We start from the raw sequence: 90,431 nt of genomic DNA on the forward strand, positions 1-90,431 counted from the left end.
AACAATGTTTCGGGATACCCCGACGAGTTGTTTTCTTGGAAAATGAGCCGTCGGGGAGTCCCGAAGCTCAAGAAATCTGAAAAACAGGCTTTCGGGGAGTCTCGAAACATATTTATCACTTATTAAATTACAGACTTATGAAAATCAGAACCATCCAAAAAGACAGGAGGGTGCGCCAAAGTTTTACTTTCTGACATACACCTGGACTTTTATACGCGGAAAAAGATTTACCGGACAGCAATAAAATTTAATAGAAATCGCTTCTTGAGACCACGAGCTAAAACGTCTTTTCCATGCTGCATATCCTTTCTATCTAATCCTGCTCTTAATATATAGCTTCTACTTTTTCAAATAATCGTTTTATCACTGCTTGCGGTGATAACCATTCTTCATAATAGGCTCGAGCTCCCTGTTCTAATTTCCTTCGATATACATCGTCAGAATTTATTTTCACTACAGCATCATATATCTCATCTATTGAAGCAACAAAGTGTATATTCTTACCATGTACCAACTCCTCTGGCATCTCACGTTTCAGAGGAGTTGAGATGATAGCCTTTCCCATACAAAGATATTCTGCAAGTTTCCATCCATGACACTCGCAAACAGAGGGAGTATTAAAAACAAAAGCACTCTCTTTCGTCTTTTTAATATAATCATCTATAGAAAGACGACTTTCATAAATAAAATCTTTATATTTCTCCTTGTATTTAGGGTAGTCAGGCATTTCCTCTAAGACGGCAGTGCCATTCACATAAAACAAACCTCCTTCTATCTCGACACCAGCCCTTTTACAAGCTTTCAAGAATTCTCCACGATACATATTTGTATCTGTTGCTGCAAACTTATTATACCACAATGTAGATGCATGAAAGATATAATTATTTCTTACCAAAGAAGGAGTTTCATAAAACAAAAGTTTACGCCGCCTAACATTCGTATATAAGTAATCCCGAAGGAATATTCGCAAAGGAATCTGCATAAACCGAAATCCTTTATAAAAATGCCATAACCCTTTTATGAATAAAGAAGACATAGTATAGAGGGATATACCAAATCCAGGACCGATTGCCAACAACTTTGCACAAGATTTTACCTGATCTGTCGTTGGGTTAACTTTAGCATATATATCACACCATTCATATCTAACCTTATCAATATGGGCAATATCCCCAAAGTCTATAATAATCTTATACTGATTATCGAGTAAGAAGGCCATCCCACAATTATACTCATACAGATCCTTGTATGATAACTCTATAAAAGGTCTTATATCATATTTAATTCTAACATTCCCCTCCAGCTGCAGTATACCATACAAGTAATAAGAAGAATAATTGAATTTTATTCTCGGATCAATTGTAATAATCATATTTTTATGAAGTTTTGCTTAAAACGGATATAATTCAAAAGAGCTTTCAATCTATACTTAATTGGAATATTCAACTGCATCATTTCTTTATAACACAAACAAGTGGCCTTGGGGCTATTGCGTCGTATTTCCGTTATTCGTGATGTCAATCCATCATCAAGATAGTCACGATAATAAATTATCTGTTCAAATACCTTTAATTTATATTTACATGCTATTCTATTCCAAACTAAGGCCTCGGGGACAAATCGTTCATCTTCATATTCTGGAAACGGATATTCGCGTAAGATCTCTGTTCTATAAACCTCACACATATCTCCTTTCACACCATATTTATATCGTAAATCTATTGTTGAACTAATAGTATTGAGACGTGGAGTTCCTATTACTTCTCCATTTCGATGAGCCATGTAACCACAAAGACCACCCAATGCCTCTTTACACTTAACATGATTCCACTGCAAAGCTACGGTATTCAAAGAATTATCGGGTAATTCATCATCCGAATCGAGTATCATAGTCAACTCTCCTCTTGCCAGCCTCACTCCCATATTTATTGCAGTATGTTTTCCTCCATTCACTTTTCTGTAATAACGAATAGGAAATCCTCCTACATTTTGGCTTCTTTGATATATTGACAAAAGTTTTATAGTGTCATCTGTTGACCCATCATCAATTATTAACCATTCAAAATCGTGATAGTGCTGTCTGCAAAGACTTTGATATATACAAGGCAAAAGTGACGCCCTATTAAATGTAGGAGTTAATACAGTTATCAACATGTTAAGAAAGTACTACTTTTTAATGGACAGCTATCGAATAGTTAAGGATCTACTACTCAAATAGATTATAAAACTTATCTCTATCATACAGCGTATCATATTCATATTGTTCATATACAGGGTCATTAGCTCTGTGCCCATTAGAAAAGAATGATTTATAAGGATATAATAGAATACCCCAAATAATAAGAATTCTAAAATAGAGGAAAATAGAAACCAATAAAGACAACGATGCAACGTCTTTAGTCCGTTTCTTCTGAGACATGTTGGAAAGTAATGCTATTACGCCGATAATCGAATACCATGCGATACGTCCACCATCCGTAGAGCGACAAAACAGCAGGAGAATGACACAAAACATGATATAGATATTCTGCAACAATAGACTACGCTTATCATTTTCAATAGCACTATAGTTTTTCAACAACACATAAAGGAACAAGACTGCTTCAGCAATATATTCAAATCTAATCTTCCCTGTAGCCGAATCTGCATACATAAGCGCCTTTGACGACGCAGTCTCTACCACATCTCCATAAAAAAGAAATAATCTTGAAGGCAATCCTGTTATCCCTATGAGAAATACTATTATCATAAAGTTTCTAACTTGCAGAGGACTGTATTTACGCAAAGGTAAAAACCATAAGATAGCAAAATAAATGGCAGAATTATGAATTAAGGCCGCAACAATAACCAAGATGAAGAATGGAAACCTCTTTCGCTGTATAGCATAGGGAAGAGACAACCAGCATACACTTGCAGCAAGTGCTTGTCGCATATAAGCAAACGTAAAGAAAAAGAGCAGTGCCTCGAACAGCATTAATCCAAAGAATGGATTTTTCACATTCTTATAAATAGAAAATGCAAACAGTGTATACATCAGCATCGTTGTAATGAAGATGAAGATATATCTATTTATTGTAAATCTTCCAATAGCAGCCATAACAAAGCTAAAAACTGGTTCATGATTGAAATGTAATTGAAAAGAATCATTAAAAATGCCCTCTCCTGCTTGTATTCTCTCTGCATAAGCTGTAAAAGCATCTGAATAGATATAACGGTCATAACCACCTAACATATCAGAGCAAGCAACAAATAGAGCCAACAATATAGCCACAGAGAAGAAAAAAAATGGAGAAACACGTTTGCCCTCTCTATTATAAGAAAAAGCCAGAACTGCGGTTATCAAGAAGATCAGTATATATATATACATATTTTAATTTTTAAATTATCTAAAGGAGGTCTTTATTAAATTCTGCTTTATCAACCTCTTAAAAACAAACAGGCCTTCTATCAGAATATTACATACATCATCCAAATCAACATAATTCCACTAACCGTATCAACGCCCACCAACCGTTCTTTCATCTCTAATACTGATTACCAAATAGGAAAAAGTTTATAATTTTACCGCGCTTCAACACTTGTATGAGAAAAACACATATAAGTACTGAAAACAAACCGATACATGGCACTATAACGAAATCTAACTGCATATCGGATACCAAAGTTTTATTTACATGGATATAATTTGCAAATATCCTTTGAAGAACTATAGACTGCAATCCATAAATTCCCAAGGTATATGTACCTATTTCAGCTAAGTTATTGATAAGCCAAGTCTGTTCTTTCAACCACTTACACACATAATAAGTACAACCAATCAGCGACAAAGAACCGGACAAGCCCGTAATATATTGCCGTGGAAGCTGCAAAGGATGATGAAAGAGCACTTCATAAGTAAGCACTTGTGGAACTATATGATCGCATAATAAAACAAATATAAGCAAAGAACTTATTGTCACTATCAAGCGATATCTTTCATAGGCTTTGGAATATGACCTGAGGAAAAATCCTGTCCAAAAGAATATCAACATCCAGTTAAACTGCAGGAAATATCCATGAGGAAACAATAATGCAAAAACTATTGAACCGATTGCGGTTACCAAATCATTCTTTCCTATACGCTTTGCAATATAAGTAAAGACAAAACAGCAAAACAATGTTTTCAGAAACCACATTCCACCGATTAATTCCAACTTTACTATTATCGAAAGATTAGGAACCTTCATAATATAACAGACAAATATAGTCAATAAAGTGATAGAAGCGGCAGGAACTAATAGTTGAATGGTCTTTTGTTTCAGGAAGACCAAGAATGTTTTCTGAAACGAATTCAAAGAGAAATACCCACACAGCAACATAAACAACGGCATGTGGAAAGAATATATCCAACGATTTAGAATTGAGGGAGAATCCATAGTTGCCAATCTATAAGAATGCCCGATGCATACCATCCAAATAGCAAGAAACTTAACCGTATCGAGATAAACAACTCGTTTGAATTTTCCTTTAACCATTCTTAAAGCTTTATTTCCTCGTAAGGAGCATTGTTCAACATGGCAGCCCGACGTGGGAAACCACTTCTGAACAACCGTTTATCTGTCATTTGATACACCTTCTTCGCATAACTCAACATAAAATAGTCTATAAAAGATTTCATATAAGCATCTTGACTCGCGTCAAAGGTGAAGCCCATGTGGACAACCATACCGGGAATAACATAGACATAATCAAGCACAGAAAGTCGGTCTAAGAACGTCTTACTGTCACTGGTCACCAAGACATGCTCATCAGGATATTTCGAATGCAGCTCCTTAACGCCTTTTATACATTTAAGAATATAAGCCTCTCTCTCCCGCTCCGGCAAGATTTCTCCGCCTTCCTTAAAATCTCCCAACAACTGTCTGAACCGAAAAGTCAATGAGATATATTGCTTTTTCCCTCCCAACTGGCCAAGATGATAATCAATATGCCTTTGCAGTTGTTCAGAAGGTTGAAAGAGTTCATTGAATAAAACACTGAATTTCTTATCCGCAATTGCCATATTTGAGTAGATATGGATTTGCTGATAAGGTTTTCTCAAATAGCAACGAAGAATTGTTCTTTGTGCAAATAGTTGCAAACAGTTACGAAGATTATGATGATAAGTCAGAAGCGTGCAAGGATAAACCTCCTCCGTATTCCAACAGATATCTTTCTCATCAATCTGCCAATCATACAGATTAGGCACTAAATAATCCTGCAAATGCAAAGGTTCAAAGACTATCTTAAAAGGCAGATTCCGGCGTTTACATTCTGCATAAACAGAGGTTATACCTCTGAGACGATCAGACAATCCACCCGAGAATGTCGTCTCCGGCTGCACCATGTAAATGATAGTTTTTCTGTCTTTGGCTCTACTTTTTCCCGTTTTCTTACGATGATACAAAGGCAGAAGCAATTGACGCCTGCACATATAATTATGACGTAATATTGGGGTAAAATATAAAAGAGGCAGAAAAAAATTGAATATCTTCTCTAACATCAATCTTACTGTTTAACAAAATCTATCAAATCCATCCATATAATTACATATAGTAAATTATATATGATAAGTTCTTAAAAATATTTACAATCTCTTTCACAAAACTCGCACATTTCAAATAAGACGCTACCTCGCCCTAAATAAGTGCTATTTTCCACGAGTTCGCAACTCATTGATTATTAAAACATTAGAAAAATTCACATGAAAACATGGCATAAAATCACATGAAAAAGCACTACAATCTGCATTGAGTTACGAGGCAATCTCTATGATTTTATCACACATTCTGACTCAATTGCCCCTGTCATCTGCATCAAGTTACGGCGTATAATGCCCCAAAATCTGCAGATGTCACAGTCAAACTGTAAAATCATTCCCCTTTTTTCATCTTTTATATTCTATAAGGCAGCAATCTGAAATGTTAAAATTCGGATAATAATACTTACAAAACCGACACGTTAAAGCAATCTTAAAAGTCATTTTGTATCTTGAAAATGAAGCTGTTCTATAGTTTAGATGCAACTTACAATCATCTGTAAACCTCAGAGAGACAGACCTAAGTCTCTACTTAAATATCCGAAATAGCTTGACCAACAGAAGATAAATCTTCTCATGATTGGCAAATATCAAGAACAAATCAGCTTTCCTACGCCCTGTTTTCCCAACCGGATAAACCCCTTTCTCCCTGAATATCTTGATGTCGTTATTTATCTCCTCCATGGTATAATCAATCGGGAAGAGACTGTAGAGATAGCCGGCTGCAGAGAAATTCATCCATTGTTCATAGGCGCAGCTATAGGATTGGTCACGATGACTATCTATAAACCTCTTGAAATTACAAATAGTCTCCCGGGAGTCGGCCACATTCCTTCTTGTATGTTCTGCATGCGCTTCTCGCATCACGGAATTTTCATTGTCATCGCAATAGACATATGCCTGCAGCGTAATCTGCTTGATATTTCCCAATAATGGATAGACCTGCATCAGGAAAAACCAGTCTTCTTGAGAATATCTTTGAGGGTCAAAACGGATATGAGCGTCTTCAATGACACTCCGTCTTATTATCTTCGTCCAAAGATAACCATTGATATATCCTTTTTGTATATATTCGGTGGCACTCCCTTCAAAAGGCGTAAACACACCGCCATTATATGAAACGCTCAACAAATCTATCGTGCTGTTCAGCTCCGAAAGAATGTGCCGAAGAGCGCCTTCGGCAATATAATCATCCGAATCGACAAACCAGATGAACTCTCCGCAAGCCTTATCTAAAAGATAATTCCGGGCTGCCCCCACACCTTCGTTATGCTTAGAAAACACCCTGATGTCATTCCACTTCTCAGCAAATTCATTGGCACATTGCAATGTAGTGTCTGTGGAACCATCATCTACAATGACGATTTCAATATCATCCTCTACTTGACTTAATATTGAATTCAGACATCGGGGAAGCCAACGTTCTACGTTGTAAGCAGGGATTAATATCGAAAGTTTTTTCATGCAACTACAGACTTTATTACGCTTATCATCAATAAAGATTTTAATTCTTCCTTGAATTCCTTACGAACTTACCAATTGATTATAAAGTTCAATCCACTCGGCAGCAATATTTTCAAGTTTAAACCTTTGGGATAACTCTAATGAACATCGTCCCATTTTCTGCCGTAAAGACTTATCAGCCATTAACTGCATGACACGATTAGCCATGGCATCAATATTACCAACTGGGCTGACTAAAAATCCATTTCCTCCATGCTCAACAATCTCACTCGGTCCACTGGGACAATCAAATGAAACGATTGGCAAGCCACATGCGCTTGCTTCTATGAGAACCAAGGGGAAGCCCTCTGCTCGTGATGACGAAACAATAAAAGAATGGTTCTGATATTCTTTAACAATATTAGAAGAAACTCCTTGTAAATGTAAAACATGAGATAACCCATTATCTTTAATTTGTACTTCTAACTCTTTTCGTAAAGGGCCATCTCCATATATATCTAATTTCCAATCAGGATACTCTTTATAAATTTGTTTCCATGCCTTTATTAAATAGTCAAAGCCTTTCTGGTAATCTAACCGTCCAACAGCTATAACACGCTTGCTTTTGCATTCAGATGAACCATCAACAAATATTGTCACTGGATTATAAATAGTGACAACCTTGTTAGTATATCGGAGCCATCTACGTAGATCCGTTTTAGATAACACTACGATTTTATCATATTTCCTTGCATAATATATCCTTCTCAGAGTTATAAGGTTAGCAATAAATCTAGATTTTATGTCTTTGCCTTTAATCCATGTGGTTTTAGCAATATCTATAGCAAAATGAAACCAAACAATCTTTTTACTTCCATCATGAATTTTAGGTAGGAAATCTAAATCTAATCCTCCTAATGATGTTACAACATCAAAATGTTCCGAAAACAAAAACTCCTTTAGACGCATCCAATATGCCTTTTTCACAGGAGCATAAAAAGTAAAACCACTAACATTAGGTACTACAACACCTAAATCAAAAGAATGCACTTTATTGTCTAACCGATAAAAGTAAGGTCTATCCTTTTGAAAAGCTGTAATAATGTACACCGTATAATTTTGAGATAAATGATTAGCAATGGTGGTGAGTATCCTCTCCATACCACCTGAATTATACATGGAATCTATGGTAAATGCTATTTTCACAATCTATTACGGAATTTAATGAGAAAATCAAACCATCGATAAGAAAATAACAATTTAGCCACCTTGTCCATTTTTCTTGATCTTGTTCTTCCATGTATTGGGATTAAGCCTAATTCTTTTGTCTTTTGTGAAATCTGTATTATAGAAGAAAAAGCAATATGATTTCTCAACTTCATCAACTGTAGAAACACAGAAACTACCAATGAATTTGATAATTGACAAAAATATTCTGCCAAAGCTGGAGACAAAGTATACTTATTTTCCAAATGTTTATAGCTATGTGCTATAACCAAATCTGAAAGGATTGATTTACACTTCTTATCATCATCCATCAGTCTATCTGTAGATATAGGATTCCAATAATACATATAGGTAACTATGTTAGTAAATTCTATTTCTGTAGCTACAGCAAAGCATCTTAAATTCATTTCAATATCTTCATGAATTATATTTGGTAAAAAGCTGATAGAATTCTTCTTTAAGAATTTTGCTAAATAAAATTTAGACCATACAGCTGCCGGAAGATAGTTATCTAATAGTAATTTTTCTCCTATATATTTTTCTCCTATAGCATATTTATATTTTGGTTGACATATACATTCTCCATTACAGTTCATAGCAGTATTACGACTTACCAAGATCTCTGGAGAATGGCCCATAAGAATATTACAAATATCTTTCAAAACTTTGGGATGAAAATAATCATCTATATCTACAAAGGTTATATACTTCCCTTTTGCTATACTCATTCCAAAGTTTCGTGCAGTACCTTGTCCACTATTAGGTTGATCTAATACAATAATATGACTATACTCCAGAGAGAGAGCATTACAAATATCTAATGATTTATCTTGTGATCCATCATTTATCAATATAATTTCATATAGTTCTTTACTTAATTCCTGTGATAGAATGGACTTAATACATCTCAAAATATATTTCTCTCCATTAAAAACAGGAATAATAATAGAGAGGAATAGGGATTCTACTTTTATTAAGCTTTCCATGAATAACCTCTCTTTATTATTTTAGCAGGTACACCTCCTATAAGACAATGTTCCTCACTAAATTTACCTGTAACTAAAGTTCCTTGAGCAACAACACACTCAGAAGCCACTTCTGTGTTCTTTGCAACAATAATATTTGATGTTAGCCACACATGCTTCCCTATCACAATAGTTCCTTCCAGAGGGCGCTCCGCTCCACTGTCAAAAGTATAATGTCCATCTGAAGTGTTTAACATGATGTTCCATCCCCACATATTATTATCTCCAACCTTAATCGAAGAAGTACACCTAATGAAACAATCCCCATTGCAAAAGAAATTACATCCTAACTCAACATTACCATTATCAATGATTAAACGGCTTCCTTTTGCCAAGGTTGTCAACCCTGAAATAATCAATTTTCCAGTTTCTGATATACTTAAAATCGATTGACAATTAGACTGCCCTATTGTACCATTAAATCCTATGATGAGACGTGCAGTATCATTCTTCAAGACTATTCCGCCTCTATGTATCTTTTTTACTCTTACACAAGGATGTATCAAGACGGGTCTCCTTACAGCTACCAGAAAGGGGAAAATCCGAAAACAAAATATTAAAGAGTATATATTATAGAATACTAACTGAAAGAGATTCATAGAAAAGAAAAAAGCTATTCATAACTCCGAGGTATCAATATTTTTCTTGCTTATCAAAACTTCACACTTAGATATTAGACAAGATAACATGCTACCATTAATGTAAACTAATAATCTTTTATATTCAGTGTTGGAAGTCTCTACATATGCAGTTTTATTTCTGCATATGTAACTTTTCCAAAATGTAATTTTTACAAACAGTCTTTGTGGTAATATCCAAAATGTACTTATAAGAGACTAAGCACGTATAAATAGTACAAACAAACAGAGTAATAAATAATTTTACCCAAGCATTAACAGGACACAATGCTATTCCCCATGCTACGATCCCTGTAGATAAGCATAAAGCCATTATTGGCAGTATTGAAGAAAAAACAAACTTATAAACTTCAAATTCTTCCAAATTCTTCTTCAAAACAAAAAGATAAACTATTGTTGAGATTGGCGATAATAAAAGATTTATAGCATAGGTAAGAATATAGGAATCCGTAAATCTCAGAACCAAATAGAAAATCCCAATAAAAGCAATATACATAATTCCTAAGATAATATTAAGTTTCTTAATATGTCCTGTTGCTGAAATTCCAAAACTAAGGAAAGGATTGAACCCATTAAAAATATTGGTTAGTAGCAGGACTTGACATATTTCAACTGCTCCCTTAGGAACATTATCCAGCCACAGATTCATCAATAAATCAAGGTTAAAATAGACAGGAACAATACTTAACAGGGACACAATGACCATAAATTTAGTTCCTACCTGTATTAAATAATTAAAACGGGAATAATTCCCCACCGCATACTCTTTTATAATTTGAGGACGAAAAGCTATTGTTATATTTCCTGTAAAAGCAGATAGAATTCCTTGAACCTGACCAGCTATTCCCGCAGCTGCATTCAATAATGTTCCAAAAAAACGATTTAAAAGCACATTCAGACCTTGTTGCATAAAAGTATTAGTAACACTACCAAACATACTCCAGAAAGAAAAGGCCATCATCTGCTTGAACAACTTCTTCTTAAAAGTTAGAAGAAGAGTGCACTCTTCAAAATTTTTCTTACAGTAATACCGATAATAAAGCAAAAATGCAATAGATAATACAACATAGAGTACACTATATAAAATTAAATGATCAATAATAGTAGTTATAAGAACGACAAAGGCAATTCCTAATTTTAGGATAGCATTGAGAATTTGCAAATAGGCAAAAGTTCCCATCTTCTCATGAGAATTTATGGAAGCATCATAAGGAACCTGCGTTATACTTAATGCCGTACTTACAACCGCAGACTGAAAGACCCAATTAGCAGCCACCATTCGGTCTAAAGGAATAACAAGCTGTGTATTAACAAACCACAACCCCAATGTTTCCGCTATCAGTAGAAAAACTATAGCCAGAATAAGATGGATATAATAAGCTGTGGAGAATGCTGTCTGAAGGACAATAGGGGTATCTTTTCCTAAAGAATATGTCAAAAAACGAGAGGTTGCATTTCCTAATGACCCAGTCAGAACATTAATCATTACAATTACACCGCCAACGACGTTATAAATGCCATAATCAGATACACCTAATGCCTTTAATACTATTCGGGAACTATAAAAGCTAATTGCTAATGTAAAAAACATGCGAACATATAACATAGTCGCATTCTTAGCAATCAATTTGTTACCTGACATTTCTTGTGACATTCTTATATGCCTTATTTACTGCAAGTGAAGATACCCTTAAAAGTGTCCATACACGTATTTCCTTATAAGATTACTTTGCTTTAATAGCTTCCCTGAATATATGCATAAGAGAGAGATACCAGAGGCAAATACAACCAACATAATACTTTCGATCAATATATTTCCTGTACTCTTAAACCACAAAGCAAGTCCACGAAGGTTGATGATAAGGAAGAAGAAATAGTGCAGAACATAAACATCCAAAGAATTTTCCCTATAAATGCCAAAACTTTCTCCATATAAGAATCATCATTTTCTCTCTTTTTGAACACATATAAAATAACAATAAGAATAAGTATTATCAGTATCTGAATGAAATGATTGAATACACCTTCATGAAACATAACATATACCGGGATAAATGATAATAAAGCAATCGTAAATAACCAATTGTTATTCACCAACCATTCCATCCAATTATATTTCCTGACAAAATACCCGAGTATGAAAAAAGGATAATTTGCCCGACACAATCCCAAACTTAATAAATCCACAGAATTTGAAGGCAGATGTTTAACTGCTATAGATAAAATAAAGTAGACTACAAATGGAATAATAAATTCAATCCATTTATTCTTGGCTGATTTCTGCAAAGTAAGCAAACAATAGAACATTGCAAGCACCATCAAATACCAATAACCATTCTTAAACTCATTAATAAGAGCACTTTCTATTGTCCCGTTGCTCACATAGGTATATATCCCACCAAAGAATACGAAAGGAAGTAAGAAACGATAACACTTCTTAGCTAATTTCTTACAATTTGGGGGAGTTTGGATTACAAAACCTGATAAGAACATGAACAAAGGCATGTGAAACGTACTCACAAAAGCCAAATTGATATCCTGTACAGCAATATCCCAAGTGTCATACATCGTGAAACATACGATATGTCCCAATACGACACATAGCATTGCAAAGCCTTTTAATCGGTCAATATACTCGAAATGTAATGTCATACTTCAATTATATGAATCTAAAAGAAAAATTATGTGTCTCTCTATGTTCTACATCAGGAACAGTTTTCCAGTCACCATACATGGTTTTCAAAAATTCATCTACATTATTAGGTACCAGAAAGAATTTTAGCTCAGTTTAATTCTTCCATGACAAGTTAGCCTCCTACACCAACCAAAGATAGTACAAACGAGCTGCTGAGAAAAAGGAATATCAGGAACTCCAAGCAGCTATACTCTGAATTATTTTAGCTTTGAGCATAATAATAATTTTGCCGTACATACAGACCTCTATCCAAAAAGTAATTTTAAATGGTTCTTTTCCGTTAAATTATTCATATGTTTCGAAGCCCTTTACAACAGAGATAACTTGATTATAAATAACAGTTTCATAACCTATCTATTGAATCTAAGAGTATCATAATTAAGATCACCATTAATTTTCCTAATTTTGGCTTTATACTTATCACTAAGAATACAACGATCCTCTATATAATATTTGCTACTGACAAAGCCCAACTTAAACAGTACTTGACATATATTATCTGAACAAAGAGGTTTATTAGTACAACTTGGTATATTACACAACAAATCTACATTCTTACGTTTAAATCTGTCAGAACACCATATAATCATTGGAATATCATATTGATATTTTACAAAGTCCGAACACATTCGTCCTCCAACTCTGCCTTGTGAATCCCTATAATCATAAACTTCTTCACCATGATCTGACAGATATACCAAAACCGTGTTAGTATTATTAAAATAATCAAATAGGTCTTTTAATATAAAATCATTGTAACGAGTTGCATTATCATAATTGGCAATAGATTGTTTTTTCTCATCGTTTATGTATTTCTGTATTGCTTTTATATCCGAAATCTTAAAATAATTCCATTTCCGATTATTAGGGAATCTTTCTTTAGCATTTATATGTTGTCCCATTAGGTGGAAAATAAATAAATTGTGCTTATTCAGTTTTTGCTTCACAATGTTTTTCTTAAAATCTTCAATAAGTTCAGCATCATAAAGAAAACTCTTTTTGTTTGTTTTCGTATAAGCAAGTTTTTGTATAACCGGCTGGTAAAGAAGGGTATTAAGTGCAAAGGAAGCACCCGTCCCATCATAAACATTCTTTTGGTTGTCCCAAAAGAAGACCTTATATCCTGCATTTTTAAATATTGCAGGGAAATAAGGGAAATCATACCATTTTTCCCCATCAGAGAGACTATTAGTACTCATCATGTTTCTTATTGCAGCACTCGTATAATTATAAGGTGACATCACATTATTGAATACAAACAAATTCCCCCTATCCCGCTCTTTTTGCATATTAGGAGTAGTTTGTAAGTAATAACCATACACACTCGAATGATATTTTATAAACGACTCTCCTATTACGAACACAACATTTAAACTATCATCCGATACAATCTTTCCTCCCGCATTTTCTGTTGCAATAACTTCTCGCTCCATCTCGTTAGAAGAGACACTAACAGATCTACAGGCAGCCAACAAATTTGTAAAAGGATCATTAGGGTTACAGAACTTATTGCCACTCCATATACAGACCTCATCGGTTGTATGCATATTAAGCAAATCCACATACGTTCTTCCATAAAAGACCGAAGTTAAAAGCAACAAGAAAACACAACCGCCAATATATACACATAACCTCTCCGTAAAAAACTTATTTTTATATCTTTTATAGAGTTTCTCTAAAAAGATAATAGCACAGACCAATAAAACAGCAATGGATACAAAAAGAGAGAAATCCCAACTGAATAAAAATGTTTTAATAAATTCACTGCTTTCATTGGGTGTAGTTTCATATAGAAGTGTAAGCAACTTAGCAGATATATGAAAACCAAAAAAGACAAGAAGAAACGTCTCTAAGAAGAAGAACAACAAAAAGAAACCATAAATAAAAGGTTTGGTCCATCTCCTAAAAACAATTATACAGCTAAGAATGTATGCCATAGAAAAATAGATAGCATACCTTCCAAACAAATTGCCATAACCTACTTGGGGATCAAAAGTTAACAGTCTCCCATGAAGATTACGCAAGGTATCCGAACCCATTAATAATATGTATATAACGATAAATGGAAATTCCTCAATAATAGGGAATCCTAAGTATTTTAATATCTTCTTCAAATCAATAACATTGGCTAAGTGTACAAAAATGCATACAACTTCACCTCCCCACCGACAAGTCATCAGGGGGGGAATGATATCATGCAGTTATCCGCATCTGACTGATAATTTAATACCAAAAGTCCGCAGTAGCTACTATAGTGAATACAAACACCATAAGCATGAATCGTAAGTTGACAGATTATGCGTAATTTAGTCTACAAAGATAAACTTTTATTATGAATACGACAAATTTATCCATAAGAAAACGAAATATTGACGAAAACAGACAATACAAACAAAGTTTAACAAGCTATTAAAAAAGCAAACGCACACAATACAGTTTCATTCTCAAACGACCTCATACACCAAAGACACAAGCTTCTGAAAGCTCCAACTGTCGTTTTATAAAGCAGCACCCATATTCTCAACGAAATCTCAAATCAAGTGGGAAATATTTGTATATGTCAGGAAAAAATGCGAATATTGCAACTGAAAACGGACAACGGACACTCGTCCGCTCTCCAACAGCATTATCAACAGAAAGAAATATCTTTGGGAAATGGAACAGACAGAATTTCATCATAAACTGCAAATTCAATTGAGATTTACCGATGCCGATCAGTTCGGACACATCAACAACACGGCCTATTTCCAATATTATGACACAGCAAAGATTGACTATGTGCGCAAAGTGTGCAACATTCCCAAAGGCAATCATGCCATTTTTGCAGTTCATGTAGAAGCCGACTTCCTCGCCCAGGTGCACAGTACCGACCGAGTTGAGGTGCAAACTGCCATTACCGAGATTGGAACAAAGAGTTTCACGCTTATCCAACGCCTTGTAGATATTGACACACAAGAAGTGAAATGCATCGGTCGCACTGTCATGGTAGCCTTTGATCTTGAACGGAACGAGTCTATTCCCATGCTGCCCGAATGGATTGATGCCATTTGCAAGTTCGAGGGGCGCGATGTAAGGAGAAAGCCTTGAATGGGCAAGCTATCCGGCAATTAATCTATTTTACAGATTTTCCACGCATCATTTGTGAGAGCCGCAAATAATGATTAACTTTGCGAAATCATTCATTATCTGAATGAATATGCCGGAGGCAAAGACTTATACAAGGTATGACCGTCGGGCAAGAAAACAGAATACAAATGCTCTGTAAACGAACAAAAAAGCAGCATGGGCAGATAGTGGAGACATGCACATGCTTGTATAACAACAGTCTCCAACAACATTAAACACATGGACAACGAACAACTCAACGAGCAAAATTTCACACCTCAACAGGAAGCTCAAATCGAAAATGAAGTAAAAGCCGCATGCCAGGAAACCACACCTCCTATGCCTAAACCCAACAACAACCTTGCACTTGCCATCTTCACAACCGTGTGTTGCTGCCTTCCTTTTGGCATTGTTGCCATTATCAAGGCCAGCAAAGTCGACAGCCTCTATGCAACAGGACATTATCAGGAAGCAATCGCTGAAGCTGAAACTGCCAAGAAATACAGCACTTACGGCATTGTCTTTGGCTTTATTATTGGGGCCATTTATACTATTCTGCAATTCTTCTTGGCCTACTCTAAAATGCACTGATTGTGAGTAAGATAAAAATTGGGGCAGTCATCTCTGCGGTGGCTGTCGCAATCTTGGCTCTATACATCGCCAATCCTTCATCTTATCAGCTTTGGCCCAAATGCCCTTTCAAACTTCTTACCGGGCTTGATTGCCCTTCATGTGGCATACAACGCTTTTTCCATGCCTTTCTGCATGGAGACTTTTTGCATGCTATCGCCTACAATTATTATCTGATTTACGCCCTGCCCTATGCACTTTCGTTCCTCGTAGCGATGGCCCTACCGCAAGGAAAATATAAAAACAGTCTGAAAAAAATCATTGAAAGCAAACCTGCCGTATGGCTTTATGTCATTACATTCTTTGCATGGCTGATTGTCAGAAACCTCTATCACATTTGAAACATGGAACAAAATCAAGTAGAACAACTCATTTGCATCTACGCCAGTCGCCTGCCCCTGATGTCACTCGATAGCATCAAAAACCAACTGACACAAATGGACTACAGCCATGCCAGCTTGTTTATGTCACAGTTGAAAGACCCAACCATCAGTATCATTCTTTCAATTCTCACAGGCCATTTAGGTATCGACCGCCTCTACGTCGGTGATATTGGCTTGGGCATTCTGAAGCTATTCACCTGCGGAGGATTGGGCGTTTGGTGGCTGATTGACATTTTCATCATCATGGACAGAACTAAAGCGGTCAATCTCCAAACCTTTTTAAACCACAAATAAAAGGGCTGAAAAGCTCCTGTCGCTCCTAAAAGAGAAAGAAAAGGCAAACCGCTTTATCGAGATTTCTCTGCCTTTTCTTTTCTGAAGCGGGGCTTACAAGCCACATGCTTAAAGCCCACCGACAACGAAATATCCTTTTATCATTTTTCTGTTACAGGATAGCTCTCTATTCCACCTTTTAGATTAACCACCTTAAATCCCATTCCCACAAGAATATTTGCCGCCGTCATACTGCGTCTTCCAGAACGACAATAAACATATGCTGGCTTTGAATTATCCAGCATTTTCCCTGCTTTTTCCTTGAAATCGGGTTGCAGGACATCGATATTCACCGCATAAAGAATATGCCGGGTGGCATATTCGCCGGCCGTACGTACATCAACAAGTTGCACACTGTCTTTCGTAATTGCCGATTGAAAGGTCTTTGCGTCCACACTTGTGATATTCTCATTCTGGGCACATGCAGTCAATGCCGAACCCAACAAAGCACCTAAAAACATCTTGATCTTATTCATTTCTATATTCAATTATTCATAAATTAATCCCTTTACTCTACCGCCAGCCCCTCAAGTTTCAATGCCATTGGAAACACAACTTCGTTTTCAAGTGCAACATGTTCGTCAAGTCCTTGGCGAAACTGCTTCAGAAGTTGCATCGCTTCAACGTAATCTTCATCTGCACCTTCGGGAGCTTTATAATTATCGGTCAATTCAGCGATACGATTATGCCGGTCGAGTTCATCACTGTGATCAGCCATCATCACGCCTATAGGCCCTTGAATTGTGCCGCAATGGAATGGTGTAACCGTTTGTCCGATACTGTGTGCACTGAACATTTCAAGGATATAAGGATAGAGCACACGCTCTTCTTTCGTGCAATGTGTATCCAAATCGTAAAGCGAATTGCGAAAATGATCCGTCACTTTCAACAGATTTGGATTGTCTTCCCGGTGTGCCTCAGCCACTTCTATCAGCTTGTTGAGGATAACAGGCCCTTGTTCGCGCGTCCCCCGATGATGCACTTTCAACACATAGTCAACCAGTAAATCAAGTGGCCACTGCTCAAATGGATAAATAGAATTCATTGTTTTATACCTTTATTTATTATAGGTGCAAAGGTAAATAAATCCCCAACAAAATGAAGTAACAATTGTGTCCGAAAACCGGTTAATAATGGTTAAGGTATGTTTTATAACATATATATGTCACATTTCAAAGTAATTCATTCTTTCATCAAATTAAAAATCGTTACCTTTGGCAAAAACAATGGAGGACACTAATATGAAAAAGATAACCGCAGAGAATTTTGATGAGCTTTATGTCGACAAGATTGAGTTGGCAGAAATCGACAAATTTGTATGCAACGAGATGAGCCGACAGATTCATCGCTATATTAAAGGCATGTCAGGTTCAAAGACTATCATGCTTAAATTCGAGGAATCACTGTCTAAATTAAGTATTCCGGAGAAAGAAAAAGCTATTGCCCGCTATATCGATTTGAACCGAAAAGCCATCAGCGGACTTGATTGGAAGATGGTCATCACGCGTGCAGCTGCCAACTATTGCGACACCTACAGTTACTGGCATCGAATGATTAACAATCCCCGAAAGATTGTAGCTTACCTGCAACGCATCAAGAAGAAATACATCAAATTCCACGAAGTGTTTGAGGAAAACGGGAAGTTTGGCATCAAAGACCATGAAGGAAACATCCTCGTTCACCCGCTTTACGATTTTCTCCGCACGCCCTACGTCTATGTCGATGACCTCTGCATGATGCCTGTCATCGCAGAGAAGAATGGGAAAATGGGACTTATTCTGCCCGATGGAAAAGACACCATAATTGCCGAATTCATTTATGATGACATGCAATTGCGCAGTGAACCGCCTTACTTCGAAGCCATTCAAGGGAAAAAACATACACTGATTGACAGATATGGAAAGAAAAGATAAAAGCCAACAAGCCTTCTGCGCCCTCTCCATTTGGAGCGGGCGCAATTGTTTTTCCCTACTTCATATGTCATAAAAAGCCTTTGCCTGCTCCTTATATTTTGTAAGAATAAACTACAAATAAAACGGTACTGATTTTCGGAGCAAATAGAAATGAGAAATAAAAATATAAGACATTTCTCTATCATTTCATGCACATAAAATCACCATATCCCTCACTTGAAGTTGCAACATGAGTCATTTCAGACTGCCAAATGATGCATTTCACAGCCCAAAACAATACAGATTACGAGGTAATCTCACGTTATTTTGCAGCATTTCTCCATATCAAATGATGGCAACACTCGCCAAAGAATACATAATAACATGATTGTCAATGCTTTGATTAAACCACTCAAAAATCGCGTATTTGAAGCCAGAGAGGTTTTTATTCAGAATGAAGGCACTCCTGAAAGGCCTTTTGTCAAATAAAGCGTCTGAATTTCATCACAGTTCAAGAAGCCTTAAACAACATTCATGCAAGCCTTTTTCTAACTCTTCTTGTCCTGCCTTTCGTGCATTCTGAACTTTGAAATTTCCATGCCATTGATACCAATATGGCAAATCATAAAACAACAGACCATGGAGATTTCACCGCATAAACCGAAAACAGACCTTGCGAATATCTCTGCGATATGCACAAGGTCTGTTTCTGTTTCATTTCTCTTAGTCTCATAAGAAAAATCGAAAGATGAGACATTCTCTTTGTCTTCATCCTTGAGCCTCTTGTCGGATTCGAACCAACGACCCCGAGATTACAAATCACGTGCTCTGGCCAACTGAGCTAAAGAGGCGGGGTGGGCAAGCTATCCTTATCGCGTCGCTACAACCAAGTACCCTTGCTACGTTCCCATCCTGGGGGATTCCGAGGGAGCTGACCGTAAGGGACTTGCCCATGTTTGCCTTTGAAAGCGGGTGCAAAAATAGTTATTTAATTTGTAAAAGCAAAAAGAAAGATTGGTTATCTCCATTCTTTTAACGTCTGTTTACAAATCAACCACCGTTATTCCGGCACCTCCAAACTGCACATGTTCATCTGCATAATGCTCTACATTGGGCACAGTGGCAAGATATTGCCGAATGAGATTGCGCAGAATTCCATTGCCTTTTCCATGCAGAATGCGCACACGACTCATGCCAACCAGAATGGCATCATCAATGAAATACTGCACTGCATTCAAGGCTTCATCGCCTCTCATGCCACGAACATCAAGATCTTGATGGAAATTCTTCTTATGGTCATCAATCGTATCGCGTGTTGCACGACTTACTTGATAGGCAGTTTCGTTGCTCCGTGAAGGTTCTTCGTTGCTTGATGTCACCGATTCCAAACGATGAAGCCGCATCTTCGAACGCATATCTCCAAAGACAACCGTACACATCTGGCCATCAATCGACTCAATGACACCCGTGGACTTCAATCCCCTGATGCGCACAGTATCACCCACAGCCAAGGTCTTTTCAGCCTTATCGACAGAGAGTTCTGCTGTAAACTCCGTCTGCTTTTGAGGCTGCAAGGCCTTTTCAGCCTTCTCCTGTTTGCGCTTTTCCCTGCGCTCCTTGCGTTGACGAAGCTGCTCAACTTTCTTTTCAAAGTCATCATCCGACAGCAATCCATGGGCTTTCTTGCCCCCGGACGGCTGCTCATCTTTTACTGCCTGTTCAAATTGATGAAGCTCTTCACGTATCTTCTTCGTAGCTTCTTTTTCGGCTTGGCGCTCACGAATTTCACGAATGGCATTCTCTATGCGACGGTTACTCTCACGAAGCAGCTCCGAAGCATCGGCTTTTGCTTTCGCAACTATTTCGCGACGCTGTTGTTGAAGTTCCTTGATTTCCTGCTCATAGCGGGCAATCGTCTTCTCCATATCCTTTTCACGCTGATGAATAGTCTGGCGTTTTCCCTCCCAATACCGTTTATCACGCACAATGTCCTGAAGATACTTGTCACTCTGAATGTAGTCACTGCCCACGATCTCCGAAGCTTCAGCAATGACGTCTTCGGGCAATCCTATTTTCCTCGCAATCTCAATGGCAAACGAACTTCCCGGTCTTCCGATGGCCAATTGAAAGAGGGCACGCATCTCATGGCGGTCGTAGAGCATGGCACCATTGGCTACTCCAGGATGCGTATCGGCGAAATGCTTCAGGTTTTGATAGTGGGTCGTGATGACTCCCCACGCACCTTTACTGCAGAATTTATCCAAGACACTCTCTGCAATGGCACCTCCAATCTGGGGTTCCGTACCTGTTCCAAACTCATCTATCAGTATTAAAGTGCGGTCATTAGCCTGCTTCATCATGTTTTTCATGTTGAGCAGATGCGAAGAATAAGTTGAGAGGTCGTTCTCCAAGCTTTGTTCGTCGCCGATATCAATCATCACATCGTCGAATATTCCACAGGTGGAACGCTCACTGACAGGCACAGGGACACCGCATTGCAACATATATTGCAACAGTCCGACTGTCTTCAGACACACTGATTTACCTCCTGCATTAGGGCCGGAAATCATCAGGATATGCTTCTCTGGCGTCAATGTGATACCTAAAGGAACAATCTTTCCACCACGAGAAGCCAATTGTTTTTCAAGCAAAGGGTGGCGAGCTTCTATCCAATCTATGTGGGGAGTGGCTTTCAGCTGAGGAGATATAGCACGTAAGTTTTTACCCAACTGCACCTTAGCCTGCAGGAAATCCATGACACCTAAGAAGTGGAAAGAGTCGAGAATCTCACGGACATTCGGACGAACATGCTGTGTAAGCGCCGTTAAAATGCGGATTATCTCCTGCCGTTCCTCGCTTTCAAGCTCACGGATATGATTGTTGGCCTCTACAACTTCTGTCGGTTCGACAAACACAGTGCGCCCCGTTGCACTCTCATCATGCACAATTCCATTGATACGACGCTTCAATCCTGGTGCTACAGGGATAACCAAACGACCATCACGCACGGCAGGCGTGACATCTTTATCAACAATTCCTTCAGCCTGGGCAGCCCGAAGAATGCCATGGAGTGTACGTGAAACCGAGCCCTCGGCACGCACTAATTCGCGCCGAATGCGTTGTAACTCCGGCGAAGCAGTATCACGCATATGCCCAAACTTATCAATTACCTGGTCAATACGCTGCACAAGATGGGGGAAAGTGGCTATACCATCAGCCAAAAGAAAGAGTGCCTGCCCTACTCTTTGCTCCGGATTGTCGGGATGAAGTATCTGTACAATCCGATGAATTGTGTCAAGAGAGCGACGAAGATCAAAGAACTCATCCTCCTCCAAATGTGTATTGGCTATGCGTGCACGGCTGACACTCTCGCGCACATCATAAATGTTACTCAATGGAAAATCTGGATTTGCTTCAAGAAGCAGACGCAGTTCGTCGGTCTGTGCATGCCACTCGTTCACGGTCTCTGCATCAGATGAAAAGGTCATCTCATCAACCTGGCTCTTTCCCAAGGACGAAAGGCAACGTTCACGTAACATGGAACGGACTTCTGTAAATCCAATCTTCAGCTCAAAATCTTCAGGATATATCATAACGCTTTTTATCAGTTGCAAAGGTAATAAAAAACTAAAAATAAGACAAAAAGTAAAGATGATATGTATATATATGGTAGAAAAACCTTATCTTTGCATTGTTTATAAACGTAATTTCAGTTGATGATTGATTTTAATGCCATTACTCAGACAAAGGCATTTGCTCGACAGGACGGCGTGTTCTTGAGTATGTTATGGATTGTAACCTTTGCATTGGTGATTTATGCGCCTCAGACAGACCTCGGCGGATTGCTTGTTTTCTCCACCCCTCTCTTTGTAGTGTGGCGAATGATTAAGTTCCGCAACTATGCGCTTGACGGCGTTATGAGTTATCGTAAGGCCCTTGTCTACTGCATTTACACATTCTTTTACGCCTCTCTCCTATTTGGAGCAGCTATCTTTATCTATTTCAGGTTCTTCGATAACGGCCGCTTCCTTGGTGTAATGAATACTGCCGTGCTTCAGATGATGCCTCTTTACAAAGAGAATGGTATCAGTACACAAGGGCTGACCGATGGCTTGACGCTTCTTGAAGCCCTTACTCCCATGGAGCTATCATTTCTGATTATCGTCTATGGAACACTGATAGGTTGGTTCAGTTCTATCTTTATTGCGTTCTTTGCCAAACTCAAACGTTGAATTATTTATTTAGAACAAATGGATATAACAGTTGTTATCCCTCTCTATAATGAGGAAGAATCGTTGCCCGAACTCCATGCGTGGATTAAGCGTGTGATGGAAAGTAATCAGTTCAGTTACGAGATTATTTTCATCAATGATGGCAGTACAGACCATTCATGGAACGTAATTGAGGACTTAGCCGGCAAAAATCCGAATGTAAAAGGCATCAAGTTCCGTCGCAACTACGGTAAGAGTCCGGCCCTTTATTGTGGATTTGCTGAAGCAGAAGGTGACGTTGTCATCACAATGGATGCTGATCTTCAAGACTCACCGGATGAAATTCCAGAACTTTATCGCATGATCATGGAAGAAGACTACGATCTTGTTTCGGGCTATAAGCAGAAACGATACGACCCATTATCAAAGACATTGCCCACTAAACTCTTCAATGCTACGGCACGAAAGATCAGTGGTATTCATAATCTTCACGACTTTAATTGCGGACTGAAAGCCTATAAAAAGGCCGTCGTAAAGAACATTGAAGTCTATGGAGAGATGCATCGTTACATTCCATACCTTGCAAAAAATGCTGGCTTCGACCGTATCACAGAGAAAGTAGTGCAACATCAAGCACGCAAATACGGTAAGAGTAAGTTTGGTTTGAACCGCTTCTTCAACGGCTATTTGGATTTGATTACACTGTGGTTTTTGAGTAACTTCGGCAAGAAACCGATGCATGTATTCGGCTTCTTAGGCAGTGTGATGTTCTTTATTGGTTTCATTGCGATTATCTGCATCGGTGCAGATAAGGCTTATGCGTTGTTCTATCACATTCCACAGCGGCTCATCACCGACTCTCCTTATTTCTTTATTGCGCTGACAATGATGCTTTTAGGCAGTCAGTTTTTCTTAGCCGGCTTCATCGGAGACCTTATCAGCCGACAGAGTCCGAGCAGAAATGACTACCAGATTGAAAAGAAAATCTAACATAACAACTTTGAAGTAATGGAAAAGAACAAATATAGCCAAAAGAAAAGTCTCATGCTCTTAGTGGTCGGAGCACTTCTTATTGCCGGTTGTTCTACGATAGACTGTCCGCTCAACAATCGCGTATACAGTAAATATAAGTTGGCCGGTGATGTGAAAACGCTTAATAGTAAGATGACAATCACGGCCAACCTACACAATGGGAACGACTCCGTCATTATCAACCAAGCAGAGAAAACCGATAGTTTTGAACTGCCCATGAGCTACAGTATGCCCATAGATACTTTCTATCTTGATATTAAAGGGAGTGCACAAAGCTACAGAGATACGATTGCTGTAACGAAGACCGACATGCCACATTTCGAGTCTGTAGACTGTAGTCCGGCTATATTCCACAAAGTAACGGCAATCAATTACACACAACATACTATCGACTCGATTGTCATTAACCAACCAAACGTAACCAACAATGTTACAAAGAGCACTTTCCTTATCTATTTCAAGAGCGCTGATTTTTAGTCTGTTGCTCGTGCTCCCAGTATCCGTTGGTGCACAGCAGAAAAAGAAAATCATTGCGGTTGAACAAGACACAATAGCCTTATTCCGTGGCATTGCGGTGTCTACTGACTTGGTTGGCCCCGCGCAATTGGCTTTTGGCAGTTACGGACAGTATCAGGCCGCGGTACGACTGAACTTGAAAGATAAGTGGTTTCCTATTTTTGAATTCGGTTATGGCAAGGCCGATGCCAAAGATATCACGACGAAGTTGGCTTTCAAAACGAATGCGCCATATGGCCGTATCGGTATGGATTGGAACTTAAATAAGAATAAGCACGACATCTATCGCATTTATGGCGGACTGCGATACGCCTATACTTCATTCAAATATGATGTAGACGGTCGTGGTATTACTGACCCCGTTTGGCGCAATCAGATTGACATTAACGCGCATAATCAGCAAGCAAGCTACCATTGGTTAGAGTTCGCATTCTCCATTGACGCAAAAATATGGGGACCATTGCGAATGGGTTGGAGCGTACGCTACAAGCGAAGACTCTATCATACCCATGCAGATATAGGCGAACCATGGTATGTTCCCGGATTTGGTCGCAGTGGAAACAGTCGCTTAGGCGGTGAGTTCAACATCATTATGGAATTATGAGAAAGGGAAAGAAAATATATATTCAAGCAGCATTCCTGTTATTTTTGGTCGTTGGTACAATCCTAATTATCCGCCAACAGCAGGATATGCCTTACCAACACAATGAAGGCTTTATCTTCGGTACGGTGTATCACGCTACTTACCAGTATGACAAAGATCTCAACAAAGAGATTGTTACCGAGCTAAATAAGGTAGACGAAGAGTTCTCCATGTTCAACAAGCGGTCTATGGTGACTGCTTTCAATCAAGGTCGACAGATAGAAGCCAGCAAGATGTTCATGGAAGTATTGACTCTTTCACAAGCAATCAATAAAGAGACTGACGGTGCTTTTGATATCACTGTAGCTCCTTTGGTGAATGCCTGGGGCTTTGGCTTCAAACATCAGCAGCTTCCCAATCGGCAACAAGTTGATAGTTTGCGTGCTTTAATGGGCATGCAATATATTAAGGTGGAGCATACAGGGGAAAAGAATATCGTTAAAACCGATCACAGAGGCTTGATGCTCGACTTCAGTGCCATTGCAAAAGGCTATGGAAGTGATGCGGTTGCTGCCGTGATGAGACGTCATGACATCAAGAACTACATGATAGAAATTGGTGGAGAAATTGTAACCAGTGGTATAAGTGAGAAGCGCTTGCCATGGAAAATAGGCGTTACCAAACCAAGCGATGACAGTCTTAACACCAATCAAAACCTACAAACGGTACTGAATGTTACCGACAGAGCAATGGCTACAAGTGGGAATTACCGAAATTTCTATTATAAGAATGGCAAGAAACTTGCCCACACCATTGATCCACGTACAGGCTATCCCGTACAGCACAGCCTGTTATCAGCAACCGTTCTTGCCCACAGTTGCGCCGAAGCCGATGGCTATGCCACTGCTTTCATGGTACTTGGCATAGAGAAATCCAAGGCTGTTTTGGATAAACATCCCGAGCTGATGGCCTACTTTATCTATGCTGATAAAGACGGGAAAACAAAAGTTTGGTATTCGCCTTCTTTGGAGAAAACGCTTGTAAAATAACAAACAATGGAGAACGACCTGCAATTATACAGTCAATTATTAAGTCTGCCACTGTTCCAAGGACTTGGCAAAGCAGACTTAGAAGAGGTCGTGACCCACACAAAATTAGGCTTTCACAAATTTGAAACCGGCCAGATTATAGTCTGTGAGAATGACATCTGCAACCAGCTTCATTTTCTTTTGAACGGTCAAATAGAAGTAACAACAGTGTCTGCCGGGCACAGTTATCAGATTACAGAGTCCATTATGGCTCCTGAACTATTACAACCCGAGCGTCTGTTTGGTCTGACACAACATTTTTCCAAGACGTTTAAAGCTTTGTCTACCTGCAACATTCTGACCGTTGAGAAAGATGAAGTCATACGATTAAGTGACAAGTTTCTGATTTTCAGGATAAATCTTCTGAACATCCTTTCCACCTATGCTCAAAAGAATGAACGTATGTTGCTTCGACAACATTCCAACTCTCTTGAAAGTCGCATTATCCGCTTTTTTGCCGACCGTTGTTTACGGCCTGCAGGACGAAAGACCATAAAAATAAAGATGACACAGTTGGCATTAGAACTTAATGACAGCCGACGTGATGTATCGAAAGCATTGAATCATCTGAAACAAAAAGGCATTTTAACACTCAGACGCAATTTTATTGTCATTGAAAAAATTGAAGATGCCTTACAACAAACCCGATTATAAAACAAAAGTTAGTATGAATGAAATAAAAGAGCAAGAAAGAAAGAATCCATTCTTTATAGATTATGGTACGCCACACTACACCGTACCTTTCGATAAAATACAGACTTCTGACTATGAAGAAGCTTTCATGGAAGGCATACGTCGCGACGATGAAGAAATTGACAAGATTGTCAACGACCCAGAAGAGCCGACGTTTGAGAACACAATAGCCCGTGTTGATTTAGAAAACGGCGAGCATTATTATGACCTACTCGACCGCGTTTCAAACGTATTCTCGTGCATGCTGAGTGCCGAAACCAATGATGCACTTGACGCTTTGGCCCAGAAAATGAGTCCTATTCTCACTAAACACGCCAATGATGTCAGCCTCAACAAGAAACTTTTTGAACGCATCAAACATGTATATGACCATCCCAATCGTGAGTTAACCCCCGAAGAGCAGATGTTGCTCAACAAGAGTTACGATGGCTTTGTCAGGAGTGGAGCACTTTTGGACGAAGCCGGTAAGGAGCAACTCCGCAAGATTACCGAGGAAACAAGCATATTGGCATTGCAGTTCTCACAAAACTTACTGAAGGAAACCAAGGCCTATGAACTGCATATTACCGATGAGAAGCTACTTAAAGGACTTCCCGATACAGCCAAGGAAGCAGCCGCACAGACTGCAAAAGAGAAAGAAAAAGAGGGTTGGATATTCACTCTTGACTTCCCAAGCTATACTCCTTTCATGACATACGCTACGCAACGCGAGCTGCGCAAGCAGATGTACATGGCTAAAAACACAGAATGTACACACGACAACAACGAGAATAACCTCGAAATATGCAAGCGACTGATTAATCTCCGCCGTGAGATGGCACAGCTGTTAGGCTTCGAAAACTATGCCGACTACGTTTTGAAACATCGCATGGCAAGCGATACAGCCCACGTGTATCAGCTGCTTAACGACCTCATTGATGCCTATAAACCGACGGCTCTCAATGAAGTGAAAGACATTGAGAACTTGGCTCACAAGTTAGAAGGCGATGATTTTGAAGTAATGCCATGGGACTTCGGTTACTATTCGCATAAACTCCAAATGGAGAAATATAATCTTGATGCCGAAATGCTACGTCCCTACTTTGAGCTTTCAAATGTAATCAAAGGTGTTTTTGGCCTTGCCACCCGTCTCTATGGCATCACATTCAAACCCAACGACAATATTCCTGTCTATCACCCTGACGTAAAAGCGTATGAGGTTTTCGACAAAGACGGCAGTTTTCTTGCTGTTCTCTATGCTGATTTCCACCCTCGCAAAGGTAAGCAAGGCGGTGCGTGGATGACTGAATTCAAAGGGCAATGGATTGATCATAAAGGCAACAACAGTCGTCCTCATGTCAGTTTGGTGATGAATTTCACTAAACCTACAGCCGAAAAGCCTGCACTTTTAACTCTCGGGGAGGTTGAAACATTCCTCCATGAGTTTGGTCATTCCCTCCATGGAATGTTTGCCAACACCCGTTTCGAAAGTCTCAGCGGTACCAATGTATGGTGGGATTTCGTAGAACTTCCGTCACAATTCATGGAAAACTATTCGGTAGAAAAGGACTTCCTCCGCACCTTTGCTTTCCATTATCAAACGGGAGAACCTATCCCCGACGACCTCATCGAGCGCATAATCAAAAGCCGTAACTTCATGACCGCTTATGCCTGCTTACGCCAAGTGAGTTTCGGACTCCTCGATATGGCCTACTATACCCAAAAGAAACCCTTCAACGAAGACATTATTTCCTTTGAAAAGAAGGCATGGGAAAAGGCTATGCTCAACAAGCAATTACCTGATACATGCATGACCGTACAATTCAGTCATATCATGGCAGGAGGCTACGCTGCCGGTTATTACAGCTATAAATGGGCTGAAGTACTTGATGCTGATGCATTCAGTGTATTCAAGAAAAATGGCATTTTCGACCGAAAGACAGCCCAAAGTTTCAGGGATAACATCCTCTCAAAAGGCGGCACAGAACATCCTATGACACTCTATAAACGCTTTCGCGGGCAGGAACCGACAATTAAAGCCCTGTTAGAAAGAAATGGAATTAAATAAAACACATCACAATATGACCGCTGAAGAAAAACAGCAACAATTAGACAACCGCTATCTTCGTATGGCACGGATCTGGGCAGAGAACTCTTATTGCCTGCGTCGGCAGGTGGGAGCCCTGGTCGTTAAAGACAAAATGATTATCAGCGACGGCTACAATGGAACCCCGAGTGGCTTTGACAATGTCTGCGAGGATGCCAACCAAGCAACTTTTCCCTATGTTCTGCACGCCGAAGCCAATGCAATCACCAAATTGGCTCGCAGCAGTAACAACAGTGACGGCAGTACGCTTTACGTGACAGCTTCACCCTGTATCGAATGTGCAAAGCTCATCATACAGGCTGGTATCAGGCGTGTTGTCTATGCAGAGAAATACCGTTTGGAGGATGGTATTCATCTTTTACGCAAAGCAGGAATAGAAGTGATTTACATGGAACAAAAGAATAACTATGGAACAGAAGAAAAATAATCGGTGGATGCCACTCATTATGGCCCTCTGTGTCATTGTGGGTATCTTCATTGGAACCTTTTATGCCAACCATTTCTCGGGCAACCGACTCAACATTATCAATTCTGGCAGCAACCGACTCAATAATCTCTTGCACATCATTGATGATCAGTATGTCGACAAAGTGAATATTGATTCGCTCGTAGACAATGCCATTCCGCAGATACTAAGCGAGCTTGACCCTCACTCTGTCTATATCAATGCCAAGGATGTACAGGCAGCCAACGACGACTTGAAAGGCTCTTTCTCGGGTGTGGGCATTGAATTTACCATCCGACAAGACACCATCCACGTGCAGAATGTCATCAAGAATGGGCCTGCCGACCGTGCCGGCATCTTGGCTGGTGACAAGATTGTGAGTGTTGACGGCAAACCGTTCGTGGGCAAAACCGTTACCAATGAAGAGGCCATGCGCCGCTTGAAAGGGCCTAAAGACACGAAAGTGAAGATCGGAGTAAAGCGTTATGGGCAGAAAGCCATTAAATATTTCACGGTAACACGTGGTGAAATACCGACGAAGAGTATTTCTGCAACCTATATGCTTGACGATAAAACAGGCTATATCCGCATCAAGAACTTCGGCGAAACAACCTATCCCGAACTACTTATTGCATTGGCCAAACTCTCTCAAGAGCGTTTCAGCAACTTAGTCATAGACCTTCGCGACAACACAGGTGGCTACTTGAACAGTGCCGTGCAGATAGCCAATGAGTTCCTTTCGAAGCATAAACTCATCGTCTACACCCAAGGGAGAAAGAGTCCCCGACAGGATTATTTATCAGACGGACGCGGCAGTTATCAGAACATTCCACTCGTTGTGCTCATCAATGAGGGTTCTGCTTCGGCGGCAGAGATATTTGCCGGTGCCATGCAGGACAACGACCGAGCCACGATCATCGGTCGACGTTCGTTTGGAAAAGGCTTGGTACAGCAGCAGATTGGTTTCCCCGACGGCAGTATGATCCGTCTGACGGTAGCCCGATACTACACTCCTTCCGGGCGTTGTATACAGAAACCATACACTAAGGGAGAGGATCCTCAGTATCAACAAGACCTCATGTCACGCTATCAGCACGGTGAGTTCTTCTCGTCAGACAGTATCAAACACACCGGCCCTGCATATCATACGGGTATCGGACGCGTCGTCTATGGCGGTGGCGGTATCACCCCCGACATCTTCGTTCCAGAAGACACTTTGAACATCACCTCTTATTATAAGCAGGCTGCCATGAGCGGACTGATACTCCAGTTTGCCTACACCTATACCGATGACAACCGCATCAAGCTCAACAACTTCAAGGAAATGATGCAGCTTAGTGACTATCTTGCCAAACAGAACATGGTAGATAAGTTTGCCACCTATGCCGACCGTCATGGTCTGAAGCGTCGCAATCTGATGTTACAAAAGAGTCATAAACTCCTCAACCGCTACATCAACAGCCGTATTATCTACAACATGCTTGACGAAGAGGCCTGGAATGAATACATCAACCAAGACGACCCTGTCATCTCAACAGCGCTACGCGTGTTCAGAAACAATGCGGCTTTTCCTAAAAAACCAGAGAAAAAAAGCGCCAAAGGAAAGGTTGCCATAGTGCAAGGCTACAATCATTTCAGCCTGCAACGCCATTTCATCGCCCATGCTTAAAAGCGAACTGCGACAGCAAATGAAAGTCCTCAAGCGACAGTTCACCAGTAACCAACTGCGTGAACAGTCGCTTGTACTCGTCAACAAAGTGCTCCGCCATCCTCGTGTCAACGCTGCAAAGACCATTCTTCTTTACTATTCAATGGCCGACGAGGTTGATACACACAACTTGGTTGACCTGCTTCGCGAGCAAGGAAAAACGGTTTTGCTGCCCGTAACATTAGCGTACGAACTTGAAATCCGACGCTATGAAGGGCCAAAGAGTCTGCAAGAAGGCAGGGCTTTCCATATCATGGAACCCACAGGAGCTGTTTTCACACAACTTCACACCATTGACCTCGTGATTGTTCCCGGTATGGGTTTCGACCCACAAGGCAACCGATTGGGGCGTGGGAAAGGCTATTATGATCGTTTTCTGAGGCTCGTTCCCCAGGCTTATAAGCTCGGTCTGTGTTTCGATTTCCAAAAAGTAGCGTCTGTTCCAACCGAAGATACAGACGTAAGAATGGACGAAATCATTTGAAATCTTACTTCTTAAGATAGCATTAATATAAAGAAAGTATGACAAAATATACATTCCCGGCGGTGGAATGTCTGACAAACATGGCCTGCGCAACTTATACATTGGTATCATGGCAGGCTATAAATTCAAGCTCTGAAGCAAACAGAAAAGTCTGAATATCGGCTGATATAGGGTATCAACTGCGACATATAGGGATTGTTCGCCAAGCATTTAGGGATTTCCCCTCGCCCTTAAAGCCTAACAATTCCTATTTTTGTAGAAAATATAACTGCACTCGACAAATTATGAATTCATTCACTTTGCACTCGTTTGCAATATCTTTGTAAAACATAAAATCATTAGACTATGAAACGAAAACTACAGATTTTAGCATTGATGCTCACACTCTTACTGACGGCTTTCAGCATGGAGGCTACGGCAAAAGACAAGCGAACCGTTGAACGAGGAATGACAAAACAGGAAGTGATGAGCATTCTCGGCACCCCGAAAGCCTCAAGTTTTGACCAAACAGGAACACGTTGGGAATACATCAAAAGCAAGTTGTTGGATCCCTACGATGTATATGTGCGTATCGAATTCGACAACCGCGACCGCGTTGTCAACTATCAGGAGACCATTATCCCAAGGCAGACGGGCAATCAAAACAACACGATCATCGGCAACCCTACTGATGAATTCCGCCGTCCCTACCCCGGTTTCTACGATGATTGTCTAAGTGAAAACGAGTTTACTATACTCTACGACCGAATGAACAAAGCAAACTTCGACGACAACAGAATGGCACTCCTTGAAGTGGCCTGCCTGAGAAGTCTTTTCACTTGCCGTCAAAGTGCGCAATTATTGAAGTTGTTTTCATTCAGCGATGGCAAGTTGAAAGCTCTCCGTTTCATGGCCCGACAGATTGTAGATCCACAGAATGCCTACGTCATCTATCAGAGTTTCACTTTCGACAGCGATAAAGATAAGGCGGCAAGAATTATGCATGAGATGCAGATGCGATAAAGAATGATGCATGATGAAAGCCTGATGATTTTTCAAGTCCCCAGAAACGATTTCAAAACTCAAAATCAACTGGCAATCAACTACTTACAAATAGCATTCTGATTTGCGTCAAGTTAGCGTGTAATCTGCATCAAATCATCATGCCATCTGCGTCAAGTTACGCGCTGACTTGACGCAAATCAGAAACTAAAGTAATGCACATTGAAAAACGATATCATTCACACTGCTTTTTCATCTCAAAAACACAGCCTTGCTTTTCCCAACAAAACGCAAATGAAAACCATATGAAATGTCTGACAGAAACGTAGGGAAAGAAAGGCGAGACACAAGCTCATCGCCTGTTGGTCAATAGAACTTGATGTCGCTGATGATGAAGCTTCCCACCTGACTGTTGAGCCGTTGCACCAACTTTTGACGCATCATGCTGAGATCCTGGCGTAAAGCGGGATTGAGAATCTTTACAAACAGCGTCTGATTCTTAATGAACTTATCACCTGTATAACGGGCTACCGTGGGACCAACCACCGCATCCCATGACGCAATCAACCGCTTCTGCAGGAGCGGAGTCTCAAATCCTTCCTTGCGAAGTACGGTCTGAAGGATATCAGCCAATGATTTTACGTCGCGCTTGAACATCAGTCTTTCAATTCAATTTCACCCTTGTTAACCGAGAAAAGCCTGTAATCGAAGTCGCCATTAGCAAGAATTCGGTCAAGATGATCACGGTTGGTGTCGGTAATAAAGATTTGCCCGAAACCCTCTCCCCCCACAAGTTGCACAATCTGTTCAACGCGGTCGGCATCAAGTTTGTCGAAGATATCGTCGAGAAGCAGCAGCGGAGTGCTGTTCGAAGTATGGCGAAGGAAATCGAATTGTGCCAGTTTCAAGGCCAAAGCATAAGTCTTGTGCTGCCCCTGACTGCCCTCTCTCTTCATCTGATAACCATCAAGAAGCATCTCAAGATCATCACGATGCACGCCATGAAGTGAGTAGCCCACTGCCCTGTCTTTATAGCGGTCGCGCTGTATGGTATCGAGCAGAGAGCCGCGCTGTCCATGCGAAATATAATTCAAGGAAACCGTTTCATGCCCACCGGAAATATGACCGTAGATGTTCTGAAACACCGGAACAAGTCGCTTAACGAAAGCATCACGCTTCTGATAGATAACTTCTCCGTTCATCGCCATTTGCTCTTCCCATATCTCAAGCAGTGCTTTGTCGGGCTCATCCTCCATTTTCAACAACGCATTACGCTGCTGCAAAGCCTTGTTATAGGCTGAAAGAGCCTCAATATAAGCATGGTCATACTGTGAAATCACAAGGTCGAGAAGGCGTCTGCGCTCCTCACTTCCCCCCTCAATCAAAACAGAATCCGAGGGCGAAGCAAACACAAGCGGTATCAAACCGATGTGCTGTGACAGTCGGCGATACTCCTTTTTGTTGCGCTTGAAGTGTTTCTTCGTGCCACGCTTCATACCGCAATAGATCCGCTCTTCCTCTCCTTCATCCGTTGTATAGTTGCCTTCAAGCACCAGGAAATCCTGATTATGCATGATTACCTGCGAGTCAATGGGATTGAAAGCACTGCGACAAAACGAGAGATAATGCACTGCATCAAGCACGTTTGTCTTGCCAACCCCATTGCTTCCTATAAAGCAGTTGAGTTTCGGAGACAATGAAATTGTTGCCTCACGGATATTCTTATAATTGAGGATTGAAAGTCTATTGAGTATCATAATCTTGCTTGCAAAGTTACCGTTTAATAGCTGAAAAACGAAAAAAAGAATGAATAAATTTCAATATGTGAGAATATTTACGTAATTTTGCGACGGTCTATGCCTCCCTATAAAAGGGAAGAAACACCGCAATTTGAGAAATAAATAAAAACAACAAATAACAATGGCAAACAAAAATGAACAGGGAGTGCTCGACAATGAGACTCTCATCAAGTCGGAAGCTTTCTTTGATAAGAACAAGAAAGCTATCATCATTGCTGTCTTAGCAATTATCATTATTGTAGTAGGTGGCTTCCTTTACAAGGCTTATGTGGCTGAACCACGCGAAGAAAAGGCCAGCACTGAACTTGCAAAAGGCCAGGAATACTTCAATGCTGAACAGTTTGACAAGGCTCTCAACGGTGATGGTGCAGGCTTTACCGGCTTATTAAACATCATCAACAACTATGGAAGTACTGATGCTGCCAATTTAGCGAACCTCTATACCGGCCTCTGTTATGCCAACTTAAATAAATGGAACGAAGCTGTAAAGTATCTTGATGAATACTCTCCTGCTGATGATGCCATGGTAAGTCCGGCTGCCGTAGCAGCTCTCGGCAATGCCTATGCACATGTTAATCAGTTGGATAAGGCTGTCGACAACCTCAAGAAAGCTGCTGACATGGCTGACAGTGAGGGCAGAGACGGCGTCAACAACTCGCTTTCTCCTACTTTCCGCCTCCAAGCTGCAATCCTTTTGGAGAGCCAAGGAAAGAAAGATGATGCACTGAAAATATATCAGGACATCAAGAAGAAGTACGTAAACTCTGCGCTTGTTCAGAGCCAGGAGATTGACAAGTACATTGAAAGAGCATCAAGATAACATGGCAACTGAATTACATCATCTGTCTGATTACGACGTCAACACGGTGCCCGATGCAAGCAACATGTGTTTCGGTATCGTGGTGGCCGAATGGAATCCGGAGATTACTGATGCCTTGCTTGACGGTGCAATAACAACACTGAAGAAGCACGGGACACTCCCGGAGAACATCCATGTGAAGACAGTTCCGGGAAGTTTTGAACTTATCTACGGTGCGCATCAAATGGTGTTGCATGGTGGTTACGATGCTGTCATTATCTTAGGAAGCGTTATTCGTGGTGAAACTCCACACTTCGACTATATCTGTCAAGGCGTAACCGAAGGCATTGCACGCTTGAATGCCACGCAGGAAATCCCTGTTATCTATGGTCTTCTGACCACCAACGACCTGCAACAAGCACAGGATCGCAGTGGCGGAAGACTGGGAAACAAAGGTGATGAATGTGCTGTTGTCGCAATAAAAATGGCTAAGTTCTAAGCAATAAGATGAAACTGCACCAATTGTTACAAGCTTATGAGTTCGATGAACTCATGCCGGTAATCAACGAAATGTTTCCCGGCACAGCCAAATATCGTGCACCTTTGAAGGTCGCTTACGACATCATGGTCGGTATGCGCCCTGTTTCTTCGAGCAAAAGTATTCGCTATAAGCTCATCAAAGGCAAGGGAGAAGAACAGTATATGGGGGCCGAAGATGCCAATTTCAATGGTACTTGGGAAGTTATTCTCGGCAAAGAAGTCTCTCGCGAGAAAGGAGTTGACCTCAGTGATGTAGAGATTTTAGCCAACTGTTTAGTCAACATGTGTTTCATCAGCAAGTATCCTCGCCAGTTTGAAGAAGCACACAAGGCGCTCTTGAAAGAATAAAACGAACATTATCTACATAGAAAAAGAGATGAAAGTCGATGCTTTCATCTCTTTTTTTGCTGTTATACCCCACTCAACGGACTATAAATCATCAGAACAAATCTAAAACCTTATAGCTTAAGAAACAGAAAGACAGCATCCGCTCTTGGGCAAAATGCTGTCTTTCAACTATCTTTCGGGCATCCTAAAAGCCCGACTGTTCATTGCTTAGTCTTGGCGACGGCCATACTGTTCATCAAGATTGAACAGAGAACTATCACCCATTCGCTTAATACGGTCTACGATTCCGCTTGCTGTAGCCTCTTCATCTACCTGCTCACGAACAAACTGCCAGAGGAAATCCTGTGTTGCATTATCTCCTTCTTTCTGTGCTTGAGCGAGCAAGTTATTAATGCTTTCACTGATCTTACACTCGTGGGCATAAGCATCTTCGAATGCATTGAGGGGACTTTCCCATGTTTTCTTCACGGCTTCAATAGTGTTCACCTCAGCCGTTCCACCACGTTTGATGATGAAACTTGCCATTTGATAGGCGTGATCCATTTCCTCTGCACTCTGCTTTTTCATCCAAGTAGAGAAGCCATTATAGCCTTCTTTCTCGAAATAGAAAGACATTGAAAGATACAAGTTGGCTGAATAAATCTCGCAGACAATCTGATTGTTGAGTGCTTTCTCAAGTGAATTTGAAATCATAATCTATATTTTTAATTGTTATCTGATGAGACAAAGATACATAAAAAACAGGTATCTTATGCTCAACAAACCATTTCTTAGCTTTTTTTATCTATTCACTACGCTCTTTATTCCTACATTCCTTCTTTCTCTGCAAGGTCGACTTCCGAAGCCTCATCACTTCCTGTGTCAAGCTGAGTATCCTTGGATATGGTTATTCTACCCTGACGTGACACCTTCATCAGCAATGGGATATACTCATCACTCATTTTATCCGGCGAGCCAACACTTGCTGCAAACAAGAGATTATCGCCCTCGGCACGGTCAAGAACAATGCCTACGAGAGCACCGTTTGCATAGGTTTTCCCTACGTAGGAACTGAAATCAGACTTCGTAAACGTACGGTTGAAGAACTCACTACCGTCAGCGCGCAGAATACGCACAGTAATCCGGTTGTCATAATACTTAGTATCGCCATCGGCTATAACCGGTAATGAAAGGTCAGCCACACGCTTTGTCTCAACCGTGTAGACTGTTCCTAACCATTCAACTTTACGGCTTTGTGCATAATCACCGGTCTTCATAATCTGGCGATGCGCTGCAGCTACGGGCTTTTTAGTAATGATAATGCCCGTATTCTTCTTCTCCTTGCAACTCGTCAAGATAAGCACGGCAACGCAAAACAACAACAAACTATAATATTTCTTCATCTCTTTCATTTTTTATTATGATGCAAAGATAGCGTAATTCTGCCAAATAACAAAGGGAAATAAATGTTTTACAAACTTATCACTACAAATAAATAAACCATGAAAAAATGCGGGAAAAACGAATATGGAGCATTTTTTTATTATCTTTGCAGTATCTAAACTCCAACTGATTAATGAAAAATAAACAGTTCATCTATACTCTTCTGCTACTCCTATTCATGCTTTCAGGCTGCAAAAAAGGTAAGCAGGAACAGACGCAAAAGGCCATTGATACCATTCCAATGCTTATCAATGAAGTGCAAAAGTGCTCCAAACTGTACACCGTAGAATACAGACTTCACAAGATTATCACCCATAATGACCAGAAAACTATTGAAGGGAAGCTCTTCAATCAGGATATCAATATCGACATTCCTATGACAAAACGCAGGATAGCCATACCGATGGACGCCACTGTGAAAAGCTATATTGACTTCTCAACCTTTAGTGAAAAGAACGTCAAACGCAACGGAAAGAAGATTGAAATCACGCTTCCTGACCCGCGTGTCACGTTGACAAGCACGAAGATTGACCATGAACAAGTGAGGAAGTTCGTCAACTTCACACGCTCCGACTTTACAGATGCCGAACTTTCTGACTTCGAACGTCAGGGACGTGAACAGATATTGAAAGCTGTTCCACAAACAGATATCCTTGAAAATGCCCGCATCAGTGCCACAAGGATCCTCATTCCATTACTTCAACAGTTGGGATTTTCCGAGCAAGATATTACCATTCATTTCAGAGACGACCTGCACAGCAGTGATATCCCGACACTGATTGACAAAACATTTGAGCATGGAAAATAAGAAACAAAATACATTTTGGCACATCATCTTCAGTCGGCTGTCTGCCAAAGCCATTCTGATGATAACGCTTATCGTGGTTCTGCTGATAACGATAACCATTGCCATACGCTGGATAACAAACGGAACAAGTCTGCATATCAAGCAAAACAAACAGATAGACCTTACTCCGACACTGATCAAAAGCATTGAAGAAATCGGCGAATGGGAGTTTCTACAGCTGACCGATGAGGAACTCATAGACACCGTGAAGCATGGTTTCTTCGGCGACAGTGAGCTTGCACGCATCTATTATGGCACCTTGAGATTAGGCATCAACCTGCATCAAGCGCCTCCTGGCTGGATAGTTCAAGACAAAGATACACTCAGACTGTCACTTCCTCCCATTCAACTGCTCGACCAGGACTTCATTGATGAAGCACGCACTAAAGCTTTCTTTGAGAGTGGAAAGTGGACAGAAGCCGACCGCAAACAGCTTTATGAACGTGCATACAGCCGCATGAAACAACGCTGTTTAACGCCTGCAAACATAGCAATCGCACAGGCTAATGCCCGACAACAGATAGAAAACATGATGAAAAGCATGGGCTTCAAGAATGTAAAGACTGGCTTTGAAACAGACAACAAATAACAAACAAAAGGCCCGATAGCATCACGCTATCGGGCCTTCTCTCACTAAATCAACAAAATTAACTGTCCCCTTTACGGGCAATTTGTAATCAAATAATTAATCTACCCAAACACAAAAAAACTTCAAAATTACCAAAACACTTAAAACCTAAATATATATGTAACCTATTGAAAACCATGTTTAATTGCTCTTGCCGATATCACTACCGACTTGAAAAGCCGTCATTCATGAAACGACAGCATGTCTGAACGACAATACAAAGATAAAACTAATCTCGCCTGTTCATTCTATATTCCTGCTTTTCTTTGACAAATCAGTGAGCAAACGTTTGCACAAAACAGCATGAGAAGACTGAAACAAAGAAATTACAATCGATGAACAACACCATATTTTGTAAATAATATCACCCTGTTTTTAACACTTCCGAGTGAGGCCTTCTATGAAAAAGCAGGGGAAGAAAACAGCAGTTATTCCGCAATCTTGGGAGAGTAAGCACATAATTCGAGGCACTAAGCGTTGTGATTTGACGCAAAACACGCTGCTATTTGCATCAAATGACGCACTCAGATGAGGCAGATAACGAGGTAATTCGATTGGAATTGCATCATTTTTTCACATGATTTTGCTTCCTTTTCTGGCTTAAAATCCGTAACCATTTGATAGACAACAGCTTACAAATCAGCTAAAAACAGATGTTATTCGGAGCGAGGAAAGCTTTCATTTCAAATACGCGAGTATAGCGAAGGCATTTGTAAATATACTTGAAAAGAATTAACATATAATCCGTTTCCCAAGCAACGGCCCTGTACGCCAATGCCACCAATACTATCTTCTCTATGATACAGTCTTCTTAAATGCCATACCTGCACGGCTGTCTACACCGGAAAAGTAAAACACAAACAGCTTGATAAGCTACTATCTACAGCTTACAGACCGCAAAAGGGGAAAGCCTTTTCTGACTTTCCCTATATAAAAATCATAAATCTTCAAAGCAAACAGAGTGCTGCTCCGAACGAGATGAAGAGATGAAAAAACAGCTTTCTGCATGAAAGGAACATGAAAGTATCTCCTCAAATCGTTCTGCAAACAAACTATTTCTTACTTTCCAACAAGACCGTATCTGATTTCAAATCAATGCCACGCGCCTTGAGTTGCACCTTGCCTTCATGCGCATTCATCTTCACAACAACCATACATCGGCCAAAGAATGCCTTTCGTTTCGTATCCTTGAAACGCTCCATAGAGGTCTGACAGCCATTATCTACGCCGACAATCTCACCATTTCCTTCTGTTTCGAAATAGAGCTGATGCTCTGCCCAAGGGCAACGCCGACCGTCCTTATCAACAACTTCTGCCTCAACAAAAGCCAAACCGCCGGGTTTACAGATGCCAGTTTCAACTGTCAAACGAATGTGATCGGGTGCTCCTGCCGTATGGATTTCTTCCTCACGCACGGCTTTTCCATGCTCATAAGCAACGACTTTCACACTCCCCAGCTCATAGTTTACGCGCCATTTCACATGAAATTCATTTGGTTTCTTTTGTTTCAGGCCCTGACTTTTGCCATTAACGAACAATTCAACAGCATCGGCATGATTGAAATAACACCACATATCAATCTGCTGTCCGGGTAACCAGTTCCAATGAGGAAACAGATGTAGCACCGGTTTCTGCGTCCACTCGCTCTGATACATGTAGTAGATATCCTTCGGAAATCCAGCAAGATCAATGATACCAAAATAGCTGCTGCGGGCCGGGAAGCCATAAGGTGTAGGCTCACCAAGGTAATCCCATCCCGTCCATACAAACTGTCCGCTCACGAAATGATTGTTCTTAACCACATTCCAAGTGCTTTCGTGCGTGCTACTCCATGAAGCGTGCATGTTATCATAGGCACTACACATGAAAGTTGGATTGGAGTAAGGAAGCCACCACTCCTCCGGTGCTTTATAGACAGAGTCACTTGGCATCATATAAAAACCTCTTGTCTGGAGTGCAGAAACAGATTCTGTCATGATAAAAGGCTTGCCGGGAAAGTTCTTGGGCACATCTTTTATATTCTTTATATGGTAGTTATAGCCTATCAGGTCTAAGGCATTGCTCTTGAAGAGAAGGTTTTCGGGCGACGGTTCATTGCAACCTGCCGTCACAGGGCGTGTCGGATCAAGTTGCTTGATGATGTCAACCAAGCGTTTTGTCAGTTGCGAATTGACATTCATCTTGCCATCATCAGTGCTGTTTGGAGTAATGGCATGTCCTGCATTGAGAATGAGATTAGCCTCTTCGGGCGACAATTGATCAGCGTCGGCAGAGTCCCATTGCTCCAACACTTCATTGCCAATGCTCCATATCATGATACTCGGATGATTGCGGTCACGCTTCACCAAGTCGGAAAGGTCGCGCTCAAACCACTGGTCAAAATAGCGGGAATAATCGTATTTTGTTTTCTTTCGATGCCACATGTCAAAGCTTTCATCCATCACAATGAAGCCCATGGAGTCGCAAAGTTCAAGAAGTTCGGGAGCAGGAGGGTTGTGTGAGCAGCGAATGGCATTGCACCCCATGTCTTTCAACAGTCTTAATTGGCGATAGATAGCGTCACGATGCACAGCAGCTCCTAAGCAACCAAGGTCATGGTGATTGCAAACGCCATTGATTTTCAGGTTCTTTCCATTCAGCCAGAAGCCTGTTTGAGCATCGAAATGAAACGAACGAAAACCAAACGGCGTATCATAGCAATCGAGAACTCTACCACCTTGCACGATTTCCGTACGCAAAACGTAACGATAAGGACTGTCTATTGACCATAGTTCCGGCTTATCTACCTGCATATTCTCCTCGAAAACAGCAGGCTTATTGGGGTTAACCGTCAGCTTACGCAGCACTGTTGACACGACCTTCTGTGCTGAATTGAGCACGATATTGCGCACAGTTACAGTCTCAGAACGGCTGCCTTGATTGTCAATTTTAATCTCGGCGCAGACCTTTCCGTCTGTTGTTGCCCTGACAAACGTACCCCAATGTGCCACATGCAGCGCATTGGTCGTCACTAAATAAACGTGACGATAGATGCCACTTCCACTATACCAACGGCAATTCGGCTGCTCACTGTTATCCACTCTGACTGCCATCACATTGTCTTTTGCCTTGAGATACGGTGTAAGTTCATAGCGATAACTGATGAAACCATAGGGACGTGTGCCCAATAAATGCCCATTCAAATAGACAGAAGCATTCATATACACGCCGTCGAAATCAATAAAATAATGTTTATTCCGGTCATATGAGGGCACATCGAAATGCTTTCGATACCACGCAATGCCTCCGGGCAATGCGCCACCTGTGGCTCCTGACGGATTAGTTGCCTGGAAATCGCCCTCAATAGACCAGTCATGAGGAAGCGACAAGCGTCTCCAAGCGTTGTCATTAAAGTTAGGCGACGACATCGTTACCGAGTCCTGTAACGCAAAAAGCCAGTGATTGTCAAACAGTTTACGGTCAGCAGCAGAGGCTGTGACCGTAAAAGACAATGCAACAAATAAGAAAATAGATTTCAGTTTCATTTATTTCAATTTAATTTTCAGTTTCTTTCCCGTGTAGTTTACAATTCGGCCATCTGCTTCATCAATATTCAATGCATCCACTTTCAAGTCAGGATGGCGATAGACTACCTTGAAACGGCGCACTTTCAACATGCCTTCAAAGCTGCCACTCCGCTCTCCTATCGTGAGTGTCTGCGTTTTGTCGTCATATAAGAAAGGAATGGTGGCATACTTTCCCTGTTCATAATTATAGTTTGTTCCTTCATCTTCATAAAGTGTAAAACGTCTGTTTTTTCCACCATATAGATGTAACATGACTGTTTCTAAGCAGTTGAGGGAAGCCGTTATTTCTCAGAACTTTCCCTGATTTTCAGTATCATAGGGATGATTTCCCTATAGATGTGCTGGTCGCCACCGATATGTCGCAACAGCAGTTCACAGCTTTTGGAGCCTTGTTCGTGTGCCTGATCCATAATCGCACTAAGCTTTGGGGTGACAAAAGCAGCCGAGTCACCATCGGTGAAGCCTATGATTGCAACATCATCGGGTATGCGCAAACCACACGCTTTGATTGCATCGAAGGCGGCATAGGTGATGATATCGTTGAAAGCAAGAATGGCATCAGGACGTTTCTCGCTTTGAAGCAACTGCAAAGTAGCCTGCCGTGCCTCGTCAAAATCAATTTTCCCACACAACACCAAATCGCGATCTATGGGCAAACGATGGTCGCGCAAGGCCTCAAGATAACCGTGCTTGCGCCGCTTCACCATGTCAAGGTGGCTTGGCCCGCCAATGAAGGCAATGCGTCGGGCACCTCTTGCAATGAGATGGGAGGTAGCTTCCTGGGCTGCCTCATCACCGTTGGCAACCACCTGAGAGAACTTTTCGGGCAGACAGGTACGGGCGAAAAACACGACGGGGATGTCCATTTCGTGGAGTTGGAGATAGTGCTGATAGTCCACCGTGTCTTGCGCCAGACAAGCTATGATGCCCTCCACATGCATGGAAATGAAGCTTTCAATGGCTTTTTCTTCACGCAGATGACTTTCATGACTGTTGGCACTGATGACCGAATAACCATTTCGCGAGGCATAATCCTCTATGCCGTCAAGCACCGAAGCATAGTAATGGGTGACGAGATTAGGCACAATCACACCTATCACACGTGGTGCTTCCCTGCGCAAACTCTGTGCAAAAGGATTGGGGCGATAGTTCATCTGCTTGGCCAAAGCCTGCACCTTGGCTTTCATTTCATCCCCAACCTCATGACTGCCCCGCAAGGCTCGCGACACCGTGGCCATGCTTACACCCAACACTTCGGCCAGATCTTTCAAGGATGTCCTACGCTGTTTCATGCTAAAAACTTATGCTTCTTTGTTTAACTTTATAGCTATTCAGTGACTACAAAGATACAAATAAAAGTAAAACAGCAGAAAGAGATGAGTGAAAAAAAGACAAAAAGCAAGATAAAACCTTTCCCGTTGACTTCTCAATATGTAAAGAAAGATTGCTAAAAAAACAGGTCTTGAAAATCGAGCAAATAGAAATGAAAGCGCTGAATGAAAGCCATTTTAAGACATGAAGAATGGAAAAACGAGCCAAAATTCATCACATTGTCTCACGATTTGCGTCATATTACCACGCTATATAGGTCAAAACACAGTGCCGTTTGAGGCAAAACAAGAGGTGATTCAAGTCATTTCAGCACCTGATATGACGCAAAATGCAACCAAATTTCACGTTATTTCTTCTCGCTTTTTCTATGATTTCATCTATCCGTTTGATAGTCAAAGCATTAGCAAACAGGCTCAAAACTCGCGTATTTCCAAACAGAAAACTCTGCGTTCAGAATAACTCAAGCATTTGAAAGCTTTTGTAAAATAAAATCAGAAGATGCCAACCACAGATACATATGCAGAGAGAGACTCCGGAAAATCAAATGTAATACTCTGCAGAATCAACCAAACCGGCTCGCAAGGCATATTTTGTGGCTTCATGAATAGTGTTGACACCAAGCTTACGAAAGATGTTCTTGCGATGTGTATTCACTGTATGGAAGCTCGAAAACCGCTTTTCTGCAATCTCACGCGTAGTCATTCCAAGGGCTATATCCTTCAGTATTTCGTTTTCTGTAGGTGTAAGTTTGGCGCGATCTGACGCAGTTTCCATCGGCACAAGCAACATTTCGGCCATTCGTTGACAGATAAAACGGCGCCCACGAACGGCATAATCAAGCGCTTCGCGTATCTCCTGAAGACTGCATTCCTTTAGCAAGATACTGAAACGCGGTGAAGTTGCAATGAGCACCCGCACGAAATCAACGCTCAAATCCTCGCAGAAGAGCAGCCATCTTGCTTCGGTGAAACGCTCACTCAGTATGGAAAGCTCGGCAGCATCATTGATATCAAACAGTGTATAGTCGAGAACTATCACCCGATTGCCGTCATTCTGCAATGCCAGAAGCAGTTCGCTCTTGTCTTCGACATACTTCGTGGTCACGCCATTGAAATCACTAAGAACATACACCAAGCCTGCCCGAGTGATGTCTTGCTTATCAGCTAAGAGAATTTCCATACCTTATTGATTTTCATACAAAGTTAAATAAAACGGCAGAATGCAAGAAACATGAAGCTAAGAAGCTGATAACCGACAGTCCTTTCCATAGGGGAACCAACATTTCCAGCAGCTCAGAACGTCACGCGAAGCATGAACCTGACACCATTTTTCTTGGCTGTCGGGAGGGTATTATAATTACAACGGTGCACATACTCCACGTGAAGAATCTTGAAAATGTTATGAAGTCCGGCCACAACTTCCACATAAGGGCGCTTCGGATCCATGACATAACTGCCTTCGGGGAAGCTCCATAACACAGGATCGCCTGCATTTGCCAGCAACGTTGGATTGTTCTTGTCTGTCAGTTTGCCCCAAAGTGTCTTCACTCCGATATACTCACGCCATTTAAGTTTCTTCAACAGAGGTATCCTGTTGAGGAGTTTTCCATTCAAATCCCAGCTCACATCAAGGCTCGCATAGCGGTCGTTAAGGAATTCCATGTTGTTAATCATGTTGAAAGTCTCCTCTTGTACGATGTAACTCAAGTTAGCTGCGGGCATAATCAGCAGTGGGAAAGGTACCTTGTTCCATTGAGCGCCGGCCTTTACATGGGCATCTATCTTGCCCCATGAGTTCATCCAGAAGCGCTTATAGATAGCAGCCTCGGTGAAATTATACTTATAATCGCCACCAAGGAACTTGACTCCCATCGAATGTCCGAAGGTAAACACGGGCGCATCAAGGTTGACCGGAATACGACGTTGCTTCGTGTTGATATATGTTCTGCCCGGAGCGAGTTGGAAATTCACGCTCAGTTCGGTTGTTCGCAAAGTCTTCACAGGAAACAGGAGTGCCCCCATTGGCTCGTCTTCCTCGGTCTTCACGCCAATGACTGAACGCAATCCCCACTCCGACTCCCATTCAAACTGAAGCTGTTGACGGTTATAGAGCATCATCTTATCAACTTTCGCCCACTTGAAAGCAGTGAAAACATTGTCCTTATCTGTACGCATAAACTTGTCGGAAGGCGACATGATATCATAGGTTGAGGTGAAAGTCAGCGTGCGTTTCGGGAACTCTCGCGGCAGATAGTCTTTCTTGTTGAAAGAGTAAGTCACCTCACCTTTATAATAATTGCGATGACTCTTCCAGCCATGAGCATAGTAACCGGAGAAGAACCAATGCTTGTTGAGGTTGGCAGTTGTCTGTGCACTGACGCGTGTTCGCAGCCCATCAATGAAGTTAGAGGTAAGCATGGTGTTGATTGGGCCTATATCCACCTTGCCGGGATGGTTCAGATCGCCCGTTTCAACAAAGTTTTCTATCAGTGCTTTTGCCCCGAATATGATGTATTTGAAGCCTTTCAACTGCTCTATTCTGTGAATGAATGCCTGCATTTCTCCCTCACTCTTAGTGAGTTCCACCGTGCGATACTGGTTCCAGAAAGCCTCATCGCGCATCATTGCATTGGCTTCCCGCCGTGTAGAAGCCTTGCCTTTGAAAAGTTGTTTGGGCAGTTCGTCAAAGGCATAATCGCTTAATCGCGTCGTACGTACAATGAGTGCTTTCGACATGAAGTCAGTAACTTTCAGCTCTGCCACCATATCATCAACACTCAAAGCCCATTCGCCATTCGGCAATTTGGTGTATTCCTGCGTCAGTTTCAGGTTTTCAACAAAGTTAACATCACTTCGCTGAGGTATTGAGAAGTCGCATCTTTTCAAATGAAGTGTGGAGTCTGCCAGAATATATAGTTCTCCTCGGAAGCCAAAGTCCTGCTGGTTGTTGGGCAAGAACTGCAGATGATAGCAGAGATCATGGTCTACATAGACCGTATCTTCAATGTAGAAACGATAGAACGAAATGGCATCCTTGCCGATAGGACTGGTAAATGGGTACTGAAGTAGACGCACCTGATCGTCGTAAAGGTCGACATCTGTGAAGACATCTTTCATGACCGTATTGAGAATATCACCCGTTTCAAACAACTGGTTGATGCCGTTGGTCTGTTGTCCCAATATGATATCCTTCTCGGTTTTGGGGTTCTTGCGATACAGATGCTGGGTAACGGTTTCATCAACCGACAGGGGGAGTATCAGTTTATGATTGTAAGGGCTGGTTTCTATCTGGTCAATGAGCCATTGTTTATTGGCGAAAAAGCCGCTATCTATATCGACAGGCTGAATGTCATTGACTGCCATTGTAATCTTCTGATACTTGTTATACTGATAAAAAGCATGGTTGTTCAAGTCTGTTTTCTTCTTGGCAGCAATCACACGTCTCATCAATTCGACCGCAGGATTATCCTTTCTGCTGTATCTGTTGCGCTTACTCTTTACAACAACTCCTTTCAATGTGCGCGTGTCAGACTTCAACTTAACATTCAAGAAGGCTGTCGAGCCTGGCTTTATGGTGTATTCCTTGCTCTGATAACCTACTGCACTGATGGTCAATATCCACCCCTCATGACGGTCAATCGTAAACTTTCCACTTGCATCTCCACTCACTGCAATGTGGTGACCCTTGTAGGTTGCACTCGGATATGATATGGTATCACCGGTCTGGGCATCGATTACGACACCTTGTATCTGTGCTGTTGCCGACAAAGATGCCGTCAAAAGCAACAAAAGACCTAATATATATTTCCTGAAAATCATATATCTCTCTACCTAAATTATAATGTTATACCTATAAAAGTTGGGCGATATCCGTGATAATCCTATTGGGTATCTGCTCGTCATACTGCTGTTCTGTCCAACCTTCTCCCCTGAACCACACCGTTTGGCAACCAATCTCATGGGCCGGTTCGATATCTTTATGGAAACTATCTCCAACGACAATGACTTCCTCAGGACGTAATCCGAGCCGCTCTACACCTAATCTATAAATTCTTGGATCAGGCTTTCTGATACCGACAACAGCACTTTCGACAATGTCACTGAACAGATGAGCAAGTCTGAATTCTTTCAAAACGGCACCTACATTGCCGTAGAAATTACTCACAAGCACCATAGGATAATGCTCATGTAAACGTTCTAACACCTCGCGACTGTGTGTGGTTGTTGCAACCACTCGAGCATAAACATCTTGCAAAACGGCCTGTTGAAGACGACAGGATGTTGTCTCATCAACATTCAATCCTCCTTGCCAGCTGAGATATTCAAACTCCAAACGCAGCTTCACTTCAAGCGTTTTGTGAAACGTATCATCGGGCTTTATGAGCGAAGTTCTGCCCAAAGTGCGTTCTCCATAGACATAGGCTTCACGGAAATGAGCTTCATTTACGGGCACTTGCTGACGCTCATAAGCATGCCAAAGCACTTTTCCCCAATGCTGACCGGCAGTATCAAGCGTTGCACCATAATCGAAGATATATCCTTTTATCATTGCTTTTAATTGTCTTAAAGGGTAATTTCTACGTGTAAAACCTATGCTATTTCCTTGCCAAGTGACTCACAAAGCTGCTCATGTGTGCGGTGCATGTGAACATACATGGCACTCATGACGATGATTTCAAATAGCGGATAGAGCCAAGCATGGTCACTTAAGCAGGCAATATAACAGACAATGGCCCGCAAGTTGAATGTCAAGAGGTTGGTATATTTCATCAATGGGCGCGAACCTGCAAGGAAATGCTGACGCAATTCCTCGTCTTTTGCACTTTCATTCCATTTTTTGAAGAACTTCTGGAAAGCCGGAGTACGCTTCTCCTGACTGTGACAATACTTTGCATAATTGGAGTAAAAGAGTCGGTCCCAGAATGCACCTTGCTCAGGAAGTGCCTTCAATGTTTCGATTTGCTTTTGATAACTGTCAAGTTCACTGCCCTCTTTTCCCTTTAAAAAGAACAGATGTATCTGCCTATAATAATCCGCCAAAGAACTTTGGGGAGAATGACAAAGGAAGCCTGCAACGCTGCAAAGTATCCAACTTCCTATGCCCCAATTGACATCTGTGTAAGGAATTTGCTGATGATAAAGGCGCATTGCAATGGCACAGTAAATGAAAACAAACCATACATCACCTGAAAACCCATCGAGCATTCGGCCTATCAGCGTTTTCTTTCCAGCGAGACGAGCCATCTGTCCATCGGTAGAATCACAGAAATTGGCCAGCATCAACAATATCACTCCTATGAGATTATGCGTCAAATCGGTGTAGTAAAACATGCAACCTGCCGCCGCTCCTAAGATAATTGATAATATAGTAATGACATTGGGATGTATATTCAGCTTGTTCCATAACAGTGCAAACACCAGTCCTATAGGGCGAGTGAAGTGCACATCCAACCATTCTTCCGTATCATCCGACTTGAAAGAAGCTCGTAACAACTCTTTGAAACTACTCATAAATGTTTGTTTATTTTGTTCTTAATACGTTTAACAATGGCCTCAGATGCCTCATCCCGACAGCGGGAAAAGCTCGGCCAGTCGTTGAAATCAATGATATAGAAAGCTCCCGAGGCCGTAATGATTGCATCACCACCATAGACTTCCACTCCCGTGAGCATCGCAATGGCCTCTGCCGTAGCCTGCAATCCTGTAACATCAAAGCCATAATGCTGTGCTTTACCATTCATTTCTTCGTCTCCGAACTTGGATATTCCGTCGTCATTAGGATAGAAATAGCGAAAGAAACCACCCTGAACAGCATAGAACTTCACTAAATCACCCGGCACATGTGCCTGAACAATCCAGTTGGTTATACCCCGAAGAACGAATGAAGCCTGCTGTTCGGCCAGTTCTGCACGGTCTTTACAATAGACCACATCACCTTTATGCTGCGCTGACATGTCACCTCTTTTGAGCCAATAGCCGTCACTTCCTTCTGAATTGGGCATAGGAATACCCTGCTCCCGCAAAGCAACATCAAGCAAACTACGCTCGCATCGTTCAACCCCGTAGGCCGAATTGATAACCAACGCGCCATTATCTTCCTTTGTTTTCAGCAGTTCAAGCGTCCGCTTATGCCGCGCCATTGACACATATACATCGGCATCTTCTGCTGCAGAAAACCGTGTTTCATCAATCATTCTGACCGATGTGCCAAGACCGTCCATGACTTGTTGCAGTATAATTCGGTCTTTTTCTATCGAGTTCGGCGAGAAGATTGCATCACGCCTTATTGCTAACAACTTCATTTCAAGAATGCTTCTGCCTTCAATATATCGTCAGCATGATCCACATCCATTATCTTAAAGAAACGGTAAGCCTTAAGTTTTCGGCCATCACGAATAAGTCCACGTTGGAAGTTTCGCATGCGACTCTCACCTCGTTTCATACAATCATCGAGCGTTGCAAAGGCAGAAGGCGTCAAACCATAAATGCCCCCGGAGATGAATTTGCATTTTCTTTCGCGATCATCATCCAAGAACCCCGTGATATTCATGGCCTCATCAGTATCTACATAGAGTGGTTTCTCATCATCAATAAAATCAGTAACCCCCATCAAACCCTCGCTTCCACAGGCCAACTGCTGTCTGAATGCACGCATATAGGCTGCAAATTCATCCTCCTTGAATATCGTATCCACCGTCGTCATCACGAAAGGAGCGGGCTTCATGACCTTACTTAACTCGTAGAAACTATGCATTGAGCTTGGTGTTGTCTTCACAATGAAGTTCAAAGGGACTGGTCTTCCAACAAGACCATCCTCTTCCAAATCAAGCAAATGACGACTTACTTCCGTGGTCAAAGCATTACATATCACTGAAATCTGCTCTGCTTCATTGTCCATGAAAATACGTATCAGACGGTCTATCAACCGTTCATCTCTGACTTTCACCAACGGTTTAGGGGACTTTATGCCCTCTTGTGCCAGACGAGAGCCCTCTCCTGCCGCTATAATTGCATAATTCATTCAAATCAATTTGTTGTACTAATATGCCACAAAATTACGCAATATATATGAAAAGTAGAAAACTTTTAATTACTATTTTGTTTTATAAACAGATGAAGAGTCTATGAAAACCAACGAAAACAAGCAGGATTTCATCAAGCTTTACAATAAAAGGAACGAAGCATGGCTTTGTCAAATCATTCCGCTTGAAGATATACATGAGAAAGGTTTCCAGACCATTTGAGATTGCAATCCCTTTCTTTTCATCTTGCAATCACAATTTAGCAAACAGCTATTGTGAGACTCATGAAAAAGTCTTACCTTTGCAACGAAAATCCAATAAAAAACATATTAAATCATTAAATATCACACTTATGGACACAAGTATGCTCATTTATCCTCTTTTAGTGTTTGTCATCGGATTTGCAGCCATGATATACATGAAGACAAAGGGACGCAACACAAAAGGTAATTATGTAGTGGCCGGACGCCAATACATAAAGAAGTTCTACCCTAATCTCGATGTTCAGCAATATGAAATCGTAGAAGGCAAGATTACTTACAGTATTACAGCTGTGCACATTCCCGTGCTCATCGCCTATAACCCAAGTGAGCTTTATTTGTTTCCCGTAGTCCGTAACATGACAGGTACGAAGCTCAACACCCCCGAAGGCTTAGAAGAACACAACGAACATATACCCGTCTTAAGTATTCAACAAATTGGAATAACAGAAAAGGGAGATAAAATGGCTTTCGTTGTCAGGGGAAAAGAAACCGTAATCAACTTCAGCAAGCGCAACTCTTTCAATGAAAATCAAAGTGAAGAAGTCAGTAACTTCTTGACAACGATGGCTCAAGCAGCCGACAACTAATAGGTCTTTGAATTTCAAAGATTGAGGTTTGAATTTTAAGATAGCCTTTCATCTACAAGCCATATCCTAAAGTTCAAACCCCAATCTTCAAAGTTTAATGTTTAATGTGCTTGCGAACAAGCTCTGAAACAGTCTTTCCATCCGCAGCATTCCATTTGGCTTTCACTTCTTTTATCACGTTCCCCATCTGCTTCTGCTCTATACCATCAGGATATGAAGCAACGATGAAAGCCTCTATTTCTTCGTCTTTCGGAGCTGCAGGAAGCAGCGCTTCAAGTATCAAGTATTCGTTTCTTTCATTCTCGGCGAGGTCATTCCGGCCCGCATCAGCATACACTTTTTCAGACTCTTTGCGCTCTTTCACCATCTTACGGATAATCTGAATCTCGGCTGCATCATCTAAAGTCTTGGCGTCTTTTGCAGTATTGAATTTCAGAAACTCACTTTTCAGAAGGCGATAGACAGCAGCCTTTTCTTTCTCACCCGACTTCATCGAAGTCATAATCATCTTGTTGATTTCCTCGTTATACATGGTCGTTTATATTTAATTTGAAACTTCAGTTCATTTCCAACACCTGCAAAGATAGAAAATAATCAGCGAAAATGACCTCTAACGACTGCTAAGATAGTTAAAAAGACATTTTATTTGATGTTGACATTATACAGCTCTTTCGGCCTGTCATCATTGTTATCGTCATATTTAATCCAATGTCTGCACGTGCCTTTCAGCACAACATTGCCAGTTCCGTCAACGGATGTAGTGACCGTTCCGCAGTCTTTCACCCTCGCACGGATATCACCTGTGCCATCAATCGACAACTTCACGTCGGGCACTTTGACCATCGACAGCTTGATATCGCCCGTGCCATCGAGTGACGCATTGACCGACATTGCCTCGAGATAACCAATGCGAAGGTCGCCTGTTCCGTCTACAAAGCCCTTGAAATGATCGCAGACCAAAGTGTCGATCTGTATATCCCCAACGCCGTCGATTGTGGCAGATAAGTAGTCAGTATCAATCTTCTTGGCCTTGAAATCAGATACACCTTCCACCTTAAGTTCTGTCAAATCAGGGCCACTTACATAGACATCCACACCACTCCGCTTGTTTCCAAACAGGCTGAAATCATCTTTTTCCTCCATCTCGATAATGAGTTTGTCGCCCTTAAAGCTTACCCGCATACGCTCAACCTCGGCTTTTGGGCCCACAAGACGAATGCTCATCGAGTCTGATTGCGTATAGATAATATCACCAACCAAGTCGGCATCAATCTTCGAAAAATATTGAGCCTTGAGCACACGTGTTACTCGTGGCCCGTTAGATTTACCCATCATGGCACGCATTTCACCCGAACTTACATGACAAGAAGACAAAAACAAAAGCCCAATGGCCCAGAACAAAAACAAAGAGATACGTTTCATAAGCATTTTTCTAATTATTATTCCTACCATTTAGACGCAGCACATGCATGAAAAGTTGCAGGAGAAAACAAAATAAGATAAAATTACTTCAAACATCAGAAAATACAAAGAAAAAGCCGTAACTTTGTTTCCCAACAGACAATAAGCAACATGAAAGCCATTACTACAATGATTACGGCAGCGCTCAATGAGCGCTCTTCAGCAGAGAAACGTGAGATTTTCCCCCGCTTTTTCAAAACCGGGAAGGGTGAATATGGCGAGGGTGACAAGTTCATGGGCGTCACTGTGCCCAATGTGAGAGCCGTTGCGAAGTTGCATAAAGACATCACACACGATGAAATCAAAACCTTGCTGACGAGCGAATGGCATGAGGTGAGACTCTGTGCACTCCTCATCATGGTGGAGAAATGCCGGAAAGCAGATGACAACGAGCGGCAGAAACTCTTCAATCTCTACCTCTCACAAACCCGACATATCAACAACTGGGACCTTGTAGACCTATCCGCCTGGCGCATTGTAGGGGTATATTTGCTTGACAAATCACGCGAAATCCTCTATAAGCTCGCACAAAGCAGCCTGTTATGGGACAACCGCATCGCTATCGTCTCTACCTTCGCATTCATCCGTGAAGGTCAACTTGAAGACACCTATGCCCTCTGCGACATCATGATGCAACATCCCCACGACCTCATGCACAAGGCATGTGGCTGGATGCTTCGCGAAGCGGGAAAGCGCAATCCGCAACGCCTTTACGACTATGTAGCCCAGCATCGCCACGAAATGCCGCGCATCATGCTCCGCTATGCCATAGAGAAGTTCTCACCCGAAGAGCGTAAAGCCCTGATGAAACCATAGAAAGAGCGAGGTAAAAGCAGTTAATGTTTTTTAAGAAAAAACTCAAAAATACTGACAACTTCAATCTGAATGTTTTTCAACAAAATTCAGTTGATCATCCAACTCGCGTCATTACAGCGCACAACCTCTGTTGAAACACCTTGCCATCTGCGTCAGATCATCACGCAATTTGACGCAGATTACAAGGCCGTTTCATGTGATTTTACAGGCTTTCTACTGTTTTTCATGGCATCGCATCATACATATAACGAAAAAAGGGAAAGCCCATGAAGACTTTCCCCGACACAAAGATAATCAATTTCAGATGCGAATGCAAATCTAATACGAAAGTAATTTACAAACAGAGCCATCCAACTCACAAAGCTTCCACAAGGAAACAGATGTTGATTTGATTATATCTCATGGAGCATTGGAAAGCTGTTTGAACCATATGGACAGAACCGTTGCCCGATGATTGCCACATAAACAGTCGGCCTTCATCGGGAAAAACACCCCCCAGCTGCATTTGATTGTTTTTTAAGAATATCACTTAAAAACTTCAACTTTACTTTTGTCTTCTTCAGTTTTTTACTATCTTTGCACATAATATATATTGAGACAAAGAATGAGATGAGTAATTTGGAACTGACTCATGTTCTGACACAGACCGTAAGCGAGCTTTCGAAGCCTGACTCTTTCAAGGGTTTGTGCCATCATCATCGTGACGGTTATCCGTTACCTTCGGGCAAGGCGCTCGAAGAAATCATCGATTTGTCGCGCGCTATCATCTTTCCTGGCTATTATGGAAAGTCGAATATCAACACACAGACCATTAAGTATCACATCGGAGTCAATGCCGAACGCTTGCAAAAGCTGCTTTTCGAACAGATTTTGGCAGGCCTCTGCTTCGTTGACATGTGTGAAGAGCCCGACTATGATAAGTTCATGGAGCGTAGAAAACAGGCCGAGACAATCTCTATTCAGCTTATTTCAAGGCTGCCGGTCATACGCAAACTGCTCGCCACAGACGTAGAAGCAGCCTACAACGGAGACCCCGCAGCCGACAGTTTTGCCGAAATCATTTCGTGTTATCCCGTCATCAAAGCCATGACCAACTATCGCATTGCCCATGAACTCCATGAGATGCAGGTGCCGCTGATACCGCGAATGATGACAGAAATGGCCCATTCTGAGACAGGTATTGATATTCACCCGGGTGCACAGATTGGTGAATATTTCACGATAGATCATGGTACAGGTGTCGTCATTGGCGCCACCTGCATCATCGGCAAGCATGTAAAGCTCTATCAAGGTGTCACGTTGGGAGCCAAGAGTTTCCCACTCGACAAAGACGGAAAGCCCATAAAAGGCATTCCACGTCACCCCATATTGGAGGATAATGTGGTGGTCTATTCCAACGCAACCGTGCTGGGTCGCATCACGATTGGCAAGAGTTGTGTCATCGGAGCGAATACATGGGTGATGGAAGACATGCGTCCCAAGACCAAGAAATACAAGAAAATCAAGAAAGATATAATAGATATTCAATACAACAATGGAACAGGAATTTGAACTCATAGCCAAGACTTTCATGGGACTTGAACCCGTTTTGGCTCAGGAGCTCACCCAGTTGGGTGCCAACAATGTACAGACAGGCCGTCGAATGGTGTCGTTTACAGGTGATAAGGAGATGCTGTATCGGGCCAATTTCCAATTGCATACGGCCATCAGAATCCTCAAACCGATAGCTCACTTCAAAGCTCGCTCGGCAGAAGATATGTACGATGAGGTCAAAAAAATAGACTGGAGCCAATATATAGAGAAAGGAAAAACCTTCAGTGTAGACTCTGTTGTCTACTCCGAAGAGTTTCGCAACTCGCGCTTTGTCACCTATAAAGTGAAGGATGCCATTGTTGACCAATTTCGCGAAAAGACCGGAACAAGGCCGAATATCAGTGTCAGCAATCCCGACATTCGCCTCAACATACACATTGCCGAGGACGATGCTACGCTGAGCCTTGACTCAAGCGGTGAGAGTCTTCACCGTCGCGGATACCGTCAGGAAAGTGTAGAAGCCCCGCTGAACGAGGTTCTTGCAGCCGGAATGATACTCATGAGTGGCTGGAAAGGCGATACAGATTTCATCGATCCTATGTGTGGTTCGGGGACGCTTCTCATTGAGGCAGCCCTCATTGCCCGTAATATCAGCCCAGGAGTATTCAGGAAAGAGTTTGCATTTGAAAAGTGGCCGGACTTTGATCAGGAGCTTTTTGACAGCATATATAATGATGATTCCCAGGAGAAAGAATTCACACACCATATCTACGGCTATGATGTTGACATGAAAGCTGTCAATACTGCACGTCTGAATGTCAAGGCCGCAGGACTCTCACAGATAGTAACTGTGGAACAACAAGACTTCAAGGATTTCAAGAAACCTGCCGAAAAGAGCATTATCATCACAAATCCTCCCTATGGAGAACGCATCTCTACGTCCAACCTTTTAGGCACTTATAAAATGATAGGTGAACGTTTAAAGCATGAATTCGGAGGCAATGAGGCTTGGGTTTTGAGCTATCGTGAAGAGTGTTTCGACCAAATAGGGCTGAAACCAAGCATCAAGATACCACTCTATAATGGCAGTTTGGAATGTGAATTCCGCAAGTATTCGCTCTTTGAAGGCAAGATGAAAGAGTTTCGTGCAGAGGGAGGTATCGTGAAGACTGCTGCTGAAAAGAAGGAAATGGCACAGAAACACCGCTTCAAGAAGAACCGAGAATTCACCAAACGACTCGATGAAGAGAGCAGCAATGAAGAGGGAGATATCCGCAGTTTCACCTTCCATAAGCATGAGATTGAAGGCTTCGACAACCGCAAAAAGCGTGGTGTGAGAGAGCATGATAATGGTCGTGACAACGACAGAAAGCGTGAGAAACGTAACAATCGCTTTGGTGGACGCGATGAAAGAAAGGGTGGAAAGCGCTTTGATAAAGGCGGGAAACGCAGCGGTTTCAGTAAGGGAAGAGCCCATTTTGACAAAGAGGATTAAACAATGAGAAAGTTTTTCATACTGATATTGACGATGGTTACGGCATTGACAGTTCATGCACAGGAGTTAAAGCCTTTGACTTTAGAGGATTTGAACTTTGGAGGTACGAACTATCACAACATGATACCCAAGTCACGTTACACCACTTGGTGGGGCGATGAGCTTGTGCATCTTGACGTAGAAGCGTGCTATATTGTCAACAAGGCAACGGGAAAAGAAAGCAAACTGTTTTCGCTTGCAGAACTTAACAAGTGGAGTGGCATGATGCTTCGTCATCTCTACAACATCAAATTCCCTGAAACAAGGAAATCACTTGTATGGCTCAATGACGGCAAACAGCGCATATTGTTCGATTGGAAGAGCAGGAAAGCACTGTGGAAAGGTAATGTCAGTATGGCAAAAGGTGCGCAGGCACAAGATTTCAACAGTGTTTCCAAGGCTTTGGCCTATGTGAAAGACAATCAACTTCACGTGGTCGATGCGCATGGAAACGACCATCAGCTGACCACGGACGGTAGTCGTGAAATCGTTTATGGACAGAGTGTGCATCGCAACGAGTTTGGAATTACGGGCGGACTCTTCTGGAACAACGACGGAACTCAACTGGCATTCTATCGCATGGACCAAAGTATGGTGAGTGATTATCCGCAGGTTAACATTCCCGAACTCGATTGGAAACCGGCCGAAGGCCAAAGCCGTATCGCGACACTTGAGCCAGATAAATATCCCATGGCAGGCGAAAAGAGCCATAAAGTGATCGTCGGCATCTACAATCTTGCCACAGGAAAGGTTACATATCTTGCTGTAGGAGACCCTACCGACCGTTATTTTACGAATATCAGCTGGGCACCTGACAACAAGACGCTTTACATGTTTGAACTCAACCGCGACCAGAATGACTGCCGATTGATGAGCTATGACACCACAACCGGCAATCCGATTGCAGAGATTTATCATGAAACTGACGCAAAATATGTAGAACCTCAACACCCTATTACATTCCTTCCATGGGACAACAACAAGTTTATTCTCTGGAGTCAAAAGGACGGGTACATGCATCTCTACTTATATAATAAGGAGGGAAAAGAGGTTTCTCAGCTCACAAAAGGAAAGTGGGTTGTGATGGAACTCTTAGGTTTTGACACTAAAAACAAACGGATTTTCATTGAAGGAAATGCGTGCAGTCCCATTCAGAAGAATATATTTGCAATTGATTTAGCAACGGGTAAGCAGGCTTTAATTGATGTAAATGGTAAAGGTTGGCATTCGGGAAGCTTGAGTGTAAGTGGTAAATATATCGTTGATAACTATCAGACGCCCGATATTCCCCACGACATTGCTATCGTGAATACCACAAATGGAAAGTCAACAAGCTATTTCAAAGCGGCCAATCCATGGCAAGGATACACGGTTCCTACCTATGAATGTGGCTCAATTAAGGCAGCTGACGGCACAACTGACCTTTACTACCGAATGGTTAAGCCTGTAAATTTCAATCCAAATAAGAAATATCCCACCATTGTTTATGTCTATGGAGGCCCTCATGCCCATAATGTTGATGCACGTTGGCATTATTGCAGTCGCGGTTGGGAAACCTACATGGCCGAGAAAGGCTATCTGCTTTTCATTCTTGACAACCGTGGAAGCGAGAACAGAGGCAAGGAATTTGAACAAGCAACCTATCGACATTTGGGCGAAGAGGAAATGAAAGACCAGATGGAAGGCGTTAAATTCCTCAAGACTTTGCCTTATGTGGATGCACAACGCTTAGGAATACACGGTTGGAGTTTCGGCGGTTTCATGACCATTAACCTAATGACTACCTACCCGGATGTATTCAAAGTGGGTGTAGCGGGGGGCCCGGTAATCGATTGGAAATGGTATGAAGTGATGTATGGAGAGCGCTATATGGACACACCGCAAGCCAATCCGAAGGGTTATGCGACTTGTAGTCTGCTGCCAAAAGCCAAGAACTTGAAAGGGAAATTAGAGATTATCATCGGTCTCAACGACCCTGTTGTTGTTCCACAGCATGCATTCTCTTTTTTGAAAGCCTGCATTGCAGCCGGTACCCAACCCGATTTCTTCGTCTATCCCGGTGAGCCTCACAACATGAGAGGGCATCAGAGCGTGCATCTGCACGAACGTATCAGTCAGTATTTCTTTGATTATTTAAAATAAATTCCTATCATGAAACTGTTGTTGTTAGGTGGAGGCGGCCGCGAACACGCCTTGGCATGGAAGATTGCACAGAGCAAAAAGTGTGACAAGTTGTTTATTGCGCCAGGCAATGCCGGCACAACTGACTGCGGTGAAAACGTCAATATCAAGGCTGATGACTTTGAAAAATTAAAAGAATTTGCTGTAGAGAAAGCTATCGACATGGTGGTTGTCGGTCCCGAAGATCCATTGGTAAAAGGAATCTACGACAGCTTTAAACATGATAAACGGACTCAACACATCCCCGTGATTGGCCCTTCCAAGGCCGGCGCCGTACTTGAAGGAAGCAAAGACTTCGCTAAAGGTTTCATGCAACGACACCATATTCCAACTGCAAAGTATCAGACTTTCGATGGTACAACGCTTGCAGAAGGGCTCCAATTCCTTGAGACCTTACAGCCCCCTTACGTGTTGAAAGCCGATGGACTCTGTGCAGGAAAGGGCGTATTGATACTTCCAACACTTGAAGAAGCAAAGAAAGAGCTACGTGAAATGCTTGCAGGCATGTTTGGGAATGCCAGTGCACAGGTGGTCATTGAAGAGTTCTTGAGCGGTATTGAATGCAGTGTTTTCGTGCTTACCGACGGTAAAAACTATAAGATTTTGCCTGAAGCCAAGGATTACAAACGCATTGGAGAGCACGACACGGGCCTCAATACGGGCGGTATGGGCAGCGTTTCACCCGTTCCATTTGCCACAAAAGAGTGGATGAAGAAAGTGGAAGACCGCATCATTCGCCCAACTGTTGAAGGTCTTGCTGACGAGGGAATAGATTATAAAGGCTTCATCTTCTTCGGGCTTATCAATGTTGCCGGCGAACCCATGGTTATCGAATACAACTGCCGTATGGGTGATCCAGAGACAGAAAGCGTAATGCTTCGCTTGAAAAGTGATATCGTAGACCTGTTTGAAGGCATTGCTCATGGCGATCTTGACAAGCGGGAAATCGAGTTCGATGAACGTGCAGCAGTCTGTGTGATGCTTGTCAGTGGTGGCTATCCCGAGGCATACAAGAAAGGCTATCCTATCACTGGGCTTGACAAGGTGGACGGAAGTATCGTCTTCCACAGTGGAACAGCCTGCAAAGATGGCCGCATCGTGACCAACGGCGGACGCGTTATTGCCGTTTCATCCTATGGAAAAGACAAGGAAGAAGCCCTGCAAAAGAGTTTCAAGGAAGCACAGAAAATTCAGTTTACTGATAAATATTTCAGAAAAGATATAGGCAAAGACCTCTAAATGACAAGGAAAAGAAGACAGGAAAGAATAGCAACAAGCAGGCTGACACTGCCTTTGACAGCCCTTTATGGCGCTGTTGTTGCATTGCTTGCAGGCGCCGTTCAGCAAGGATTATGGGTGCAGACTGCCTGTCTTTTCATTGCCACAGAAACGATAGCCATGCTCAACAACCACTATTCGCTCACCAGAGTGTATAGTCGGATGCTGTCATGCACCTACTTGATGCTGTCAGCTGCGGTTTGCTTCCGTGGCACAAATACGAACGAAAGCATTGTAACCCTATGCTTCATTGCTTTCTATTTCATCATCTTCCAAGCCTATCAAAACCGCAGAGGAGCAGGCCCTGTGTTCTATGCCTTTGCTATGATTGGCATTGCCAGCATCTTCTTCGTCAAAATTCTCTATTTTGTTCCTTTCCTTTGGATTGCTCTTGCTGCCTACATTTTGGCCTTCAGTCTCCGAACTTTCACAGCGTCCATTCTCGGATTGCTGTTTCCCTACTGGTTCGTGGCAGGCTACTATGTCTACACCCACAATCTTCCAAGCCTGCTTTCCCACTTCACTGAACTTGCAGTCTTCGGTGACATCAGCAACTATCAGCATGTTACCGAGCATCAAGCCGTTACCTTTTTCTTCGTTGCTTTCCTTGGACTGACGGGGATTATTCATTTCCTACGCAACAGCTATAAGGACAAAATAAAAGTCCGTATGTTCTATGAGACGTTTATTACCCTGCATGTTGCCACGATGCTTTTCATCATCTTGCAGCCTCAGCACTATGATTTTCTCATTCACATCATGATCATTACCACTGCAGTATTATTTGGACACTTCCTTGCATTGACCCGAACATGGCTCACCAACATAGCTTTTCATCTGGTCATCGTGCTCATATTGCTGCTCACAGCTTATAATTTATGGATGCCATCATTGCTTTTTTAATAGACTGGGGCTATTGGGGCATGCTCCTTTCTGCCTTTCTTGCCGGCAGTTTCTTCCCCTTCAGCAGTGAGGCTGTCATGTTGGGTTTGCTCGCAGCAGGACTGAAACCATGGCCTCTCATCCTTTATGCGACCGTAGGAAATGTCATGGGTGGACTATTCAACTATGGCATCGGACACATGGGACGCATGGACTGGATTGAGAAATATCTGCATGTAAAGCCCGAAAGTCTCAACAAAGCACAGCGCTTCATGGCCGGACACGGCGCATGGATGGGCTTCTTTGCTTTCCTGCCTATCATCGGGAGTGCCATTACAATCGTATTAGGACTGATGCGTTCCAACCTGTTTATCTCGACGATCAGCATCACTGCAGGAAAATTCGCACGCTATCTTGTCCTTGCTTTCTCGGCAGCAACCCTGACCGCTTGCAGTTTTTCATCCCCCAAAGTCAGCCGGGAAATTACCGTAAGCATAGAGCCGTTACGCTATTTCACCCAACAGATTGCCGGCAATCGCTTTACGGTTGTAACGATGGTTCCAGACGGAATGAGTCCTGAAACCTATGAGCCCACAGCACGACAAATGGCCAATCTCAACGAAAGTGCACTCTACATGAAAATCGGACAGATAGGTTTTGAACGCACATGGATGGCAAAACTCAAATCGAATGCACCTCATACACGATTTATAGACACTTCAGAAGGCATCACTCCTGCACAGACTATCAATGGCATTACAGACCCCCACACCTGGATGAGTTGCCGAAATGCCAGAGTGATTGCCCGCAACATATACCTTGCCTTGAAACAGACGGATGCCAAAGACAGTGCATATTACAAGAAAAATCTACAGAAACTGCTTACCGTCATTGAGCAGACCGACAGAGAAGTAAAGTCTGCATTGGCCGGAAAATCAAAGACTTTCCTCATCTATCATCCCATACTTACGTATTTTGCACGCGACTATCAACTCACTCAAATCCCTATTGAAGAGGAAGGACGCGAGCCAAGTGCCAACCAATTACAGGCTATCATCCGCTTGTCGCGCCAGCAGAAAGTGAAGACACTCTTTATTCAAAAACAGTTCGCCAACCGCAATACAACCATCGTTTCACAAGATACGGGGATCCCATCTACCGAGATTAATCCGCTCGATTATCATTGGAATCTGCAAATGATAAACATCGCACGAACCATAAAATGAGTCAACCCATCATACAACTCCATGACATCACCGCTGCATACCCAGAGAAAACAGTGCTCAAGAATGTCAATCTGACGGTCTACGATGACGATTATCTCGGCATCATCGGCCCTAACGGAGGTGGCAAAACCACCCTCATCAAGATTATCCTCGGCCTGCTGAAGCCCAAGGAAGGCACGATTAAATTCTTCAAGAACGGCCTGGAAGCTGACCATATCCGCATGGGTTATCTGCCACAATACACAGACATTGACCGCCGATTTCCTATCAGCGTTGAAGACGTTGTACTCTCGGGATTGAAGAAAAGGCTTTTCCATGGCTATACAGATGCCCAACGTGAACAAGCCAAGGAAACCATCAACCGCATGGAACTCGATGATCTACAACGGCAAACTATAGGGACATTGAGCGGCGGACAGCTGCAACGCGTGCTTCTGGCGCGTGCCATCGTGCAACAACCCGACGTGCTTATCCTCGACGAACCTAACACCTATATTGACAAACGCTTTCAAGAACAGATGTATGAAATGCTGAATGATCTCAATCAGCAATGCGCCATTGTCATGGTGAGCCACGATATTGCGGAGATACTACACAATGTCAAACACATTGCCTGCGTCAATGAGAGTCTGCATTATCATGAAACAACCGACCTCCCACAGGAGAAATTAGAGGAGCATTTCCTTAAAATATAACGTCGAATTACCTTATTTACATTTCATTCTCTATCACTTCGCAAGCTTAAAAGAAGCTTTTTATAACTCTCCATGCGTCACTATCTTCCCTTTTATGGGTGAAACCATGCGCTGCTTTTTATGAAACCATGTGCAATATCAACCCGAAAGAATAAAGAAGAGATTAGTACTTCATCCTCATATTTGTAAAGATTATTAGTCAAAAAAACACCCTTTTAAATTCCGTGATTTAGAGAATAGAAGGCAAGAAAAAAGCACTTATCTTCTCAAAAACAGCGACATACCACACCTTTTGTGTCTTTTCAACTTGCAATCTGCATCAAAATGCGTTGCTGTTTGATGCAAAAGACGAGATCATCTGACGCATTTCAGCACCCAACATGACGCAAAACACAAGACTTTTTGCCGTTATTTTTTCTCCTTTTCTCCTTGATTTTTTCTATCTTCCTGATTGCCAACACATTAACAAGTGGGCTTAAAACTCGCGTATTTTCAAACGAAAAAGTTCCTGTTCTGAATATCGTAAGCATTTGAGACCTTTTGTAAAATAAAATCATGAACATGGAGTTGACTTCACAGAAAATTCCTGTTACCGCAAGTTACAAGTTCAAAGTCCCAACTTATTGCATTCAGGCGTCCTCTTAAGCAATTCAAAATCAAAGACAAAATGGTTCGGACGGCGATAGAAACACACATGAACAACGCCGCATATGGGTTCACCCACCTGACATTTCACTGACAAACCACTTAAAAAAGTGAAATATAAGCAGTTTATGTTCAACAAGACAAGCGAGTTTTCATGAAATGTATTATCTTTGCATCACTATTTCGAAATAATACATTATTTAAATAAATGAAACAGTACAAGTTAGTAGACAATGTGCTGGGGTGGCTTGCTTTTCTGATTGCCGCCTTTGTCTATTGCTCTACAATCGAACCGACAGCCAGCTTTTGGGACTGCCCAGAGTTTATCACTACAGGTTACAAACTTGAAATCGGACACCCACCCGGGGCACCATTCTTCATGTTAACGGCCAATCTCTTTTCGCAGTTTGTCAGCAATCCGTCTGATGTTGCACGCATGGTCAACACGATGAGTGCGCTATTGAGTGCGACAACCATTCTGTTCCTCTTTTGGACGGTGACCCATCTGACACGGAAACTGATACTGAAAGACTGGAGTGAACTCACTACGGCAAAGATGATTATCATCGAAGGAGCCGGTCTTGTGAGCGCACTCATCTATGCTTTCAGCGATACCTTCTGGTTTTCAGCTGTTGAAGGCGAAGTTTATGCCTATTCATCTGCCTTCACTGCAATCGTGTTCTGGCTCATTCTGAAATGGGAAGACCATGCCGACGAACCTCACAGTGACCGCTGGCTCGTGCTCATCACCTATATGACAGGCCTCAGCATCGGTGTGCATTTGCTCAACCTGCTGTGTATCCCGGCTATCGTTCTCGTGTTCTGCTATCGCAAATTCCCGAACATCGAACTGAAAGGCTCGCTCATTGCACTCTTCATTTCATTCGTTCTTGTGGCTGCAGTGCTCTATGGCGTAGTGCCAGGTATTATCACCGTGGGCGGTTGGTTTGAGTTGCTGTTTGTCAATGTGCTTGGATGTCCGTTCAATACAGGTGAGATTATCTACATTCTTCTACTTGTTGCAACTGTGCTTTGGGCCATTTATGAAAGCTATACCGACAAGAGTGAGAAGCGAACCAACATCTCGTTTGTTGCTTCTGTGGCTATGCTCGGCATTCCATTCTATGGTTTCGGTTGGTCGGCTGTGGTCATTGGTGTCGTTATTCTGGCGCTCATTTGGTTTGCACTGAACTACAAACACACTGTTGACAAGAAGAAAGTGAGCTATGTAACTGCACGCATCAAGAACACAACCCTGCTCTGCATGCTGATGCTGATGATTGGTTATTCAAGCTATGCACTCATCGTTATCCGCTCTACGGCCAATCCTCCGATGGATCAGAACTCACCGGAAGACATCTTCACCTTGGGCAGTTATCTGAGTCGCGACCAGTATGGTGACCGTCCATTAGTCTATGGTCAGGCCTACACTTCACAGGTGGCACTGCAAGTAGACGGCAATATGTGCAAGCCAAAGATGACAGAAGGTGCCCCCATCTATGCCCGCAAAGAGAAAGCCAACGCTGATGAGAAAGACTCATACTTCGTTGTAAGTCACAAGAATAAATACCAATATGCGCAGAACATGCTCTTCCCACGCATGTATGACCAGGCACATGCACAGGCTTATGAGCAATGGATGGGCGGTGTTGATGGCTATGATGTCGCTTATGACCGCTGTGGAGAGCCTATAACTGTAAAGATACCGACTCAAGTTGAGAATATCCGTTTCTTCCTTTCTTACCAGTGTAACTTCATGTATTGGCGCTACTTCATGTGGAACTTCGCCGGACGTCAGAATGACATACAAGGTAATGGTGAACTTGAACACGGCAACTGGATTACCGGTATTCCGTTTATTGACAATGCTCGGTTAGGCGATCAAAGCAAACTTCCAGCCGATCTGCAAAACAACAAAGGGCATAACGTGTTCTATTGTCTTCCACTTCTTCTGGGAATCATAGGACTTTTCTGGCAAGCATGGCGTGGAAAGCGTGGCATCCGACAGTTCTGGGTGGTATTCTTCCTATTCTTTATGACGGGTTTGGCCATTGTTATCTATCTCAACCAGACTCCAATGCAGCCACGTGAGCGTGATTATGCCTACGCAGGTTCATTCTATGCGTTTGCCATCTGGTGTGGTATTGGTGTGGCTGCAATCTATGATTTGCTCAAGAAGTACACACATATCAACGAGAAAGTGCTGGCTACTGCCGTTTCAATCTTAGCATTGTTGGTTCCTATCCAAATGGTAAGCCAGACATGGGATGACCACGATCGCAGTGGCAGATACACCTGCCGAGACTTTGGGCAGAACTATCTGATGACCTTGCAGGATAAGGGTAATCCCATTATCTTCACCAATGGCGACAACGATACGTTCCCACTTTGGTACAATCAAGAAGTAGAAGGCGTCAGAACCGATGCCCGGGTGTGCAACCTGAGCTATTTAGCTACCGACTGGTACATTGACCAAATGAAGCGACCTGCCTATAATTCGCCGGCTGTTCCTATCAGTTGGCCACGCATAGACTTCTGCTCGGGTACGAATGACTATATCACTGTGCAGCCGGATGCTAAGAAACAGATACTTCAGTTCTACAAGGAAAACCCCGCACAAGCTAAAGCTCAGTTTGGTGATGAACCGTTCGAGCTGAAGAATATCATGAAATATTGGGTGCGTTCCAAGGATGCCGATATGCACTTTATCCCTACAGATACCGTGTATGTAACAATAGATAAAAAAGCCGTAAGGCGCAGTGGAATGCTCATGCCGTCTGATTCTATCCCCGAAAAGATGGTGATTTCGCTTGCAGGTAAGAACGCATTATACAAGAACGACTTGATGATGCTCGAGATGATTGCCCAATGTAATTGGACACGTCCTATCTATGTGGCCCTCACTGTGGGTGAAGAAAACTACATGAACTTAGGTAACAACTTCATTCAGGAAGGTTTGGCAAACCGCATTACGCCGTTCACGACCAACGTTGATGGCAAGGTTGTCAAGGGAATGACCAACTTCGATACGGCTAAAACCTATCGAAATCTGATGACTCGGTATAAGTTTGGCGGTCTGAAGACTAAGGGGCTCTATATTGATGAAACCGTAATGCGCATGTGTTATACCCACCGCCGTCTTTTCGCTCAGCTGGCTAAACAGCTCATCATGGAGCATAAAGACAAACAGGCATTGGCTGTTTTGAACAAATGTGTGGCAGAGATACCTTCTTACAACGTGCCCAACAACTACGTAAGTGGCAGTCTTGACCTCGCAGAATGCTATGCTATTCTGGGCCAGAAAGCCAAAGCTAAAGAGTTGTTCAATGATGTATGGAAGAACTCCACACAATATATGAACTGGTATCTGAGTCTTGACGGTAACAATTTTGCCCAATCCATGAGCGACTGTCTACGCGAAATGTCGATTATGCAGGAGTGTAATAAAGTGGCTGTCCTCATTGATGCGAAGCTTGCACAGCGCACGGGACAACAGTTCCAGAACCTGTTTAATATGTATCGTGGCAAGGGAGGCATACTTCCAAGCCACAACAACTGAAGCATAGAGGAATAAACAAGCGATGATTATAGAGCAACCCGCAAAATGGTTGCGCTGGATTTATCCCGGTGCGACTTGGAGAATGGACAAGAACGAACATTCAGTCTATCTGACGTTCGATGATGGTCCAATCCCCGAGTCGACACCGTTTATTCTTGAAACTCTACGAAAATACAACGTCAAGGCAACATTCTTCATGGTTGGAGAGAATGTGCTGAGGTATCATGATTTGTATAATCAGATCCTCGAAGAAGGTCATCGGGTAGGTAACCACACATTCAATCACATCGGTTCTTTCAAACATTGGACCATCACTTATGCTATCAATACGCACAAAGCCGATGAACTGATACACTCAAATCTATTCCGACCGCCTCACGGGTGGATGAGAATGTCGGTTTATTGGTGGATGAAGAAGAAGTATCGCATTATCATGTGGGATCTCGTTACACGCGATTACTCCAAATGGTTGACTGCAAAAGACGTGGTTCGAAATGTAAAACGCTATGCAAGAAATGGCTCTATCATCACTTTTCACGACTCACTGAAGAGCATTGACAAGCTAAAAACAGCCCTTCCGGAGTCAATTGAATGGTTAAAAGCGCAAGGATATGAATTCAAGACCTTTGAATAAACAAGACCTTACGAATGAAATAAAAGCCGAAGCACTGCGCCTCGGCTTTTTTACTTGTGGCATAGCAAAGGCTGACAGCGTAGAGAAAGCGACAGCAGACCATGTGAAACGTTGGTTAAAAGAAGGAAAGCAAGCTAACATGGACTATATGGCCAACTATATGGAAAAGCGACTTGACCCGCGATTATTAATGGAAGGTACCCGCAGTATCATCTGTGTTGCCTTGAATTATGCCCCTCATAACTACTGTTCTGACAGCGAATATCAACTTGCAGCATATGCCCTCGGACAAGATTATCATGATATCATGAAAGCCAAACTGCGCCGGTTGGCAGCAAAATTTGGCTATGAAGATGCATTGATAAGCCAAAATCCAGAGGCACATAAATGCCGCATCTTTGTTGATACAGGCCCTATACTCGAACGCTATTGGGCTGAAAAGGCAGGGTTGGGCTGGACAGGAAAGAACCATCAACTCATTATTCCACATGCCGGAAGTATGTTTTTCTTGGGTGAAATCCTTGTTGATGAAGAATTGATCTACGATCAACCGGTTAAAAACCGATGCGGAAACTGCCGTAAATGTATTGAAGCTTGCCCAACAAAAGCTATCATTGAGAACTGCGAAATAGATGCTGAGAAATGCCTGTCCTACCAGACTATAGAAAACAGAAGCGAGCTTTCGAGCGAAGCAACTGCCAGAATCGGTAACACCATCTATGGCTGCGATGCCTGTTTGAAAGCCTGCCCGTGGAACCGATTTGCAACTCCCAATGATACGCCAGAGCTGCAACCGAAAGCTGAACTTCTGCAGATGACACGCCAACAATGGGAAAATCTCAGTGAAGAAGAATATAGAAAACTCTTCAAAGGGAGTGCTGTAAAAAGGGCGAAATATAAGGGATTGATGAGAAATATTGAAGCGGCGGCTTGCTTTTCTCGCGAAAAACAATTACCTTTATCAAACAAATCTAAAGATTATGAGCAAGAAAATAAATAGTTACAAGGCCATGTCTGTTCTTACGAGAGGCTTTTTCGAGGCTTTTGCCAATGGCATTATAGACTGCCAAATCATAGGAAATGACTTTAAGAAGAAGCATAATCCGCAAAATATCAAGCAGGCAATGCTCGAACATTATGAGGAAATCAGTGCGCATTTCCTCGACATCATGTTTCCTGCTCTGGCGCGACTCAACTATTCGGATGAAAAGAAAATGCAGGAGAAACTGAAGAAAGAGTTTACTAACAAGCAAGCAGATATGGCTCAATATCTGCGTTTTGCCTGCAAAACCGATAAGCTTTATGAGGCCATGGTGAATGAATACAAGCGCAATTTCAACAGGCTTCTGCAAGGTCAGTTTACCTCTATCGAAGAACATATTGAAGTCTATCCACGTGGTTTACAGCTGTCAGTGGTAGATGAGCAGATGGCAATTGTAATCTTGGTGCGCGTGCTTTTGAAGGCCTATGCAGCCGGTATCAAAGCTTCAAAAACAGCAAAACGCTCGTTTAATCAAGTCAGTATTTATCGCATGCTGCTTCTGAACACACAACTTTTGATGAATGACAGTTCGTTCAAATCTGAAGAAGAAGACCTCATGGTTTTATTCAAAGAAGCATGTGGAAACGAAGCTAATCTCAACGTTCTCTTCAATTCGTTAGACGAAACCTATAAGGAGTTGGTCAAAGAAGACGGAATTATAGCAGGTGATGAGCAATCAAATTAGAAAAGAGATGCTGCGCAGCAGCGACCTTTACCGCCGCATGCACCGTGTAACGAAGTTCGCCGATGACTATTATCTCGATGCTGTCATCGGCTTAATCCCTGGTGGTATCGGTGATATTATCGGTGGACTGTTTTCCTTGATGCATGTTTATTTCGGGTTGATAAAGTTGCGTTCAATCCCATTGACCTTGGCTTTACTCAACAACATGCTGCGCGATATCCTCTTAGGACTGCTTCCTTTCTATGTAGGAGACATCATCGATTTCCTACATAAAGCCAACAAAAAGAACATGGCACTGATAGATGGTTTTGTGAACGACGACAAAGAAATCATCCGGCGAGTCAACCAAAAGGCTATTCAGGCAGCAGTCGTTTTCATTTTCCTGATTTTCTGTATCTGCATTGTCATCTGGCTGTTGACTTACATCGTAAAGGAAATAGGCTCACACCTGTTCACATAAAACAAAAGACAACATGAAGAACATTGCCATTGTAGCTTTTTTATGCCTCATAGCAACGGCATGCACAAAGAAAATACATGCAGAAGATATTGGTTTCCACAATGATACGGTCTATTATGAAGGGCAACCTTTTACCGGAGAGATATGGACATCAGATAACACTACAGGTTGTATTGTCACAGGAAAAGGCATCATGAAATCGCTTACATTCTATCATTCAAAAGGTAAGCGTGCAATAGTCATGACACTAAATGGCCGAGGGATGCCTAAAAGTCAATGCTACGATGAATATGGGAACGCTATTGATATCATCTCGTTTGAGAGACGCTATACGAAGCTCTGGATTAAGATACCAAGAATGGGAGGAGAATTCATCAAAGCGTATAAAAGAGACCAAAACTCAAGACAACAGGAAACAATACAGATCCACTGACAAAAGGAGACAGAAATAAACAGACCTTGCAAATACATTACACATACTTACAAGGTCTTGTTTTATTTATTCAAAAGCATCATTCTTTTCTATAAAAGAAGAAAGAAGAATGACTGCATGATTATTTCTTACTGCATATCATACACCACCTGCATGAGTTTCTTGCCCAAGGCATCAGCTTCTTCTATTGTTGAAGCCTCACTGTAAACGCGGATAATAGGCTCCGTGTTACTCTTACGCAGGTGAACCCACTTGTCAGGGAAGTCAAGTTTCACGCCATCAATGTCAGTAACCTTCACATCTGCCTGCTTGCCATATTGCTCTTTCACCTTTTCCAAGATAGCATCGACATCTGTCGAAGCTGTCAGATCAATACGGTTCTTGGCTATAAAGTATTCAGGGAAGGTAGCACGAAGTTCACTTACCTTGCAACCTTTCTGCGCAAGACTCGACAAGAAGAGGGCAATACCGACCAAGGCATCACGTCCATAGTGGCTTTCGGGATAGATAACACCACCGTTTCCTTCGCCACCAATAACAGCATTCACCTCTTTCATCTTCGTTGTTACATTCACTTCGCCTACAGCAGAAGCCGTATAGACACCGCTATGTTTCTCGGTTACATCACGCAGTGCACGCGTAGAGCTGAGGTTGGAAACCGTATTTCCCGGCGTATGGCTCAACACATAGTCGGCCACCGAAACGAGTGTATATTCCTCGCCGAACATCTTTCCGTCTTCGCAAATAAATGCCAAGCGATCCACATCCGGGTCAACAACAATACCTAAATCATAGCCCCCCTTACCTATTTCGCCCATGATACCACCAAGGTTCTGCGCTAACGGTTCGGGATTATGTGCGAAATCGCCATTGGCCTCACCGTTGATCATCGTATATTCCACGCCCAAAGCTTTCAGCAATTCGGGAAGGATGATACCACCGACAGAATTGATTGCATCTACAGCTACTTTGAAATGCGCATTCCGTATGGCTTCCCTGTCAACCAATTTCAATGCAAGAACACTCTCAATATGACGTTGATTGAAGGTGCTGTCCTCCGTGTATTTGCCTAAATGGTCAACATCCGCAAATTCGAAATTCTCCTTTTCAGCAATCTCAAGAACCTCGTTTCCATTGTCTTTTGTGAGGAATTCTCCTTCCTGGTTCAACAGTTTCAGCGCATTCCAATGACGTGGATTGTGGCTGGCTGTAATGATGATACCACCTGCAGCCTTACTCATACGCACAGCCAATTCGGTAGTAGGCGTTGTGGCAAGTCCGATGTTAAGCACGTCATAGCCCATGCCCATCAATGTTCCACAAACAATGTTCTTCACCATTTCGCCCGAGATACGGGCATCACGTCCCACTACAATTGTATTGCTTTCAGACTGCTTACTATGACGGATAAAAGTCGCATAAGCTGCTGTAAACTTCACAATGTCGAGCGGGTTCAATGTGTCTCCGGCCTGTCCGCCAATGGTTCCACGGATGCCGGAAATAGATTTAATCAAAGTCATAAATATCTATATTATCTTCCTCTTTGGTAAGTTAGTTCATAAAGACAAGGATAAACAGCACCTGAAGCAATTGCTGTTCCCTGGGCTGAAGGCACAATCAGCCGCACCTTGGCCACACCTTCTTTGCTCAATTTGCCTAACTTGATATAAGAAAGTGGCGCCAACAGACCGGCTGGAACCTTTGCTGTTTTATACACAGTCTTGAGAATTCCCGATTCAAACTGCGCATACGGTGAACCTGAAATCATCCTGACGTTCATCACATCAGGAATAGAAGAATAGGCCATAACGTTGTTTGAAGAGATAATGGAGTCTGTGATCAGATTGGTTTCTGTGTATTTCAACAACACCGTGGCCGCCTCGTTACGCCCCAACACCTTACCTGTGCCACGACGAACAATCTGCATATAGACACCGGAACTGCTGAAAAGCACAAACTGATTCTTTGCCAAGTCTGTCGTCGTGTCTTGCGAAAGAAACTTCTCTTCGCTGATAACATTCACCTTTTTGTCAATAAGATACCGATTGATTGCCGCACGCTCCCGCTTCTTCTTGTCGGCGTAAGTCTCAGAATCCCTACATGAAGCAAAAGCAACAAGCCCAACAAGGATAAGTAACAAATATGTAATCTTCTTCATTCTCAATGTTTATTTTTCACAATGATAGTGGCACAAAGATACGAAATTCCTTACATAAAGCCGGACTTTCGTTATAGTTTTTATCTATATTTCCCAATTTTTAAGCTTTCAAACGATCGCTGAATTGCAAGATAGCACGCTGTGTCACCGCTTCAGCTTCCTTCAGACTGCAATGCAATTTGCCGCCACTGGCATTCAGATGTCCGCCACCATTGAAAAATTCGGCAGCCACTTCATTGCATGGGAAATCATCAACAGAGCGCAGGCTGACGAGCACTAAGTTGTCATGTCGGTCGTCTTCACGCAATGAAACCGAGAATTTCAATCCCTTGATGCGCAGAGGTTCATTGACCAATCCCTCCAAATCGCCTTTCACAAAATGAAACCTTTTCATGTCATGACGGCTCACCGTGAAATAGGCTGCATGGTATTCATCGGACACCGTGAGGCATTCACTCATCAGATAGCCACGAAACCGAATGGCCCATTGGCTGTAGTTGTTGAACACATTGCGATAAATCTTATCCTTGTCTATACCGGTTGTGAGCAGCATTCCAATGATGGTGTAAATCTCCGGGCGTGTGGAATTATACGTAAAGCCACCGGTGTCGGTCATCATACCGCAATAAATTGGAGCCGCTATCTTCTGATTGAGGTGATCAAAATCACCCAACTGACAAATCACACGGAACACCAACTCACACGTACTGCTTGCCTCCGGATGCGAAACCGTTACTACCCCCTCAATAGCGGGATTAAGGTGATGATCTATCAACACGCGTTTCGCCGGTGAAGCTTCAACGATTTCCTGCAGCTCTTCAAGGCGAGTCATCTCGTTGAAGTCTAAGCAAAACACCACATCTGCCTGTTGACAAAAGGTCTTCACCTCCTCGGGATGCTTGTCATAACGCATCACTTGTTCACTCCCCGGAAGCCATTTCAGGAAATCAGGAAAGGCATCCGGCACGATGATTTGTGCCGACTTCCCCCACTGCCTCAGGTATTCTGTCCATGCAAGACAAGCTCCCAAGGCGTCGCCGTCGGGACTCTTATGCCCCACAACGATTATATTTTCGGCATCACGAATGGTGGCTTTCAAGGTTTCCACCTCGTGTTCTGTGATAATATCTAATTGCATAATGGCTACAAAGGTAATAAAAAAGAACGAGAGAAAACATGAAATGCGATTAGTTTATAAATTCCTTTGATTTTACTTTACAATTACTCTCAAATGCTTAAGATATTCAGAACAAAAGATTTTTAATTTGGAAATACGCGAGTTTTAAGCCCACTTATTAATGTATTGACAATCAAGAAGATAGAAAAAAGTAATGAGAAAAGGAGAGAAAATGACAGGAAAAAGCCTTGTATTTTGCGTCATATTAGGTGCTGAAATAAGTCAGATTACCTCGTCTTCTGCATCAAACAGCAACGCATTTTGACGCAGATTACAGGTTGAAGAGGCACAAGAGGGATGATATGTTGTCGTTTTTGAGAAAATAAGTACAGTTTCCTTGCCTTCCATTCTCTAAATCACAACATTTAAAAGGGAGCTTTTTTGACCAATAAAATTTACAAAACAAGGAGCCAAAAGAAATATCATAGCAAAGGAGAAAGCGATGAAATAGCAATATGAAACAAAGAAAACGCGCACTTTTCAGTACAAGAGTGCGCGCTTACTTCGTATAAAAATATTCTTATTCTCTTTAATTCGTGGCTTCCTTTCCTTTGAACTGAAAGTCGCTGTCCGGGAGTCTTACAAAATCAGGAAAGCAAAGGGGAAACTCAGGAAAAGAGACTGTTTGCCTTAAAACAGCTTATTCGGATAAACACCCTCATCAACCAAGCGCTGAATTCTGTCTACTACGCCCTGACGATCGGCAGCATAAGTCACGCCAAACCACTTGCTGGTTGTGTCGAGAACCTTCACTGTTGCTGTGCCTTCACCGATGAGTTTGTTGACCATCAGTGGAATAAAGAACTCTGCCTTGAGATTGGTCATGTTCTTTGGGTTGGCAAGAAACTCCTTAAAGTATTCCTCGCTGTATTCAAAGTAATCTGGCGTGAAGCCCCATACATTCATGGAAACAGGTGTATTATCGGATACACTCACCCATTCGCCCTGCTCATCTTTATACTGAACCTTACCGTCACGACGCTCAATTTCTGTGCGTTCAACAACGGTTGTCAGGTTGTCTTCAGCATCCTTTGAGCAGATACCACGAGCCACAGTGCCATTTTCACTCAGTGTGTTTCCTATGCGAAAGCCCACCATAGCATAACGATTTTTGCTGTCTTCCGGCAATTCGCTGAGAAACTTCCCGATAGCCATGAAGCAGTCACGATTATAGAAATCATCACAATTGATGACGCAGAAAGGCTCCTTGATAACCTCTTTTGCCATCAGCACTGCATGGTTTGTGCCCCATGGTTTCTCACGACCCTCGGGAACTTTGAAGCCCTCCGGAAGGTTATCTATACTCTGGAACACAAGTTCTGCAGGGATATGTCCCTCATATTTTGACAGGATTTTCTCACGGAATTCAGCTTCGAAATCCTTGCGGATAACAAAGACTATCTTGCCGAAACCGGCCTGAATAGCATCATAGATAGAATAATCCATGATGGTTTCTCCGTTAGGGCCTAAACCATCAAGCTGTTTAAGTCCACCGTAACGGCTACCCATTCCGGCAGCCAAAAGTAACAATGTAGGTTTCATTTTGTTATGATTTTAATGAGTTATTTGATGTTTTAAGATAGCAATCTGTCTGCTCATGATGAGCGTAGTCATGCAGACCATACTTTTGCAGACGTTTACAAAAGTACGAATTAATCGTGAAACAAGCCAACAAAATGGTAATTTTATTCTGTCAACGCAACAATCAGAAGGGCATTCCAATGGCAAAATGCAAACTATGGCTATCTCCGAAATTGGGCAGATTGTAGAAACCTGATTTATAAGGAAGATGCAAACCAACTCCCCAATCCACACGGATGACAAAGAAATCAAGGTCGTAGCGCAGACCTACTCCTGTGCCGACAGCCATCTGCTGCAGCATATTCTTCAATTTCAACTGACCCTTCGGATGGTCTGACCGATTGTGAAGTGTCCACACATTTCCGGCATCAAGAAAAACTGCACCATAGAGATTACCAAACAACCGAGGCCTGTATTCGAGGTTGGCAAGGAACTTCATATCACCCGTTTGGTCGAGATATGATGTTGTTGCAGCGGTTGGATAATAGGCGCCAGGCCCCACACTGCGTATTGTAAAAGCACGAATACTGTTGGCACCTCCCACGTAGAACTGCTCACTCCAGGGTGCAACCGTAGAGTTTCCATAAGCCCAAATAGCACCAATCCCAATGTGACCAACAAGCTGCGACTTACGTCCTACCTCCCAGGTCTTGCGAAATTCAGTCTCAATCTTGAAATACTGAGCATATGGGTTCTTGAACATTTTCTTGTCGTTCTCGCTCCATTTCTGACCAGCAACGACGTAACCGAGCGACAGGATATTAGCAGCCTCGCTCACAGTGGTCTGCCACCAAATGGGATTACGATAGTTTTTAGGACTTGTATAGATATAGCTGTAGCGCATCTTAGGAATGAACTGGTCTCTCATTGACACCTGCAGATAAGGTGTGCTGGCTAAAAGCGCATCGAATTTTGCTGAATGTGACGACATGTATTCATACTCCAACGTGAGTGGAGCAAACTGATGCATGGACGTTTCTGATGTCTGGAATGTATAAGAAAGCTCTCCCGAAACGATGTGACGTTTAAAGTATCCGGCGCGATTGATAACGCTTGTAGAGGCTTTGAGCAATGTTGTCGGTGTGGAATGGAAATGCCGATGCTTCAAGAAAGGCATCAACAAGACAGGAAACTCCAAAGAGGCGTCACCTCCATATTCATAAGAATGAATGTTATCGGCCTTACCACTTGCCGTGTGTCCGGTCTGCCATTCATAGGAACCTTTCAGGTTGATATCGAGTTTCTCGCCACCTTTGAAAGCGTTACGCTTGGTGAAACCCACGACAAGTCCAGGCCCCATGCGTCCGCTGGTGCGCCCAGTGTAGTTGGTTTCAACGTAAAAATCATAGGGTTTATCAAACAGACAGTTCAGCTTAAGATCAAGTGTATCACAGATTTCTGACGAGTCACGCGGCGTAAACTGAAAGTCAACCATGCTGAAAAGACCGTTTCCTGAAATCTTATTTGCCGACTCTATATACTTGTCATAACTGAAAAGCTCATTAGGTCTGAGTTTCAAATCACGCAGGATCACACCTGGTCGCACCGGAGAACGCCTGCCATTGAAATGTACCGTGAGCCGATGCAGTTGGATAGAGTTCTCCAATGAGTCGAAGAACTGCTTGCGCAACTGCATGTCTATATTACCAATATACCACTTACGGAGGGCACGTGGAGGAACAGAGTCAGCCAACTGAAATTTCAGTTGCACCTTTTCGGGCACGAGAAGTGTATCGGCAAGATAGGAAGCATAGTCCGGTTGATAATAATAATAGCCATTGTTACGAAAGAGATTACCCACGCGTTTGCGCTCCGCATCCAGCGTAGAGACATCGAAAGCATCGCCACGTTTGACTTTGGCTTCATTCATATGAGCCTGCAACAAGCTATCAGCTGCAGGGGAAAAATTCACATAAGAGATGCTGTCGAGGGTGAACAGTGGTCCCATATCAACGGTGTAGCCAATCTTTGCTTTCTTGGGATTGCGTTGCGTAATGGCTTCAAAACTAACGTTACCACGGAAATATCCATGGGTTTTCAATACCGATTGGGCCACTGATGCACGCAACTCCGGATTTACCCAACTCATCAAAACAGGAGCTTTTCCAAATGATTTGGCAATCCATTTTCCTATCGGCCCTGTAGATTCTGAAAAGGCATTCCACACCCAAAGACCATAAGGAAACGGTGTACGATAGTAAGAACTGCCAAACAAGGCTCCGTTAGGTGCGCAGGCCAAGGCCGCCTCCATTTCATCACGAGTGGTATAAAAATGGTCATTACGGTCATAATCCTGATAGTTAATCTTCGTCAGACCGACATATAACTGATCACCATCGGGCACCTTCTTCGTAGTAGAACAGGCTGCAAGCAGCATTGCAACCACGACAAAGAATATATAAAATCGGCTATTTCTTTTCATCACTTCCATTCTTGTTTGTAGGGGTTGCTGACTCTTTCTGAGGCATGGCAGGCATTTCATTCTTGGCTTCCTTAAACTTGAATAGGTCGCGGAAATGCTGCAACTTACGCCGCCAGATAAAACCTGCACCATACTGTCCCATGTCGCCTTCAAGCCAGTCATAGCTGTCGCGGTCATAGAAAAGGCGCAGATATTTCGTAGAAGCCTCGTTCAGACGATACTCAAAGGAGATGTTACTGAAGAAAGATTCATTCTGAGTAGCTACATCTTGGCCGGTAGAAAGCTTGCCACCAATGATTACCCGCAAGCGATTGTTCCAGAAACGCTTAGCAAACTTAAACGAATAGTCTGTGCGTTGGTTGCCGTTTCCATCCGTCGTGTTGTCTACTCCAAAGCTTAAGTCGAGCGTACGGAGGGCATTCCCCGCTATTCCGTTAATCTGACTCTGCAGGAAAGCACTTAGAGCCGAGTTCATAGAAAAGGCACTTGTGTTGCCATCGGCAAGATACATGCCCGTCGTCAACATTGTAACAGCTACCTTTCCACGTGCTTCCTTGCCCATCGTACTAAGCTGGTTCTGAACTTCTACATCTTCAGGAGCATCGATGATAAACTCAAGTCCCATATCGTTGAGTGTCTTACTGATTTTCACACCGCAATCAAACTCTACGCTTCGGCCTGTTCCACCATTGGCAGAAACAGTGGCCTTATTCTTCTCGGTAGCAGTAATACTGAGTCTTGGGTTCATCGGATCGCCGTTGAACTCTATGTAACTGCCATCTTGAATGGTAAATGTCTTCAGTGGAATTACCGGCAATGAATATTTCATTTCGCCGTTGCTGAGCGTATAACGACCTGTCAAACGCAGATTATCCACCGTGTTATATTGCATACGCAAATCGCCCCCACCCATGAGATCGACATAGTTGGATTTATCACTATTCAATGCACAAAGGATATGGGCACTGTTGCTGATACTCAAAGCAAGATCCATATTGAAACCGCTCAAAGGTGGACGTACAATAACCTGCGTCTTTTCATCTTTGAAATCCGTGAATTTTACGAGTTCATCCAACTGATTATCTGTCGTAAGAGGTGAGTCGCGAAGAATATAGGTCATATCGGTAGAGCCCAAGACATCAAGTTTTCCACGCATCAAAAGATTGTCGATAGGCCCGTTCATCAGCCCAAAGAAGTTAACATAAGCCTGACCGAAAGCTTCGGAACGCGCACTCTCCTTGGCATCAATAATCATGAAGTTACGAGCCTGCATACGCACATTCATGCGCATTCTGTCAAGGTTTGAGAAGTCAAATGAGCCCGACATAATCAGCGGACTGTTGTTGTGAGCATACATCTGGAAGTTCTCGAAAAGCAACTTACTGTCTGTTATTGTCACGGGGTCATTGTCGAAACGCATCTCAACCCCATAGGGCACACTGACTAAATAGGCCGAATCGAGATAAACTTCACCATTGACATTAGGTTTGTTCAGAGCGCCTTTCACCGACAAACTGCCATCTGCGGTTCCCTTGAAGCCGACAATCTGTCGTGGAATAAAACCATTGACAATATCCAACGGCAACCGTTCAAGTTTCAACTCTGCATCAAGATAACCATGACCTCCCGGCCGATAGCTACCATTGACAAGGGCTATCTCACGTCCGTTCTGCGTCAATATGCCATCAACAACGTGCGACCCGTCACGCTTCGGCATATAGACAAATTCTGTTCCGATATTTCCCATCGGGCATTTCTCATAGACGAGGTTACTCATGGTCATATCAGAAGATACCGAAAGATTGTCTTTTGTCTGTATCAAATGGTAGTCGCCATCCAATATTCCCGATACATCAGGCATATAAGGAACCACGGAGAGAATGTCATGAAGCTGGAACTGATGGAGCGAAACCGTTACATCCTGCAAGGCTGCAAGGTTTTCATCGTTGGTATAAACCTTCAATCCCATGCCGTCAGCAGACTTCAATTCAAGATTGGCAGACACTCTTCGGTCGTCACCCAAGAACACATAGTTGCTGTCATTGACGGCAAACGACTTGTAACCCAAAACAGGATGCGAGTCGGTCACACTGAAACGAATGCCCCGATGCTCCATTGCTGCAAGCAAGGCAAGGTCTACTCCAAGTTTATTATCAGCATCATAGAGCTTTGTCCGCAAATAGGAACCATGCTCATTCAACCGCCCGTCAGCAACAGCATGGAACACATACTGCGGATTTTTCTTGTTATTGACAACCTGAGCCTGATAGACAAACTCGTCATGATCAGAGCGAATATGGAACCTGACGGTATCCAACAGTACACTGTCTACAACGAGTGAATCAATTTGGATATCGCCATTCAGTCCTGTCATGCGTGAAGAGAGCATGTTGATGTTGGCCCGAGCCAACTGATAGCCATAGTAATTGAGCGCATGAACAAAGAAGTTATCTTTGCCGCTACGCAGGAAAAGGCGGGCATTGGGCAAGCGCTTGCGCAGCATCACCTGATTGATTGTGCGGTTTTTCAGCTGACTTTGTAATTCCTTTACAAAGCCTTGACTCTCTGCAAGCAGGCGCTCATAGCCACCATGTCCGTCAAGTTTGAGCTGGAAATCACCACAGTTGACCACCGCATGCGTGGAGTCTGTGCGTGTAAGAACGTCAAACGTCATATCACCGGGATGATACAACCTGCTCGCATCACGGATAGCAATGTCACCAATATGCCCCTGCACTTTATAAAACTTCTTGAAATCAGACTCAACATCAAGGTATGCGCAAAGTGAAGTCGCTAAAGTTGTATCTGCAAAGTGCAGTTTATGAAGGTCAGCATACGTCAGATTGCAGACCACAGTACCCTTCAAGTTACGACGATTCAACAAAGCACCTAACTGAATATCACCTTTCAGCAAAGGGTTCCCGCTATGGATAACGGCATTAGCCACACCACGCGACACCGTAGCTTCGGCCGTAATATGGTCAAGTGGATACTGAGCATATCGGAAATTCTGTATGCGGGCCTTGGCTACAAGATGAGTGCGGGGTGACTTAAAATCGGTTCCTGCCCCACGAACATCAATGCTTCCCGTGAAAGGATGCAAGCCCATGCGAGGCAGGAAATGCTGAATGGGGAAACGGTTGGCCTGGAGTTTCGCCTGATAAGCCATGCGAGCAGCATCAAAACTACCTTCTGCTTTGACGCTCCCCTGCCCTTGCCGAGCCACCAAATGCCCTTCATAGCGCTGCAAAGTGAATTTCACACGTCCATCAACACTGATGTTATCCGGAATATGGAGTGTCTGTTGCAGACTTCTGTCAAGCATGGCTGTGACCATATTCAACCGCCCCGTGCGTGCATGGAGAGTCATCTCGCCCCGCAAACGCTTGGGGTCTGCAAGATGAGAGAGTGTGCCGTTACCCCGCAACCGCAAAACAGTGGGCAACGAAATGGCCAAATCCGTGAAGCGAAGCTGCTGCAGATTACCGTGCAACACGCCGCTGACTGCCAACCTTCGATTGGGCCATTGCCTGCGCAAGTTACTTGGCAAATCGGTCATGAACGGCATTAAATCGGCCTTTCCAAAAGCTCCATTCATGCGAATGTGAAACTTTCCGGGAGGCTCATCAAAGGCATTGAGGTCAAGATTTACCTGTGCATGCAACTCAGAATGAGGGGTTTGGAAATAGAGATTGGGCAGTTTGAGCCGCACAGAATCCAAAGAAAGCGGGCCTTGCAAAGCGCTTACAGCGAGTCCGCTCTGCTCCTTGAAAGCACACTTTCGCAGATTGAGCGAAAGTTCCGGAGCCAAATAACGCAACGAGTCTATACCAATCGCCACATCAGTCAGCGCAATATGGTTATAGTCAAGCCCCTTTACACGCGCCTTAAAATTGTTATCATAGCAGAGACGACCGCCTGTCCAATCGAACTTCTCTACTTGATAAAGTCCTTTGAACAAGTCGAAAAAGCCTCGTTCTGCTATGGTTTCGCCTAAGTAGGCCTGTACCTTCAGCGTGTCACCAGGCATGTGAACCGTCACATCCGTATGGCTCACATGCAGTTTATCCACATGAATTTTCCAGAAGTTTTCAGTCTTTGCAGTATCCTTGGGCACGGTGTCACTGAGGGCAACATCAACCATGGCATCCTTCAAATTGGCAGCATCTACTTTTAAAGTTTCAGCTCCTAAGTCAATACCATGCGCTTTCAGTTCGAGCATCCCCACACGACCTTTAACCCGCGCTTCATGGATGAAATTGGCCGTATTGACTTTCATGTCGTGAACAGCCAGTTCATCTATCTCCACCTGCTTATGCAGAAGAGGCCACAAACGCACATCGGCAACAATCTTACGGACATCAGCAATCGTGTCTTTCACCTGCGGAAGAGAGTCGTTGGGCTGTATGGCTTTCACGCCTTCAATGCCTAAATCCAAAGGAAATTCAAGCTTCACATGTGCCACAGAAATCTCCATTCCCATCTTATTTGAGGCATAAACCGCCACTTGTCTTACTGCCCAATTCTGAAATGGAGGGAAGTAAAACAATAAAGCCAAGAGGCCAAAGAGTATGAATGGAGAGGCCACAACAGCTATGGCCCACTTGATTTTCTTCGTCATATACGCAGTTCCTCGCGCATTTTCTGTGGAATGAATATGACGCGAAAATAAAACAAAAAAACGAATTATGCAAATATAGAAGATAAAAAGTCAAGATATAGGCATGAACCCCTACACAAATCAGTGGCAATCTGCATCAAATCACTATGTAATCTGCGTCACATTGCGTTGTGATTCAAGTCAGATTAGTGTGTAATTCAAGTCATCTTGCAGCACAACTCAAGTCAAATTACAACGCATGATGACTGACATTACAAGCCGTGCACCAAGGAATGCAGAAACAAGCCCAATATATTCATCTTCTGCGCTCTATCCCCATACCTGCCACAACTTGTCTTCGGGCAAGGGTGAATCAAGCGAAATGAGTTGCTTAGACACAGGATGCACAAACTCAACATGATGAGCCAGCAAGCAAATACTGCCGTCGGGATTGCTGCGCTGAGCACCATATTTCAGGTCACCCTTTATCGGACAGCCCATATGGGCAAGCTGACAGCGTATCTGGTGGTGGCGTCCGGTCATGAGATTTACTTCCAACAGACAGTAATGATCAGATTGACCGATGAGCCGGTACTTCAATATGGCTTTCTTGGAATGGGGCACTTCGTGGTCGTAAGCATAGCTCTTGTTCTGCTTTTCATTTCTTACAAGCCAGTCGGTCAATGTACCTTCGGGCTGTGGCGGGAGGTTTTTTGTGATTGCCCAATAGGTCTTATGCACTTCGCCATCACGAAACATCTTGTTCAATCTTGTCAGTGCTTTCGAGGTTTTGGCAAACACAACAAGTCCTGCCACGGGTCGGTCAAGCCGATGAACCACACCGAGAAACACATTTCCCGGCTTCTGATACTTCTCCTTGAGATAGCATTTGACATCTTCAGACAGTGGCACATCGCCGGTTTTGTCGCCCTGTACAATCTCACCACTATGCTTATAGACAATGATTAAATGATTATCTTCGTAAACGATTTCCATAAGAACGAAAAAAAAGCCCCTCCTTTCGGAGGGGTTATAAAAACCTGTAATTACATGTTCATACCACCATCAACCTGGACAACCTGACCAGAAACATAGCTTGAAAGGTCGGAAGCTAAGTAAAGAGCTGTATTGGCAATATCATCAACCGTACCGCCACGACGAAGTGGTATCTTGCTGATCCACTCCTTGCGGATATTCTCCGGCAAGGCCTGGGTCATGGCTGTATCAATGAAACCAGGGGCAATGGCGTTGGCACGAATACCCTTTGGACCCATTTCCTGACCGATGCTCTTGGCAAGAGCAATCATACCAGCCTTAGAAGCAGCATAGTTGGCCTGACCAGCATTGCCATGAACACCAACGACAGAAGCCATATTGATGATAGAACCACCGCGCTGACGCATCATCACGGGCACACAGGCATGGATGAAGTTGAATGCACTCTTCAAGTTAACGGCAATGACTGCATCCCACTGCTGCTCGGTCATGCGAAGTATCAGACCATCCTTTGTGATACCGGCATTGTTGACAAGGATATCCACTGAACCAAACTCTTCCTTTACTTGCTTTACAACTTCTTCTGATTGTGCAAAGTCAGCAGCATTGCTGGCATATCCCTTAGCCTTCACTCCAAGAGCAGCAATCTCTCGTTCGGTAGCTAAGCCACCATGCTCCTCATCAATGAAAAGGTCTGTAAAAGCGATGTTTGCCCCTTCAGCAGCAAACTTCAATGCGATAGCCTTACCGATACCGCGTGCAGCACCTGTGACAAGGGCTGTCTTACCTGTTAATAATCCCATTTTCTTACTATTTAGAATGTATATATGATTAAATGTTTTCTATTTACCAATTGACTTTCCCAAAGCCCCATAAACAACCTTTGCAACAAGCGGCTTGCTGGTTTCTTCGGTCAATCCGTGCCCGAGTCGGCCATAAATGAACGGCACCTCAAGGCCTTTAATGCAATAGTGGGTGATGTCGGCCACAAGATCTACGTCGTCAATATCAAACTCTCCATCGGCTTTCCCCTCGGCATACACCTTGCGGAACAGTTCGATTTCGTCTTCATCAAAGTTCTTTCTCACCTTCTCTACCATCCATATATTGCGAAAGAACTCGGCTCTTAGATTGCCATTTCTAACCACTGTCTCGCGTATCATGCTGAGATGAGTATAAATAAGCTCGATGATTTTGTCTTGGGGACGCATCTTCATGCAAGCCACCTCATCCAACCGATCCGACAAACGCTCTAACTCTGACTCGATAACTGCAGAATAGACGTCTTCTTTCCTGTTGAAATAGGTGTATAATGTGCGACGTCCTTTGCCCGAAGCAATTGCAATATCGTTCATCGTTGTGTTTGCAATACCATTCTTGGCAAATAGCTGTCGCGCAACATCTACTAATTTTTGTCTGGTCTTGGATATTGACATGCTAAATCTTTTCAGGTTTTTATATTGCACATTAAGATAACATGCGCAAAAGTAAAATATTAATTTCAGATATCCAAACACGTAACATAAAAAAACAATTAAAAAGAAAAATAATCGTGGAAAGATTTGGCAGTTACAAGATTTAGTATTACCTTTGCACTCGCAATCAAGGAAAGGATAACAAAAAATCATCCCTACACCTTGATATTTTAATGGTTAATATCGCGGAGTGGAGCAGTTGGTAGCTCGCCAGGCTCATAACCTGGAGGTCGCATGTTCGAGTCTTGCCTCCGCAACTAAGTAACGTCTGAAGTAGTTTATAAAGCTTTTCAGACGTTTTTTATTTTCAACAGACAAGGGATAACAAAGATAACAGCATTTAATATCAAAGTTATATAAAGAGAGCTTTAGTTCTTATTCAATACCTTTTTAATTCTAAAAGCCCACAACTTGTAGCCCAAGGAGGTAAGGTGAAGACCGTCAGACGTGAGCGGACGACGCATTTCATTGGTGCCATGATAAATGAAATCCTTGAACAGATTGATATACGCGATATGGTTACGCTCGCAATAATGTCGCAGCTTAACATTCAGAACAGGCACAACATCGGTTTTTCCTTCTAACGTTTTCCAACGGCCGAACGATTCGTTGATAGGCAAGACGCTTTGCACATAGAGTTTAGTGTCGGCAGCTTGTGCCCAAATTCTATCAATCAGTCGCTGATATTTCTCAAATATCTGCTCTGTGGTCTGGTCTTGGCTGATGTCATTTATACCTATCATCAACAAGATAGCTTTCGGCTTCTTGGAAAGAATGGCGTCTAAACGGTTCAATACACCATCAACATTATCACCGGCAATACCACGATTGCGCACATGCTTGAGGCCAAGTCGCTTGCTCCAGTCACCTCCAAACTCTGTCAAGCTATTGCCTAACATAACAATGTCAGTAGCGTCAATGCTACGCATTTTTGCAAACTCAGCCATGCGCTCACGATAATGTTCGGTATTCCAGACAGCAGCCTGCTGCCCAAAACTCGACAGAGAGCAACTCAGCATAATAGCAAGAGTCATCAATTTAATCATCGAAAATCTCATATATCAGAATTGTTCAAGAATGGCAATGCGCTTTTCGGTATCCGGATGTGTACTGAAAAGTGAATCCATAAAACTCATCAGTCCCTGCTTCATCTCATCAGGCTGAATGATAAACAGCTGTGCAACATCGGCACGTTTCACGTTATCAAGACCTGGATTATGCGAAATCTTGCGTAAAGCAGATGCCAAAGCAAGTGGATTTCCGCAAAGTTCTGCACCGCCTGCATCTGCCATGTATTCACGTTTACGCGAAATAGCAAAGCGTGTAAGCAATGTAAAAATATAGGCAACAGCACAGCAAACAACACCTATCAGGAGAATAACCAACAGAGACAGCCCGCCACCTTCTTTGCTGTTACTGCGTCTGCGACCACCTCCATACCACAATGTTTCATACATCATGCGCACAACGATAGACATAATCGTGGAAATTATGCCCACGAAGATAATGCTTGTGATAAGAAGTTTGGTGTCGTGATTACGGATATGCGTCAGCTCATGCCCCAGAACGCCCGCAAGTTCATCATCGTCAAGGAGCTCCATTAAACCGGTTGTAACCGTAACCGTATAGCTCTTGGCATTGATACCACTTGCAAAAGCATTGAGCTGAGGATCATCAACGACATTGATTTTCGGCATATCCATGTTGCAGGTCATGCAGAGATTTTCTACAATATTATATAGGCGAGGATTTTCCTTGCGTGTCACCGGCCGTGCTCCCGTGGCCTGCTGCACCATAGCCACATTACCAAAATAGGCTATAACAAACCATATGAGAACACCGGCAACAACCCATGGAATGGCCGTAACGAAATAGTAGTTGACCGTAGAGATATCAAGTTGATAAACCATCTCACCATACTCATTGGGATAGCCGTTACCAAAATAATTCAAAGCTGCAAGGAAAACCCATACCATCCCCAGGATTATGGTTGGAAACATCAGCAGCAACAGGATACTAAGCGTGTTGTTGCGCCGGATTTGGGTTTGCATTCCTACATACCTCATCTGTCTCAGAACTTCACTTCGGGTGCTTTATCAAACTCTGTACGCTGCTCGGTTGGAATTTCAAACATGGCCTCTTTCTTGAAGCCGAACATGCCGGCAAAGAGATTGGAAGGGAATGTTTGAACGGCATTATTCAACTCGCGCGTCGTAGAATTAAAGAAACGACGTACGGCAGCCAGTTTGTTTTCGATGTCAGAAAGTTCATTCTGCAACTGAAGGAAATTCTGATTAGCTTTCAACTCGGGATAAGCCTCCAAAGAAACCTTAAGTCCCGACAAAGCACTTGTCAAGGCATTCTCGGCACTAATCTTATCGTCAATGCTTGATGCACTCATCGCAGCTGAACGAGCCTCCGTCACACGCATGAACACTTCCTTCTCATGATCGGCATACCCCTTAACAGTTGCAACCAATTGAGGAACCAGATCATGACGCTGTTTCAATTGAACATCGATATTTGCAAACGCATTTTCACGATTGTTTCTTAACTTCACAAGATTGTTATAGATAGATACGCCCCAAATAACAAGTAGCACAACGACTACCAAGATAATAATTCCAGTCATACTCAAAAAATGATTTAATTCTGTTTTGACTACAAAAATAAGTGAAAAGATGCGGATAAAAAACTATATTAAGATTAATTAGCAAGAAAGCAATAAAAGGAAAAGCCTGATTGCCATATTTGCAATCAGGCTCTATAGAAATAAAACTTATTTCAAGATACTCATAACCTTTTCAAAATATCGCTGCGTCTTCCGCATACTGAAATGAATACCGCCATTCCAAGAACGAATTGCCGTTTCGATATCATTAAGAGGGTTGTGATGTGATTGGATAAGCAAAAACATTTCCTTCGACCTGGCTACGCTGAAACGATCAGATAACTTAAATCTCTTCTTGCTTTTTCTTTTCTTAAGTATCTGATTACATTCTGCCACCAAAACCGGAGTAATCTGCATTGCACCTACAGAAGAGCCACTCTTAGCCCGACTATTTCCTTTACTTTCAACTTGTATGATTGCCTCCATCACTGGATTCCAATCAATTTCATTCGCATTTTCCTTTTGTTCCGCTCCGCAGCAGTACATGGGAATAAACATCAATACACTAAATATTAACAATACAATCTTACTTTCTCTCTTCATACTTATTATTTTATGGAACCTGAGTAAAAGAAAAAGAGAAATACTCGCGATTATGGTCTGTATGAGAAAGAATGCGACCAATAATCTCAGCTCCGTTAGATACTAAGTATAGCACAATAAAAGATGTACTATCCTATTAATTTATCGCTGCAAAGTTACAACATTTTAGGAAAATGAACAAACAAAAGCAGGCTTAAAACGTTAAAATAGCTAAAACAAAAAAGTTAATTCATTGATAATCATGATTTTACTTTCTAATTATTTTTCCCTATATGAGGTTAACAGCATCTACTAACTAACAAAAAGTTTCTCGCTGCCTATAGATGAGAAGTTAACAAAATAATGTATGTTATCTTCTTTGCTAACCTAATACAAATCCCAACTATTATCATGCTATCATTTTAAAAATAATATAACAACAAATAGGAAAATTATTCATATCTTTGTAATGTCTAATTTGAAAGAGAATGAAACTTTGGTTAAGAACAATTCTATGGATAGTGCTTTCGTTTATCTTTGTTCAAACAGTTTACTCCAAGCGGAACGAAAAGGCACAACCATATTCATCAAAACAAAACAGAACAATGAAGAAAATCTTTTTATGCTCATCTTTTGCTGATGTAGCTTCAATTTTATCAGAAACAGTTTCCTCTTCATTAAGAGGAAAGACCGTTGCATTTATCCCTACGGCAAGTATCCATGAAGAATATACTCAATATGTAGAAGACGGAAAAGATGCACTCCGCACACTCGGTCTCACCATAAAGGAAGTAGAAATTACCCAATTCGATAAAAATCAAATTACAAAAATATTGAATGATTGTGACTGTATATACGTCTCAGGAGGAAACACATTCTTCCTTATGCAAGAATTAAGAAAAACAGGAACAGATAAGTTGATTAAAGAACAAGTGGAAATGGGCAAACTTTACATTGGAGAATCCGCTGGTACAATAATTCTCGCACCTAACATAGAATATGCAAAGAAAATGGATGATTATCTTACACTAACACCCAACTTCAATGATTTCACAGGACTTGGCATCATAGATTTCTATCCAGTTGTGCATTTCAACAGTTTTCCTTTTGAGGAAGCAACACGAAACATCATCAACGAATATGGCCACTTACCATTAAAACCGATTACAAATCAACAGGCCATTGTCATCACGGGAGATGCTGTTTTAATATTGGGCAAGACAAGTAAAACTTAATAACTTATAATGTACAAACCCGCACAAAGGTTACCCTATTCTAATAACATACATGGTATTTCATACAGAGGGGTAACCTAATAATTGATTTCACCATGTAATCAAACTCAAATCACACTCCAATCTGCGTCAGAACAGCATGCAACATGACGCAGATTGCAAGGCTTTCCGACATGGATTGTTCTTCCCTCTCACAATGAAGAACATTGAGAAGGCTTGAGGGTACAAAGTCACAGGAAAAGGGCAGGCACAAAAAAAGGAGCCCCGAGGACATTGTGTCCTCGGGGCTCCGGCTGAAAGGAGGCGGCTACCTACTCTCCCGCATTGCATTGCAGTACCATCGGCGCAAGTGGGCTTAACTTCTCTGTTCGGAATGGGAAGAGGTGGGACCCCACCGCAATAACCACCTGATGTCTCATTTTCAGTTCACAAGTCTGTTTCAGTTGACGTGTTGACAGGTTGACAAGTTATCTGTCTTGCTTATTATCCATTGCTTCTATATTTTATCAAGCAACTTGTTTACTCATCTGCCGTCTACTTGTTAACTATTAACTATCAACTCGTTTACTTGTCCACTGTCTACTTGTTCACTGACTAACAATATCTCCACAAGCAAAGCTGTA

At 42.5% G+C, this 90,431-nt stretch carries 81 protein-coding genes, 2 tRNA genes and 1 rRNA gene; 39 read left to right on the forward strand and 45 right to left on the reverse strand.

What is annotated here, in order from left to right:
* Positions 1-325: 325 nt before the first annotated feature.
* The 12 genes from HMPREF2983_RS11495 to HMPREF2983_RS11550 form a co-directional block, all read right to left on the reverse strand.
* The gene (locus HMPREF2983_RS11495) at positions 326-1,372 is read right to left on the reverse strand and encodes a glycosyltransferase (RefSeq protein WP_070668541.1); all 1,047 of its coding nucleotides are present in this window, start codon (positions 1,370-1,372) and stop codon (positions 326-328) included.
* Positions 1,369-2,154: a glycosyltransferase family 2 protein gene (locus tag HMPREF2983_RS11500; protein ID WP_070668544.1), complete on the reverse strand. Its 786-nt coding sequence runs from the start codon at positions 2,152-2,154 to the stop codon at positions 1,369-1,371. Before HMPREF2983_RS11500 ends, HMPREF2983_RS11495 begins: the two co-directional genes overlap by 4 nt.
* 52 nt (positions 2,155-2,206) lie before the next feature.
* Entirely contained in the window at positions 2,207-3,367 is a 1,161-nt protein-coding gene (locus HMPREF2983_RS11505) for an EpsG family protein (RefSeq protein WP_070668547.1), read from the reverse strand.
* Between the two features lie 157 nt (positions 3,368-3,524).
* Complete coding sequence (locus HMPREF2983_RS11510; RefSeq protein ID WP_070668550.1) at positions 3,525-4,514, reverse strand: acyltransferase family protein; 990 nt, start codon at positions 4,512-4,514, stop codon at positions 3,525-3,527.
* Between the two features lie 2 nt (positions 4,515-4,516).
* A complete protein-coding gene (locus tag HMPREF2983_RS11515; RefSeq protein ID WP_246829406.1) occupies positions 4,517-5,365 on the reverse strand; it encodes a hypothetical protein in 849 nt (282 codons plus the stop codon).
* 720 nt (positions 5,366-6,085) lie between these two features.
* Complete coding sequence (locus HMPREF2983_RS11520; RefSeq protein WP_070668556.1) at positions 6,086-7,021, reverse strand: glycosyltransferase family 2 protein; 936 nt, start codon at positions 7,019-7,021, stop codon at positions 6,086-6,088.
* A 60-nt stretch (positions 7,022-7,081) separates the two neighbouring features.
* Positions 7,082-8,206: a glycosyltransferase family 4 protein gene (locus HMPREF2983_RS11525; protein ID WP_070668557.1), complete on the reverse strand. Its 1,125-nt coding sequence runs from the start codon at positions 8,204-8,206 to the stop codon at positions 7,082-7,084.
* Positions 8,203-9,213, reverse strand: coding sequence for a glycosyltransferase (locus HMPREF2983_RS11530; protein ID WP_070668560.1), 1,011 nt, complete (start codon positions 9,211-9,213; stop codon positions 8,203-8,205). The genes HMPREF2983_RS11525 and HMPREF2983_RS11530 overlap by 4 nt, the downstream gene beginning before the upstream one ends.
* On the reverse strand, positions 9,201-9,707 hold the full coding sequence (locus HMPREF2983_RS11535; RefSeq protein ID WP_246829407.1) for an acyltransferase: 507 nt from the start codon (positions 9,705-9,707) through the stop codon (positions 9,201-9,203). Before HMPREF2983_RS11535 ends, HMPREF2983_RS11530 begins: the two co-directional genes overlap by 13 nt.
* Before the next feature lie 298 nt (positions 9,708-10,005).
* Entirely contained in the window at positions 10,006-11,544 is a 1,539-nt protein-coding gene (locus tag HMPREF2983_RS11540) for an MATE family efflux transporter (protein WP_070668566.1), read from the reverse strand.
* A gap of 152 nt (positions 11,545-11,696) precedes the next feature.
* Positions 11,697-12,542 (reverse strand): acyltransferase family protein, encoded by an 846-nt coding sequence (locus HMPREF2983_RS11545; RefSeq protein ID WP_070668569.1) that lies wholly within the window; start codon positions 12,540-12,542, stop codon positions 11,697-11,699.
* 393 nt (positions 12,543-12,935) lie between these two features.
* The gene (locus HMPREF2983_RS11550) at positions 12,936-14,699 is read right to left on the reverse strand and encodes a phosphoethanolamine transferase (protein ID WP_168166211.1); all 1,764 of its coding nucleotides are present in this window, start codon (positions 14,697-14,699) and stop codon (positions 12,936-12,938) included.
* Between the two features lie 541 nt (positions 14,700-15,240).
* Here HMPREF2983_RS11550 and HMPREF2983_RS11555 point away from each other — a divergent pair.
* From HMPREF2983_RS11555 to HMPREF2983_RS11570, 4 genes are all read left to right on the forward strand, one after another.
* On the forward strand, positions 15,241-15,672 hold the full coding sequence (locus HMPREF2983_RS11555; RefSeq protein ID WP_004372405.1) for an acyl-CoA thioesterase: 432 nt from the start codon (positions 15,241-15,243) through the stop codon (positions 15,670-15,672).
* 258 nt (positions 15,673-15,930) lie between these two features.
* Positions 15,931-16,281, forward strand: a complete 351-nt coding sequence (locus tag HMPREF2983_RS11560) for a CD225/dispanin family protein (RefSeq protein ID WP_004372401.1) — start codon at positions 15,931-15,933, stop codon at positions 16,279-16,281.
* Between the two features lie 2 nt (positions 16,282-16,283).
* Positions 16,284-16,661, forward strand: coding sequence for a DUF2752 domain-containing protein (locus HMPREF2983_RS11565; RefSeq protein WP_004376796.1), 378 nt, complete (start codon positions 16,284-16,286; stop codon positions 16,659-16,661).
* 3 nt (positions 16,662-16,664) lie between these two features.
* On the forward strand, positions 16,665-16,997 hold the full coding sequence (locus HMPREF2983_RS11570; protein WP_070668572.1) for a TM2 domain-containing protein: 333 nt from the start codon (positions 16,665-16,667) through the stop codon (positions 16,995-16,997).
* Between the two features lie 140 nt (positions 16,998-17,137).
* Here HMPREF2983_RS11570 and HMPREF2983_RS11575 read toward each other — a convergent pair whose 3' ends face one another.
* Together HMPREF2983_RS11575 and HMPREF2983_RS11580 are read right to left on the reverse strand one after the other, a co-directional pair.
* A complete protein-coding gene (locus HMPREF2983_RS11575) occupies positions 17,138-17,512 on the reverse strand; it encodes a rhodanese-like domain-containing protein (RefSeq protein ID WP_070668574.1) in 375 nt (124 codons plus the stop codon).
* 32 nt (positions 17,513-17,544) lie between these two features.
* Positions 17,545-18,081, reverse strand: coding sequence for a hemerythrin domain-containing protein (locus HMPREF2983_RS11580; protein WP_070668577.1), 537 nt, complete (start codon positions 18,079-18,081; stop codon positions 17,545-17,547).
* 196 nt (positions 18,082-18,277) lie between these two features.
* On the opposite strand from HMPREF2983_RS11580, the gene HMPREF2983_RS11585 reads away from it, so the two are divergent.
* Positions 18,278-18,949, forward strand: a complete 672-nt coding sequence (locus HMPREF2983_RS11585) for a hypothetical protein (RefSeq protein WP_231291711.1) — start codon at positions 18,278-18,280, stop codon at positions 18,947-18,949.
* A gap of 756 nt (positions 18,950-19,705) precedes the next feature.
* On the opposite strand, the gene HMPREF2983_RS11590 is transcribed toward HMPREF2983_RS11585, so the two are convergent.
* Positions 19,706-19,779, reverse strand: a tRNA-Thr gene (locus HMPREF2983_RS11590).
* 192 nt (positions 19,780-19,971) lie between these two features.
* Complete coding sequence (locus HMPREF2983_RS11595; RefSeq protein WP_070668579.1) at positions 19,972-22,521, reverse strand: endonuclease MutS2; 2,550 nt, start codon at positions 22,519-22,521, stop codon at positions 19,972-19,974.
* 123 nt (positions 22,522-22,644) lie between these two features.
* Here HMPREF2983_RS11595 and HMPREF2983_RS11600 point away from each other — a divergent pair, with 123 nt between their 5' ends.
* From HMPREF2983_RS11600 to HMPREF2983_RS11650, 11 genes are all read left to right on the forward strand, one after another.
* Entirely contained in the window at positions 22,645-23,160 is a 516-nt protein-coding gene (locus HMPREF2983_RS11600; protein WP_070668581.1) for a DUF4199 domain-containing protein, read from the forward strand.
* Between the two features lie 18 nt (positions 23,161-23,178).
* Entirely contained in the window at positions 23,179-24,129 is a 951-nt protein-coding gene (locus HMPREF2983_RS11605) for a glycosyltransferase family 2 protein (protein WP_004372323.1), read from the forward strand.
* Positions 24,130-24,147: 18 nt separating this feature from the next.
* A complete protein-coding gene (locus HMPREF2983_RS11610; RefSeq protein WP_070668584.1) occupies positions 24,148-24,648 on the forward strand; it encodes a DUF6452 family protein in 501 nt (166 codons plus the stop codon).
* On the forward strand, positions 24,599-25,291 hold the full coding sequence (locus HMPREF2983_RS11615; RefSeq protein WP_210400385.1) for a DUF6048 family protein: 693 nt from the start codon (positions 24,599-24,601) through the stop codon (positions 25,289-25,291). Before HMPREF2983_RS11610 ends, HMPREF2983_RS11615 begins: the two co-directional genes overlap by 50 nt.
* A complete protein-coding gene (locus HMPREF2983_RS11620) occupies positions 25,288-26,319 on the forward strand; it encodes an FAD:protein FMN transferase (RefSeq protein WP_070668587.1) in 1,032 nt (343 codons plus the stop codon). The genes HMPREF2983_RS11615 and HMPREF2983_RS11620 overlap by 4 nt, the downstream gene beginning before the upstream one ends.
* A gap of 6 nt (positions 26,320-26,325) precedes the next feature.
* The gene (locus HMPREF2983_RS11625; RefSeq protein WP_070668589.1) at positions 26,326-27,012 is read left to right on the forward strand and encodes a Crp/Fnr family transcriptional regulator; all 687 of its coding nucleotides are present in this window, start codon (positions 26,326-26,328) and stop codon (positions 27,010-27,012) included.
* 13 nt (positions 27,013-27,025) lie between these two features.
* Positions 27,026-29,098, forward strand: a complete 2,073-nt coding sequence (locus HMPREF2983_RS11630) for a M3 family metallopeptidase (RefSeq protein WP_168166212.1) — start codon at positions 27,026-27,028, stop codon at positions 29,096-29,098.
* A 13-nt stretch (positions 29,099-29,111) separates the two neighbouring features.
* Complete coding sequence (locus HMPREF2983_RS11635) at positions 29,112-29,564, forward strand: deoxycytidylate deaminase (RefSeq protein WP_004376813.1); 453 nt, start codon at positions 29,112-29,114, stop codon at positions 29,562-29,564.
* Entirely contained in the window at positions 29,545-31,251 is a 1,707-nt protein-coding gene (locus HMPREF2983_RS11640; RefSeq protein WP_018920919.1) for a S41 family peptidase, read from the forward strand. Before HMPREF2983_RS11635 ends, HMPREF2983_RS11640 begins: the two co-directional genes overlap by 20 nt.
* Complete coding sequence (locus HMPREF2983_RS11645) at positions 31,244-31,774, forward strand: 5-formyltetrahydrofolate cyclo-ligase (protein ID WP_070668594.1); 531 nt, start codon at positions 31,244-31,246, stop codon at positions 31,772-31,774. Before HMPREF2983_RS11640 ends, HMPREF2983_RS11645 begins: the two co-directional genes overlap by 8 nt.
* Positions 31,775-32,119: 345 nt before the next feature.
* Positions 32,120-32,776: a DUF4476 domain-containing protein gene (locus HMPREF2983_RS11650; RefSeq protein ID WP_004372304.1), complete on the forward strand. Its 657-nt coding sequence runs from the start codon at positions 32,120-32,122 to the stop codon at positions 32,774-32,776.
* A gap of 345 nt (positions 32,777-33,121) precedes the next feature.
* Here HMPREF2983_RS11650 and HMPREF2983_RS11655 read toward each other — a convergent pair whose 3' ends face one another.
* The gene (locus HMPREF2983_RS11655; RefSeq protein WP_004372302.1) at positions 33,122-33,412 is read right to left on the reverse strand and encodes a DciA family protein; all 291 of its coding nucleotides are present in this window, start codon (positions 33,410-33,412) and stop codon (positions 33,122-33,124) included.
* Complete coding sequence (locus HMPREF2983_RS11660; RefSeq protein ID WP_070668597.1) at positions 33,412-34,512, reverse strand: DNA replication/repair protein RecF; 1,101 nt, start codon at positions 34,510-34,512, stop codon at positions 33,412-33,414. The genes HMPREF2983_RS11655 and HMPREF2983_RS11660 overlap by 1 nt, the downstream gene beginning before the upstream one ends.
* Positions 34,513-34,675: 163 nt before the next feature.
* Here HMPREF2983_RS11660 and HMPREF2983_RS11665 point away from each other — a divergent pair, with 163 nt between their 5' ends.
* Genes HMPREF2983_RS11665 through HMPREF2983_RS11675 form a run of 3 tightly spaced genes read left to right on the forward strand, consistent with a single transcriptional unit; the run spans position 34,676 to position 36,241 of the window.
* Complete coding sequence (locus HMPREF2983_RS11665; RefSeq protein WP_004372298.1) at positions 34,676-35,374, forward strand: tetratricopeptide repeat protein; 699 nt, start codon at positions 34,676-34,678, stop codon at positions 35,372-35,374.
* 1 nt (position 35,375) lies between these two features.
* On the forward strand, positions 35,376-35,852 hold the full coding sequence (ribH, locus tag HMPREF2983_RS11670) for a 6,7-dimethyl-8-ribityllumazine synthase (RefSeq protein WP_070668600.1): 477 nt from the start codon (positions 35,376-35,378) through the stop codon (positions 35,850-35,852).
* Between the two features lie 8 nt (positions 35,853-35,860).
* Positions 35,861-36,241: a hypothetical protein gene (locus tag HMPREF2983_RS11675; RefSeq protein ID WP_070668603.1), complete on the forward strand. Its 381-nt coding sequence runs from the start codon at positions 35,861-35,863 to the stop codon at positions 36,239-36,241.
* 207 nt (positions 36,242-36,448) lie between these two features.
* Here HMPREF2983_RS11675 and HMPREF2983_RS11680 read toward each other — a convergent pair whose 3' ends face one another.
* Together HMPREF2983_RS11680 and HMPREF2983_RS11685 are read right to left on the reverse strand one after the other, a co-directional pair.
* Positions 36,449-36,934, reverse strand: coding sequence for a ferritin (locus HMPREF2983_RS11680; protein WP_004372288.1), 486 nt, complete (start codon positions 36,932-36,934; stop codon positions 36,449-36,451).
* A 113-nt stretch (positions 36,935-37,047) separates the two neighbouring features.
* Positions 37,048-37,632 carry a DUF4738 domain-containing protein gene (locus HMPREF2983_RS11685; RefSeq protein ID WP_083316822.1) on the reverse strand — a complete coding sequence of 195 codons (585 nt, stop codon included), beginning with the start codon at positions 37,630-37,632 and terminating at the stop codon, positions 37,048-37,050.
* Positions 37,633-37,796: 164 nt separating this feature from the next.
* Here HMPREF2983_RS11685 and HMPREF2983_RS11690 point away from each other — a divergent pair, with 164 nt between their 5' ends.
* Together HMPREF2983_RS11690 and HMPREF2983_RS11695 are read left to right on the forward strand one after the other, a co-directional pair.
* Positions 37,797-38,471, forward strand: a complete 675-nt coding sequence (locus tag HMPREF2983_RS11690; RefSeq protein WP_070668606.1) for a DUF4230 domain-containing protein — start codon at positions 37,797-37,799, stop codon at positions 38,469-38,471.
* On the forward strand, positions 38,461-39,099 hold the full coding sequence (locus HMPREF2983_RS11695) for a DUF4230 domain-containing protein (protein ID WP_070668609.1): 639 nt from the start codon (positions 38,461-38,463) through the stop codon (positions 39,097-39,099). Before HMPREF2983_RS11690 ends, HMPREF2983_RS11695 begins: the two co-directional genes overlap by 11 nt.
* A gap of 1,091 nt (positions 39,100-40,190) precedes the next feature.
* On the opposite strand, the gene HMPREF2983_RS11700 is transcribed toward HMPREF2983_RS11695, so the two are convergent.
* Genes HMPREF2983_RS11700 through HMPREF2983_RS11710 form a run of 3 tightly spaced genes read right to left on the reverse strand, consistent with a single transcriptional unit; the run spans position 40,191 to position 43,996 of the window.
* Positions 40,191-42,662: a glycoside hydrolase family 2 TIM barrel-domain containing protein gene (locus tag HMPREF2983_RS11700; RefSeq protein WP_070668612.1), complete on the reverse strand. Its 2,472-nt coding sequence runs from the start codon at positions 42,660-42,662 to the stop codon at positions 40,191-40,193.
* Complete coding sequence (locus HMPREF2983_RS11705) at positions 42,663-42,956, reverse strand: DUF5110 domain-containing protein (protein WP_070668615.1); 294 nt, start codon at positions 42,954-42,956, stop codon at positions 42,663-42,665.
* 29 nt (positions 42,957-42,985) lie between these two features.
* Positions 42,986-43,996 (reverse strand): LacI family DNA-binding transcriptional regulator, encoded by a 1,011-nt coding sequence (locus HMPREF2983_RS11710; RefSeq protein ID WP_070668617.1) that lies wholly within the window; start codon positions 43,994-43,996, stop codon positions 42,986-42,988.
* A 223-nt stretch (positions 43,997-44,219) separates the two neighbouring features.
* On the opposite strand from HMPREF2983_RS11710, the gene HMPREF2983_RS11715 reads away from it, so the two are divergent.
* Positions 44,220-44,495: a hypothetical protein gene (locus tag HMPREF2983_RS11715; RefSeq protein ID WP_070668620.1), complete on the forward strand. Its 276-nt coding sequence runs from the start codon at positions 44,220-44,222 to the stop codon at positions 44,493-44,495.
* An 81-nt stretch (positions 44,496-44,576) separates the two neighbouring features.
* Here HMPREF2983_RS11715 and HMPREF2983_RS11720 read toward each other — a convergent pair whose 3' ends face one another.
* The 6 genes from HMPREF2983_RS11720 to HMPREF2983_RS11745 all read right to left on the reverse strand — a co-directional run bounded on the left by HMPREF2983_RS11720 (position 44,577) and on the right by HMPREF2983_RS11745 (position 51,056).
* Positions 44,577-45,215 (reverse strand): helix-turn-helix transcriptional regulator, encoded by a 639-nt coding sequence (locus HMPREF2983_RS11720; RefSeq protein ID WP_070668623.1) that lies wholly within the window; start codon positions 45,213-45,215, stop codon positions 44,577-44,579.
* A 113-nt stretch (positions 45,216-45,328) separates the two neighbouring features.
* Positions 45,329-47,854, reverse strand: coding sequence for a DUF5686 family protein (locus HMPREF2983_RS11725; RefSeq protein WP_070668626.1), 2,526 nt, complete (start codon positions 47,852-47,854; stop codon positions 45,329-45,331).
* A 31-nt stretch (positions 47,855-47,885) separates the two neighbouring features.
* Complete coding sequence (locus tag HMPREF2983_RS11730) at positions 47,886-48,584, reverse strand: HAD family hydrolase (RefSeq protein WP_070668629.1); 699 nt, start codon at positions 48,582-48,584, stop codon at positions 47,886-47,888.
* Positions 48,585-48,625: 41 nt separating this feature from the next.
* Positions 48,626-49,546: a CDP-alcohol phosphatidyltransferase family protein gene (locus HMPREF2983_RS11735; protein WP_004376850.1), complete on the reverse strand. Its 921-nt coding sequence runs from the start codon at positions 49,544-49,546 to the stop codon at positions 48,626-48,628.
* Positions 49,543-50,337, reverse strand: a complete 795-nt coding sequence (locus HMPREF2983_RS11740; RefSeq protein WP_070668632.1) for an ATP-grasp domain-containing protein — start codon at positions 50,335-50,337, stop codon at positions 49,543-49,545. Before HMPREF2983_RS11740 ends, HMPREF2983_RS11735 begins: the two co-directional genes overlap by 4 nt.
* Positions 50,334-51,056 carry a sugar phosphate nucleotidyltransferase gene (locus tag HMPREF2983_RS11745; protein ID WP_070668635.1) on the reverse strand — a complete coding sequence of 241 codons (723 nt, stop codon included), beginning with the start codon at positions 51,054-51,056 and terminating at the stop codon, positions 50,334-50,336. The genes HMPREF2983_RS11740 and HMPREF2983_RS11745 overlap by 4 nt, the downstream gene beginning before the upstream one ends.
* Before the next feature lie 353 nt (positions 51,057-51,409).
* Here HMPREF2983_RS11745 and HMPREF2983_RS11750 point away from each other — a divergent pair, with 353 nt between their 5' ends.
* Positions 51,410-51,907 (forward strand): RNA-binding protein, encoded by a 498-nt coding sequence (locus HMPREF2983_RS11750; protein ID WP_070668638.1) that lies wholly within the window; start codon positions 51,410-51,412, stop codon positions 51,905-51,907.
* A gap of 94 nt (positions 51,908-52,001) precedes the next feature.
* Here HMPREF2983_RS11750 and HMPREF2983_RS11755 read toward each other — a convergent pair whose 3' ends face one another.
* Positions 52,002-52,439, reverse strand: a complete 438-nt coding sequence (locus tag HMPREF2983_RS11755) for a GatB/YqeY domain-containing protein (RefSeq protein ID WP_004372244.1) — start codon at positions 52,437-52,439, stop codon at positions 52,002-52,004.
* A gap of 110 nt (positions 52,440-52,549) precedes the next feature.
* Positions 52,550-53,329, reverse strand: a complete 780-nt coding sequence (locus HMPREF2983_RS11760; RefSeq protein ID WP_246829408.1) for a GIN domain-containing protein — start codon at positions 53,327-53,329, stop codon at positions 52,550-52,552.
* Between the two features lie 150 nt (positions 53,330-53,479).
* On the opposite strand from HMPREF2983_RS11760, the gene HMPREF2983_RS11765 reads away from it, so the two are divergent.
* The 14 genes from HMPREF2983_RS11765 to HMPREF2983_RS11830 all read left to right on the forward strand — a co-directional run bounded on the left by HMPREF2983_RS11765 (position 53,480) and on the right by HMPREF2983_RS11830 (position 70,971).
* A complete protein-coding gene (locus tag HMPREF2983_RS11765; protein WP_070668644.1) occupies positions 53,480-54,184 on the forward strand; it encodes a DNA alkylation repair protein in 705 nt (234 codons plus the stop codon).
* A gap of 609 nt (positions 54,185-54,793) precedes the next feature.
* On the forward strand, positions 54,794-55,735 hold the full coding sequence (locus HMPREF2983_RS11770; protein ID WP_004372232.1) for a serine O-acetyltransferase: 942 nt from the start codon (positions 54,794-54,796) through the stop codon (positions 55,733-55,735).
* Positions 55,719-57,212 (forward strand): THUMP domain-containing class I SAM-dependent RNA methyltransferase, encoded by a 1,494-nt coding sequence (locus HMPREF2983_RS11775; protein WP_070668647.1) that lies wholly within the window; start codon positions 55,719-55,721, stop codon positions 57,210-57,212. The genes HMPREF2983_RS11770 and HMPREF2983_RS11775 overlap by 17 nt, the downstream gene beginning before the upstream one ends.
* 3 nt (positions 57,213-57,215) lie before the next feature.
* On the forward strand, positions 57,216-59,393 hold the full coding sequence (locus tag HMPREF2983_RS11780; RefSeq protein ID WP_070668650.1) for a S9 family peptidase: 2,178 nt from the start codon (positions 57,216-57,218) through the stop codon (positions 59,391-59,393).
* Positions 59,394-59,402: 9 nt separating this feature from the next.
* On the forward strand, positions 59,403-60,671 hold the full coding sequence (gene purD, locus HMPREF2983_RS11785) for a phosphoribosylamine--glycine ligase (protein ID WP_070668653.1): 1,269 nt from the start codon (positions 59,403-59,405) through the stop codon (positions 60,669-60,671).
* Entirely contained in the window at positions 60,672-61,613 is a 942-nt protein-coding gene (locus HMPREF2983_RS11790) for a hypothetical protein (RefSeq protein ID WP_070668656.1), read from the forward strand. It abuts the gene before it with no gap.
* Positions 61,589-62,818 (forward strand): metal ABC transporter solute-binding protein, Zn/Mn family, encoded by a 1,230-nt coding sequence (locus tag HMPREF2983_RS11795; RefSeq protein WP_070668658.1) that lies wholly within the window; start codon positions 61,589-61,591, stop codon positions 62,816-62,818. The genes HMPREF2983_RS11790 and HMPREF2983_RS11795 overlap by 25 nt, the downstream gene beginning before the upstream one ends.
* On the forward strand, positions 62,815-63,513 hold the full coding sequence (locus tag HMPREF2983_RS11800) for a metal ABC transporter ATP-binding protein (RefSeq protein ID WP_070668661.1): 699 nt from the start codon (positions 62,815-62,817) through the stop codon (positions 63,511-63,513). The genes HMPREF2983_RS11795 and HMPREF2983_RS11800 overlap by 4 nt, the downstream gene beginning before the upstream one ends.
* Before the next feature lie 853 nt (positions 63,514-64,366).
* Complete coding sequence (locus HMPREF2983_RS11805) at positions 64,367-67,717, forward strand: protein O-mannosyl-transferase family (protein ID WP_070668663.1); 3,351 nt, start codon at positions 64,367-64,369, stop codon at positions 67,715-67,717.
* A 22-nt stretch (positions 67,718-67,739) separates the two neighbouring features.
* Positions 67,740-68,351 (forward strand): polysaccharide deacetylase family protein, encoded by a 612-nt coding sequence (locus tag HMPREF2983_RS11810; RefSeq protein ID WP_025879679.1) that lies wholly within the window; start codon positions 67,740-67,742, stop codon positions 68,349-68,351.
* The gene (gene queG / locus HMPREF2983_RS11815; RefSeq protein ID WP_070668666.1) at positions 68,329-69,351 is read left to right on the forward strand and encodes a tRNA epoxyqueuosine(34) reductase QueG; all 1,023 of its coding nucleotides are present in this window, start codon (positions 68,329-68,331) and stop codon (positions 69,349-69,351) included. Before HMPREF2983_RS11810 ends, queG begins: the two co-directional genes overlap by 23 nt.
* Complete coding sequence (locus HMPREF2983_RS11820) at positions 69,332-70,078, forward strand: hypothetical protein (protein WP_070668669.1); 747 nt, start codon at positions 69,332-69,334, stop codon at positions 70,076-70,078. Before queG ends, HMPREF2983_RS11820 begins: the two co-directional genes overlap by 20 nt.
* Positions 70,062-70,538, forward strand: coding sequence for a DUF4112 domain-containing protein (locus tag HMPREF2983_RS11825; RefSeq protein WP_070668672.1), 477 nt, complete (start codon positions 70,062-70,064; stop codon positions 70,536-70,538). Before HMPREF2983_RS11820 ends, HMPREF2983_RS11825 begins: the two co-directional genes overlap by 17 nt.
* A gap of 13 nt (positions 70,539-70,551) precedes the next feature.
* On the forward strand, positions 70,552-70,971 hold the full coding sequence (locus HMPREF2983_RS11830; RefSeq protein ID WP_070668675.1) for a hypothetical protein: 420 nt from the start codon (positions 70,552-70,554) through the stop codon (positions 70,969-70,971).
* A gap of 128 nt (positions 70,972-71,099) precedes the next feature.
* On the opposite strand, the gene glmM is transcribed toward HMPREF2983_RS11830, so the two are convergent.
* From glmM to HMPREF2983_RS11875, 9 genes are all read right to left on the reverse strand, one after another.
* Positions 71,100-72,491 (reverse strand): phosphoglucosamine mutase, encoded by a 1,392-nt coding sequence (gene glmM, locus HMPREF2983_RS11835; RefSeq protein ID WP_070668677.1) that lies wholly within the window; start codon positions 72,489-72,491, stop codon positions 71,100-71,102.
* An 11-nt stretch (positions 72,492-72,502) separates the two neighbouring features.
* Positions 72,503-73,129 carry a BamK family beta-barrel-assembly machinery protein gene (locus HMPREF2983_RS11840; protein ID WP_004372206.1) on the reverse strand — a complete coding sequence of 209 codons (627 nt, stop codon included), beginning with the start codon at positions 73,127-73,129 and terminating at the stop codon, positions 72,503-72,505.
* Between the two features lie 100 nt (positions 73,130-73,229).
* Positions 73,230-74,267: a DHH family phosphoesterase gene (locus HMPREF2983_RS11845; protein WP_070668681.1), complete on the reverse strand. Its 1,038-nt coding sequence runs from the start codon at positions 74,265-74,267 to the stop codon at positions 73,230-73,232.
* Between the two features lie 669 nt (positions 74,268-74,936).
* The gene (locus HMPREF2983_RS11850; RefSeq protein ID WP_004375713.1) at positions 74,937-75,848 is read right to left on the reverse strand and encodes a sugar phosphate nucleotidyltransferase; all 912 of its coding nucleotides are present in this window, start codon (positions 75,846-75,848) and stop codon (positions 74,937-74,939) included.
* A 163-nt stretch (positions 75,849-76,011) separates the two neighbouring features.
* Complete coding sequence (locus HMPREF2983_RS11855; RefSeq protein ID WP_070668684.1) at positions 76,012-78,318, reverse strand: translocation and assembly module lipoprotein TamL; 2,307 nt, start codon at positions 78,316-78,318, stop codon at positions 76,012-76,014.
* A complete protein-coding gene (locus tag HMPREF2983_RS11860) occupies positions 78,296-82,930 on the reverse strand; it encodes a translocation/assembly module TamB domain-containing protein (RefSeq protein WP_070668687.1) in 4,635 nt (1,544 codons plus the stop codon). Before HMPREF2983_RS11860 ends, HMPREF2983_RS11855 begins: the two co-directional genes overlap by 23 nt.
* Before the next feature lie 309 nt (positions 82,931-83,239).
* A complete protein-coding gene (locus HMPREF2983_RS11865; protein WP_070668690.1) occupies positions 83,240-83,905 on the reverse strand; it encodes an RluA family pseudouridine synthase in 666 nt (221 codons plus the stop codon).
* Positions 83,906-83,955: 50 nt separating this feature from the next.
* Positions 83,956-84,708, reverse strand: coding sequence for a 3-oxoacyl-[acyl-carrier-protein] reductase (fabG, locus tag HMPREF2983_RS11870; protein ID WP_004375707.1), 753 nt, complete (start codon positions 84,706-84,708; stop codon positions 83,956-83,958).
* A gap of 39 nt (positions 84,709-84,747) precedes the next feature.
* The gene (locus HMPREF2983_RS11875; protein ID WP_004375706.1) at positions 84,748-85,341 is read right to left on the reverse strand and encodes a TetR/AcrR family transcriptional regulator; all 594 of its coding nucleotides are present in this window, start codon (positions 85,339-85,341) and stop codon (positions 84,748-84,750) included.
* A gap of 223 nt (positions 85,342-85,564) precedes the next feature.
* On the opposite strand from HMPREF2983_RS11875, the gene HMPREF2983_RS11880 reads away from it, so the two are divergent.
* A tRNA-Met gene (locus HMPREF2983_RS11880) sits at positions 85,565-85,637 on the forward strand.
* 111 nt (positions 85,638-85,748) lie between these two features.
* Here the strand turns inward: HMPREF2983_RS11880 and HMPREF2983_RS11885 are convergent.
* From HMPREF2983_RS11885 to HMPREF2983_RS11900, 4 genes are all read right to left on the reverse strand, one after another.
* The gene (locus tag HMPREF2983_RS11885; RefSeq protein ID WP_083316824.1) at positions 85,749-86,426 is read right to left on the reverse strand and encodes a GDSL-type esterase/lipase family protein; all 678 of its coding nucleotides are present in this window, start codon (positions 86,424-86,426) and stop codon (positions 85,749-85,751) included.
* Between the two features lie 15 nt (positions 86,427-86,441).
* Positions 86,442-87,446: a M48 family metallopeptidase gene (locus HMPREF2983_RS11890; protein WP_070668696.1), complete on the reverse strand. Its 1,005-nt coding sequence runs from the start codon at positions 87,444-87,446 to the stop codon at positions 86,442-86,444.
* 5 nt (positions 87,447-87,451) lie between these two features.
* Positions 87,452-88,012: a LemA family protein gene (locus HMPREF2983_RS11895; RefSeq protein ID WP_004375703.1), complete on the reverse strand. Its 561-nt coding sequence runs from the start codon at positions 88,010-88,012 to the stop codon at positions 87,452-87,454.
* A gap of 147 nt (positions 88,013-88,159) precedes the next feature.
* Complete coding sequence (locus HMPREF2983_RS11900) at positions 88,160-88,594, reverse strand: transglycosylase SLT domain-containing protein (protein ID WP_004375702.1); 435 nt, start codon at positions 88,592-88,594, stop codon at positions 88,160-88,162.
* Between the two features lie 584 nt (positions 88,595-89,178).
* On the opposite strand from HMPREF2983_RS11900, the gene HMPREF2983_RS11905 reads away from it, so the two are divergent.
* Positions 89,179-89,808: a Type 1 glutamine amidotransferase-like domain-containing protein gene (locus HMPREF2983_RS11905; protein WP_168166213.1), complete on the forward strand. Its 630-nt coding sequence runs from the start codon at positions 89,179-89,181 to the stop codon at positions 89,806-89,808.
* Positions 89,809-90,106: 298 nt separating this feature from the next.
* Here HMPREF2983_RS11905 and rrf read toward each other — a convergent pair.
* A 5S ribosomal RNA gene (gene rrf / locus HMPREF2983_RS11910) occupies positions 90,107-90,219 on the reverse strand.
* Between the last annotated feature and the right edge of the window lie 212 nt (positions 90,220-90,431).

This window comes from Prevotella sp. HMSC077E09 (genome assembly GCF_001814685.1).
GTDB lineage: Bacteria > Bacteroidota > Bacteroidia > Bacteroidales > Bacteroidaceae > Prevotella > Prevotella oris.

Bases quoted from the DNA above. Each gene is read 5' to 3' on its own strand.
- HMPREF2983_RS11665 (WP_004372298.1), top strand. From the start codon at position 34,676: ATGGCAAACAAAAATGAACAGGGAGTGCTCGACAATGAGACTCTCATC.
- HMPREF2983_RS11685 (WP_083316822.1), bottom strand. From the start codon at position 37,632: ATGAAAGAGATGAAGAAATATTATAGTTTGTTGTTGTTTTGCGTTGCC.
- HMPREF2983_RS11885 (WP_083316824.1), bottom strand. From the start codon at position 86,426: ATGATTAAATTGATGACTCTTGCTATTATGCTGAGTTGCTCTCTGTCG.
- HMPREF2983_RS11495 (WP_070668541.1), bottom strand. From the start codon at position 1,372: ATGATTATTACAATTGATCCGAGAATAAAATTCAATTATTCTTCTTAT.
- HMPREF2983_RS11830 (WP_070668675.1), top strand. From the start codon at position 70,552: ATGAAGAACATTGCCATTGTAGCTTTTTTATGCCTCATAGCAACGGCA.
- HMPREF2983_RS11795 (WP_070668658.1), top strand. From the start codon at position 61,589: ATGGATGCCATCATTGCTTTTTTAATAGACTGGGGCTATTGGGGCATG.
- HMPREF2983_RS11630 (WP_168166212.1), top strand. From the start codon at position 27,026: ATGAATGAAATAAAAGAGCAAGAAAGAAAGAATCCATTCTTTATAGAT.
- HMPREF2983_RS11715 (WP_070668620.1), top strand. From the start codon at position 44,220: ATGAAGAATGGAAAAACGAGCCAAAATTCATCACATTGTCTCACGATT.
- HMPREF2983_RS11850 (WP_004375713.1), bottom strand. From the start codon at position 75,848: ATGAAACCTACATTGTTACTTTTGGCTGCCGGAATGGGTAGCCGTTAC.
- HMPREF2983_RS11895 (WP_004375703.1), bottom strand. From the start codon at position 88,012: ATGACTGGAATTATTATCTTGGTAGTCGTTGTGCTACTTGTTATTTGG.
- HMPREF2983_RS11680 (WP_004372288.1), bottom strand. From the start codon at position 36,934: ATGATTTCAAATTCACTTGAGAAAGCACTCAACAATCAGATTGTCTGC.
- HMPREF2983_RS11900 (WP_004375702.1), bottom strand. From the start codon at position 88,594: ATGAAGAGAGAAAGTAAGATTGTATTGTTAATATTTAGTGTATTGATG.
- HMPREF2983_RS11825 (WP_070668672.1), top strand. From the start codon at position 70,062: ATGAGCAATCAAATTAGAAAAGAGATGCTGCGCAGCAGCGACCTTTAC.
- HMPREF2983_RS11755 (WP_004372244.1), bottom strand. From the start codon at position 52,439: ATGTATAACGAGGAAATCAACAAGATGATTATGACTTCGATGAAGTCG.
- glmM (WP_070668677.1), bottom strand. From the start codon at position 72,491: ATGACTTTGATTAAATCTATTTCCGGCATCCGTGGAACCATTGGCGGA.
- fabG (WP_004375707.1), bottom strand. From the start codon at position 84,708: ATGGGATTATTAACAGGTAAGACAGCCCTTGTCACAGGTGCTGCACGC.
- HMPREF2983_RS11820 (WP_070668669.1), top strand. From the start codon at position 69,332: ATGAGCAAGAAAATAAATAGTTACAAGGCCATGTCTGTTCTTACGAGA.
- HMPREF2983_RS11655 (WP_004372302.1), bottom strand. From the start codon at position 33,412: ATGTTCAAGCGCGACGTAAAATCATTGGCTGATATCCTTCAGACCGTA.
- HMPREF2983_RS11505 (WP_070668547.1), bottom strand. From the start codon at position 3,367: ATGTATATATATATACTGATCTTCTTGATAACCGCAGTTCTGGCTTTT.
- HMPREF2983_RS11775 (WP_070668647.1), top strand. From the start codon at position 55,719: ATGGAACAGGAATTTGAACTCATAGCCAAGACTTTCATGGGACTTGAA.
- HMPREF2983_RS11620 (WP_070668587.1), top strand. From the start codon at position 25,288: ATGAGAAAGGGAAAGAAAATATATATTCAAGCAGCATTCCTGTTATTT.
- HMPREF2983_RS11875 (WP_004375706.1), bottom strand. From the start codon at position 85,341: ATGTCAATATCCAAGACCAGACAAAAATTAGTAGATGTTGCGCGACAG.
- HMPREF2983_RS11650 (WP_004372304.1), top strand. From the start codon at position 32,120: ATGAAACGAAAACTACAGATTTTAGCATTGATGCTCACACTCTTACTG.
- HMPREF2983_RS11515 (WP_246829406.1), bottom strand. From the start codon at position 5,365: ATGGTGCAGCCGGAGACGACATTCTCGGGTGGATTGTCTGATCGTCTC.
- purD (WP_070668653.1), top strand. From the start codon at position 59,403: ATGAAACTGTTGTTGTTAGGTGGAGGCGGCCGCGAACACGCCTTGGCA.
- HMPREF2983_RS11760 (WP_246829408.1), bottom strand. From the start codon at position 53,329: ATGAAACGTATCTCTTTGTTTTTGTTCTGGGCCATTGGGCTTTTGTTT.
- HMPREF2983_RS11730 (WP_070668629.1), bottom strand. From the start codon at position 48,584: ATGATAAAAGGATATATCTTCGATTATGGTGCAACGCTTGATACTGCC.
- HMPREF2983_RS11580 (WP_070668577.1), bottom strand. From the start codon at position 18,081: ATGAATTCTATTTATCCATTTGAGCAGTGGCCACTTGATTTACTGGTT.
- HMPREF2983_RS11750 (WP_070668638.1), top strand. From the start codon at position 51,410: ATGGACACAAGTATGCTCATTTATCCTCTTTTAGTGTTTGTCATCGGA.
- HMPREF2983_RS11625 (WP_070668589.1), top strand. From the start codon at position 26,326: ATGGAGAACGACCTGCAATTATACAGTCAATTATTAAGTCTGCCACTG.
- HMPREF2983_RS11740 (WP_070668632.1), bottom strand. From the start codon at position 50,337: ATGAAGTTGTTAGCAATAAGGCGTGATGCAATCTTCTCGCCGAACTCG.
- HMPREF2983_RS11675 (WP_070668603.1), top strand. From the start codon at position 35,861: ATGAAACTGCACCAATTGTTACAAGCTTATGAGTTCGATGAACTCATG.
- HMPREF2983_RS11855 (WP_070668684.1), bottom strand. From the start codon at position 78,318: ATGGAAGTGATGAAAAGAAATAGCCGATTTTATATATTCTTTGTCGTG.
- queG (WP_070668666.1), top strand. From the start codon at position 68,329: ATGAATTCAAGACCTTTGAATAAACAAGACCTTACGAATGAAATAAAA.
- HMPREF2983_RS11560 (WP_004372401.1), top strand. From the start codon at position 15,931: ATGGACAACGAACAACTCAACGAGCAAAATTTCACACCTCAACAGGAA.
- HMPREF2983_RS11865 (WP_070668690.1), bottom strand. From the start codon at position 83,905: ATGGAAATCGTTTACGAAGATAATCATTTAATCATTGTCTATAAGCAT.
- HMPREF2983_RS11555 (WP_004372405.1), top strand. From the start codon at position 15,241: ATGGAACAGACAGAATTTCATCATAAACTGCAAATTCAATTGAGATTT.
- HMPREF2983_RS11595 (WP_070668579.1), bottom strand. From the start codon at position 22,521: ATGATATATCCTGAAGATTTTGAGCTGAAGATTGGATTTACAGAAGTC.
- HMPREF2983_RS11530 (WP_070668560.1), bottom strand. From the start codon at position 9,213: ATGGAAAGCTTAATAAAAGTAGAATCCCTATTCCTCTCTATTATTATT.
- HMPREF2983_RS11585 (WP_231291711.1), top strand. From the start codon at position 18,278: ATGAAAAAGATAACCGCAGAGAATTTTGATGAGCTTTATGTCGACAAG.
- HMPREF2983_RS11615 (WP_210400385.1), top strand. From the start codon at position 24,599: ATGTTACAAAGAGCACTTTCCTTATCTATTTCAAGAGCGCTGATTTTT.
- HMPREF2983_RS11725 (WP_070668626.1), bottom strand. From the start codon at position 47,854: ATGATTTTCAGGAAATATATATTAGGTCTTTTGTTGCTTTTGACGGCA.
- HMPREF2983_RS11575 (WP_070668574.1), bottom strand. From the start codon at position 17,512: ATGAATAAGATCAAGATGTTTTTAGGTGCTTTGTTGGGTTCGGCATTG.
- HMPREF2983_RS11600 (WP_070668581.1), top strand. From the start codon at position 22,645: ATGATTGATTTTAATGCCATTACTCAGACAAAGGCATTTGCTCGACAG.
- HMPREF2983_RS11770 (WP_004372232.1), top strand. From the start codon at position 54,794: ATGAGTAATTTGGAACTGACTCATGTTCTGACACAGACCGTAAGCGAG.
- HMPREF2983_RS11510 (WP_070668550.1), bottom strand. From the start codon at position 4,514: ATGGTTAAAGGAAAATTCAAACGAGTTGTTTATCTCGATACGGTTAAG.
- HMPREF2983_RS11790 (WP_070668656.1), top strand. From the start codon at position 60,672: ATGACAAGGAAAAGAAGACAGGAAAGAATAGCAACAAGCAGGCTGACA.
- HMPREF2983_RS11800 (WP_070668661.1), top strand. From the start codon at position 62,815: ATGAGTCAACCCATCATACAACTCCATGACATCACCGCTGCATACCCA.
- HMPREF2983_RS11610 (WP_070668584.1), top strand. From the start codon at position 24,148: ATGGAAAAGAACAAATATAGCCAAAAGAAAAGTCTCATGCTCTTAGTG.
- HMPREF2983_RS11540 (WP_070668566.1), bottom strand. From the start codon at position 11,544: ATGTCACAAGAAATGTCAGGTAACAAATTGATTGCTAAGAATGCGACT.
- ribH (WP_070668600.1), top strand. From the start codon at position 35,376: ATGGCAACTGAATTACATCATCTGTCTGATTACGACGTCAACACGGTG.
- HMPREF2983_RS11640 (WP_018920919.1), top strand. From the start codon at position 29,545: ATGGAACAGAAGAAAAATAATCGGTGGATGCCACTCATTATGGCCCTC.
- HMPREF2983_RS11660 (WP_070668597.1), bottom strand. From the start codon at position 34,512: ATGATACTCAATAGACTTTCAATCCTCAATTATAAGAATATCCGTGAG.
- HMPREF2983_RS11805 (WP_070668663.1), top strand. From the start codon at position 64,367: ATGAAACAGTACAAGTTAGTAGACAATGTGCTGGGGTGGCTTGCTTTT.
- HMPREF2983_RS11605 (WP_004372323.1), top strand. From the start codon at position 23,179: ATGGATATAACAGTTGTTATCCCTCTCTATAATGAGGAAGAATCGTTG.
- HMPREF2983_RS11840 (WP_004372206.1), bottom strand. From the start codon at position 73,129: ATGAAGAAGATTACATATTTGTTACTTATCCTTGTTGGGCTTGTTGCT.
- HMPREF2983_RS11735 (WP_004376850.1), bottom strand. From the start codon at position 49,546: ATGAGTAGTTTCAAAGAGTTGTTACGAGCTTCTTTCAAGTCGGATGAT.
- HMPREF2983_RS11720 (WP_070668623.1), bottom strand. From the start codon at position 45,215: ATGGAAATTCTCTTAGCTGATAAGCAAGACATCACTCGGGCAGGCTTG.
- HMPREF2983_RS11520 (WP_070668556.1), bottom strand. From the start codon at position 7,021: ATGAAAAAACTTTCGATATTAATCCCTGCTTACAACGTAGAACGTTGG.
- HMPREF2983_RS11860 (WP_070668687.1), bottom strand. From the start codon at position 82,930: ATGACGAAGAAAATCAAGTGGGCCATAGCTGTTGTGGCCTCTCCATTC.
- HMPREF2983_RS11545 (WP_070668569.1), bottom strand. From the start codon at position 12,542: ATGACATTACATTTCGAGTATATTGACCGATTAAAAGGCTTTGCAATG.
- HMPREF2983_RS11905 (WP_168166213.1), top strand. From the start codon at position 89,179: ATGAAGAAAATCTTTTTATGCTCATCTTTTGCTGATGTAGCTTCAATT.
- HMPREF2983_RS11780 (WP_070668650.1), top strand. From the start codon at position 57,216: ATGAGAAAGTTTTTCATACTGATATTGACGATGGTTACGGCATTGACA.
- HMPREF2983_RS11765 (WP_070668644.1), top strand. From the start codon at position 53,480: ATGAAAGCCATTACTACAATGATTACGGCAGCGCTCAATGAGCGCTCT.
- HMPREF2983_RS11810 (WP_025879679.1), top strand. From the start codon at position 67,740: ATGATTATAGAGCAACCCGCAAAATGGTTGCGCTGGATTTATCCCGGT.
- HMPREF2983_RS11745 (WP_070668635.1), bottom strand. From the start codon at position 51,056: ATGAATTATGCAATTATAGCGGCAGGAGAGGGCTCTCGTCTGGCACAA.
- HMPREF2983_RS11690 (WP_070668606.1), top strand. From the start codon at position 37,797: ATGAAAAATAAACAGTTCATCTATACTCTTCTGCTACTCCTATTCATG.
- HMPREF2983_RS11500 (WP_070668544.1), bottom strand. From the start codon at position 2,154: ATGTTGATAACTGTATTAACTCCTACATTTAATAGGGCGTCACTTTTG.
- HMPREF2983_RS11705 (WP_070668615.1), bottom strand. From the start codon at position 42,956: ATGTTACATCTATATGGTGGAAAAAACAGACGTTTTACACTTTATGAA.
- HMPREF2983_RS11695 (WP_070668609.1), top strand. From the start codon at position 38,461: ATGGAAAATAAGAAACAAAATACATTTTGGCACATCATCTTCAGTCGG.
- HMPREF2983_RS11700 (WP_070668612.1), bottom strand. From the start codon at position 42,662: ATGAAACTGAAATCTATTTTCTTATTTGTTGCATTGTCTTTTACGGTC.
- HMPREF2983_RS11570 (WP_070668572.1), top strand. From the start codon at position 16,665: ATGGAACAAAATCAAGTAGAACAACTCATTTGCATCTACGCCAGTCGC.
- HMPREF2983_RS11710 (WP_070668617.1), bottom strand. From the start codon at position 43,996: ATGAAACAGCGTAGGACATCCTTGAAAGATCTGGCCGAAGTGTTGGGT.
- HMPREF2983_RS11845 (WP_070668681.1), bottom strand. From the start codon at position 74,267: ATGCAATTAGATATTATCACAGAACACGAGGTGGAAACCTTGAAAGCC.
- HMPREF2983_RS11645 (WP_070668594.1), top strand. From the start codon at position 31,244: ATGCTTAAAAGCGAACTGCGACAGCAAATGAAAGTCCTCAAGCGACAG.
- HMPREF2983_RS11890 (WP_070668696.1), bottom strand. From the start codon at position 87,446: ATGAGGTATGTAGGAATGCAAACCCAAATCCGGCGCAACAACACGCTT.
- HMPREF2983_RS11635 (WP_004376813.1), top strand. From the start codon at position 29,112: ATGACCGCTGAAGAAAAACAGCAACAATTAGACAACCGCTATCTTCGT.